The sequence below is a fragment of the Curtobacterium sp. AC273 genome (assembly GCF_979253735.1).
Map to the genome: position 1 here is coordinate 57,240 of NZ_CEEDDU010000002.1, position 115,343 is coordinate 172,582.

Here is a 115,343-nt window from a genome sequence, read left to right on the forward strand (position 1 = left end):
GCTCCGCACCCGGACCTCGGAGTCGCGCGACACCATCACGCGGTGGACGCACGACGCCGCGGCGCGGCACCTCGCCGCCGCGCAGGCGATGGTCGCTGGTGACGGGCCCGAGGCCTCGGCGGCGACGACCGAGCTCGTGCGGGTGACGCGGGACGAGTTCATCGCGGAGGCGCCCGGGGTCTGACGCGCGGGGGTCGGACGGGCCTGGTCGGACCGGGCTCGGTCGAACCGGGCATGCTCGGTCGAACCGGGCGTACTCGGTCGAACCGGGGCGTACTCGGTCGAACCGGGCGTACTCGGTCGAACCGGGCGTACTCGGTCGAACCGGGCGTACTCGGTCGGAAGAAACGACCAGGTACGCCCGAATCCACCGCCTGTGCCTCGCCGGGCCCGGGCGACTCCGGCCCCTCCTCGACCGACCCGCACCCCTAGGCGCGGTCCGACCTCGCGCGCGCGAACAGCCGCGGCCCCCGCAGCCGCAGCCGCATCGTCACCGTGCCGAGCCAGCGGTCGTACTTGTAGCCGACCTTGCCCATGCGCCCGACCTCCTCGAAGCCGAGCCGCTCGTGCAAGCGGATCGACGCCTCGGCCTGCCGGTCGGCGATGACGGCGACGACCTCGCGGACGCCGGCCGAACGGCACTCGTCGATGAGGGCCTCCATGAGCGCACGCCCGAGACCCTTCCCGCCGGACGCCGCACCGAGGTAGATCGAGTCCTCGACCACGCGGTTCGACCGGTCCCGCGGGTTCCATGCGTCGACGAGGGCGTACCCGAGCACCTGGCCGGACGGGTTCACGGCGACGAGGAACGGCAGCTTCCGCTTCCGGATGTCGTCGTACCGCCGCTTCCACGCGGCGAACGTGAACGCCGAGGGGTCGAAGGTCACCGACGAGTTCCGGACGTAGTGCGTGTGGATCTCGCGGATGTCGGGCAGGTCCGGACGCCTCCGCAGCGCGGATCGTGTACGTGAACGCGGCCTCGGCGGGCACCGGGGCACGCAGGTGTCGCGGCAGGACCCGTCGCCGCTGGTATTCCTCCTCGAGCACGGACCGAGCCTATGCCGCGGGGACGTCCGTGGGCAGGGCCCAGTCCACGGGGGTCGCACCCTGCTCCGCGAGCAGCTCGTTCACCTGCGAGAACGGGCGGCTGCCGAAGAACCCGCGCGACGCGCTGAGCGGACTCGGGTGCGCGGACGCCACCACCGGGGTGTCGCCGAGGAGCGGCCGGACGGAACCCGCCTGCGCACCCCACAGCACGGCGACGAGCGGCGTCCCACGCTCGACGAGCGCGCACGGACGGCCTGGTCGGTGACGGCTTCCCAGCCCTTGCCGCGGTGGCTGCCGGCCTCGCCCGCCTGCACGGTGAGGACCCGGTTGAGCAGCAGGACGCCCTGCGCCGACCACGGCCGGAGGTCACCGTGCGGCGGCGGTGTCACGCCGAGGTCCGCTTCGAGTTCCTTGTAGACGTTCGCCAGGCTGCGCGGGATCGGCCGCACGTGCGGGTCGACGGCGAAGGACAGGCCGATGGGGTGGCCCGGCGTCGGGTACGGGTCCTGTCCGACCACCAGCACCTTGACCGCGTCGAACGGGTCGGCGAAGGCGCGGAGCACGTGGTCGCCCGCGGGCAGGTAGTGCCGACCGGCCGCGACCTCGTCGCGGAGCCAGGACCCCATCCGGTGGACGTCGTCCTCGACCGGGGCGAGCGCTCGGGCCCAGCCCGGGTCGACCAGGTCGGCGAGCGGGCGCGGCTGCACGGTCGTCGGTGCCTACGCGCCCATGGTGGCGACGGAGACCGACTCGTCCCCGGCGACGACGCGCCAGACGCTGCCGGCGCCGCGGACCTCGAGCGCGCCCTCGCCGACGACGAGCGTGGTGTCCTCGTCGATCGCGAGACCGGCGGTGACGAACTCGGCCTCGGCGCTGGCGATCAGCCGCGCGAGCGTGCCGGCCTGCACCGCGTGCACGTCGATGGTCAGGTCGACGAGTCCGAGTCCTTCGCGGAGCTCGACCTCGTCGAGTCCCTCGGCCGCTTCTTCCGGGCAGATCTCGACGCCGCCGATGCGCCAGCCGCCGACCAGGGCACGGTCGGCCGCGATCATCGCCCCGGCGGAGTAGCCGAGGTAGGGCAGGCCGTCGGACACGAGCAGGCGGATCTGGTCGACGAGCGGGGCGACGGCGTCGAGGTAGTGCGGGGTGATCCCCGCCCCCGACGACGAGCGCGTCGACGTCGCTGAGGACGGTGGTGCTGAAGACCTCGCCCGGGGCGATCTCGGACACGAGGACCTCGGCCTGCCGGGCGCCGCCGAGCACCTCGGCGATGTCGGCGGTCGAGCTGGGGCTCGCGCCCACCGAGCTCGCGACGGACAGCAGGCCGATCCGCGGGACGGTCCGGCCGACGGCTGCGGAGCCGCGCCGTGGCCTCGGCGAGGAAGGACGCTGCGGCGTCCGAGGCGGCGAAGGGTCCGCCGCCGACGAGGTGGATGCTCACGACTCGGCCGTCACCGGGGCGAGGGCGCTCCACGGGAAGGTGATCCACCCGTCGACGCGGCGCCAGACGTGGTCGGGCTCGAGCACGGTGCCGGGCTTCGAGTAGAGGCAGGCGCTGCGGACGTCGGCACCGGCGTTCCGAACGATGTCGACGACCAGGCGCAGGGTGCGGCCGGAGTCGGACACGTCGTCCACGATCAGGACGCGCTTGCCGGCGAGGCTCGGGGCGTCGAGCGCGGGCGACAGGATGACCGGCTCGTCGAGGCGCTGTTCGACGTCGGTGTAGAACTCGACGTTGATCGAGCCGCACTCCTTGGTGCCGAGCGCGTAGGCGACGGCGCCGGCGATGATGAGTCCACCGCGGGCCACGGCGACGACGACCTCGGGCTCGAACCCGGAGGACAGGACGTCCTTGGCGAGCAGGCGCGCAGCGTCACCGAACTCCAGCCACCCGAGCACCTCGGGCCCGCTCGTCACGGTCACGGTCGAGGGAGCCTGGGCGGGTGACCCGGAGTCGCTGCTGATCGGCATCCGACCACGGTACCGGCACGGAGCCCGCGCCCGCGACCCGCAGGTGCACCCGGGGCGCGTACTCCCGTCGTCCCAGCCCGGTCGGATCAGACCCGCGGGGAGAGCGTCCCGCGCGCGGAGCTTGTGCTGCGCGGACTGCGCCACCGGCCGGATCGTCACGAGGTCGAGGTTCACGTGGGCGGGCAGCTCGACCGAGTGCACGATCGCCTCGGCCACGTCCTCGGCGACGAGCGGCTCCGGCACGTCGTCGTACACGGCAGCGGCCTTCTCGGCGTCGCCGCGGAAGCGGGTCAGTGCGAACTCGTCGGTCTTCACCAGACCCGGCGCGACCTCGACGACCCGGAGCGGTTCACCGTTCAGCTCGAGCCGGAGCGCGGCCACCAGGGCGTGCTCGGCGAACTTCGCGGCGTTGTACCCGCCGCCGTTCTCGTACGCCACGTGCCCGGCCGTGCTCGTGACCGTGACGATGTCGGCGTTCCCCGCGGTCGCCGCACGCCGCCGCAGGTGCGGGAGCAGCGCAGCGACCACGCGCTTCGTGCCGATGACGTTCACCTCGAACATCGCGCGCCAGTCGTCGACGTCGGACGCCTCGACGCTCGCGGAACCGAAGGCGCCGCCGGCGTTGTTCACCAGGACGTCCGCTCCCCCGAGCTCCTCGACCCGTGCGGCCAGCGCCGCGACGTCGGCGGCGTCGGTGATGTCCGCGACGAGCACGTCGGCCCCGGTGGCCTCGGCGAGCGCTTCCAGGCTCGCCTCGCGCCGGGCGACGGCGAGGACGTCCCACCCGCGGGAGCGGAACAGCCGGACGGTCGCCGCCCTGATGCCCGAGCTCGCTCCGGTGACGACTGCGCGACGTGGTGCTATGTGCTTCCTCCAGGGGTCGGGCGGGGTGCCCCTGCAACCGTACCGATCCCCGGACATCACGATCCGGTAACGTGACCCGGGATGACGACGGATGCCGCTCCTCCAGCGCCCTCGGCGCCCGCCACCGGTCTCGAGCCCGGCCGTGCGAAGCGTCGTATCCCGATGTGGGACACGGCGCGGTTCCTCGCGGTCACGCTCGTGGTCATCGGGCACGCGATCCAGCGGCAGACGACGGCGAGCGAGCACGCCCTCGCGCTGTACACCTTCATCTACGCGTTCCACATGCCCGCGTTCGGCGTGATCAGCGGCTACTTCTCGTCCGCCGACACCCCGACGGCGAAGCGGATGCGCCGCACGATCACCGACATCGTCGTGCCGTACATCATCATGCAGACGATCTGGACCGTGGTGCAGGCTCCGGCCGAGGGCGGGAAGAAGTTCAACCCGACGCAGCCGACCTGGACACTGTGGTTCCTGCTCGCCCTGGGGATCTTCAAGCTGATCCTGCCGTACCTCGCCCAGCTGCGGTGGCCGCTGTTCTGGGCGGTCGTGTTCAGCATCGGCGTCGGGTACTTCGACAACGTGGACTCGACGCTCTCCCTGTCCCGCGCGATCAGCCTGCTGCCGTTCTTCCTGCTCGGCTGGCAGGTGAAGCAGTGGGCGTCTTCGACCGCTGGTACGACGCGCCTCGGCGGATCGTCGCGGGTCCGGATCGCCGCCGCGGCGGTGTTCGCGGCGTGGGCGGCATCGTGTGCGTGATCTGGATCCCGCAGTTCAAGGAGTTCGACCTCCACCACTGGTTCTTCTACGACGATCGTACTCGGGGCCTCGGCGAGGACGCCTGGTGGGCCGGTGCCGTGCGCTTCGGCCTGATGCTGCTCGCGTGCGCTGCTGACGGCGCCGCCCTGCTGCTCGTCCCCCTCGGAACAGTAGATCACCTGGAAGTTCGGCGCGGCGACGAGATGTACGTCTACCTGCTCCACACCTTCCTGCTGTACCCGGTCCGCGAGCTGTCCAGCAATGGGCATCCTCGCCGGTGCGCACTCCGCATGGCCGTACGTCCTGCTCATGGTCAGGTTCGCCTGCGCCGTCAGCCTGTTCCTCGCGCAGCCGTTCGTCCGTCGTGGGATGCGCTGGCTGCTCGAGCCCAAGGTCGACTGGCTCTTCCGCCGCGACCCGGCCTAGTCGCCCCTCGCCTCCTTTCGCACGGTGTGTGGCCAGCGCTTGCCTGGAGGCGCGGGTCGTCTCCGCCCCGCGCGTTACGTCCCGTGGCGGGACCGCTGGTCCCCGACCGGCCACGTGCGTAGCGTGAGCCAGGACGTGCACAGCCGCGCCGCGCTCTCCAGGCCGGGCGCAGGGTGACCCGATGACCAGCCGCACCGGACAGGAGCACGAGATGACCACGAACGACGCTGCGCCGCCTGGCGGTTCGAGACCACGCAGATCCACGCCGGCGCGCAGCCGGACCCGACCACGGTGCCGTGCGCTACCTCGATCTACAAGACGACCTCGTACGTGTTCGAGAACTCCGACCACGCCCGCGACCCGGTTCGCCCCGGCGAAGCCGGGCAACATCTACTCGCGCATCATGAACCCCACGAACGACGTCGTCGAGCAGCGCATCGCCGCGCTCGAGGGCGGCTCCGGGGCCCTGCTCGTCTCGAGCGGCCAGGCGGCCGAGACCTACGCGGTCCTGAACATCGCCGGCGCGGGTGACCACATCGTGTCCTCGTCGTCGATCTACGGCGGCACGTACAACCTGTTCAAGTACACGCTCGCGAAGCTCGGCATCGAGACGACCTTCGTGGAGGACCAGGACGACCCCGAGGAGCGGCGCCGCGCGGTCCGCCCGAACACGAAGCTGTTCTTCGCCGAGTACGATCGGCAACCCGCGGATCAACGTCCTCGACATCGCCACCGTGTCCGACATCGCGCACGGCGCCGGCGTGCCGCTCATCGTCGACAACACGATCTCCGCGACGCCGTACCTCCATCCGTCCGTTCGAGCACGGCGCCGACATCGTCGTGCACTCGGCGACGAAGTTCCTCGGTGGGCACGGGACGGTCATCGGCGGCGTACTTCGTCGACGGCGGGACGTTCGCCTGGTCGGACCACGCCGAGCGCTTCCCCGAGTTCAACACGCTCCGACTCCTCGTACCACGGCGCCGTCTTCGCCCAGGCCGTCGGCAACGCCCTGGCGTACATCGTGAAGGCGCGCGTGCAGCTGCTCCGCGACCTCGGCGCATCGAACTCCCCCGACACGGCCTTCGCGCTGCTGCAGGAATCGAGACGCTGTCGCTCCGCATCGAGCGGCACGTGTCGAACGCGCAGGAGATCGCCGAGTGGCTCGACCGGCACCCGGACGTCGCGTCGGTGTCCTACGCGGGCCTGCCGACCTCGCCCTGGTATGGGGCGGCCAACAAGTACGCGCCGAAGGGCGTCGGGGCGGTGCTGTCGTTCGAGCTCAAGGGCGGCGTGCCGGCGGGCAAGGCCTTCGTCGACAACCTGCAGCTGTTCTCGCACCTGGCCAACATCGGCGACGTGCGCTCCCTGGTCATCCACCCGGCGTCGACCACGCACTCGCAGCTCACGCCGGAGCAGCAGCTGACCACCGGGGTCACGCCGGGGCTCGTGCGGCTGTCGGTCGGCATCGAGAACATCGAGGACCTGAAGGCCGACCTCGAGGCCGGGCTTGCTGCGGCCCGCGCGGTCTCGCAGGAGGGCCTGCGGGCGTAGGCCCTGCCCCGCCCGGGCACCGAGGCACGGCGCGCTCGATGCTCTGTGCATATTGCGACGTCCCACGAGTCGATCGACTCGTGGGACGTCGCTCGTTGCGCACGCATCCGGTGCGTGCGCATGGTGCGACGATCCACGAGTCGAACAACGCGCACGATGTCGGAACATGCGCACGCACGCAAAGGGCGAGCGCGGCCCGGGACCGGCCACGCGCCCCGGACCCGGCGCCACGCCGGACGTGACGTAACACGGCGGCCGTGGGGCGCGCCTCCCGGCAGACTGGACCCGATGGACTGGCAGACGACCCCCGAGGACTCCGTGCCGTCCACCCTCGTGCCCGGCACCGAACTCGGCACGCTCGGCAAGCCGCCCGTGACCGAGCCTGGCGCCCGGGCGACCACCCGGGTGCACGGCACTTCGCGGCCCTGGGCGAGCAGTGGGTCCGCGGGGGCCGGATCCCGGCCGTGCGGGTCGCCTACGAGACCTGGGGTGAGCTGAACGCGGCACGGGACAACGCCGTCCTCGTGTTCCACGCGCTGACCGGCGACTCGCACGTCGCGGGGCTGCCCGACCCGGGCACCGGACCGCGGGCTGGTGGGGCGACGTCGTCGGCCCTGGCCGCGCGATCGACACCGACCGCTGGTTCGTGATCGCCCCGAACATGCTCGGCGGGTGCCAGGGCACGACGGGGCCCTCGTCGGTGTCGCCGGACGGCCTCGAGTGGGGCTCGCGCTTCCCGTTCGTCACGGTCCGCGACCAGGTCGCCTTGCAGGCACAGCTCGCCGACCGGCTCGGCATCGACACCTTCGCGGCGGTCGTCGGCGGGTCGATGGGCGGCATGCACGCGCTGGAGTTCGCGGTGGCGCACCCCTCCCGGGTCGCCCGACTGGCGGTCCTCGCATCGACGGCGCAGACCACCGCGGACCAGATCGCCGCGAACTCGCTGCAGCGTGCGGCGATCCAGATGGACCCCGCGTTCGCCGGCGGCGACTACTACGAGGCCGACGCTGGCGAGGGACCCCACCGCGGGCTCGCCCTGGCACGGCGGATGGCGCTGATGACGTACCGGGCGTCGGACGAGCTCAACGGTCGCTTCGCCCGGTCGTGGCAGAGCGACGTCTCCCCGCTCGGCGACGACGGCCGGTTCTCGGTGGAGAGCTACCTCGACTTCCACGGCAACAAGTTCACCCGGCGCTTCGACGCGTCGAGCTACGTGACGCTGAGCCACGCGATGGACTCGCACGACGTCGGGGCCGGGCGGGGCGGGGTGGCAGCGGCGCTCGCCCTCGTGACGGCACGGACCCTCGTGGTCGGGGTCTCGAGCGATCGACTGTTCCCCGTCGAGGACCAGCACCGGATCGCGGCGGGCGTGCCGGACACCCTCGACGGCGACCGTGCGGCGGTGATCGAGAGCGAGTTCGGGCACGACGGGTTCCTCATCGAGCACGAGGCCGTGGGCGCGCACCTGCGGCGGTTGCTCGACGCGTAGCGCGAGTGGGGTCCGGCAGGTCGACGGGCCGCGCCGTCCGACGGGCCGCGCCGTCCGGCGTCGGACGATCTGCGACGTCGCGGTACGGCGTGCGTCCGGTTCGTCGTTCACATAACGCTTGCAATAACGATCACAGAACCATCCGACGCGGCACCGCGCGCCGAACACCCCCCAACGGGTGGCGCGCGTGGAATGATGGCGTGGTGCCTCGGCCTGACCGAGGCTCGGTTTTCACTGCACGGCACCGCACCGCACGAACACACGCGGCGAGCACACCGCACGACCCCGGCACCACCCGGCACCACCAGTTTCCCCGTCACCAACCAGGACATCGATGGACTTCATCGCACAGGAACGCGACCGCTTGCTGCGGTCCACCACCCGTGTCGTCGGCATCGTGTGCGCGCTCGTCTCCGTCATCGGGATCATCTCCGCGCTCGCGGTCCCCGTCGTCCTGCTGGTCGGTGCCCTCGCATGCATCGCGATCATGATCGGCGCGCTGCTCGTCTTCGGGTGGAACAACTCGGTCTGGTGGACGGCCCTGATCCTGGCGTCCGGCCTCGGCTCCCTCGCGCTGCTGTTCTTCGGCGTCGACGACACCGTCCGGCCGGTCATCGCGTCGGCGGTCGTCCCGCTCGCCGCCGGCACCCTGTCCGCCCCGCTCATGGCGCAGCGCGGGCACCCGGTCGGCCTCGGACTCGACGATCGCCACGGGCGGGGTCGTCGTCGTCGCGATCACCTGCGAGCGAGCGGCATCCTCGCCGCTCCCGTGACGGGAGCCCTGCTCGGCTGGGTCCTCATCGCCGTCGTCACGATCTGGATCTCGCGGAGCATCCCCCGCGTCGCCCGCCGCATCTACAGCATCGGCACAGCGCACCGCGCCGAACGGCAGGCCAGCGAGACCGAGGCGCAGCGACGCCAGGGCGCCCGACTCCTGCACGACACGGTCCTCGCGACGCTGACGCTCCTCGCACACTCCGGCGTCGGCGTGTCCGAGCAGGCCATGCGGGAGCAGGCCGCCGAGGACGCTCGGCTCCTCCGCCACCTCCGTCTCGGCGCGACGCCCCAGCCGCAGCAGTCCGGCGACTACTCGCTCACCAGGGAGGAAGAGTCGCCCCTCGGCCAGACCCTCGAGTCGGTCAAGCAGCGCTTCGGTCGGATGGGCCTCGAGGTCAGCTGGCACGGCACCGGCCAGGTGCTCCTGCCCTCGCACGTGCTCGACGCGTTCCTCCTCGCGCTCGGCGAGTGCCTCGAGAACGTCCGACGGCACGCCGGCGTCGGCGAGGCGCACGTGACGATCGTGCACGACAACGAGATGGTCCGGGCCATGGTCACGGACTCCGGTGTCGGCTTCGAGCTCGGCGAGATCAGCGCCGAACGCCTCGGGTTCAAGGAGAGCGTCGTGAACCGCCTCCGCGAGGTCGGGGGCGACGCGAAGCTGTTCTCCGCGCCGGGTTCCGGCACCACCGTCGTCCTGGAGGCGCCCCGATGACCCGCACGACCGTCGGCGCGGAGACTCCCCGATGAGCCGCGTCCCCGAGGACACCATCAGTCGTGGACTGCCCGGTGAGCCCGTCCAGCCCGCCCCGCGCACCCGCCGGGAGGCCCGTGAACGGTACCGGGGCAACGAACGTCGGCAGGCCCGCGGTCTGCCCTCCACCTCGACCGGTGCGCGGTCGCTGCGGCAGGCCGCCAAGCCGGGCGCGTCGCTCGGCGCCGGGTACCTGGGACTCGGCGCCGCCGTCCTCACCGGCATCGAGGCGGTCGCCGGCATCGTCTTCTTCCTGATCCGCTGGGAGGACTTCACGAACCCGCTGGCTGCCCGCAGCGGCCTGGGCGCTGTACCTCATCGCGGCCGTCGGGGTCGGCCTCAGCCTGCTCAACTACGGCGAACGCCTGACCGGGCTGGCCTTCGGGCTCATCTGCGTGGTCCTCGGCTGCGTGGTGACACTCGACTTCGTCGGGATCTGGCCCGAGCACGACCTCGTGCACACGGCGTCGGCGTCGGTGGCCGCCGGCTTCGCGCTGCTGCCCGTCGCGACGCTGCGCCCCGCCCGCGAGGTCGCTGCGGCCATCGCCGTCCTCGCCCTGGCGTTCATCGGGATGTCGATCGCCTCGACCCCGATCACGAGCGACACCATGCCGGGGCTGGTCTCGACGCTCTCCCTCGTGGTCGTGCCGCCGTCGATCGCGATCTTCGCCGTGCAGCGGTTCCGCCAGCTCGTGCAGCGCGAGCTCGACCGCGTCCTCGTGCAGAGCAACGTGCAGGCGCCGCAGTTCGCGGTCGGCATGCTCGCCTCGGACGAGCTCGCCCGACTCGACCTCGCCGCCGAGAAGCTGCTCGACGCCGTCGCGAACGGCAGCGATCCGCTCCCGCTCTCCGATGCCTCCGCCTCGGTCGCCGCCTCGCTCGCGACCGAACTCCGTCTGCACCTCATCGAGGGCCGCCGCGAGACCTGGCTGTACCACGCGATCACGGAGTCGGACAACCTCGGCCGGTCGGTCAGCGTCGCCGACCCGCAGTCCCTCGCCGGCCACCTCTCCCCGCCCAGCGCGACGGACTGCTGCAGGCGCTCTGGCAGATGGTCGGCGTCGCCGAGGGCCGCGGGTCCCAGGCCGGCTCGCCTGTCGTCTCCGTCACGCTCGGCCCGGTCGGCTCCGACGGCCACCCGGTGACCGACGAGACCATGGACGTCCCCATCGTGTTCGAGTCGCGCGGCGTCCCGCGTCGTCGACTCGGCCCCACCGCCTGGAGTGCCCTCCAGCGGATCGGTCCGTACACCGACTCCGTGCGGGACGGCGTGCTCCACGTCGTCGCGCACTGCGTCGTCGACCGACATCCGTCGATGTAGTCGTCGCACGGAACCGGCTGGCCCGAAACTGCCGGACACCCTGACCAGCCTGCCCGTGTCACGTGGTCCGTCCGCCTAGGATCTGCCACGACTGCCCCGTAGAAAGGACGCCAGCATGGCGACTCCAGAGGAACCCATCCGACTCGCACTCGTCGACGACCACAGGATGCTCCTCGGCGCGCTGACGGAGTGGATCCGGAACGCCGCCGACGACATTACCCTCGTCGCGGCCGTCACGACGTGGCCGGAGCTCCTCACGAGCCCCGCGTTCCCGGTGGACGTGGTGCTGCTCGACCTCGACCTCAAGGACTCGATCCCGGTCTCGCTGAAGATCTCGACGCTCAAGACCGCCGGCGTCAAGACCGTCGTGATGAGCACCTACTCGGAGCCGAACGTCGTCCGCGAGGCCCTCGCCTCCGGCGCCCTCGGCTACCTCGTCAAGAGCGAGGACGCCGAGATGATCGTCGAGGCGATCCGGTCGGCGCAGCGCGGTGAGCAGTACATGTCGGCGGAGCTCGACCTTGCGATCAACAGCGGCGACGTCGGCGGCGTGCCGAAGCTCAGCGCCCAGGAGCGTCGTGTGATGGCCCTGTACGGAGGCGGCGAGCCCGTGAAGAGCGTGGCGTACCAGCTCGGTATCTCCGAGGAGACCGCGAAGAGCTACCTCAAGCGCATCCGCGAGAAGTACCCGCGTGGCCGGCTTCGACGTCGGCACGAAGGTGGCGCTCCGGAAGCGGGCGATCACCGACGGCATCATCGTGCAGGGACGGCAGCCCGGTCGGGCTGTAGGCGCGCGTGCTCGCTGGAGAGGCCGGGTCCCGTCACGGACCCGGCCTCTCCTGCTCGCCACGTGCGGTGGCCCGCACCGTGCGACGGCCTGGAGGCGCGGGGCGGGCTGGCACCGCGCCTCCCGTCCGACGGTCGCACGGTGCCGATCCCGCCACGGCGACAGTTCGCGCCCACTGGTCGCGTCCCCACGCGAGAGACAGTCCGCCGCGGAGTTTCCGCGGCGAACTGTCGCTTTCGGGAGCGGTGGACGGTGCGGCGTGCCCGTCCCCGTCAGACGATCGGAACCGGCGACGTGATCGGCCCCGTGCTCGGCGACGACGAGCGGAGCGCCGCACGACGGTTGCTCCGCCGCTCGGCCCCGTAGCTGATCATCGTCATGAGCACACCGAGCAGCGCGAGCACGATGCCGAGCCACCCCGGCGCCAGGAAGCCGAACCCGGCGGCGATGACCGCGCCGCCCAGGGCCGCACCGAGCGAGTTGCCGATGTTGAACGCCGAGTGGTTGAGCGCCGCGGCAATGGTGCGGGCATCACCGGCGACGTCCATCAGGCGGGACTGCACCGCGGGCGGGATCGCGGACGAGGTCGCCCCGAGCAGGAACGCGCCGAGGAACATCCCCCACGCCCACTGCGCGGTGAGCACGGTGACGAGCAAGGCCGCGATGAGGGCGAGCATGCCGACGTAGATCGTGCGCTTGACGCTGTGGTCCGCCAGCAGGCCGCCCAGGATGCCGCCGACGACCATGCCGATGCCGACGACCACGAGCACGAGGGGCACGAAGGACTCCGGCAGCCCGGTGACGTTCTGCACGAGCGGCGAGATGTACGAGTACACCGCGAAGAACCCCCCGAAGCCGACGGCCCCGAGGCCCATGACCATCCAGACCTGCGGCACGCGGAAGGCCCGAGCTCGCGGCCGATCGTGGCGTGCTCGTCACGGCGCTGCGCGGCACGAACGCCAGCACCGCCAGGAACGTCAGCGCGAAGAGCACGGCGACGACCCCGTAGGCGATCCGCCAGCTCGCGACCTGCCCGACCCAGGTGATCGCGGGCACGCCGATGACGTTCGCGACCGACAGGCCGAGCAGCACCATCGCGATGCCCTTGCCGCGCTTGCCCGGACCCATGATGTCGCCGGCGACGATCGAGGCGATGCCGAAGTACGCGCCGTGCGGCAGCCCGGCGACGAACCGTGCGACGAGCATGAGGCCGAACGAGGGCAGGATCGCGCCCGCGACCGTCGCGACGACGAACCCGACGAGCAGCACGAGGATGAGGCCCTTACGCGGGAACTTCGCCGACATCGCCGCGATCGTCGGCGCTCCGACGACCACGCCGAGCGCGTAGGCGCTCGACGAGCTAGCCGGCGTGCGCGATCCCGGCGTCCGGGTCGACGCCGTACTGGTGGGGCAGGAGCGCTGCGGCGATGTTCGGCAGCAGGCCCATCGCGACGAACTCGGTGGACCCGATGGCGAAGCCACCGAGGGCGAGGGCGATGAGCGCGAGCGCGGCGCGCAGGCGGAGCTGGGACATGGTGCCTGTTCTCGGACGGGAGGAGCGGGACGGGTTCCGGACGTCGGGACGTCGGCTCGCGACGGCGAGTCGGCTGGGACTGTCGGTGCCGGTGCGGCACCCGGCCTCTGATCCGAGGCGTCGGCACGCGGGAACACTGGATCGCGAGCGCCGGTCTCGAGTCCGACACCGGACGGAGGACGGTCCGGGTTCAGCGGCGAACGGGGACGACCGGCCGCCTCAGGCGACCGGTCTCAGCAGTGGTATGACCGCTCCAACACCCGAACGGAAGTCGGGTGACGAATCGATTCGACCGCGGTCAGGCGGCGTCGCTCCGGCTGTGCGGCAGGGGCGCCGACCAGCTCGCGGAGCTCGTCGCGGTGGACCCACCCGAGCCGCACTCGGTGCAGCTCGCCCAGGCGTGGTCGCCCTGCTCGTCGGTGTCGATGACGACCGTTCGAAGGTCGCAGTCGGGCACCAGCCGTCGTGCATCATCACGCGCTCCTCGTCGTCTCGGGGCCGCCCGGTGCGGCTCAATGTGGACCATGAGACACCCGACCACCGACATCCACGGGAGGTCTCGGCGTGTCGCCCGGGCACGGAGCAGGCGCGCAGTCAGCGCCGACCGGAGGCACGCACCGGCCCGCCGAGGTCAGGCGTCGAGCGCCGCCTCGAGCCGTTCGAGCTTGCCGTCGATCTCCCCGGACGTGACCGGGTCGGATGTCGGCCTTGAGCACGAGCGACACCCGCGTGCCGTACGCGCCGACGGCCTCGGTGGCGCTTGACGACGTCCATGACCTCGTCCCACTCCCCCTCGACCTCGGTGAACATCGAGGAGGTGCGGTTCGGCAGCCCGCTCGCGGACGATCCGTACGGCCGCCGCGACGGCGTCGTGCACGGTCCCGTCCGACGTTGCGGAGGGACCACCGGACGGGGCGACGGAGAACGCGACGATCATGGGTCCATCCTGCCCCGCGCGGGGACGGAGCGTGCAGGTGACCCGACGCCCGGTCCGGCGCGCAGCCCGAGCCGCACCAGCGCCACGACGCTCCAGACGAGCACCGCGACCTCGAGGGCGTTCCCGGAGCGTCAGCACCACGAGGACCCAGGGCTGCACGGTGAGCACCTGGTCGTAGAACCCGGGGTAGACGATCTGGGTGAGCAGCGCCATCGGCAGCGCACTACCGCGATCGGCAGGAAGCGCCGAGCGCTCGGCCGACCGGCGACCAGCCCCAGACGATCGGCACGGCGAACTACCCGATGTACTGCGGCGACCCCACCTTGTTCGTGGCGACGAGCGCGGCGACGAACAGCAGCGCGAGAGCGGCGCCGCCTCGGTGCGGTGCGCACCGCGTCGGACCGCCCAGAGCGCCAGGAACACGCCGGCCACGACGACCGCGGCCATCAGCGGCGTCGACACCGCGGCGGCCGCGTGGGTGCCGGCGCCGGAGACCTCGAAGGTCAGGATCTGCTGGTCGTAGTAGACCGCGGCGCCCGGCACCCCGAACGCGGCCGCCCACATGAACGGCGTCGCCAGCGGCGCCTCGATCTGCAGGCGCGGCCGGTCTGCTGGCCGACGAACGAGAACAGGTGCGCCGCTCCCCGTAGAGCACGTCGACGAGGACGATCAGCGCCGTGAGGACGAGCGCCCCGGCGAGGACCCCGCGGCGGTGCCCCCGACGGAGCAGCAGGAGCACGCCGACGAGCGCGGCGGGCCACACCTTCGTCCACGCGCCCGCGGTGAACAGCACGGAGGCCACGGCCGGCCGGCTGGCGACGAAGGCCACCCCGACCAGGGCGAGCACGGTCGCGACGGTGTCGATCCGGCCGAGGCCGATCGGCCCCAGCGCCAGGAGGAACGCCAACCACCACCACACGACCCGCACGCCGAGTCCGCGGAAGCGCCAGAGGAACCCGCACGCGACGGCGTCGAGCAGGATCATGAGCAGCAGCCACCCGGTGCCGATCGACCCGACGCCGCCCAGGGCAGCGGCGGCCATCGGCACGATCGCCAGGATCGGGTACACCCAGTCGGCGTCGATCCCGACCCAGAACCGGTCGGTGTGCCCGGTCTCGATCCACCGCTTGTACGTGATCGTGACGTCGCCGAGCGGCAGGTTCGCCGAGATCGTCGTCAGATACCAGAGGAGCGCGGGCACGGCCAGGAACGCGACCACGAACGCGGCCACCTCGAGCCATCGCGACCGCCACACCGTCGCCCCTGCCGTCCTCTGCACCGGACGAGCGTAGCGGCCGAGGAATCCCAGGGCTCCCCAGAGCATGACGTGTCACCGTCGTCCTCGTGACCTCCGACACCCCCGCGCCCCCGCCGCAAGGCCGTCATCTGGATCTCCGTCATCGTCGCCGTCGTCGTGCTCGGCGTCGTCGCTGCGGTGGTCGGCACGAACCTCTACACGAGCAGCGAGAACGCGAAGGCCTCGGCCGCGCCGTCCGTCGCCGCCAGCCGTGCCCCCTCGACGATCGACGACGCCGACCTGTCCGGCACGTGGACGGTCGGCGGCGACTCCGAGGCGGGGTACCGCGTCCACGAGGTCCTCAACGGCTCGGACGTGACCGTCACCGGACGCACCGACAGCGTGACCGGCAGCGCCACCGTCGACGGGTCGGCCATCACCAAGGCCGAGATCACGGTGCAGGTCGCCGACATCGCCACCGACTCGAACCAGCGCGACTCCTACTTCCGCGACTCCGCGATGGACGCCGCTGCCTTCCCGACGGCGACGTTCGCCCTCACCGCGCCCATCGAGGACGCGGTCCCGAGCGGCTCGGGCACGACGAAGGTCGAGGCCACGGGCAACCTCACCCTGCACGGCGTGACGAAGCCGGTGACCGCCACGCTCGAGGTCGGCCTGAGCGGCGACGGCGTCGACATCTCCGGCTCGATCCCGATCACGTTCTCGGACTACGGCGTGCAGGCCCCGAACCTGGGCTTCGTGAAGGTCGACGACTCCGGCGCCGTCGAGTTCGTCGTGCACGCGACGCCCGCCTCGTAGCCCGGCCAGGGCGGCCCCGTCCGCGACGCGCCCACCTGCGGGCCGGGAGGCGCGGTGCGGCCCCGCCCCGCGCCTCCCGGCCGCCCGTGCTCGCGTCGCGCGCCGCGGGCTGGTGTCGCACGGTGTACACGCACGAAGCGACATCCCACCCGTCGTTCGACGGGTGGATGTCGAATCATGCACGCGCACCTTCTGCGTGTGCATGATTCGACGATGCACGCGTCGTTTGACGGGTGGGATGTCGGAAGATGTGCACGCACCGATCGCGGGCCGCCCGCCGCCGCCGCCCGCCGCGCCGCCTACCCGCGCGCGTCGCCCTCGACCACCAGGTCCTGCACCACACCCGGCAGCTCGGCGATCAGCGCGCGTCATCGTGAACGGTCCGCCGCCGGACGCCCGCCGCGCCGCGATCCCGTGCACCACCGCAGCCGACGCGGCCAGGTGCGCGAGGTCGGACGGCGACAGCGACGCACCGGACGCCTCGGCCGCCCCCTGCCGTGCCGCGACGAGCGCTCCGAGCACCCCGCCGAGGACGTCCCCGGCGCCGGCGGCCGCGAGCCACGGCGTCGCCGACGACGCCACGAGCCGCACGGCCCGTCCGGGGTCGCCACATGCGTCGCCGAGCCCTTGAGGAGCACGACGCTGCCCGTCTGCGCCGCCGCCCGGAGCGCCGCCGCTGCCGGGTCCTGCTCGATCGACTCCCGCGGGACGTCGAGCACGCCGGCGAGCTCCCCGGCGTGCGGCGTCAGCACCGCGAGCGGCCCGAGCTCCACGAGCGGGATCGCCCCGGCGTCCACCACGACCGGCACCCCGTCGTCGGAGGCGTGGGCGAACCCGTCCGCCGTCGTGTCGTCCAGGTCGTCCAGCGACCCCGCCGAGATCCCCGACCCGACGAGCCACGCCTGCACCCGTCCCACGCCGGAGACGACCTCGGGACGCCGCGCGAGCACGTGGTCGGACGCCCGCGACGGCCCGACGTACCGGACCATGCCGACACCGGTGTGCACGGCCGCGTCGACGCCCATCACCGCGGCACCGGGGTACTGGTCGGAGCCGGTCGCGACGCCGAGCACCCCTCGGCGGTACTTCGTGGACTCCCCGTGCGGAGCGGTGGTCCAGGCGGCGGCGTCGGTCGGGGCGAAGGGGACGAAGTCGTTCACGACCGCCACGTTACGGTGGAGCGCATGAGCCTGTTCCTGCCCGGTCGCGTGGTGGTCTTCGACTACGGCGAGGTGATCAGCCGGACGCCGCACGCCTCCCGCGACGCCCTGGTCGAGGCCACGGGGATCCCGGCCGACGAGTTGTTCCCCGTCTACCAGGAGCTCCGCCACGACCTCGACCGCGGCGACCTGTCCATCGTGGCGTACTGGCGCGCGATCGCGGAGCGGACGAACCGGACCTGGAGCGTCGCGGACATCCACCGCTTCTGGGCGATCGACTTCACCGGCTGGTTCGAGGTCGAGCCCGAGACCCTCGCGATCGTCGAGGAGCTGCACGATGCCCGCACTCGCCTCGCGCTGCTGTCGAACGCCGGCTTCGACTTCGGCGACCCGTACCGCCGCTCGCCGATGGGGTCCCTGTTCGAGACCGTCGTGGTCAGCGCCGAGGAGCACGTCCTGAAGCCCGCCCCGTCCATCTACCGCGACACCTGTGCGCGTCTGGGAATCGACGCTGGTCAGATGGTGTTCGTGGACAACAGGGCCGAGAACGCCGCCGGCGCGGAAGCGATCGGGGCGGTCGGCCACCACTACACATCGGCCGCCGGGCTCCGCATCGCCTTGCAGGGACTCGCGGACGCCGGGACGACCGTCGAGAGGAGCCCGCGTGACGCACGCCCTGTTCGAACCGATCACCATCCGTGACCTGACCGTCCGCAACCGCATCTGGGTCTCCCCGATGTGCCAGTACTCGGTCGAGACGCAGGACGGCGTCCTGACGCCGTGGCACCTCGTGCACCTCGGCGGGTTCGCCAAGGGCGGTGCCGGTGCGGTCGTGGTCGAGGCCACGGGTGTCGTGCCCGAGGGCCGGATCACCCCGCAGGACGTCGGGCTGTGGAACGACGAGCAGCGTGACGCCTTCAAGCCGATCGTCGACTTCATCCACGAGCAGGGTGCCGCCGCCGGCATCCAGCTCGCCCACGCTGGCCGCAAGGCGTCGACCTTCCGCCCGTGGGAAGAGGCGCGCGGTTCCGTCCCCGCCGACCAGGGCGGCTGGGGCACCGTCGCCCCCTCGGCGGTGGCCTTCGACGGCTACGCCGAGCCGCGCGAGCTCGCGACCGAGGACATCCGCGTCGTCGCGCTGGCCTTCGCCGCCGCAGCACGTCGATCCGGTCGAGGCCGGGTTCGACCTCGTCGAGATCCACGCGGCGCACGGCTACCTGCTGCACCAGTTCCTCTCCCTGCTGAGCAACCACCGCACCGACTCGTACGGCGGCTCGCTCGAGAACCGCGCCCGCGCGCTGCTCGAGGTCGTCGACGCCGTCCGTGCCGAGGTCGGCGAGGGGTACCCGGTCGTCGTCCGGTTCTCGGCGACCGACTGGGTCGACGGTGGCCTCACCCTCGAGGAGACCACGCAGGTCGCACGCTGGGCCGCCGAGCACGGCGCCGACCTGGCCGACGTCTCGACCGGTGGCAACGTCGCGAGCGCACCCGATCCCGGTCGGTCCCGGCTACCAGGTGCCGTTCGCCGAGGCGATCAAGCGCGACGCGGGCATCGGCACGATCGCCGTGGGCATGATCTCCGGGGCGTTCCAGGCCGAGCAGGTCGTCGCCACCGGACAGGCGGACGTCGTGGATGATCGGTCGCGAGTTCCTCCGCGACCCCGCGTTCCCGCTCCGAGCCGCCGTCGAGCTCGGCGTGGCGATCGACTACGAGCCGCAGCAGTACCACCGCGCCCGCGTCACGGCGTAGGCCGGTCTGTCGGGCGCGGGTCGCGCCTCCAGGCGGTCACCGGCCGGTCTGGAGGCGCGACTCGCGTTCTGTACGGATTCTCGGCTTGGCCGCGCACCACGCAGTACGATTGGCACCACTGTGGACGATCCCCCGAATAGTTCTTCGCCTCACTCATCCGCCGCTCACTCGGTGAGCTGCACTCCCTCGCGCCCTGCGGGAGGTGAATCATGAGTCCGATCGACGTCGTCATGCTCATCGGCGGCATCCTGCTGACACTCGGCACCGGCGTCTTCGTCGCGTCCGAGTTCGCGCTCGTCAACCTCGACCGCGCCGACGTCGAGGCCCGACGAGACCGCGGTGAGACCGGTCTCGCGCCCGTCATCGGCGCGCTGAAGGTCACCTCGACGCACCTGTCCAGCGCCCAGCTCGGCATCACGCTGACGACGCTGCTGACCGGCTACCTGCTCGAGCCGTCCATCGCGACGCTGCTCGAGGCGCCGTTCCTGGCGATGCGGCTGCCGGAGGCGGTCGTCGAGACCGTCGGGTCCATCGTGGCGCTCGTCATCGCCACGCTGCTGTCGATGATCCTCGGCGAGCTCGTGCCGAAGAACTTCGCCCTCGCGCTCCCCTGCAGACCGCGAAGCTCGTCGTGCCGCTGCAGGTCGCCTTCACGACCGTGTTCAAGCCGGCCGTCGCCCTGCTGAACGGCACCGCGAACGCCGTGCTCCGGTCGATGGGCATCGAGCCGCAGGAAGAGCTGTCCGGTGCCCGGAGCGCCGAGGAACTCACCTCGCTGCTCCGCCGTTCGGCGTCCGAGGGCTCCCTCGAGCAGGACACCGCGACGCTCCTCGAACGGACGATCTCGTTCTCCGAGCTGAGCGCCAGCGACGTGATGACCCGCGTCCGCGCCTCTCCACCATCCGCGTGTCGGCGTCGGCCGCCGAGGTGCTCGACCTCGCTCGACGCACCGGATTCAGCCGCTTCCCCGTCATCGAGGAGGACGCCGACGACGTGGTCGGGATCGTGCACGTCAAGCAGGCCGTCGCCGTGCCGCGCGAGAAGCGTCCGGAGGTGCCGGTCGGCGCCCTGATGACCGACGCCGAGCGGGTGCCCGAGACCATGCCGGGCGACACCCTCCTCGCCGAGGTCCGCAGCCGCGGCTACCAGATGGTCATCGTCGTCGACGAGTACGGCGGGATCGCCGGGGTCGTCACGCTCGAGGACCTCGTCGAGGAACTCGTCGGCGAGGTCTCCGACGAGCACGATCGTGCCCGGATCGACGTGGTGCGCTCGCGCAACTGGCTGACGTTCCCGGGGCTCCTCCGCCCGGACGAGCTCGAGGACCGCGCCGGCGTGACCGTGCCCGAGGACGGCCCGTACGAGACCGTCGGCGGCTTCATCATGTCGACGCTCGGCCGCCTGCCGGTCGTCGGCGACGAGGTCGCCCTCGACGACGGTGTGTTCCGCGTCGAGCGGCTCGACGGGCGTCGGGTCGACCGGATCCGCTGGACACCGACGCCGACGGAACCGACCCCGGAGTCCGCGCCCGCCACGGGCATCATCATCCCGGCCACGAAGACGAAGGGGGCAACTCGATGAGCTCCGACTGGTGGGGGGATCTTCTGGCTGTTCGTGCTGCTGGCGGGGAACGCGTTCTTCGTCGCCGCCGAGTTCGCCGTCATCTCCGCGCGCCGTTCCAGATCGAACCCCGAGCAGGCAGCGGCTCCCGCGCCGCGCAGATGACCCTGTGGGCGATGGAGCACGCCACCCGCATGCTCGCGACCACGCAGCTCGGCATCACCGTGTGCTCGCTGCTCATCCTCAACGTGTCCGAGCCGGCGATCCACCACCTGCTCGAGGTCCCGTTGCACCTGACCGGGTGGAGCGTCGAGGTCATCGGCGTCGTCGCGTTCGTGTTCACGCTGCTGCTCGTGTCGTTCCTGCACGTGGTGTTCGGCGAGATGGTGCCGAAGAACATCTCGTTCTCGATGCCCGACCGTGCGGCCCTGCTCCTCGTGCCGACGCTCTGGTACATCGGCCACGGGCTGCACTGGGTCGTGGTCGGCCTGAACGAGGTCGCCAACGCGGTGCTCCGGCTGTTCCGGGTCGAACCCAAGGACGAAGCGGTCAGCGCCTTCACGGTCGAGGAAGTGCAGACGATCGTCGAGCAGTCGCGCCGCGAGGGCACCCTGACGGACGCCGGCGGCACGCTCCGGATGGCGTTCGAGTTCACCGAGAAGAAGGTCAAGGACGTCGCCGTCTCGATGGCCGAGCTCGTCACGCTGCCCGACGACGCCACCCCCGGCGACGTCGAGCGCGCCGTGGCCCAGCGCGGGTTCTCGCGGTACGTGCTCGTCGGCGCCGATGGCGACCCCACGGGCTACGTGCACGTGAAGGACGTCATCGACCTGCGCCCGGACGAGTACGACGAGCCGGTCCCGCCGAAGCGCATCCGGCAGCTCATCTCCCTCTACACGGAGATGGACCTGGAGGACGCGCTGGCGACGATGCGTGCCGCGGGTCGCCACGTGGCGCGGGCGTTCGACGCCGACGGACGGACGGTCGGGGTGCTGTTCCTGGAGGACATCCTCGAGGAGCTCGTCGGCGAGGTCGAGGACGCCACCCGGCGTCGGTAGACGCACCGCCCGGCGGACGGGAGGCACGTGGCGGCCGCGCCACGGGCCTCCCGTCCGCCGTGTGGTCGCGTCCACGGCGTCGGCGTGCGTTTCGCGCTCAGCGACACGTCACGCACTGCGCCGCCCGTGAACTGTCGCTCAGCGCGAAAGTCCGGCGGGAGCTACCAGCTGACGGGCAGGGGCTTGCCCTCTTCGTAGCCGGCGGCGGACTGGATGCCGACGAGGGCGCGCTCGGAGAACTCGGCCAGCGAGGACGCACCCGCGTAGGTCGCCGAGCTGCGGACACCGGTGGTGATCATGTCGAGCAGGTCCTCGACGCTCGGGCGCTCCGGGTCGAGGAAGATGGTGGACGACGAGATGCCCTCGGCGAAGAGCGCCTTGCGCGCCCGCTCGTACGGGTCGAGCCGCTCGAAGCGCTCGCGGACGGCCTTCGCCGAGGCCATGCCCCAGCTCTCCTTGTAGGCCTTGCCCTCGGCGTCGCGGCGGAGGACCCCGGGTGCCTCGAGCGTCCCGGCGAACCACGAGCCGATCATCACCGCCGACGCCCCCGCGGCCAGCGCGAGCGCGACGTCGCGCGGGTACCGGACGCCGCCGTCGGCCCAGACGTGCGCGCCGAGCGACCGCGCGGCGGCGGCGGTCTCGAGCACGGCGGAGAACTGCGGACGACCGACGGCGGTCATCATGCGCGTGGTGCACATGGCGCCCGGTCCGACCCCGACCTTGATGATGTCCGCGCCGGCGTCGACGAGGTGCGCGACGGCGTCGGCCGTGACGACGTTGCCCGCGACGAGGGGCACGTCGAGCCCGAGGGCGGCGACGGTGCGGAGCGCGCGGAGCATGCCCTCCTGGTGCCCGTGGGCGGTGTCGAGGACGAGCACGTCGACCCCGGCCGCCGCGAGGGCCTGCGCCTTCGCGGCGACGTCGCCGTTGATGCCGATATCGCGGCCGCGACCCGGAGACGACCGGAGGCGTCGACGGCCGGCGGTAGATGTCGGAGCGGATCGCGCTCGTCTGGCTGGTGGTGCCGACGACCTTGCCGTGGCGCATCACCGGGGCGAAGTCGACCCCGGCGGCGGTGAGCACGTCGTACACGTGGCGGGGCGTGCCGGCGTCCTCGGCGTCGATCGCCGTCGACGGGCCGTGCAGCAGGTCGCGGAGCGTGGCGTCCGGGCCCGCGGTGCCGAGGCGTCCGGCGGGCACGCAGCCGAGGTACTCCCCCGCGGCGTCGCGCACGACGACCCCGCGCCCGGCGACGGGCAGGAGGTGCTCGTTCGCCTCGGCCACGGTGGTGTCGGCGCCCATGTCGTAGGCGGTGTCGAAGTCGACCGGCTGGTCCTTGACCCAGCGGATCGCGGCGTCGAGGTCTTGCAGGTGCATGTCCTGCGGCAGCACGCCGAGCCCGCCGCGACGGGCGAGGGTCGCGGCGAGGCGCGGGCCCGTCACCGAGTTCATGTTGGCGCTGACGATCGGGATGGTGGCGCCGGAGCCGTCGTTCGCTCGGAGGTCCACGTCGAATCGGCTCGTGACCGCGGATCGGCTGGGCACGAGGAAGACGTCGGAGTAGGTCAGGTCGTGTGTCGGCCGCGTCTCGTAGAACCCCTTGGCCCCCACTGTACGGCTCTGCTGGGTGGCCGGTCTGGACGGTCCGGCAGGGCTCCGGCGCGACACGCGGGACCCCTGCCGGGAGGCCCGACTCGCGTCGTGCCTGACACCGAACGGACATCTGCGAGCGGCTAGGCTGGGGACCTGTGCGGGGCAGGGTTGCCGCGCACGACACACACGAGCATCTATCGACGGAGAGTGGGCGATCGGCTGTGTCGAGCCATCTGACCGGAACGGACGAGACCGCGGGCGAATTCGGGGCGAACGAGTGGCTCGTCGACGAGCTCTACGAGCAGTTCGTCGCCGACAAGGACTCGGTCGACAAGTCCTGGTGGCCGGTCCTCGAGAGCTACCACCGCACACAGGCCACCGACGCTCCGGCTCCCGCCGCTCCGGCTCCCGCCGCTGGTGCTCCCGCCCCGGCGCCCTCGGGCACGGCCCCGCGGAGCAGTCGTCGACGCAGCAGCCCGCCACCGGTGACGGCCCGGGCGAGGCCAAGTCCGGTCCGATCCAGGCGAAGACCACGTCGCGCCAGCCGACCCCGCAGCCGATCCCGGCCGAGGCGAACGACGAGGCCGACGACCACGAGGAGACCCACGAGGACGTCGCCACCCCGCTCCGGGGCATGGCGAAGACCCTGGCGTCGAACATGGACGCCTCCCTCACCGTCCCGACCGCGACGAGCGTGCGGATGATCCCGGCGAAGCTGATGATCGACAACCGCATCGTGGTGAACAACCACCTGCGCCGGGCCCGCGGCGGCAAGATCTCGTTCACGCACCTCATCGGGTGGGCGATGGTCCAGGCGCTCAAGGACTTCCCGAGCCAGAACGTCTTCTACGAGGAGCGCGACGGCAAGCCCTTCGTGGTGCAGCCGGCGCACGTCAACCTCGGCATCGCGATCGACGTCCCGAAGAAGGACGGCACGCGCTCCCTGCTCGTCCCGAGCATCAAGCGCGCCGAGACCCTGACGTTCGGCCAGTTCCTCTCCGCCTACGAGGACCTCGTCAAGCGCGCCCGCGACAACAAGCTCACGCCGACCGACTTCCAGGGCACGACCATCTCGCTCACCAACCCGGGCGGCATCGGCACCGTGCACTCCGTGCCGCGGCTGACGAAGGGGCAGGGCGCGATCATCGGCGCCGGCGCCCTCGAGTACCCGGCGCAGTTCCAGGGCTCCGCCTGACAAGACCCTCGTCGAGCTGGGCATCGGCAAGACGATCACGCTGACGAGCACCTACGACCACCGCGTCATCCAGGGTGCGGGGTCGGGCGAGTACCTGAAGAAGGTGCACGAGCGACTCATCGGCGAGCACGGCTTCTACGAGGGCATCTTCTCGGCGCTCCGGATCCCGTACAAGCCGATCCAGTGGGCGAACGACATCAACGTCGACCTGGCACACCGGGTCAACAAGACCGCGCGCGTGCAGGAGCTCATCAACAGCTTCCGTGTCCGCGCCACCTCGGCGGACATCGACCCGCTCGAGTACCGGCAGCGCACCCACCCGGACCTCGAGATCGAGAGCCACGGGCTGACCTTCTGGGACCTCGACCGCGAGTTCGTCACCGGCGGGCTCGCCGGCACCACGAACGCGCCGCTCCGCGACGTCCTCGGGATCCTGCGCGACGCCTACTGCCGCACAGTCGGCATCGAGTACATGCACATCCAGGACCCGGAGCAGCGCCGCTGGGTGCAGGCCCACATCGAGGTGCCGTACTCGAAGCCCTCGAAGGAGGAACAGCTCCGCGTCCTCGGCAAGCTCAACGAGGCCGAGGCCTTCGAGACCTTCCTGCAGACGAAGTACGTCGGGCAGAAGCGCTTCTCGCTCGAGGGCGGCGAGTCGACGATCCCGTTCCTCGACACGCTCATCCAGCACGCCGCCACGTCGGGCCTCGACGAGGTCGCGATCGGCATGGCGCACCGCGGCCGCCTCAACGTGCTGACGAACATCGCCGGCAAGACCTACGGCCAGATCTTCCGTGAGTTCGAGGGCTCCTCGCTCCCCGGCGCCGTCTCCGGACAGGGCTCCGGCGACGTGAAGTACCACGTCGGCACCGAGGGCGTCTTCCGCGCCAGCGACGGCACGGCCATCCCGGTCACGATCGCCGCGAACCCGTCCCACCTCGAGGCCGTCGACGGCGTGCTCGAGGGCATCGTCCGCGCCAAGCAGGACAGGGAGGCGCCGGGCACCTTCGGCGTGCTGCCCGTGCTGGTCCACGGCGACGCGGCGATGGCCGGGCAGGGCGTCGTGGTCGAGACCCTGCAGATGTCGCAGCTGCGCGGCTACCGCACCGGCGGCACCGTGCACCTCGTCATCAACAACCAGGTCGGGTTCACCACCGCCGGAGTCGGCGCGCCAGCTCGGTGTACTCCACCGACGTCGCGAAGACGATCCAGGCGCCGATCTTCCACGTCAACGGCGACGACCCCGAGGCCGTGGCCCGTGTCGCCGAGCTGGCGTTCGCGTACCGGCAGGAGTTCAAGCGCGACGTCGTCATCGACCTCATCTGCTACCGCCGCCGCGGGCACAACGAGGGCGACGACCCCTCGATGACGCAGCCGATGATGTACAACCTCATCGAGGCGAAGCGCTCCGTCCGCACCCTCTACACCGAGGCCCTCGTCGGTCGCGGCGACATCACGCAAGAGGAGTACGACGAGGCGCACCGCGACTTCCAGGACCGCCTGGAGCGTGCCTTCGCCGAGACGCACGAGGCCCAGACTGGCACGATCCCGGTGATCCAGGTCGACGACGACGGCGCGGTGCAGGGGCTCGAACGCCCGGCGGCGCAGCGTGACGACTCCGAGAACGAGGTGCACCACACCGCGGTGTCCGAGGACCTCGTCCGGGCGATCGGCGACGCGCACAGCAACCCGCCGGCGGGTTCTCGATCCACCCGAAGCTGCAGCAGCTGCTGACGAAGCGCACCGACATGACGCGCAACGGCGGCATCGACTGGGCGATGGCCGAACTCATGGCGATCGGGTCGCTCCTCGTCGAGGGCAAGCCCGTCCGCCTGGCCGGACAGGACGCCCGCCGTGGCACGTTCGTGCAGCGCCAGGCGGTGTTCCACGACCGGGTGAACGGCCAGGAGTGGCTGCCGCTCGCCAACCTCACCGAGGACCAGGCCCGGCTCTACATCTACGACTCCCTCCCTCAGCGAGTACGCGGCGATGGCGTTCGAGTACGGCTACTCGGTCGAGCGCCCCGAGGCCCTCTGCTCTGGGAGCGCAGTTCGGCGACTTCGCCAACGGCGCCCAGACGGTCATCGACGAGTTCATCTCGTCCGCCGAGCAGAAGTGGGGCCAGCGTTCCGGTCTCGTGCTCCTGCTCCCCCACGGCTACGAGGGCCAGGGGCCGGACCACTCGTCGGCCCGCATCGAGCGGTACCTGCAGCTCTGCGCCGAGGACAGCATGGTGGTGGCCCGGCCGTCGACCCCCGCGTCGTACTTCCACCTGCTGCGCCGTCAGGCGTGGGCGAAGCCGCAGAAGCCGCTCGTCGTGTTCTCCCCGAAGGCCATGCTGCAGGCCTCGGCAGGCCACCAGCGGCGTGGACGCCTTCACGGACGGCACCTTCCAGGAAGTGCTGGACGACGACCGCGTGGCGGACCGGTCGACCGTGCGCCGCGTGGTCCTGCACTCCGGCAAGGTCCACCACGACCTGCGCGCCGAGGTCGAGAAGCGCGGGGTGACCGACGTCGCCCTCGTCCGGCTCGAGCAGCTCGCACCGCTCCCACTCGACCGCATCCTCGAGGTCCTCGGGGGCTACCCCGACGCCGACGTCGTGTGGGCGCAGGAAGAGCCGGAGAACCAGGGCGCCTGGCCGTTCGTCTGCATGAACCCGGGCCGCACCTGAGTGGTCGACCGCTGTCGGTCGCCGCCCGTGCCGCGAGTGCCGCACCGGCGACGGGGTTCGTCGAAGCGCTCCGCGCAGGAAGCCGCCGAGGTCATCGCGAAGGCGTTGAACGCGTCGGCCTGAGCGTCAGGAAGCGCCTCGCGCGGGAGTCCGAGGGACTCCTGCACGGGGCGCCTCGACGTGTCCGCGAGGAAGGTGACGGCTACGCGATCTTCGTGTAGCGCACCCCGGCGTCGTGGTACCCGCGCTTCTGGTAGAAGCGGTGCGCGCTGTCCGTGGCGGCCGCACTGACGGCGCTGAGGCGACGTGCGCCCTGCTCGACGGCCCACGTCTCGAAGGTGCCGATGAGCGCGGAACCGGTGCCGAGCCTCCTGGCGGTCGGGTCGACCACCAGCAGGAGGAGCTGCGCCGTCGGCTCGTCGCTCGCGTACGCCCACGTGACCTGCGCGCCCGCGATCGCGATCGCACGGCCGTCGTCGTCGCGGATCAGCCATGTGCGGTGACCGGCCTCGGGCGTGAGCCGTTCGAGGCGGGCCCGCATCGCGGACTCGTCGACCACGTGGCCGAGCATGGACGAGGGCGGCGACGTCGGCGACGTCCGTGTCGGACCAGGCGGTGATCGACTCGACGGAGAGGGTCATGCCCGCGACACTACCGACCGGCCCGGCCGTGTGACGACGACTGCCAGGACGCTCAGCGGTCCCTGCAGTCGTCACCGGACGCCGGAGGCTCAGTGGGTCGCCTGCTCCAGCCGGATGCGCGCGAGGATCTCGCCGCGCAGCTGGTCCGGGGCGGTCTCCCTGCGGTGCACGGCGGACGTCTCCATGAGCACGACACCGACCCCGGTGCTCGGTGGCGTTGCAGTCCTCCACCCCTCCATGTGCTCGTGGATGTCCGCGGCGTCCTCGTGGCGGAGCTCGTCGTGGAGGAACTCCTCGAGCTCGGCCTTCGCCTTCGAGCAGTCGCAGCCGCTCATCGTGCTTCCTTCCTTCGACGCGACCCGAGGTCGCGGCAACCTTCCGGCCTCGCCTCGCGCATCGTCGCCGTCGACGCTGCGTCCGGGACGATGCCGGTCTCACGTGCGTGGTCCGCCAGAGCCCCCGAGGAGTCGGCGACCACGGTTGCAGGCGGCTCATGACCACCCCTACCGGGGTCTTCATGATGTCGGCGATCTCCTGGTACGAGAACCCTTCGACATCGGCGAAGTACACGGCCATCCGGAAGTCCTCGGGGATGCCTGGAGTGCCGTCCTTCACGGCGGAGGACGGCAGGTGGTCGATGGCGTCGGCCTCGGCGGAACGCGCCGAGATCGACTGCGTCACGCTCTCCGCGCCGCCGAGCCGCCAGTCCTCGAGCTCGTCGATGGTGCCCTGGTACGGGTTCCGCTGGTTCTTGCGGTACGTGTTGATGAACGTGTTCGTGAGGATCCGGTACAGCCAGGCCTTGAGGTTCGTGCCCTGCTTGAACTGCCGGAACGCGGCGAACGCCTTGACGAAGGTCTCCTGCACGAGGTCGGACGCGTCGGCGGGGTTGCGGGTCATCCGCATCGCGGCGCCGTACAGCTGGTCCATGAACGGCAGCGCCTGGTCCTCGAAGAGGGACTCGGAGTTCGCCCTCGGAGACGGTCTTCGCGTCGACGACGTCCGGGCTCAGTGTCGTCCTCGAGCGCTTCGTGTTCCTCGGCGACCGCGTCGAGCTGCGCCTCGGTCTCCTCGACCAGGTCGTTCGGTACTTCGGCGTGCGGTTCGTCGGTCGTCATCGCGGCCAAGTCTAGGCCGAGCGCGCTCCAACGCGCAGTGCCGAGCGGGCTGCGTGCCGCAACGCCGAGCGTCGTCGGCACGGCGGGCAGCACGGTGTCCGTGCCCGTCCGCTCTCGTGCGAGTGTTGCTGTCGCCACTGATCCTCCCGGTGCGTTCAGTACCCTTGTGAACCGATGGCAGCCACGACGCATTCCCAGCCCCGACCGACTCCGGACCGCACCGGTCGCGCGCGGTCCCCTGCGCGGCGACGTGTCGCTCCCCGGGTCGAAGTCGCTGACGAACCGCGAGCTCGTGCTCGCCGCCCTCGCCGACGGTCCCTCCACGATCCGGCTGCCCCTGCACTCGCGCGACTCCGCGCTGATGATCGCCGGCCTCCGCGCGCTCGGCGTCGGCATCGACGAGGTCGTCCCCGCCCCCGGCGAGCAGCCGAACCCCTACGGCCCCGACCTCCGGATCACGCCCGCCGCGATGCACGGCGACGTCCGCGTCGACTGCGGGCTCGCCGGCACGGTGATGCGCTTCCTGCCCCGCTGGCCGCGCTCGCGGTCGGTCCGGTGACGATCGACGGCGACCCGTACGCGCGGAAGCGCCCGATGCACGCGATCATCCAGGCGCTCGTCGACCTGGGCGTCGACGTGACGGACGACGGCGACGGTGCGATGCCCTTCTCCTTCACCGGACCGGGTCCGTCCGAGGCGGCGCCCTGTCGATCGACGCCTCGGCGTCGTCCCAGTTCGTCTCCGGTCTGCTGCTCTCCGCCCCGCGCTTCGACGAGGGCCTGCACCTCACCCACGTGGGCGAACGCCTGCCGAGCCTGCCGCACATCGACATGACGGTCGCGGCCCTCCGCGCCCGCGGCGTCCGCGTCGACGAGCCGGCGGTCGGCGAGTGGGTCAGCACCGGTCCGATCGCCGCCCGTGACGTCACCATCGAGCCGGACCTGTCGAACGCGGCGCCGTTCGCGGTCGCCGCACTCGTCGCGGGCGGTCCGTCCGCATCCGCACCTGGCCCACCGAGACGACGCAGGTCGGTGCCGACCTCGAGACGCTCCTGCCCTTGTGGGGCGCGACCGTGGCCCGTGACGGTGACGACCTGGTCGTCGACGGCGGCGTCGGGATCCGGGTGGGGCCTCCTTCCGGGGCTCGCACTCGACCTGAGCCGCGGCGGCGAACTCGCTCCCCCGCGCTCGTCGCGTTCGCGGCGCTGGCCGACGGCCCGACGGAGGTCACCGGCATCGGCCACCTGCGGGGGCACGAGACGGACCGGCTCGCCGCCCTGGCCGACGACCTCAACCGGTCTGGAGGCGCGGTGCGCGAACTCGACGACGGCCTGGGGATCGAGCCGGCTCCGCTCCACGGCGGCGGCTGGGCCGCGTACGACGACCACCGGATGGCGACGGCTGGGGCGATCGTGGAGCCTCGTCGTCGACGGCGTCGCCGTCGACGACATCGGGACCACGGCGAAGACGCTGCCGCAGTTCCCGGAGCTGTGGGCCGCGCTGGTGGACTCGGCGTCCGCTCCGGACGGGGCGTGAGCGCATGAGCTGGTGGGACGACGCCGACGGTGACTCCGACGTCGACGAGCCGTACGGGCAGTACGACGAGTCGACGTGCGGTGCGTCCGAACCCGAAGGGCAACCGGCCGCGCACCAAGGTCCGGCCGACGTACGACGACGCCCCGGTCGGCTGGGTGACGAACGTCGACCGCGGGCGGTTCGGCGTGCTGATCGACGACCACGTCATCACCGCGACGAAGGCCCGCGAGCTCGGCAAGAAGTCCGTCGTCACCGGGGACAACGTGTCGCTCGTCGGGGACGTCTCGGAGACGCTGTCACTGGCGCGCATCGTGAAGGTCGCCGAACGGACCACCCTGCTGCGGCGGAGTGCGGACGACTCCGACGAGGTCGAGCGCGTCATCGTGGCGAACGCCGACCAGATGCTCATCGTGGTGGCCGCCGCCGACCCGAGCCCCGCACGCGACTGATCGACCGGTACCTCGTGGCCGCGTTCGACGCCGGCCTCGACCCGATCCTCTGCATCACGAAGACCGACCTCGCCGACCCGGCCGCCGTTCCTGGCGCACTTCGCGTGCCTCGATCTGCGGATCGTGACGAGTCGGTCCGACGACGTGCCGTTCGCGGCCCTGCACGAGGTCCTCGACGACAAGGTCACCGTCACCGTGGGGCACTCCGGCGTGGGCAAGTCCACGCTCGTGAACGCCCTGACCGGCTCGACCCGCGCGATCGGTGTCGTGAACTCGGTCACCGGGCGTGGCCGGCACACCTCGTCGTCGTCATCGCCCTGCGGGTGCGGGACGGCGGCTGGATCATCGACACCCCGGGCGTCCGGTCGTTCGGGCTCGGGCACGTCGATCCCGCGAACGTGTTCCGGGCGTTCGCCTCGCACGCGATCACCGTCGCACCGTCGGACAGCGGGATCCCGCTCGACCAGGCGCACGACTGGGAGATCGTCGACCGGGTGCAGGCCGGCGAGCTCGGGCCGACCGGGGTGGAGCGGCTCGACTCGTTCCGGGCGCTCCTGACCGGGATGGGCGCGTCCGACCCCGGTACGGAGTAGCCGGGGTCGGTCGGGCGCGGCGTCCCGGCGACCTCGCCTGCCTCGCCTCGCCGAGGTCGCACGAAACGTCGCGCGCGGCGCTCGAGCGGCACGTTGCGCGATCTCGGCGCACGGCACTCGGCGTGTCGTACGACATCGGCGGCGCCGGCCTGACGACACAATCGCGCCCACGTTCCGCGCTCCGCTCGGCCGAGATCCCACAAAACGTCACGCTCGGCGCCCGCGCACCGCACTTCCTGCGATCTCGGCGCACCGCCCGCGCGTGTCGTGCCGTTCGACGCCGGGCCGATAGGCCGTGCATGCGCATCGGCGGGGCGGCGTCGGCGCGTCCCTCGCCGGAGCTGTCGGCTGAGATCGCACTTTCGCGACCGTCGGCGAGGCCGAGGTCCGCTGAAGTGCGATCTCGGCGTCGGCGACCTGGCCGAGCGATCTGGCTGAGCGCCGATGACGCACGCGGCGTGTCGTGCGACCTCGGCGGCGCGGGCCCGAGCGACACCGGGTCGACAAGTGTGCAGCGTGGTTGTACAGTTGCCCTTCGTGTCTGAAGTTGCGTACAACTTTGCGCCGACCCCCGCCGTCGACGCTCCGTCCTCCTCCACCGCGAGCCACGAGCGCACGCGCACGCCGCACCACGCACCCCGCGGTCGACCCGGCAGTCGAGTGCTCCGTCGGTCCTCCGCCCGCACGGCCTCGGCCGCGTCCTGCTGTCCTTCGGCTCGCACATCCTGGTGCCGCTCTTCCTCGCCGTCGGCATGGGCCTGGCGTACCTCGGCGCCTTCCACCTCCGACCCCGCACGAGCTGCCCGTCGGCATCGTCGGCCAGGGCGCCGCCACCCAGGTGTTCGCGCAGACCGTGACCGACCAGTCCGACGGCGCGCTCGTCGCGCACGTGGTCGGTTCGGCAGCGCAGGCGAAGGAGCAGATCCGCGACCGCGACCTCGCCGCCGTGTACGCACCCGGCTCCACCAGCGCGACGCTCTACGTCTCCACCGCGGCCTCGGAGACGACCGCCAGCGCGGCGCAGAAGGTCTTCCTGCCGATCGCGTACCAGGCGCACCTGCCCTTCACCGTGCAGGACGTCGTACCGACCGGCGACGAGGACACCACCGGCCAGGGACTCTTCTTCCTCCTCGTGGCGCTGAGCGTCGGCGGCTACGCGTCGGCCATCGCGGTCGCCGCGTTCGGGGACCCGGCTCCGCCCGCTCTGGACCGCGGCGGTCGGCCTCGTCACCGCCGTGGCGTCGCGGGCATCGGCGTCGGTCATCGCCGGACCGGTCTACGGCATCATCACGACGCACCGGTGGGAGGTCTTCCTGTTCGCGTGGATGTACGACGCGATCATCGTGGCGCTCGGCGTCGGGCTGCACCCGCTGCTCGGCCGGTGGACGACCCCGATCCTCACGATGCTGTTCGTGATGCTCAACTTCACGTCGTCCGGCGGCATCTTCCAGCCGGCCTTCCAGCCCGGGTTCTTCGCCGGCCTCAACACGTTCTGGAGCGGCGCCGCCTGGCTGCAGGCTGCACAGGACCTGCTGTACTTCCCCGGTGCCTCACTCGGCCGTCCGTCGCTCGTGCTCGCCCTCTGGCTGGCCGTGGCGGTGCTCCTCTGCGTCGTCGTGCACGGGCTCGTCGCCCGCCGCAGCAGGATCGCCCGCGAGCGCGAGGTCACCCGGCTCGAAGAGGAAGAGGTCGTCGCCGCCTAGGCCGCTACGCTGGCGGTCGTGGAACTCAGCGCCGACCTGGACTTCGCCCGCTCCCTCGCCGACACCGCCGACGCGATCAGCCTCGAACGGTTCCGGGCGGCCGACCTGCACGTGTCCCGGAAGGCCGACAGCACGCACGTGACGGATGCCGACCAGGCCGTCGAGCGGGCGCTCCGCGACCGACTCAGCGCCGAACGGCCGGACGACGCGTTCCTCGGCGAGGAGACCACGGCCGACACCGGCGCCGAGGCCGTCAGCGAGGGCCACCGGCAGTGGGTGATCGACCCGATCGACGGCACCGCGAACTACCTGCGCGGAGTGCCGGTCTGGGCCACCCTCATCGCCCTCGCGGTCGACGGCCGCCCGGTGCTCGGCGTGGTGAGCGCCCCGGCCCTCGGCAAGCGGTGGTGGGCGGCCGACGGACTGGGCGCGCACTCGTTCGACGGGCCGCTCCGCGTGTCCGGCGTCGAGACCCTGGCGGACGCCAGCCTCAGCTACAACAGCATCCAGCAGTGGGACGACGACGACCGGCTCGAGCCGCTCATCGACCTGTCCCGCAAGGTCTGGCGCACCCGGGCGTACGGGGACATGTGGCCGTACATGATGGTCGCCGAGGGCGTGCTCGACGTGGCGGGCGAGCCGGACCTCAAGCCGTGGGACATCGCGGCGCTCGTCCCCATCGTGGAGGAGGCGGGCGGCCGTTTCACCTCGCTCGACGGCGACCCGGGGCCGTGGCACGGCAGCGCCCCCCTCGCGACGAACGGCCTGGTGCACGACGCCGTCGTCGAGGTCATCCGCCGCTAGCCCAGGGCGCTGCGGGCCGTCGGCGGTGTCGTTCCCCCCGCGCCCGAGGCCGTTGCAGCCGCGCACGTGCGACTCGATCGGTGTCGTACGACGCCGACGATGTCGTTCCGAGTCAGAAGAACGACCCGAGCCGAACCACGCCGCACACCCGCACCGCTACGCAGCCGCCGGCTCCGACCGCTTCGCGGCCCGCCGCCGCACGACCAGGTCGCTGACGGCCAGCACGAGCGCGAGCGCCATGAGCGACACCGTGAACGTCGTCCCGCTCCGGAACGCGTCGTGGTACGCGTCCAACCGCGACGCCCCGCTCGCCCCCGCCGTCTCGCCGCGCACGATCCCGTAGAAGATGCTCGTCGCGACCGCGGTGCCGATCGCCGTGCCGACCCGCTGCCCGAGCTGCTGCATCGACCCCGCGACCCCGGACTGCTCGATCGGCACCTCTGCCAGGGTGAGCGTCTGGTTCGGCGACACCACGAAGCCACCGCCGAGCCCGCCGACGAGGAACGCGCCGGCCATGGCCCACGGTGTCACCTCCGGCGGCGTGAGCGTCGCGGCGAGCATGAGCAGGACGAACCCGATCACGACGAAGCTGAGCCCGGCGACGACGAGCGCGCGACCGACCCGGTCGACGATGCGACCGCCGATGTACGAGCCGACCGCACTGGTCGCGGCGAACGGGATGCTCACCATGCCGGCGAACAGGGCGCGAGCCCGAGGCCCTCCTGCAGGTAGAGCGTCACCATGAGGAACGAGGCCGGCAGCGCGGCGAAGTAGACCGCGACGATCGACAGCCCGTTGCGGTACGACGACAGCCGGAACAACTCGAAGTGCACGACGGGCGACTTGCCGTGCGCCTTGTAGCGCTTCTCCCACCACACGAAGGCCGCGACGAACACGGCGAACCCGACGAGCCAGAACCACCGCGTCTGGGAGTCGCCGGCGCCGGTCGTGAGCACGAACGGCAGCATCAGGGTGACGATCGCCGCGCCGAGCAGCAGGATGCCGACGATGTCGAGCTCCCGGTCCTTCGCACGGCCCTGCGCGCCGGCGGGCAGGAGCTTCACGGCGAACACCAGCGCTGCGATGCCGAGCGGCACGTTCATCCAGAACAGCAGCCGCCACCCGGACTCCTCGCCGCCGATCGCGATGAGGCCGCCGCCGATGGTCGGGCCGAGCGCGGTGGAGATGCCGATCATCGCGCCGAACAGGCCGAACGCCCGCCCTCGCTCCGGCCCGCGGAACAACTGCTGGACGAGCCCGATCACCTGCGGCATCTGGGTGCCGGCGGCGAACTCCTGCAGGATGCGCGTGACGATGAGGACCTGGATGGTCGGGGCGATCGCGCACAGCAGGCTCGATCCGGTGAACGCGACGAGCCCGACGATGAACAGCGCCCGACGGCTCTTCAGGTCCCCGAGGCGGCCAGCCGGCACCAGCGCGAGCCCGAACGCCAGCGCGTACCCCGCGACGATGAGCTGGAGGGACGAGCTCGTCGCGCCGAGCGACTTCTCGATCGACGGCAGCCCGACGTTGACCTTCGACAGGTCCAGGATGGTGAGCGCCGCGACGGCGACGCAGACGGCGAAGGCCCGCCACCGGGTGCGGTCGTCGGGGCGGGAGTCGGTCGGGGCGGTCGGGTCGGCGCTGGACATCCCATCCGTCGTACACCGGAGCCGGACCGGATCGGGCGGACCGGATCGGCCCGGAACGGCCCGGAACGGCCACAGATCGGTCCGGACCGGGGTGTACCCCGTTCCTGTACCACGGTCCCCGTCCCCCGACGACCGGATCACCCCCCGCACGCCCCCCGAGGGGCACGTGCCCCCGGACTGGGGTCAGGAGGGGGCAGATCAGATTGCGGAGACCGGCCATCCACGTTCGAACCTGAGTTATCGTGCTCCCAGGCGGCAGGTCAGGCGACGTCTCGGATTCCCTAGATCCGGGCAGCAGCAAGACCGGTCGTGCTTCGTCCGAAGACCCTAACCCGAGGGGTGATACAGACGATGACTTCATCGTTCCCGGAGCGGAACCGAGTGCACCCTCACTCGTCATCCGCATTCCGAAACCCGATCTGACCGTTCTGGCGCGCGTACCCTCGCCGCTTCTCGTCCGGCTCTGCGCGTGCCCAACGGCCGCGCCACGTCCCGGCTCTCCTCCTTCGCTGCATCCGCTTCCGGACCCGGAGGCCGGTGAGTCATGGGACTCACCGGTCGCCGTCCGAGGTCGACCGGATCGCGACCCTCGCCGTACTCCCTCGGGAGTCCGCGATGGTCGTCGTCGGCGACCCTGGTTCCGGACGCAGTAGCGTCCCTCGACGCGGTGTCCAACCGCGTCTCCCTCCCCGTCGTCCGCGTCGGTGTGAACGGGAGCGAATCGCACTGGCCCCTGGCCGGCGTGGCGTCGCTCTTCACCGCACTCGACGACCCCGGGCGACGGCCCACATCGCGCACCTCCTGCAGGGAACGCGCCCGCCGACCGGCAGACGCCGGGACTCGCGGCGGCGCACGACTTCCTCGATGCGGTGCACGCCCTCACCCTGCCGCCGACGCTCGTGCTCATCGACGACCTGGACCGCATGGACGTGGAGAGCCAAGAGCTCATCGCGTTCCTGGCGAGCCGGCTCGCCGGGACCGCACTCCGCGTCGTGGCCACGGTCCGCACGGTGCCGTCGAACGGTCCGCTCGCGGCCCTGCCGATGCTCCGGATCGAACCGCTGCCCGCGGACGAGGCACTCGTGCTCGCCCGTGCCATGGCTCCGGAAGAGGCGAACGACGGCGTCCTCGCCGTCCTCGCCGAGGAGACCGGTGGCAACCCCGGCGCGCTGCGCGAGCAGCTCGCCGTGCTCAGCCGCGAGCAGCTGAACGGCTCCGAGCCGCTCGTGCTGCCGCTCCGCCCCACGCCGACCACCAGGCCGTCGCGGCCCTGGCGCTCGGCACCGTCGCGGGACGCGATCTGGACGTCCTCGCACGACTGGCGCTCGTCCCCGTGGCGAAGACCACCGGGTGGGACCGGGACGAACTCGACGACCTCGCCAACGCCGGACTCACGTCCGTCAAGGGGCAGACCGTCTCCGTCCGCGATCCCCTCGTCCGCTCCGCGCTGTACTGGCGGATGCCGGCACGTGACCGGCGGGCAGCACACACCGAGATGGCCGCGGCGAGCGCCGAGTGCGATCCGCGTGCGGCCGCCTGGCACCGCAGCTTCGTCGACGACGTCCCCGACGTGGTCGCGCTGCTCCGCCGCCCGGTCCTACGTCGTGGACGGCAACGCCCAGGCCGCGGTCGTCCTCACCGAGCGTGCACTGCACATCGGCGGGGGCACCGAGGACGAGCACGGTGCGTTGCTCGGTGTCGCCGAGGCACTGCTGGCGAACCGGCTGCTCGGCTTCGCCGCGCGGTACCTCGCCGCGATCCGTCCGTTCCGGGCGATGGCCGACGAGACCCGTCGTCTCCGCCTGGAGTACTCGGTGCAGTACCTCAGCGGTGACGCCGTGCACGCGGACGAACTCCTCGTGCCGGTCGACCCGACGAACGCCGCCGAGGCGGACGCCGTGGGTGGCCTGCTCGCGATGGTCGCCTGCTTCCGTGCCGAGGCGTGGGAGCTCGACCAGGCGAAGGACCTGCTCGCCCGTGCCGAACCGCTCCGCCGCTCGGCGTCGGTGCACACGGTGGAGATCACCGAGACGGCACGCGAGCTGATCGCCGCCGTCGAGGGGTCCTGCCTGCCGACACGGAGCTGCACGACGGACTGTCGACCACGACGCTCGTCGCGATGTCCGACCCCGCCCTGCTGCTCCTCGCCCACGCGCTGAGCATCGCCGAGCGGTACCGCAGTGCACGCCGGGTCTTCGCCCTCGTCCTCGCACGGGGCCAGGAGGCGCAGCCGGTGTGGACCGAGGCGGCCCGCTACCTGTCCGCCGAGAACGAGGTACGCTCGGGAACTTCCGGCAGGCGCTCCGCGCGATCGACGTGTGGGAGGCCGGTTCGTCCGTCGTCGAACGGCTCCGTGAGCCGTCCCGTGCGATCGCGATCGCCTGGCGGCACTTCGCCGAGGGGCGCTCCGCCGAGGCCCTCGAGGTCGTCGACCGGTGCCTGGCGCAGCGGTCCACGAACCGGCTCTGGGGTGCCACCGCCAAGCTGCACGCCCTCCGTGGTCGCGTGCTGCTGCTCGACGGCCGGCTCGAGGAGGCGGCCGCGTCCCTGGAGGCCGCCGACGCCATCGGCCGGTCGCTCGGAACCCCGCGGTGCTCCGGCACCTCGGCGACCTGGTGGAGGCGTACACGCGTCTCGACCGGATCGACGCCCGGACCGTCGCGGCCCGGTTGGCGGCGGACCACCACGCGGCCGTCCGCTGGGGTGCGCTCGTGCTGGCCCGCAGCCTGGCGCTCGTGGCCGACGACACCACCCGCGAGACCGCGCGTCGCCGTGCGCTGGAGCTGTTCCAGCCGCACGACTCGCAGTTCGAGCGGGCACGCACCTTCGCGGCCCTCGCGGCCATCGGCGAGCACCACCGAGCGTCCGCGTCTCGGTGCGGCAGCCGCGGCGGCGTACGAGGCGGCGGGGCTCCGGCGTCCGCTCGCCACGCCGGTCGCGTCGGTGGCGATGCCGTCCTTCGGGCTGCAGTCGTCGCTCCGTTCCGGACCGGTGCTGTCCGCGTCGATGCCGGGCACGCCCCGGGCGCCCGGACGCGTCGACGGTGCTGACCCTGCTCACCGCGGAGGAGCGCGCCGTCGTGCAGAAGGTGACGGAGGGGTACCGCAACCGCGAGATCGCCTCGTCGCTGTTCATGTCGCAGCGGACGGTGGAGCTGCGGCTGACGCAGATCTACCGGAAGGTGGGAGCGCGCTCGCGGTCGCACCTGGTCGCGCTGCTCGTCGTGATCTGAACGCGACTCCACGACGGACTGGAGGCACGGTGCCAGCTGGCACCGTCGAAGTCCTCTTCAGTCCGCACCCTCTTCCCGGCTCCGCGCGCGGGTTGCGGGACTCCGCACGCGGCCGCACCGGATGGCCCCCGGAGCGCGAGGGGAACCGCAAGAGCGGGCGACGACTGTTGCCGTGTCACCCTCCCCGGGTGAGGCTTCTCCTGCACCGACCGCCGTTCCCCCTCCCAGGGGACAGCCCGTGGTACCCCGTCCGTGCCCGAACCGTCGGCCGCGGACGCCGCCGTCCGTCCTCGCCTGATCCGAGGACGGGCGCCGGCCCCGGTCGACGGCCCCGGACGCACGGCAGACCCGACGGCGGTCGGTGCCGCACCACTCCCCGAACTCCCCCGCTGCTCTCCCCACCCGAAGGGACCCAAGATGTGCGGCATCATCGCGGCCCGCGTCTCCGACGACGCGACGCCCTACCTGCTCGACGGACTCGAACGCCTCGAGTACCGCGGCTACGACTCCGCGGGGGTCGCCGTCCGGACCGCCACCGGCGGGACCGAGACCATCCGGTCCGTGTCGCGTGTCGGTGACCTGCGGACGCTCGTCGCCGCGATCACGGACGCCCTCACCGGCACCGGCATCGGCCACACCCGCTGGGCCACCCACGGCATCGTCCGCGAGGCGAACGCCCACCCGCACGCCGACTGCTCCGGGCGGATCAGCATCGTGCACAACGGCATCGTCGAGAACGCCGACCGCCTGCGGGCGAACCTCGAGCGGCAGGGACACGTGTTCGCGTCCGACGTCGACTCCGAGGTCATCGCGCACCTCGTCGAGCGGGCCCTCGCCGTCGACCCCGACCTGATGCTCGCGGTGCAGATCGCGACCGCGCAGCTCGAGGGGTCGTGGGCGATCGTCCTCGACGCCCGGGACGGCCGCATGGTCGCCGCCGCCGACCGCTCCCCGCTCGTCGTGGCCCGCTCCGCACGCGGTGACTTCGTCGCCAGCGACATCGGTGCGATCGCCGAGTGGTGCGAGACGTTCGTCGCCCTGCGCGACGGTGACGTCGTCGAGCTCGGTGAGGCGTGGACCTGGTCCTCCGCCGGTGTGATCGTGCCGGTGCCCTTCCCGACGCCCGCGCCGTTCGCCGGTGTCGCGCTCGACCTCGGCGACCACCCCGACCACATGGCGAAGGAGATCGAGGAGCAGCCCGCTGTGGTGGCCTCGATCCTCGACCGCGTCGCCCGCCGTGCCGCCGACGGCAGCATGTGGGTCGGACTCGGCCTGCCCGGCTTCCACCGGCTCGCGATCGTCGCGTGCGGGACCTCGCTCAACGCCGGGCAGGTGATCGCCACCGCCCTGCGCGGGATCGGCGGCGTGCCCACCGACATCGTCGTCGCGAGCGAGGCGGAGCAGGTCGTGCTCGGCCCGGGCACGCTGGTCGTCGCGATCAGCCAGTCCGGCGAGACCGCGGACGTCCTCCGTGCGCTCGACCGGTTCGAGGACCGGCACCCGGTGCTCGCGCTCACGAACAACGTGCACTCGTCGCTCGCCCGTCGCGCCGACGCGGTGCTCGACCGCCACGCGGGCCCCGAGATCGGCGTCGCGGCTACGAAGACCTTCACCGCGCAGGTGGTCGTCGGCGTCGCCGCGATGATCTCGGCGCTCGTCGCGTCGGGGCGGATCGACGCCGCCCGGGCCGCCGCGCTGGTGGCCGAGCTCACCGACCTGCCGGCCCGGATCGAGCACGCCGCCGAGATCGCAGCCGACCGGATCCCGCTCCTGGTGTCGAGCGTCCGGGAGGCCACCGGCTTCCTGTTCCTCGGCCGCGGTGCCGGGCTGCCGTACGCCGCCGGAGTGGTGCCCTCAAGCTCAAGGAGCTCAGCTACCGGTGGGCCGAGGCCTACCCGGCGGGCGAGCTCGAGCACGGACCGCTCGCCCTCGTCGACGAGGGCACCCCGGTCGTCGTCATCGACCACGGCGAACCCCGACTGCAGGCGAACATCGCCGAGGTCCGGCGCGCGGCGGCTTCGTCATCACCATCGGCGGCGAGGGGGTCGGACATCCCGGCGCTCGGCCGACGTGCCGCCGGGGACCTCGCCTGGGGCCGCGCGACGGCACCGTGGGGTCCGCTCGAGGCCGTCGTCCCCCTGCAGATGCTCGCCCGCGAACTCGCGTTGAAGCTCGGCTGCGACGTCGACAAGCCGAGGAACCTCGCGAAGTCGGTGACGGTCGAATAGCCAGGCACATCCGCATGAACCGGCTGACGGTGTTCCTGGCCGTCCTCACCGCGCTCGCCATCATCGCGACGATCGTCGTGATCGGGGTGGCGCTGGTGCCGTCCTGGACGTCCTGAGCGTCTTCGGCTCCTCCACGGTGGGGGCTGCGATCCTGGTCCCTTGACCACCGCAGCCCCCTCCTCGTCGCCCCGTCACTCGTGTTCGTCGCGCTCCTCGTCGGCGCGGTCCTGCCCTTCGTGCCCGTCGTCGGCCGTGTGGCGCGCATCGCCGCGACGATCGCCCACGAGGTCGGGCACGCCGTCGTCGTCGTGCCGTTCGGCGGACGCATCCAGCGCATCGAGCTGCACCCGGACGGGTCCGGCGAGGCGTGGGTGCAGCTCGGCCGGGTGCCGGGCGGGATCCGCTGGCTCGTCCGGATCCTCAACCTGTACGCCGGCTACAGCGCACCGCTCTGGGCCGGAGTGCTCCTCGTCACCGGGGTGCTGCACGGGTCGCGGTGGCTGCCCGTCGTGGTGCTCGGCGTGGTCGGGCTCGTGGCGCTCGCGTTCGTCCGGAACTGGTTCGGACTCCTGGTCGTCATCGGCTTCGACGTGCTCGCGCTCTGGGTCGCGCTCCGTCCCTCGGAGACCACGGTGCTCGTCGTCGCAGCCGTCGGGGCGTTCTTCGTGGTCGACGGGCTGCGCTCGGTGGTGCAGGTCGCACGGTGGCTGCTGACCGGTGCCCGCGTGCAGACCGACTTCCACATCGCGGCGGCGGAGATGCGGGTGCCGGCGACGCTCTGGTTCGTGCTGTTCGTGGCGGTCAACGCCGTGGCGGTGCTGGCTGGCGCGCGGCCCGCTCCTCGAGGTGTGGGCGACGGTCGCGGCGGGCGTGCGCGCGCTCTTCTGACGGGCGGGTCGGCGCCGCACCCCGTCGCGCCCCGTCCCGTCCCGTCCCGTCCCGTCCCGTCGAAACATGTACACGCACCTTTCGCGTGCATCGATCGACTTCCCACGCGTCGTTCGACAGGTGGAACGTCGCACGATGCGCACGCATCAGCTGCGTCGACATCGATCGACAACACACGAGTCGATCGACAGGTGGGACGTCGGAACATGCGCACGCACCGACCGCCGCCCGCTCTGCTCCCGCGCCCGCACCCCTGCGAGGATGACCGGATGCGCCCCGACGACGTGACCGCCGCCCTCGCCACCGCCACCCACCCCGAGCGGGACCGCTTCGGCACCTTCGTGCGGGCCCACGGCGACGCGGCACTCCGGCGCGACGGCGGCCCCGAGCACCTCACCGCGTCGTGCTTCGTGTTCTCCCCCGACCTCGGCCACGTCCTGCTCTGCCTGCACCGGAAGGGCCGCTTCTGGGTGCAGTTCGGTGGCCACCTCGAGCCCGACGACCGCGACCTCGCCGAGGCCGCCCGCCGCGAAGCCCGCGAGGAGTCCGGCATCGCCGACCTCGAGCTCCTCGGCGAGCACGTCGTGGACCTCGACCGCCACGACCTGCACGGCGGCTTCGCCTGCGCCGCGCACTGGGACGTCGGCTTCGTCGCCCTGGTCGACCCGGCGACGACCACCACGGTCAGCGACGAGAGCGACGACGTCCGCTGGTTCCCGCTCGACGCCCTCCCCGACACCGTGCCCGACGGCTTCTCGGCACGGCTGGCAGCGGTGGTCCGCTCGGTCGCGTCCGGCGACTGACGATGGCCTGGAGGCGCGTGGCGGCGCCGCCACGCGCCTCCAGGCCGGTGCGTGCGCATGGTGCGACGTCCCACGCGTCGATCACCCGGTGGTTCGTCGTCGCATGCGCCCGCACCGGATGCATGCGCATACTGCGACGTCCCACGTGTCGATCGACTCGTGCGATGTCGCAGACGGCGCGGAGCCGGCTCGCGCGTTCCGCGCGTCACTCCCAGGGGTGCTGCGCCAGCTCCGCGGGGTCGAACACCCGGCCGCCCGCGACGACGAGCGACCGCGGCACCCGGCGGACGAGGGCGTCCATCGGGTTCTCCGCGTCGACGAGCACGACGTCGGCGCGGGCTCCCGCGACGAGGTCGTGCTCCTCGTCGGTGACGAACCGGGCGCCGTCGCGCGAGGCGATCTGCACGACGCGCGTGAGGTCCTCGTCCCGCACGACCCCACCGGCCCGCGCGTACTGCCACGCGATGCCGAGCAGGTCGCCGTCCCCGTAGGGGCTCCAGAGGTCGCGGATGCCGTCGGTGCCGAAGCCGAAGCGGACCCCGGCTTCGTCGAACTCGTGCAACGGCAGCTGCTTGAGCCGGACCGGGGCGACGGTCGTCATCGTGACGCCCAGTGCCGCCATCCGGGCGAGCAGGTCACGGCGCCGGACCGGTTCGACGTCGACGATCGCGAAGCCGTGCGCGATGTTCACCTTCCCCGGTGCGATGCCCAACCGCTCCACCCGATCGAGGACCAGGTCGAACGAGAACGCGCCGAGCTCGGCGGGCTCGTGCAGGTGGACGTCGATGCCGCAGCCGGTGTCGGCGGCGATGGCGAACAGGCCGTCGAGCTGTCCGACCGGGTCGCGGTCGATGAGGGACGGATCGAGCCCGCCGATGTGGTCCGCACCGGCGAGCGCCGCCTGCCGGAGCAGGTCGAGGACGCCGGGCCGGCGGAGGACGCCGTCCTGCGGGAACGCCACGATCGACAGCTCGACCGCGCCGTCGAGCGCGGCACCGGCGGCGCGGACGGCCTCGATCCCGCGGAGCCCGACACCGAGGTCGACGTCCACGTGGGTGCGGACGCGCGTGGTGCCGGTGCGGAGGGACTCGCGGAGGACCCGGGTGGCGACGGCCTCGCCGGGGATGCCGAGGGCGTCTCGACGGGCCCGTTCGTGGGCGATGCGTCCCTCGGTGCCGCCCTCGCCGCCGTAGGACTCCCACGGGTGTCCCCACCAGCTCTTGTCGACGTGCGCGTGGGTGTTCACGAGCCCGGGGAGTGCGAGTCGCCCGCCGCCCTCGACCACGGTCGCGGTGCCGTCCGGCACCGCACCGGGAGCGGTGACGGCGGCGATGCGGGAGCCCGCGACGACGACGTCGGCGCGGTCCCCTCCCCACGGTCGTACGTCACGGATGAGCAGGGTCGCGTCGTCGTCCACCATGCCTCCCATCGTGGCAGAGCGCGCCGCCGTAACCCGACGCCGCAATCAGGAGCGCTGCGGCGAAGCCTGCGAGAGTACGGGCACGACGGCAGGAGGTGTCCCGTGGCGGACGATGAGCACGGTTTCGCGACCGAACAGGTGCACGGCGGGTTCGAGCCCGACGCCGGCCACGGTGCACGGGTCCCCGCGATCCACATGTCGTCGGGCTTCCTCTTCGACGACTTCGACCAGGCCCGCGACCGCTTCGCCGGCACCGACGACGGCTACACCTACACGCGGCTCGGCAACCCGACGAACGCCGACGTCGAACGCCGGGTGGCCCTGCTCGAGCGTGGCGTCGAGTCGATCCTGGTCGGCAGCGGCCAGGCCGCGGCGACGATCGCGTTCCTCGGGATCCTGCAGGCCGGCGACCACGTGGTCAGTGCGCGGAGCATCTACGAGGGCACCCGCGGCCTGCTCGTGCAGAACCTCGGCCGGCTCGGCATCGAGGTCGACTTCGTCGCCGACGCGCGCGACCTCGACGAGTGGGCGCGACTCGTCCGTCCGAACACGAAGGCGTTCTTCGCCGAGACGATCCCGAACCCGAAGAACGACGTCCTCGACATCACCGGCGTCGCCGACACCGCGCACCGTGCGGGGGTCCCCCTCATCGTCGACAACACGCTGGCGACGCCGTACCTCGTCCGGCCGGTGGAGCACGGCGCCGACATCGTCGTGCACTCGGCGTCGAAGTTCCTGTCCGGCCACGGTGCCGGCCTCGGCGGCGTGGTCGTCGACGGCGGCACGTTCGACTGGTCCGCCTCCCCGAGCGCTGGTCCCACCTCACCAGCCCCGAGCGGTCCCTCGGCGGCCAGAGCTACGTCGAGCGCTACGGTTCCCGGGCGTACGTCGTGTTCGCGCGGGACGTCGTCGCCTCGCGCATCGGTCCCACCCCGTCGCCGTTCAACGCCTTCCTGCTGCGCCAGGGCATCGAGACGCTCAGCCTGCGGGTGGAACGCCACAGCGCGAACGCGCTGGCCGTCGCGGAGTTCCTGGACCAGCAGCCGGACGTGACGAGCGTCGACCACGCGGGTCTCGCCTCCAGTCCGTACCACGACCTCGCCCAGCGCTACCTGCCGCGCGGTGCCGGCTCCGTCTTCGCGTTCACGCTGGCGGGCGGCGAAGCCGCCGCGCGCACCTTCATCGACACGGTCCAGCTGTTCAGCCGGATGACCCACCTGGGCGACGTCCGGTCGCTCATCCTGCACCCCGCCACGACGACGCACGCCGGCCGCACCCCGGAGGAACGAGCGGAACAGGGCATCGACGACGGGCTGATCCGGCTGTCGGTCGGCATCGAGGACGTCGCGGACCTCATCCGCGACCTGGAACGCGGGTTCGCCGCCGTGCGTTCCGCAGACGGTGCCGTCGGCCTGGAGGCACGGGTCGAGTCCGCCGCGGACCTCGCGTCGCTCACACACGCCGTTCCGCAGGACCACGTGATCGCCGAGGAACTCTGACCATGGCCGAGCTGCAGCACTTCGGGTACTTCTTCTCGCGCGGCTTCGGCCCGCAGGCGTGGGGCCGCGCCGACTGGGACTGGGGGCACGACTGGACGAAGCCGGACCTGTACCAGCAGTCGGTCCGGGCGCTCGAACAGGCCGGCATGGACCTCGTCATCGCCGAGGACGCGATCTCGCTCGGCAACCCTTCCACCCTCGACCTGCGCATCCGGCAGGCGTACGGCGGGCCGAAGCACGACCCGCTGCTCCTCGCCCCGTACCTCTTCGCCGCGACGTCGCACATCGGCATCGCACCGACGGTGAACGCGGGCATCACGCCGCCGTACCTCGCGGCACGGCAGTTCGCCACGCTCGCGCACCTGTCCGGGTCGCGGCTCGGCATCAACGTCGTGACCGACACCGGGAGCGCGCGGCACGCCGGTCTCGGGCCGCTGCCGCACGACCAGGCCTACGACCGCGCCGAGGAGTGGATCACCCTGCTGCGTCGGCTGTGGGGATCGTGGGGATCGTCCGGGTACGTCGGGGATCCCTCCGACTGGCACTTCGCTGACGGCGACGCCCTCGACGCGTTCCACCACGAGGGCGCGTACTTCACCGCCGACGGCCCGCTCAACGCGTTGCCGATGGGCTCCGACCCGATCGTCGTCTCCCCCGGTGGTTCGGGGCGGGGGCTCGGGTTCGGGGGGACGCACTCGGACGTCCAGCTCGCGCTCGCGCCGCTGTCCGCCGCCGCCGTGCGCGACTACCGCGCTCGTGTGATCGGTGCCGCTGCTGCGGCCGGACGGACGGCGGACGACCTGCGCATCCTGTTCGTCCTCAAGCCCGAGATCGTGTCGTCGCCGGCCGAGGCCGACCGGATCGTCGACGCGTCACGGCACCTGTCCGACGACGACCTGCGCACCGCGGCGATCGCCTGGTCGAGCGACTCCGAGACCGACCTGCTCGCGCTCGACCTCGATGCTCCCGTGCCGGACGGGACCTTCGGCGACCACGTCTCCGCCGGCACGATCCGCGGGCTGCTCGGGGACACCCCGGACGCGCCGCTGCGCACGCTGCTGGAGCGCAAGGCGCGCAAGGGGCGGGTGTCCTCGCGGGAGGGCTTCGTCGGGACCGCCGACGAGTTCGCCGACTTCATCGAGGAGCTCGGCGCCGACGCCGACAACGACGGCATCATCTTCTCCGGCGACCTGCACCCGGCGCAGGTCTACCGGATGTTCGGGGACCTCGTGCCGGTGCTCCGGCACCGTGGGCTCCTGCGTCGGGAGTACGGCGCCGGAGGCATCCGGGCGAACCTGTTCGACTTCTAGTCGCGGCCTGCCGCGGCCCCCGCCGCCGCCCCGCCTGCCCCGCCCTTCCCGCGAACACGCAACGGGAGCGGTTCCTCGCAGCGGTATCCCTCTGCGAGCAACCGCTCCCGTTGCGTCATGCGATCGGATCGATCAGTGGTGGACGGGCTCGACGACCCCCGACTCCTCCACATCGCGGACGTCGTCGGTCGTGCGGAGGATCTCCTCGCGATCGGAGGCGGAGTTGATCGCCCAGTAGTAGATGACCAGCGAGAACACCGCGACCACGACGATGTCGATCCACAGCGGGAACACCGGGTTCGTCAGCGGCCCGAAGTCGCTGAGGAAGACGATGAGGCCCATGCCGATCAGGTAGGGCAGCAGCCACTGGGCCGCCTTCCAGTCCCAACGGGGCTGCACGCTCGTCTTCCCTCGAACACGTTGTTCAGGACGATCACGACGGCGCCGATCAGGATCGCGACGCCGAGCTTCCAGTCCGTGTCCCACCCGGTCCAGAGGATGATGAGGTTCGCGACGATGAACGCGATCGGCGACAGGATCGTCGCGGCGGGCATCCGGTACGGACGCTCGATCTCGGGGATGCGCTTCCGGAACGCCCCGAGGGCCAGCGGAGCCCCGCGTACATCAGGACCGAGGCACTCGTGATGAGGCTGACGAGCCCCTGCCACGAGGGGAACGGTGCGAAGCACGCGCACCCGACGACGAACGCGACGATCAGCCCGACCCACGGCACGCCCTGCTTCGTCGTCCACTCGAAGGCCTTCGGGAAGTAGCCGTTGCGGCTGAGTCCGTACGAGATGCGGGACGTCGCCGTCACGTAGATGAGGTCCGTGCCCGCCGGCGAGATGATCGCGTCGATGAAGATGATCACGGCGAGCCAGGTGAGGCCCGCCGCCATCGCGATGTCGGCGAAGGGACCGGTGTACTTCGTAAAGTCCGCCGTCGCCCACGAGCCCTGGATCGCGGCCGGGCGCAGCACGCCGAGGAACACGATCTGCAGCAGCAGGTAGATCACGAGGCCGATGACCACCGAGCCGATGACCGCGCGCGGGATGTCGCGCTTCGGGTTCTTCGCCTCGCCCGCCAGCTGGTCCGCCTGCTCGAAGCCGAGGAAGGCGAAGATGATCCCCGACGTCGAGACGGCCGCCAGGATGCCCTTCGCGCCCTCGGGCATGAAGCCGTTCGCCGCCGTGAAGTTCGAGCCGTGGAAGCCGCTGAACGCGAGCACGATGATGACGAGCAGGGGGATGGCGACCTTCCACCAGGTCGCCGCGGAGTTCGTGTTCGCGAGGATCTTGACGCTCAGCAGGTTGATCACCGTGACGACCGCCATGAGCAGGACGGCGACCGCGATGCCGGCACCGGTGAGGAGTTGCTGCGTCTCACCGTCCACCGTCGTGGTGTGCAGCCACGGGTGCGCGAACTGCCAGTGCTGCGCGTACTTGATCATCGCCTCGACCTCGATCGGGGCAACCGTGACCGACTGTAGCCACGAGAACCAGCCGAACGAGGCCCCGGCGACGCCACCGAACGCGATGTGGGGGAACCGTGCGGTCCCACCCGCGATCGGGAACATGCCGCCGAGTTCGGCGTGCACGAGTGCGAGGACGAGGATCGCCACGCCGCCGATGAGCCACGAGATGATCGCGGCCGGTCCGGCGGTCTTCAGCGCCTCCTGCGAGCCGAAGAGCCAGCCGGAGCCAATGATCGACCCCGTCGAGGCCCAGATGAGCCCGATGAAGCCGACGTTGCGCTTGAGGCCGGAGTCCGGCAGCGCCTGTGTCGTTGTAGCCACTGTTGCTCCTGTCGAGTGAGCGCGGCCCCGCGAACAGGAACCGCGCTCATCGACTCTGGCACCGTGTCAGCCGATTGGCCGGATTCTTTAACACGATGGAAACAATGGTGCTGTACAAGCACTCAGGCTACTTCTTGCCCTTCTTGCTGTCCTTCTTCTTGCCGTCCTTCTTCTTGCCGTCCTTCTTCTTGCCGTCCTTGTTCTTGCCGTCCTTCTTCTTGCTGTCCTTCTTCGACGTCTTCTTCTTGTCGTCCTGCTTCTTCGACGACTTCTTCTTCTTCTCGCTCGGCTGCTCGGGCTCGTCGTCGTGGACGGAGACCGTGTCCGTGTCGTCCGTGTCGTCGGGCAGCGACAGTCCGTCGACCGGTTCGACCACGACCGCGCTGCCGGTGTCCTCGAGCACGTCGACCGCCTGCTCCTCGACGACCGGGGCCAGGGCGTCCTCCACCCGCTCGACGACGAGTTCCGCACCGTCCTCGGCGAGCCGGAGCAGCGCCTGGGCAGCGCGGAGCCGGGTCGTCGACTTCCGGGCGAGCACGTCGGACCGAGCACCCTCGAGAAAGGCTCGGAGCGACTGCTCGACGACCGAACGGCCGCGAGGCGCCGAACGGTCGAGCCGGTCCAGCTCGCCGGCGATACCGGACACGTCGTCCTCGACGTGCTCGTGCCGAACGGACTCGATCAGCGCGGCGACGGCGGCGCCGGCACGCTCGACGGCGGCACTGCGCTGGTCGAGCACGACGAGCATCTCAAAGGTCGAACCGTACGAGAGCGTCTCGAGACGGACCGGTTCGGCCCCGCGCCCTCGGACGACCAGCCGGGCCTCGGGTGTCGGCAGCCACGCGATCACCGCGGCGACCGTGGCGACGGACCCCACGATCCGCTCGTACTCGGCGAGCCCCACTCGCTCCTGCTCGCGCAGACGGACACGGATCGCGATTTCCTGCACCACGTGCGGACCTCTCGTTTCGCCGACCGGCACGAGCGAGTTCCCGCGCCTGCCCCGGAGCGTAGTCCCCCGACGTGACACGACGACGAACGCCCCGCCTTCGTCCTGGGGGACGATGACGGGGCGTTCAGCACGACAGCGGCTCGACGACCGGCGAATGGTGGAGATGGGGGGAATCGAACCCCCGTCCATCGCTGCAATTCGACGTCTTCTACGGGCGTATCCGGATGATTCGTTCTGCTCGGCCCCGTCCTTTGCTACCGGCTTCTAGGACGACGGGCCCAGTCTCAGTGCAAGTCCCGCACGGCCCCGAGGCGCAACCGTGCAGCAAGTCCTCTGGATGACGCCGGAACTCAGGTTAGAAGACGATCACCTGGCCGACGGACTTCATGCGCTGGGCTGCTTACGCAGCGAGAGCGAAGTCAGTGCGCTTGGAATTGGCACTTGTTGTTTTCCACGGATCGTTCACGAGATGACCGTGGGTCCTCGGCCCGCTTCCCGTCGGCACACAGGCAATGTCGAAACCGATCATCCCCATGCGGGCCGGACGTGCGAGCCGCTGTCACGCTGTTGAGTTACCAGGTCGCTCCCGGAGGAGCAGTCCCTCAGTCTAGTCGACCGAGGGCGTCCGCGCCAGCGTCACTCGCCGACGCGGTTGCGGGTGCGCATGGCCCGTTCGGCCTCGCGCTTGTCGGTCTTCTCGCGGAGCGCCTGGCGCTTGTCGAACTCGCGCTTGCCCTTCGCGACCGCGATCTCGACCTTGGCCCGGCCGTCGTGGAAGTAGATCTGCAGCGGCACGAGCGTGTACCCGCCCTGTGCGGTCTTGTGCGAGATCTTGACGATCTGCTGCTTGTGGAGGAGCAGCTTCCGCTTCCGCCGCGGTGCGTGGTTGTTCCACGTCCCCTCGGTGTACTCGGGGATGTGCACCGCGTCGAGCCACGCTTCGCCGCCGTCGATGAAGGCGTACCCGTCGACGAGCGACGCGCGCCCTTCGCGGAGCGACTTCACCTCGGTGCCGGAGAGGACCATGCCGGCCTCGTACGTGTCCTCGATGAGGTAGTCGTGACGCGCACGACGGTTCGTCGCCACGATCTTCTCGCCGCGTTCCTTCGCCATGCGTGTCTCCTCTCGCTGCCCGGTGCTGGTCGACCCGGCGGTGCTGCCAGCCCTACAGACTACTCAACCCACGAGGGGGCGGTGCACCTTCCCGGCGTGCCGCGCGTCGTCGGCCGGATCGACCGACGCGCGAGAGCGAGTGCGGGAGCGGGGCGCGTCAGACCTTCAGGTAGCGGCGGATCGCGATGAGCGCCGAGAGCGCCGCGAGGACGACCCCGATGACGATCACCGCCGGCACCACGATGGCCGCGTCACCCATGCCGATGAACGCCGTCCCGGAGAACCGCTGCGACAGGTAGTTCCGGACGAAGAACCAGACCACCGCCACGATCGCGCCACCCGCGAGGACCGCCCCGATGGCCGCGGCGATCACCCCCTCGAGCACGAACGGTGTCTGGATGAACCGGTTCGACGCTCCGACGAGCCGCATGATGCCGAGCTCTCGCCTTCGGCTGAACGCGGACAGCCTGATGGTGGTGGCGATGAGGAGCACCGCGGCGATGAGCATCAACGAGGCGATGCCGATCGCCGTGTACGACGACGCGTTGAGCAGGTTGAAGATGGGTTGCAGGTAGCCGCGCTGGTCGACCACACTCTGCACGCCGGCGACCTTCGACAGACTCTCGACGAGCACGTCGGCCTGCGACGGGTTCTTCAGGTTCACCCAGAAGGTCTCGTTCAGGTACTCGGGCTTCACGAACTCCGTCGCGGGCGAGTCCTTGAACTGCTGCTTGAAGCGGTCGAACGCCTGGTCCTGGTCCTCGTAGTACGTCTTCTCGATGTACGGCTTGAGGGTCGACGAGTCGAGCTGCTGCTGCACCTGCTGCCGCTGGTCGTCGGTCGCCTTCGCGCCGGTGCAGTTGCCCGTGGTGTCGGTGTCGGTGCAGAGGTAGACCGCGACCTGCGCCCGGTCGTACCAGTACCCCTTCATCTGGTTGATCTGCATCTGGAGCAGGATCGCGGTGCCCACGAAGGTGAGCGAGATGAAGGTCACCAGGACGACGGAGACGACCATCGACGCGTTGCGACGCAGGCCCGAGGCGACCTCGGACATGACGAGCCCGAGCCTCATCGGATGATCCCCGGGATGGTCTGGATGCCTGTGGTGTTCGAGACGCCCGAGCCGCGCTGGATCGGGACGGCCTGGGTCTGGTACCCGCCGGACTGCTCGTCGCGGAGGATCGTGCCGTTCGACAGCTCGATGACGCGACGCTGCATCTGGTTCACGATGCTGGCGTCGTGGGTCGCCATGAGCACGGTGGTGCCTCCCTGGTTGATGCGTTCGAGGAGCGCCATGATGCCGGCCGAGGTCGTCGGGTCGAGGTTGCCGGTGGGCTCGTCGGCGAGCAGGATCGCCGGCTTGTTGACGACGGCACGGGCGATCGCCACACGCTGCTGCTCACCGCCGGAGAGCTCGTGCGGCATGCGGGTCGCCTTGCCGGCGAGCCCCACGAGCTTCAGCACGTCGGTGACGGCCTCGCTGATGAAGCCCTTGCTCTTGCCGATCACCTGCAGCGAGAACGCGACGTTGTCGAAGACGTTCTTGTTCGGCAGGAGCCGGAAATCCTGGAAGACGACGCCGAGGTTGCGACGGAAGTACGGGACCTTGCGCGAGGACAGGGAACCGAGGCGCTGTCCGAGCACGTGGATCTGCCCGCGCGACGGCTTCTCCTCCTTCAGCACGAGGCGGAGGAAGCTGGACTTGCCGGACCCGGATGCACCCCACGAGGAAGACGAACTCCCCCTTGAGGATCTCGAGGGAGATGGCGTCGAGGGCGGGACTCGGGTTGCCCGAGTACACCTTGGTGACCTGGTCGAATTTGATCATGACCGGATCAGGGTAGGTCGCCCGCCCTCGAAATCAACCGAGGCGCGCGGCTCAGGAGTCCACCGACTGCTTCCGCCAGCGGATGCCCGCGTTGATGAAGCCGTCCAGGTCGCCGTCGAACACGGCTGAGGGGTTGTTCACCTCGTGCTCGCTCCGGAGGTCCTTCACCATCTGGTACGGCGCGAGGACGTAGGAACGGATCTGGTCGCCCCAGCTCGCCGTGATGTTGCCGGCGAGCTCCTTCTTCTTCGCGTTCTCCTCTTCCTTCTTCAGGAGGAGCAGGCGCGACTGCAACACGCGCATGGCGGCGGCACGGTTCTGGATCTGCGACTTCTCGTTCTGCATCGAGACGACGGTGCCGGTCGGGATGTGGGTCAGGCGGACCGCGGAGTCCGTCGTGTTGACCGACTGCCCGCCGGGGCCGGACGAGCGGAACACGTCGACGCGGATGTCGTTCTCGGGGATGTCGATGACGGCGGTCTCCGGCATGAGCGGGATGACCTCGACCGCGGCGAACGAGGTCTGGCGCTTGCCGGCCGCGCCGAACGGCGACATCCGGACGAGGCGGTGGGTGCCGGCCTCGACCGACAGCGTGCCGAAGGCGTGCGGTGCGTCGACCTCGAACGTCGCGGACTTGATGCCCGCTTCTTCGGCGTAGGACGTGTCCATCACGGTGGTCTTGTAGCCGTGCTGCTCGGCGTACCGGAGGTACATGCGCATGAGCATCTCGGCGAAGTCCGCGGCGTCCACGCCACCGGCGCCCGCACGGATCGTGATCACGGCGGGGCGGTCGTCGTACTCGCCGTCGAGGAGCGTCTGCACCTCGAGGTCGCCCATCGTCTTCTGGATCGCCTTGAGCTCGGCGACCGCTTCGTCGGCGGACTCCTGGTCCTCGGCCTCGTTCGCCATCTCGACCAGCACCTCGAGGTCGTCGATGCGCTGCTCGGTGTCGGTGATCTTCTTGAGTTCCGACTGCCGGTGGGACAGCGCGCTCGTCACCTGCTGCGCGTGCTCGACGTCGTCCCAGAGGTCCTGGGCCCCGGCCTGCTCGCTGAGTTCGGCGATCTCGCGCTGCAGGCGGTCGACGTCGACCACCGAGCGGATGTTCCCGAAGGTCTCGCGGAGGGCGGAGATCTGCTCGTTGAAGTCCAGTTCGACCATGGTCACCGATCCTACCGGCGCGCGTCCGACACGGCAGACCGCCTGGAGGCGCGGCTCGCGTCCGCCGGATCGGTCACCGGGCAGAAGCGGTGACGACGAGGACGGCGGACGAGTCCACGACCGGGCCGCGCCGCCAGTCGCCGGACACCGCGGTCACGGTGAACCCGGCGGCATCGAGCTGCCGCTCCAGCTCGCTGCGCGTCCGGAAGCGGAGCGTCTGGGTCTCGACGACCGTCTCGCCGGTGCGCAGGAACCGGTTCGACGCGATCAGCCGGACGACCCGCGGCGAGACCTCGTCGGCCCGCGACCACTCCTCGAGCGGCCCGTGGGCGGTGTCGCGGGTGGTCCGCTCGCTCGAGGTCCACCCGCCCCACGCCTCGGCCGACGGGTTGCGGCTCTCGAAAGCCAGGGTCCCGCCGCGTCGGAGCGCCCCGCGCAGGTCCCGGAGGGTGCGTGCCCAGTCCTCGTCGTCGATGTGCTGGGCGACGTTCCCCGTCATGACGGCGAGGTCGGCGGGCTCGTCAGGGCACACCGGGACCTGCCGGCTGTCGCCGAGGATCCACGTCACCGACCCGGCGCCGGGCCGCTGGCGGGCGTGGTCGAGCATGGTGGCCGACGGGTCGACGCCGACGACACGCCGCCCCGTACCGGCGAAGGTCACGGTGAGGATGCCCGTGCCGCAGCCGAGGTCGATGATCGAACGCGCGCCCGACTCGTCGGCGATGGCCCGGTAGAAGTCGTGATCGGGACCGTCCGGGTTGTCGTCGTCGTAGAGGTCCACGAGTCGGCGGTCGTGGTCAGCCACGGTCGGACGGCTCCGCGTCCTCGCACGCCCATCCGGGTGCGAACGCCTCGTCGAGACGTCGGAGCGCTTCCGGGTGCTCCCCATCGCTGCACCTCCGAGCAGTCGTCCGATGCTCGAGCGGCCGACGGTCACCCAGTGGGTAGGCGAACCCCGCCCCGGGGTAACTGCCGGAGTTGCCCGAGGACTCACCGACCTGCGTCCGGTAGCCGTCCGGGAACACGAGCTCCTGGCCCAACGGCAGGCAGGCCTGCGGGTCCGTCCCGTCCAGTGTCTCGACGCTCACCGGCGCTGAGACAGTGCACGTCGGCGGCTCGACCGCGTCCGACCCCGACAGCGTGAGGACGCCGTCGCGCTGGCCGGCCGCGACGCAGCCGGACGCCGTCGTCCCCACGAGCACCACCAACAGCACGACGGCGGACACGCGGAGGGACACAGCGCCATTGTGCACGAGGCGGAGCGCGTCGGGCCTACCGCCCGAGCAACGGTGCCCGCGACGCCATGCCCGCAGCACCGGCACGGGCCACCGCATCCGGCAGCGCCGCGAGGAACGCGTCGACGTCGGCATCGGTGGTGGTGTGCCCGAGCGTGATCCGGAGCGCACCACGGGCGTCCTGCTCGGACAACCCCATCGCGAGGAGCACGTGCGACGCCTCGGGCACGCCGGCCTGGCACGCCGAGCCGGTCGACACGGCGACCCCCGCGGCGTCGAGCAGGAACAGCAACGAGTCGCCCTCGCACCCGGGGAACGTGAAGTGCGCGTTGCCCGGCAGCCGGTCGACCGGGTCCCCCATGAGCACCGCGGACGGCACGGCCGCCCGCACACCGGCGATGAGCCCGTCACGCATCGCGGTCACCGGCGCGTGCGGTACCGCCGCCGCGACACCGAACGCCGCGGCCGCCGGGGCGTCCCGTGCGCCGCTCCGGACCTGTCGCTGCTGCCCGCCGCCGTGGATGAGCGGCTCGACCGTCGCCTTCCGGCCGAGCACGAGCGCACCGATGCCGACGGGACCGCCGACCTTGTGCGCGGACACGCTCAGCGCGTCGAGACCGGATGCGGCGAACGAGACCGGGACCTGCCCGTACGCGGCGACCGCGTCGCTGTGCACGTGGCACGCCGGCGGCGTGCGCCAGCTCGACGATCCGCGCCACCGGCTGGATGGTGCCCACCTCGTTGTTCGCCTCGGAGAGGAACGTCACCAGGGCGACGTCCGAGGCGTCGGCGAGTCGCGCCTCCAGGCCGGCGAGGTCGACGCGACCCTGCGCGTCCAACGGGACCACGTCCACGACCGCGCCCTCGTGGCGTTCGAGCTCACTCCACCGTGTCGACGGTCGCGTGGTGCTCGCCGCCCGGGACGACGATGGGGACGCGGCCGATCCTGCTGCCGGGCCCAGAAGAGCCCCTTCACGGCGAGGTTGATGCTCTCGGTGCCACCGGAGGTGAAGACCACCTCGACGGGGTCGGCGTCGAGCGACGCCGCGACGGCTGCATCGGCCGTCCTCGAGCAGCATCTTCGCCTGCTGCCCCGCGCTGTGGATCGACGCGGGGTTGCCGACGGTGCCGAGGGCAGCCGTGAAGGCGGCGAGCGCCTCCGGCAGGATCGGCGTCGTCGCGGCGTGGTCGAGGTAGACCGTCAAGCTGCACCCTCCCGAACGAGCGATTCCAGGATACCCGCGGGTCCTCGTACCCTGGTCCTCATGCGCGAGACGGTTGTGGACGAGGTCCCGGGGTTCCACCTGGGGACCGGTGGCGCCCGCTTCTCGGTGCGGTCGGCGACGGCGACCTCGGTCACCCTGGTGGTGGACGGGCGCGGTTCCTTCCCGCTGACGAACACGGGCGACACCCGGGCGGCGGACGTGCCGGGGTCGAACCGGGCGACACGTACCACCTGCTCGTCGACGGGCCGACCGGGCCGCGGCACGAGTTCGACGCCACCCGGCCGCTGCTCGACCCGGCCGCACGCGGGATCGCGCCGGCGCCGCACCCCGCGGCGGGCGCGGGCGACGCGACGGGTACGGAAGCGCCGGCGGCGCACGCCGCGCGCTGGACGAGCGTCGTCGTCGACGAGTCCTTCGACTGGGGCGGCGTCGTCAAGCCGCGCACCCCGCTCGACCGGACCCTGGTGTACGAGGCGAACGTGCGGACCCTCACCGCCGCGAACCCGCACCTGCCCGAGGACCTGCGCGGCACGTACGCGGGCATCGCGCACGAGAGCACCATCGCGCACCTCCACCGCCTCGGCGTGACGACGCTCGAGCTCCTGCCCGTGCACGCCTTCGACACCGAGCACCGGCTGCAGGACGCCGGCCGCGAGAACGCCTGGGGCTACAACACCCTCGGCTTCTTCGCCCCGCACGCGGCCCACGCCTCCCCGGTGCCCGGGCCGACGGGGCCTCGGCGGTCCTCCGCGAGTTCAAGGGGATGGTCCGGCTGCTGCACGAGGCCGGCATCCAGGTCGTCCTCGACGTCGTCTACAACCACACCGCGGAAGAGGGCCTGGGCGGTCCGACCTCAGCCGCTGCGCGGCATCGACGGGGCGAACCGGTACCGGTGGTCGCCGGCCGGCGAGGCCGCCTCGTACTTCGACACCACGGGCTGCGTGGAACACCCTCGACACCTCGGTCGAGGCGACCGCGGACCTCATCGTCGACAGCCTCGCGTGCTGGGCACGCGAGGTGCAGGTCGACGGGTTCCGCTTCGACCTGATGGCAGCACTCGCCCGCGACGCCCACCACGTCTTCGACCCGCAGCACCCGCTCCTCGACCGGATCCGAACCACCCCGACCTGCAGGACACGCTCGTCATCGCCGAACCGTGGGACGCTCGGGCCCGACGGCCGGAAGACCGGTTCCTTCGGCGCGGCAGGAGACCACACGAGCGAGTGGAACGACGGGTTCCTGGAACACGGTGCGGCAGTTCTGGCTGACCGACATCGCCGAGGAGCGCCGCAACGGCACCCCGGGCCACCGGCATCGGCGCGCTCGCCGGCGCCCTGACCGGGTCGCGGCACCTGTTCGGCACCGCCCGTGGTCCGCTCGCGGGGATCAACTTCGTCACCGCCCACGACGGCTTCACGCTGCTCGACCTGGTGTCGTACGACGGCAAGCACAACGAGGCGAACGGCGAGGAGAACCGCGACGGCTCGAACGACAACCGCTCGTTCAACCACGGGATCGAGGGCGACACCGCCGACCGCGGCGTGCGAGCCGCCCGGGGCCGCTCGATGCGCAACCTGCTCGGCACCCTGATGCTGTCGGCCGGGGTGCCGATGCTCACGGCCGGCGACGAGCGGAGCCGGACCCAGCACGGCAACAACAACGCCTACGTGGTGTCGGAGGACCTCACGCCGGTGAACTGGTCCGACGACGAGGACACCGAGGCCATGACCGAGGTGGTCGCCGCCCTCGCCCGGCTCCGGGCAGCGCACCCCGCGCTCCGGCCGACGCGCTTCGGGGTCGAGGGGCAGGAGACACCGGGGGCGTCCCGGATGTCCTGGTACGGGCCGGACGGCCACCCGATGACGCTCGAGGGGTGGGACCAGCCGATCCACCGGGCGTTGCAGTACTTCGTCGAGTCGACGCCGGAGCACGAGCCGTACGACCGCGTGCTCGTCGTCGTGCACGGCAGCGGGCGCACGCGCGACCTCACCCTGCCGGTCCGCGAGGACGTCGTCGGCTACCGGCTCGTCTGGTCCAGCGAGAAGCACCGCGACCACGAGCGGCCCCGTCCCGCCGGGCAGGTCTTCACGGCGTACGGGCCGGGGATCCACGTCTTCGAGATCGCGTAGCGACGGGCGCGCTTCGCGCTCCGTCGCGCGCGTTCTGCCGTCACGCCCGTCGCGGCCGACCACGGGCCTGGAGGCGCGTGGCGGCGTCGCCACGCGCCTCCAGGCCGTCCCTCCACAGCCCCACGGCGCGCCCGGCCCTCCACAGAGGGCGGATTCCGGGGAACGTGGAGGCGCTCGCCGGGTAGCGTCGGCTCCGTGGCCACCGCAGACCGACCCCGCCGTCCGAAGATCGGGCGCATCCCGATCACCGAGCTCGCCCCCACGACCCCGAACGGATTCCCCGGCAAGGCGTACGACGGCGAGGTGATCACGTTCGGTGCGACCGTCTTCCGCGAGGGGCACGGCATCATCGGCGCCGACCTCGTGATCGAACGCCTCGACGGCGGCACGCGCACCGTGCCGATGGTCCTCGTCGCCGCGGGCACCGACCGGTACGAAGCGACCGTCCAGGTCGACCACGTCGGCGTCTGGTCGTGGCACGTCGAGTTGTACTCCGACGACTGGGCGACGCTGGCTGCACGCCGCACGCCTGAAGATCGCAGCCGGCGTCGACACCGAGGCGACCCTGCTCGACGGCGCGCTGCTGCTCGACCGCCTCGCCGAGGAGACCGGCTCCCCCGCCGCCAGCCGCGCGTCCGAACGCGTGCGCGACACCGACCTCGACCCGGCCGAGCGTCTCGCTGCGGTCGACGATCCCTGGATCACCGGCGAGGTCGAGGACGCCCCGCTCACGTCCCCTCCGGACGCACTCCCCGCGCAGCTGCTCGACGTCGAGCGCACCCGTGCCGGAGTGGGCGCCTGGTACGAGTTCTTCCCCCGGAGCGAGGGCGCGAAGAAGAACGCCGACGGCTCCTGGAAGAGCGGCGACTTCCGCACCGCGGCCCGCCGGCTGCCCGGCGTCGCCCGGATGGGCTTCGACGTCGTCTACCTGCCACCGATCCACCCGATCGGCACGACCGCGCGCAAGGGGCCGAACAACACGCTCACGCCCGGCCCGCACGACCCGGGCAGCCCCTGGGCGATCGGTGGCCCCGAGGGCGGGCACGACGCGATCCACCCCGACCTCGGCACCGAGGACGACTTCCAGGACTTCGTCGAGACCGCGAAGAACACCGGCATGGAGGTCGCGCTCGACTTCGCGCTGCAGTGCTCCCCCGACCACCCCTGGGTCACCGCGCACCCCGAGTGGTTCTACGGTGCGGGCCGACGCCTCGATCGCGACCGCCGAGAACCCGCCGAAGCGCTACCAGGACATCTACCCGATCCAGTTCGACACCGACCCGGAGGGCATCGTCGCCGAGGTCCTCCGGGTGCTCCGGCACCGGATCGCGTTCGGCATCCGCATCTTCCGCGTCGACAACCCGCACACGAAACCGCTCTGGCCCTGGAGAGCGCGTCATCCGCGAGATCCGCGACGAGCACCCGGACACCGTGTTCCTCGCCGAGGCGTTCACCCGCCCGGCGATGATGCGGGCCCTGGCCGAGGTCGGCTTCCAGCAGTCGTACTCGTACTTCACGTGGCGGAACACGAAGGACGAGATCGCCGACTACTTCGACGAGCTGTCCCACGAGACGAGCGCGTACCTGCGTCCGAACCTGTTCGTGAACACCCCGGACACCCTCACGGAGTACCTGCAGTTCGGCGGACGTGCCGGCTACAAGATCCGTGCCGCGCTCGCGGCGACGGGCGCTCCGACGTGGGGCATGTACGCCGGGTACGAGCTCTTCGAGGACGTCGCCCGTCCGGGTTCGGAAGAGAACATCGACAACGAGAAGTACGAGTACAAGCCGCGCGACTTCGCCCTGGCCGAGGCCGAGGGCGCGAGCCTGGCGCCGTACGTCACGATGCTCAACCGGTTCCGGCAGGCGCACCCCGCACTCCGGCAGCTGCGGGAACCTGCACGTGCACGACGCCGAGGACCCGGCGATCGTCGTCTACTCGAAGCACCTGCCCGGCCGGTTCATCCGCTCGGGCCGCGACGACACCGTGATCGTCGTCGCCAACGTCGACTTCACTCGGCCCGTGAGACCACGGTCCACCTCGACCTCGCCGCGCTCGGGCTCGACCCCGAGCAGCAGTTCGACGTCCGCGACGTCGTGACCGGGCAGCGCTGGGTCTGGGGCTCGTCGAACTACGTCCGCCTGGACGCGTGTCCAGGAACCCGTGCACCTGCTCGTCGTGGAGGGACCCTGCCGATGACCGACACCCACCCCGAGGACGACGCACCGAAGGCAGCGCCGACGAACCGGGGCCAGGGCCCCAGCGTGCCGCCGGTCCCGCCGCCCCCGCCGCCCGTGCTCCCGCGTCGGATGCCGTCGGACACGCCCCGCCCCACCCACCTCGCGCAGCACGTCGCACCGGAGGGCTCCGCGCCGCAGGTCCCCGCACCGAAGGCCGCCACCCCGCGGTACGAACCGCTCGTGTCCGGCCCCGGAGAAGACCTGCCCGGCGCTCCCCGGCACAGCGCGAGTCACCTCGACCGTGACGTCCCCGAGTCCGCGACGCTCGCCGGGCACGCGTCCGACGCCGAGCACCCGCGGCACATCGCGGTCGAAGCCGCCTGCGCCCGCGGGTGACCGGACCGTGACCGAGCGGCCGAGCCGAGCGAGCAGGCCGCGCAGGCCGAGCAGGCCTCGGCGGTCGAGGGCACCGTGCCGGCCGAGGCCGGCCCGGGCGACGGCGCCGACGCGCCCACCAGCGAAGGCGGGAGCCCACTCGCCGCGACCAACCCCACGGGGTCGTCCGCGTCCGCAGCCGCAGCACCCGGCCCGCGCCCCGCCCGGTCGAGGAGTGGCTCCGCCAGCAGATCGCCGAAGCGCGCTGGTCGCAGCCGCACGACGTCCTCGGCCCGCACCCCGTCGACGGCGGCACGAGGTCCGGGTCGTCCGGCACCTCGCCACCGCGGTCCGCATCGTCCGACCCGACGGCGACGACATCGAGCTGACCCACGAGGGCGACGGGCTCTGGGCCGGCGCCACCGCCGACACGCTCGGCCGGTACCGGGTCGAAGCCGACTACGACCAGGACCCGTCGACCGACACCGACGACATCACCTGGACGACCGACGACGCCTACCGCTTCCCGCCGACCATCGGTGAGCTCGACCTGCACCTCTTCGGCGAGGGCCGCGACGAGCAGCTCTGGCACCACCTGGGCGCGCACGCGAAGACCGTCGACGGTGTCGACGGAGTGGCGTTCACCGTCTGGGCGCCCCGCGCGACCGCCGTCCGCGTGATCGGCGACTTCGAGGGCTGGGAAGGCCGCACCACCGCGATGCGCCGCCTCACCGACCTCGGCGTGTGGGAGCTGTTCTGGCCGGGCGCGATGGTCGGTCAGCGGTACAAGTTCCAGATCCTCACGGACGCCGGCTGGGTGGAGCGTGCGGACCCGTCTCGCCCGCCGGGCAGAGGTCCCGCCGCTCACCGCCTCCGTCGTCACCCGATCCGACTACACGTGGTCCGAGGGCGACGCGCAGTGGATGGAGCACCGGGCGAAGACGACCACGCACGACCGTCCGATGAGCGTCTACGAGGTGCACCTCGGCTCGTGGCGCCCCGGGTTGTCCTACCGCGAGGCCGCCGACCAGTTGCTCGATGGGGCACGTGCAGTACCTCGGGTTCACCCACGTGGAGTTCCTGCCGCTCGCCGAGCACCCCTTCGGTGGCTCGTGGGGCTACCAGGTCACCGGGTACTACGCGCCGACCTCCGGCTTCGGCACCCCGGACGACCTGCGCTACCTCATCGACCGGCTGCACTCGGCCGGCATCGGCGTGATCATGGACTGGGTCCCCGGGCACTTCCCGAAGGACGAGTGGCGCTCGGCAAGTTCGACGGTCACGCGCTGTTCGAGCACCCGGACCCTGCCGCGGCGAGCAGCTCGACTGGGGCACCTACGTGTTCGACTTCGGTCAGCCGCAGGTCCGCAACTTCCTCGTCGCGAACGCCCTGTACTGGTTCGAGGAGTTCCACATCGACGGGCTCCAAGGTCGACGCCGTCGCGTCGATGCTGTACCTCGACTACTCCCGGACCGAGTGGCTGCCGAACATCCACGGCGGCCGCGAGAACCTCGAGGCGATCTCGTTCCTGCAGGAGACCAACGCCACCGCCTACAAGCGCTACCCCGGCATCGTGATGATCGCCGAGGAGAGCACCCTCGTGGCCCGGCGTCACACAGCCGACGAGCGCCGGCGGCCTCGGCTTCGGCCAGAAGTGGAACATGGGCTGGATGCACGACTCGTTGCAGTACATCGAGCGCGAGCCGCTCTACCGCAGCTACCACCACGACGAGATCACCTTCTCGTTCGTCTACGCGTTCAGCGAGCAGTTCACCCTGCCGATCAGCCACGACGAGGTCGTGCACGGCAAGGGCTCGCCCTACGGCAAGATGCCCGGCGACGAGTGGCAGAAGCGTGCGAACGTCCGCGCCTACCTGGCCTTCATGTGGGCGCACCCCGGCAAGCAGCTGCTCTTCATGGGGCAGGAGTTCGCCCAGCCCTCCGAGTGGTCCGAAGCCCGCGGGCTCGACTGGTGGCTCCTCGACGACCCGGACACCGTGGCGTGCAGACCTCGTCGCGTCGCTCAACCGGGTCTACCGCGAGACCCCGGCGCTCTGGACGCACGACTCCACCGCCGACGGCTTCGAGTGGATCGAGGGCGGTGACGCGCCGCACTCGACGCTCGGGTTCCTCCGGAAGGACGGGGACGACCGCCTCGCGGTGTTCGTCAACTTCTCCGGCGTTCCGGTCGAGCGGCGCTTCGGGCTCCCCGCGGCCGGCGCCTGGCACGGAGGTCCTCAACACCGATGCCGCCGAGTACGGCGGGTCCGGTGTCGGCAACCTCGGTGTCGTCACGGCGGACGAGACCCTCGTGGGCGGGCCGTCCGGCCTCGGCGCACGTGGTGGTGCCCCCGCTCGGCGCCGTCTGGCTGAAGCTGGCCCGCTAGGCCCGCCCGCCGGACTCGCCCCCGCAAACGCACCGCTCGGCGGTTGCTCGCAGCGAAGTACCGCTGCGAGGAGCCGCCGACGTTGCGTTTCGCTGGGCACGCGTGCGGACGCACGCACAGAGGCAGGAGGCGCGGTGCCAGCTGGCACCGCGCCTCCCGTCCGTCGTCTGCGTGTGTCCAGTACAGGGCGCTCGCCAGGTGACGGCGCGCCGCGACGACGCGCGGGTCCTCGGCACCGATGAGCTCGAAGTACTCGACGAGCCGCACGCGCAGGGCCCCTCGGTCGTCGCCGAAGACCGTCGGCACCAGGTCGAGCAGGCGCCCGAAGGCGTCGTCGACGTGACCGCCCGAGATGTCGAGGTCCGCGACGGCGAGCTGCGCCGACACGTCCGACGGCCCGGCAGCTGCGGCGGCACGGATGTCGTCCGCGGTGTGCCCGTTCAACTGGTCGAGGAGTGACACCTGCGCGAGCCCGGCGACGGCCATCTGGTCGTGCGGGTCCTGCAGGATCGCGGTCTTGTACTCCCGGATCGCCGTGGCGAGTCGCCCTGTTCGATCGCGTCGTACGCGGCCTGGTGGTGCGGCGGCAGGGGCTCCGGCTCCGGTTCGCCCTGCTCGACCGCGTCCGCCGGGGCCGCACCGTCGACGGTCACACGACCGGAGACGCCGTTCTGCTCGGCGGCGGCGAGCACCTGCTCGAAGACGTCGCGGACCTGCGCCTCGGGCAGCGCGCCGACGAAGAGCCCGAGCGGGCGTCCGCCGATGAGCGCCGCGACGGTCGGGATCGACTGCGCCTGGAACGCCTGCACGAGCTGCGGGTTCGTGTCGGCGTCGACCTTGGCGAGCAGGACGCGGCCGTCGTACTCGGCGGTCAGCTGCTCGAGGATCGGCGAGAGCTGCTTGCACGGTCCGCACCACTCGGCCCAGATGTCGACGATGACCGGGACGATCGAGGACAGCTGGAGCATGTCCTGGAAGGTCTGGTCGGTGACGTCGAGGACGAGCGACGGGACGGTGAGGTCAGCGCCGTTCTCGGTGCCGGCGCCGGGCGCCGGGGGCGCCGGGCGTGCCGGGGCTCCGGCAGGGGCGGGGGTGCCGCCGGACCGGCGGACGGCTGCCGGCCGCTGCGCGCGGTCGACCAGGATGACAGGTCGACGGCTCCGCGGAGACCGGACGGGGTCGGGGGGACGTTGGTCATTGCACCCCTCACTCGCTGCTGTCAGGCCCTGCGTGAACTGGAGCAGGACCACTTTGTCATCGGTGTCCACCGGGGGCACGTAGAAGAGCAGCTGCACGCCGTAGGTGGCGGTGATGCCCTTCGTGCTGGAGTCGACACCGGAGAGCGCCTTGACCGCGCCCTCGGTGTTCACCTCGGCGCCGGCCGCGGTCGGCGTGACCTTCTCGATCTCGTTGAGCTCGGCGGACACGAGCGCACCGGCGCCGTCGGTCGCGATCGCCACGGCGCTGTCGGCCGGGACCTCGGACGAGTACTCGATCTCGCCGTCGGCGGGATCGACTTCGACTTTCTTGTCCTTGTACGCCTTGCCGATGGTCGAGCGGAGCCCGTCGCCGTCGGCCTCGAACATCGACGCGTAGGTGCTGTCCTTGTCCTTCGACAGGATGTCGCCGTAGACGCGACCGATCTGGTCCGGCGCGATCGAGAGCAGCTTCGTGTTCGGCGCGGCAGCGGCCCCGATCGACGTCGGCGCCAGGCTCGGGATCTTCGCCGCGGCCTCGAGCGAGACGTCGTACGCGACCTTGTAGTCGTCGCGTGCGGAGTCCTGCAACGAGCGTCAGGGCCTGCGGCGCGGACTTGGCGTCGCAGTCCTCGGCGACGACCGCGAAGACGGTGCGCGGCCACGAATCGGTCTGCTGCGGGAGCGCGACGCAGACCTGTTCGGCCGAGATGGACGGCGGCGCCTCGACCTTCGCGTCCTTGCCGCGGATCGTGTAGTTGGCCTCGCGCAGTTCGAGCGCGGCACCGGTGAAGGCGGCCTCCGGCGAGGCGTGCGTCGCGCGTCTCGTCGGCCTGCTTCGCGACGGCTGCGACCCGGTCGACGATGCGGCTGATCTGCTGCTTCGTCGCCGCGGTCGGCTCGGACTGCGCGGCGGCTCCGGTCGCGGTGGCGGTGGGCGTCGGCGTCGCGGCCGAGCTCCCTTGGGGCCAGTAGTCGGACGAGCACCCGGCGAGGCCGAGGGCGCCGACGAGGAGCACCGGGATCGCCACGAGGGCACGACGACCGCGGCGACCGCGGGCGGGTACCTGCGCACCGGCGGCTGCGGCACGACGCGAGGCACGGACGCGCGGCGGACGGGAACCGCCGCTCCGCCGACGCGGGCCACCGGCCACGGCGCTGGTGCACGAACGCCCAGACGAGCAGGACGAGCCCGCCGACGAGGAAGACGCCGCCGGCGACCAGGAGGGGGCCGACGGTCGGGGTCGCGGTGTCACGAGGCCAGGTGACCGAGACGTCGCTCGGCGCCGCGGACGTGCCGTCGCCGACGATGATCACGGAGACGTCCTTCGGCAGACGGACGGTGAACTGACCGGCGCCGTCGTACTCCTGGTACCAGAGGTCGCTGCCGGCGGGGTCGGGGACGCTCGACTCGCTGCCGGTCGTCTTGCCGACCAGGCGGTCCTGCTCGGCGTCGAACCGCATTGTCGTGTGCTCGGCGTCCCCACCCACGCGTCGACGTCGCTGGACTTGCCGTAGGCGGCGAAGACCTTGCCCGACCCGGACACGCTGATGCGCTGGTAGCCGGGGTTCGCGTTGAGCGTCGAGCCCGGGATGACCGTGACCGGTGCCGAGCTCTTCGAGGACGATGCCGGCGACGAGCGACGACGGTGGCTCGAACACCGTCCGTTGTCCGACCGCGAGCGCGACGAGCACCAGACCGATGACGAAACTGACGATCGCCAGGACGAATCGCACGGATCTTCTCCTACCGCGCCGGGGTGGGGGTGACGGCGCGCGAATCAGCGCTCCAGGATAGCGAGCGAGCCTGGACGTCGCATCCCCACCGCTGTCCCCGGTCACAGCCACCCGTCCGTGCCCGCCACTACAATCGTGCCCGGCCGGATCGGGCCCTCCGCCGAGCACCCAGGAGCGAACACGTGGCGAACGACGAGGCCGAGTTCGGGACCGAGCTGCGCGGGTACCGCCGCGACGACGTGGACCGTGCCCTGAACGACCTGCGCCGCGAGCTCATCAAGTCGAACAACGACCGCGCCGACGCCGCGAAGGAGATCCGTCTCCTGCAGTCCCGCGTCTCCGAGCTCCAGGGCGAGCTCGACGAGGCTGGCACCCCCACCGTACAGCGGACTCGGCACGCGCCTCGAGTCCACCCTCCGCGTCGCCGAGGAACAGTCCACCCGCCTCATCAGCCAGGCCGACATCGACGCGCAGCGCCTCCGCGCATCGAGCCGGTCCGAGGCCGAGCGCACCCTGCGTGAGGCGCAGGAGGAAGCCCGCGACACCCTCGAGGACGCCCGCACCCGCTCGACCAACGAACTCACCCGCGCGCGTGCCGAGTCGGCCGACACCATCGAGCGCGCCCGCGCCGAGGCCGGCCTGCTCGTGCAGGACGCCCGCAACGAAGCGGCCGCGGTCCGCGGCGCCGCCGTCACCGAGGCGGCCGAGGTCCGCTCGGTCGCGATCCGCGAGACCAACGCGCTGCGCGCCCAGGTCGAGCACGAGGTCGCCGAGCTGCGCGAGCTCGCCCAGCGCGAGTCCGCCGACGCCCGACAAGCGGCCGCCGACCTCGACCGCGAGACCGAGCACCGTCGCAGCGTCTTCGAGGCCGAGCACACCCGCCGGGTCGAGGACCTCGACCACGAGGAGCGCACGCGCCGCGACGCCCTTGAGCGCGAGGTCACCGAAGGCCGTGGCGCCTGGCACCGCGAACGCGACGAGGAGCAGCAGGCCCACGCGCTCGCGCTCGAGACCGGTCGCGCCGACCTCGCGTCCGAGGTCGACCGTCGTCGTGCCGAGCTCGAGACCGAACTGGCCGAGCGTCGCCGCGTCCTCGACGAGGAGCTCGCCGCCGCACGCGCCGAGTGGGACCGCGAACTCGCCGGTGCCCGCGCCGCGCTCGAGCAGGAGATCGCGGCCGCCCGCGCCCAGCTCCGCGTCGACGAGGAGCAGACCCGCGCCGAGAACGAGCGCCTCGTGCAGGAGACCGCAGACCGCATCGCCCGCGAGCTCGACGAGCACGCCACCCGCATCGAGCGCGAGCGTGTCGAGGCCGCGGCCGAGGCCGAGCGCGCCGCGCGCGAGCACGAGAACGAACTGGCGGCCCGCCGCGAACGCGAGCACGCCGAGGTCGACACCGAGATCGCCGACCGCCGCACCGCCGAGCTCGGCGCCCTCGAGACCGAGCGGTCCGCGCTCCGTCAGGAGATCGACACGGCGCGCGCCGACCTGGCGAAGGAGCGCGACGAGGTCCGCTCCGAGATCGCCCGGGAACGCGACGAGGCACGCACGACGCTCGAGTCCGAGCTCGCTGCACGCCGCGACGACGCCGAGCAGGACTACCTGCAGAAGCACCACGAGACGGTGACCGAGACGCAGCGGTACCTCGACGAGGCGAACCTCCAGCTGGCCGAGGCCACGCGGCGGGCGACCGAGGCCCGGGAGCGTGCCGAGCGCCTGCAGCAGGAGGCCGACGACCTCGAACGCAGCAGCACCGCCGAGGCGCAGGAGCACGCCCGCACGATCGTCGCCGACGCCCAGGACCGCGTCCACAAGATGGTGGCCGACGCCGAGGAACGCACGGCCGCGATCATCGCCGAGTCCGAGCGACCGCCTCGCGGCGGTCCGGACCGAACGCGACGCCGTGGCCGGCTACCTCGAGAACCTGCGGGGCGTGCTGACGCACGCGACCGGCCTGCTCGGGACGGCGCCCGAGGGCGCCGGAGCCGACGACGACGCGGACGCAGCAGCGACCACGCGCTGACGCGATCCGACCTGGAGGCCCGCCCCGCGCCTCCAGGTCGGATCGCCTGCCGGAGGTGGCCGGCTGCTAGTGCGGCAGGTGCGTCGGCAACGGCGCGCTACCGGGCACGACCAGGTCCGCGATCGCGTCGAGCACGGTGCGCACGTACCGCTCCCCCACCCACAGGTGCTTGGCAGCCGCGACCGGCACCACGCGGACGTTCGGCGCCGTCGCGAAGCGACGGGCCGCCTCGTCCGGCTGCAGGAAGTCGTCGTGCTCGGGGACGAGCGCCATGACCGGCACCGCGACGTCGGCCCAGCGTGCGAGCTCCTCGTCGCTGGTGCGGTGCAGCGGTGGGGAGAGCAGGACGACACCGGCGACGTTGCCGGCCTCGACGTGCTCGAGCGCGTGCTTGAGGATCACCTCGGTGCCGAACGACCAGCCGACCAGCCACGGCGTCGGCAGACCCCGGTCGACGACGTCCGCCACGGCGGCCCGGAGGTCGAAGCCCTCGGAGACGCCGTCGCCGAAGGTCCCCTCAGAGGTGCCCCGCGGGGAGGTCACCGACCGGAAGTTGAAGCGGAGCACCGCGATGTCCGCCAGGGCGGGCAGGCGTGCCGCGGCCTTCTTGAGCACGTGCGAGTCCATGAAGCCGTGCGCGGTCGGCAGCGGGTGGAGGGTGACGATCGTGCCGCGAGCCCGGCGGTCGAGCGGCTCGGCGAGCTCCCCCACGAGCGTGAGGTGGTCGTCGGTCACGAGCTCGACGTCGGTGCGCCGGGCAGGCAGCTCCGTGTTCGAGCGGATCTCCGCCGTCTCGGTGCTCACGCGGTCGTCTCGGGGGTCATGCGATGCTCCAGCAGTGGTTGTGCCAGTGGCGGCGGGACGCCAGGTCGGCTTCGTCGCCCAGGACTCCGTCCGCACGCCAGACGACGACGTGCGCGACCCCGGGCAGCACCGTTCCGCCGCAGCCCGGGCAGACGTACTCCTTCTGCGCCGAGGCCGCCGAGATCGGCTGCACCAGGTACTCGCGCCCGCGACGGATCTCGGTGCGCTTCCAGGAGCTCATCAGCCGGTCGAGACCAGCCGACTCCTCCTCAGGACCGAAGACGCGGCCACGGGGTCGTCGCGGCCGGTTGCTGCGCGGCACCCCGGACGACCGATCAGTACCAGTCGTTACTGACGCTGTGCGCCCAAGCACCACAAGGAGTGCCGTACTGACCCGCGATGTAACCCAGCCCCCACGCGATCTGCGTGGCAGGATTCGTCTGCCAGTCGGCACCGGCCGTGGCCATCTTCGCGCCCGGGAGGGCCTGCGGGATGCCGTACGCCCCGCTCGGGTTGTAGGCGTTGACGCGCCAGCCGGACTCCTTGTTCCAGAGCGAGACGAGGCAGTTGTACTGATCGGCGCCCCAGCCGCGGGCCGTCACCTGCTGAAGCGCGATCGCCTGCGCGCTGCCCGGGTCGGGCGTCGCCGCGCTGGCCGCGAGCGTGTTCGCCGCGCTGACCGGCTTGTCGGCGGTGGCACCGTCGGCGTCGGTGGTCGCCTCGACCTTGGGCTTCTCGACGACCTTCGGCTTCGGCACGGTCACGCCGTACGCGTCGCGGGTGACGTCGAATGCGCCGTAGGTGCCGTGCGCGGTGTACTGCTGCGGTTCGGCCGGGGCCTTGACGAGCACGGGTGCGGAGACCGCTGCCTGCGCGACGTCGGGCTGCATCGGGTTGAAGAGCGACCCGCCCACGAAGCCGAACACGGCGAAGAAGGACAGCGCGGGGATCGTCGCGCGCTTGCGCATGAAGGTGTTCACGCCGCGGATCGCGGTCGGCTTGGACGGCGCCGTGATCGCTCGGGCGCGACGCTGCTTGACGATGCGCGGGTCCGACGGGGTGGTGGCACGCGCAGCAGCAGTGACGAGCGGCGTGTCGGAGACGCGCTCGGCAGCGACCGACTTGGGCGCACTGAACGGTTTCGGGGCGCTCACCGGGGCGGTCGGCACGGATGCCGTCGCGACCTGCGGGTTCGCCGGGAGGACCGAGTTCTCCGCCGTGCGGGTTCGGTTCAGTGCCGCGCGGCGCTCACCCGAAGCCGTGAGGCCGAGGTGCTCGTTGGTGTCGCGGTCGGAGCTGATGTCTGCCGTGTGCCTGCCCATGAGTTCGACCAGGATAACGGAACGATCACGGAAAGCGAAGCATCCGTGACCAGCGCGTCGTCAGCGGACGGCGAGCATGACCTCGACGACGGCGTCGAGCAGTGCGTCGACCTGCGCCTCGCGGTAGCCACCGTGCTTCGGACGGAAGACGATCGAGCGGACCTCGGTCAGGCTGAGGGGCTTGCCCTCCTTGAAGTAGCCGCCGAGACGCTTCGCGAACGCGTCGACGTCCTTCGGGTGGTAGCCGGTGCCGAGGAAGCTCACGCGGCTGAAGCGCTGGCCGTCCGGACGCTCCAGGCGGGCGACGACGTCGGAGGCCTTCGCGCGGGCCTCGGCGTACCAGGCCTTCTGTCCGACGTCGGCGATCTCACGCTCGCGCTCGCGGGCGGCGAAGGCGTCCTCGAGGCGCTCGAGGGCGGCGTCGACGTGTGCGGTCGAGTACCCGCCCTTGCGCATCGAGAACGCGGTGGCGCGGATCTTCGCCGCCTCGATCCCGGGGGCGCTGTCGTTCGCCGTGTAGGCACGACGCGCGTCCTCGAGGAAACGCTCGACCTCGTCGACGTCGTATCCGAGGGCGGAGCGGTCTGCGTTCGGGAAGGTGGTGGCCACGGCGACATTCTGCCAGGACCGGACCCGGGTGTGACCTGGACGCGCGGTGCAGGTCGTTCAGCCCGTCAGTGGTTGACGATGAGGTACACCACGTAGGCGACCGCGGCAGACGGCAGGATGCTGTCGATCCGGTCGAGCAGTCCGCCGTGCCCGGGCAGGAACGACGAGATGTCCTTGATGCCGAGGTCGCGCTTGATCATCGACTCGGTCAGGTCGCCGAGCGTCGCCGAGCCGGAGATGAGCACGCCGAGGATGACACCTGTCCACCACGGCAGGCCGAGCATCAGCCACGTGACGATGATGCCGACGAGGATGCTCGCGGCGACCGAGCCGGCGAAGCCCTCCCACGTCTTCTTCGGACTGATCCGGGGCGCCATCGGGTGCTTCCCGAGGTTGAGCCCCGTGGCGTACGCGCCGGTGTCGACGGCCACGACGACCAGGATGAACGCGATCACCCAGAGCGGACCGTCCGGCTGCGCCGAGAGCAGGACCACGCAGGCGCCGAGGAGCGTGATGTACGCCTGCACGAACAGCCCGTTCGTCAGGTCGCGGAAGACGTTGCCCGCCGGCGGCTTCGGCCGGGTGAACGCGACCTCGACGAGACGCCACAGGCTGATGAAGACGATGCCGCCGAGGAGCGTGAAGAGCGCCGGGATCTGTCCGCCGAGGAACGCCGCCGGCACGATGCCCACCGCCACGAGCACGCTCGGGATGCGCGGCACGTCACGCCCGGCGAACCGCATCGCGCTCGCGAGCTCGTACACGCCGACGCCGAGCAGGAGCGCCGCGACGACCATGAACGACGGGGGCCAGATGAGGAGCGACCCGAGCATCACGACGGCGAACGCCAGCGCGATGCCGATCGCCGCCGGCAGGTTGCGCCCCGTCCGCGCGGTCAGCGCCTCGTTGCGGGCGCCGAAGTCGGCCTTCCGCTGCCGGAGCTGCGCCTCGAAGTCCGTGCGGGCAGCTCGTGCCCGCGCATCGAAGTCCTGGCGCAGCCCCTTGGCGGAACGCTTCTGTGCTGTGGGGCGGTCATCGCCGCCCTGGTCTGGACGGGGCATCAGACCTCGAGGAGTTCGGCTTCCTTCTTCTTCAGCGCGTCGTCGATCTGATCGACGTGCTTCTTCGTCAGGGCCTCGAGGTCCTTGTCGCCACGCGAGATCTCGTCGTCGGAGATCTCACCCTTCAGCGCGTCGAGGTCGTCCTTGGCGCGGCGGCGGATGTTGCGGATGACGACCTTGTGGTCCTCGCCCTTGCTCCGCACGAGCTTGACGAACTCCTTGCGGCGGTCCTGCGTGAGCTCCGGGATCGTGACGCGCACGATCTCGCCGTCGTTCGACGGGCTGGCGCCGAGGTTCGGGAACGTCGCGATCGAGCGCTCGATCTCTTTGAGCGCCGACTTGTCGTACGGCGTCACGATGAGCGTGCGGGCCTCGGGCGTCTGCAGCGACGCGAGCTGGGCGAGCGGGGTCGGCGTGCCGTAGTACTCGACCGGGATCTTCTGGAAGAGCGCGGCGTTGATGCGGCCGGTTCGGACGGTCGAGAAGTCGTCCTTGGCGACCTCGACCGCCTTCGCCATCTTCTCGGTGGCTTCGGTCAGGACATCACTGATCACGGTGGTTCTCCTTCGGTACTGGCGTCGAGTCTAGTCAGCGGCGGGGGTCAGTTGCTGACCACGGTGCCGATGCGCTCGCCCCGGATCGCCGCCGCGACGTTGCCGTCGCCCTCCATGCCGAAGACGTGCATCGGCATGCCGTTGTCCATGCAGAGCGAGAAGGCCGTCGCGTCGACCACCTTGAGGCCCTTGAGCAGGGCGTCCTGGTAGGTGACGTGGTGCAGCTTCTCGGCGGTGGCGTCCTTCTTCGGGTCCGCCGTGTAGACGCCGTCGACGCCGTTCTTCGCGACGAGGACCTCGTGCGCGTCGATCTCGAGCGCACGCTGGGCCGCGACGGTGTCGGTGGAGAAGTACGGCAGGCCCGCGCCCGCACCGAAGATCACGATGCGGCCCTTCTCGAGGTGCCGCTCGGCACGCCGCGGGATGTAGGGCTCCGCCACCTGGGTCATGCTGATCGCCGACTGCACGCGCGTGGCGGCACCGGCCTGCTCGAGGAAGTCCTGCAGGGCGAGGGCGTTCATCACCGTGCCGAGCATCCCCATGTAGTCCGCGCGGCCACGGTCCATGCCGCGCTGCGAGCTCCGCGCCGCGGAAGAAGTTGCCTCCGCCGACGACGATCGCGACCTCGACGTCCTGTGCGGCGGCTGCGATCTCCTTCGCGATGGTGCTGATCACGTCCGGGTTCACCCCGAGCGAGGCCGGCGCCGAACGCCTCTCCCGACAGCTTCAGCAGGACTCGGCGGCGGCCGGTCTTCTCGTTCGTCATGTGCTCCAGGCCCTTCGTCGGATGTCTCGTGGGAATCTACTCGCGGCCCGACCGGGGCGCGAAAACGGGGCCAGGAACCGATTGGTTCCTGACCCCGTCACGGGTTCGTTACGCGCCGACCTTGACGCGGGCGAAGCCCTGGATCGTGATGCCAGCGTTCTCGGCGGCCTTCGCGACGGAGATCTTGTTGTCCTTCGCGTAGTCCTGCTCGAGGAGCGCGACCTGCTTGCGGTACGCGTTGAGGCGACCCTCGACGATCTTCGGCAGGGCGGCCTCGGGCTTGCCTTCCTCGCGCGTGATCGCCTCGACGGTCGCGCGCTCCTTCTCGATGGCCTCGGCCGGGATCTCGTCGCGGGTGAGGTACGTCGGGTTCGCGAACGCGACGTGCTGCGCGATCGAGCGCGCCTCGGCGGCGTCGGAGCCCGAGTAGGCGATGACGACGGCGATCTGCGGCGGGAGGTCCTGGCTGGTCTTGTGCAGGTAGACCTCGAAGTTCTCGCCCTCGACACGGGTGACCGTGCGGAGTTCGAGCTTCTCGCCGAGCGCGGCGGCGTTCTCGTCGATGACCTCGGCGACGGTCTTGCCGTCGAGCGGCGCGGCGTTGCCGGCTGCGACGTCGGCGGCACCGGCGGCGGCGACCGCGGCGACGACCTTGTCGGCGAGCGAGGTGAAGCGCTCGTTCTTCGCGACGAAGTCGGTCTCGCTCGCGAGCTCGACGACGGTGGCGGCACCGTTCTCGGTCGTCGCGACGACGACACCCTCGGAGGTCGCACGGTCGTCGCGCTTGGCGACGGCCTTCGCGCCCTTGATGCGGAGGAGCTCGACGGCCTTGTCGTAGTCGCCGTCGGCCTCGACGAGGGCGTTCTTGGCGTCCATCATGCCGGCCCCGAGGTCCTCACGGAGCTTCTTCACGTCAGCAAGGCTGTAGTTGGCCATTGACTGGAGTCCTTTCTGGACTGAGCGTTCGTAGCGAACTGTGCGTTCGCGAGAGAGAGGAGAGGGGCGCCGAGCCGATCGGTCCGGCGCCCCCGGTGGTCACTCGGCGGGGGTGGTCTCCGCTGCGGCCTCGGCCTCGGCCGTGGGCTCCGCGTTCTTCGCCTCGTCGGGGATCGGCTCGCCGATCTCCTTCGCGGCGACCTGCGCGTCAGCGTCGTTCTCCTCGACGGTGCTGCCCTCGACGGTCGCACCCTCGGTTGCGGCGTCGGCGGCCGGCGTCGCGGTCTCGCCACCGAGGAGCTCCTGCTCCCACTCGGCGAGCGGCTCGGCAGCTGCCTCGTCGTCGCCACCGTTGTGGCGGGTCTTCAGGCCCTCGGCCGCGGCGTCGGCGACGATGCGGGTGAGGAGGCCGACGGAGCGGATCGCGTCGTCGTTGCCCGGGATCGGGTAGGTGATCTCGTCGGGGTCGCAGTTGGTGTCGAGGATGCCGATGATCGGGATACCGAGCTTCTGCGCCTCGTCGACGGCGAGGTGCTCCTTCTTGGTGTCGACGATCCAGAGCGCGCTCGGGGTCCGCGTGAGGTTGCGGATACCACCGAGGGTCTTGTGGAGCTTGTCCAGCTCGCGCTTCTTGATGAGGAGCTCCTTCTTGGTGAAGCCCTTCGTCGTGTCGTCGAAGTCGATCTCTTCCAGTTCCTTCATGCGCGCGAGGCGCTTGGAGACCGTCTGGAAGTTCGTGAGCAGACCGCCGAGCCAACGCTGGTTGACGTACGGCTGGCCGACGCGGGTCGCCTGCTCGGCGATGGAGCCCTGCGCCTGCTTCTTGGTGCCCACGAAGAGGATGGTCCCGCCGTGCGCGACCGTCTCCTTGACGAAGTCGTACGCACGGTCGATGAAGGCCAGCGACTGCTGGAGGTCGATGATGTGGATGCCCGAGCGCTCGGCGAGGATGAAGCGCTTCACCTTCGGGTTCCACCGACGGGTCTGGTGTCCGAAGTGGACGCCGCTGTCGAGCAGCTGGCGGATGGTGACGACGGCCATGTGCCGTCCTCCTTCTGTGTTCTCGGCGCACAGCGCTGCTGTGCCCCTGTTGCGGTTGTGTCGAGCACGACCGGAGGTCGTGATCCCTGGTGCCCTGGCACGCGACCGCCCGCTCGTGAGAGCGGGACCGGTGGTCGGTTGCCGGATCCGTGACGGCGCCCCGTTGAGGGTGCTCCGTCGGTGACCCTGTGGACACGCGAAGTCAGCGCGCATCAGCGCACTGCTGGAGAGATCGTACCAGACGGGAGGCCCGGATCACGTGCGCCGATCGGCTCACGTGATCCGGGCCTCCTGTCCGGTGATCTGGGTGTGTCAGGACTTGGCGTTCACCGTCTCGCCCTCGGCGGTGATGCCCATCTCCTCGAGGGAGCGACCCTTCGTCTCCGGGATCTTCGCGATGACGAAGAACAGGGAGAGCAGGGCGAACAGGGCGTAGATGCCGTAGGTCACCGTGAGGTTGAAGCCCGAGAGCACCGGGAACGAGATCGTGACGATGAAGTTCGCGATCCAGTTCGCCGCGGAGCCGACGCCGAGCGCGGTCGCGCGGATGCGGTTCGGGAACATCTCACCGAGCAGGACCCACATGAGCGGACCCCAGGTGGCGCCGAACGACACGACGAAGAGGTTCGCGAAGATCAGCGCGATGACGCCCCACGAGCCGGGCAGGCTCGGCCGCACCGTCGACGATGGTGGACTGCGAGGAACGCGATCGCGACCATCGTCAGCGACACGAACATGCCCGCCGAACCGGCAACCAGGAGCGGCTTCCGACCGACCTTGTCGACCAGGAAGATCGCGATGAAGGTGACCGCCACGTTGACGACCGAGGTGATCGTCGAGATGAGGAACGAGTCGCTCTCCTTGAACCCGACGGCCTGCCAGAGCGTCGTCGAGTAGTAGAAGATCACGTTGATGCCGACGAACTGCTGCAGCACGGCCAGGATGATGCCGACCCAGACGATGGGCTGGAGACCGAAGCGGTTGCCCCGGATGGAGCCCTTCTTCTCGTTGGCCTCCTTCTTGATGCCGTCCTGGATCTCCTCGAGGTTGGTGTTCACCGTGTCGCGCGGGACGATCTTCGTCATCACCTCACGCGCGTCGTCGGTCCGACCCTTCGCGAGCAGGAAGCGCGGCGACTCCGGCAGCGTGATCGCCAGGATGCCGTAGACCACCGACGGGATCACGCCGACGAGGAACATCCAGCGCCAGGCCGGCAGCCCGAAGACCTCGGCGGAGGCGCTGCCCGCCGTGACCGCGAAGAACTGGTCGGAGAGCAGCGCGGCGAAGATACCGAGCGTGATCGCGAGCTGCTGGAACGAGGCCAGCCGCCCTCGGATCGCCTTCGGGGAGACCTCGGAGATGTAGGCCGGGGCGATGACCGACGCGGTGCCGATGCCGAGACCGCCGATGAGGCGCCACAGGACGAAGTCCCACGTGGCGAACGCGAAGCCGGACCCGATCGAGGAGACGAAGAAGAGCACCGCCGCCCAGAACATCACCCGGGTGCGACCCCAGCGGTCAGCGAGCCGACCGGCGAAGTAGGCGCCGAAGGCACTAGCCGATCAGGGCCGAGGCGACGGCGAAGCCGCTCGCGCCCTCGGAGAGGTCGAACTCCCCCTTGATGGCGTCGACCGCACCGTTGATGACGGACGAGTCGAATCCGAAGAGGAACCCGCCGACCGCTGCCGCGATGGCGAACAGCGTGACCTTCCCCTTGAACGCACGGTCTTCGCCGTGCTGCGTGGTCGCGTTCGACACGATGCTCCTGGGTTCTGCCGCCGTGCTGCTGTGGGCACGGTGCCCCGGCGGTCGGCTGGTTCGCCGTCCGAGCGGCGTTGCGTGGTCCGGAGCGGCCCCGACTGTACTCCCCGATCGGGGGACGGGTGCAATCGGGGCGCGGGTGGGCGTGGAGGGTGGCGCTGTGGCGCAGTCGGGCTCTGGCGACTCGGATCGACACCGTCGACGTCGCACGACAGGCGCGGTGTCGCAACCACGCGTCCGCAACGGTTGCAGGCGCGCGCTGATGACACGGTCGTCGTCGTGCGACATCCGCGTTTTCGTCCGTTGCGCACGCGCCTCCTCCACCGGCCTGGAGGCTCGACCCACTTCCCACAGATCCGCCCACCTCCGCCACGCCTGCGGTCCAGGGCACAAGGCTTGCTCCATGCGGATCGGCTCACGACTTCGACCCCGGGTGGGTGCCCTGCTCATCGCTGCCGTCGGCTCACTGGTGTCGTGCGTGCTGGTGCTGCCCGGTGTCGCCACGATGTCCGGGTCGTCGTCCGGCGTCCATGCCGGGGCCGATGCCGGGGGTGACGGCAGCGGCGCTGGCGCTGGCGCTCGTGCTGGTGTTGACGCCGACGCTCGCGCTGGTGTTGTTGCTGGCGATGCGACGGCACCGTGGGCGTGGCCGACCGGCACCCGAGTGGTCGGACGCCCGTGGGAGGCCCCGGCGAACGACTACGCGGCGGGCCACCGGGGCATCGACGTCCCCGCTGCGCTCGGTGCAGGCGCGGCAGCGGTCGACGACGGCACCGTGGCGTTCGCCGGCTCCGGTCGGCGGCAGGCCCGTGGTCACGGTCGACCACGGCGACGGACTGGTGAGCACGCTCGACTCGGTCACGCCGACGGTGGCAGCCGGGGACGTCGTCGAACAGGGCGACGTGGTCGGAACCGTCGCGGTCGGGCACTGCCCCGCGTCCGGCTCCGTGCCTGCACCTCGGCGCGAGGCTGGACGGCCGGTACGTCGACCCCATGCCGTACCTTCCGGCAGCCGAGTGGCCGGTCCTGCTGCCGGAGGGCACCTGGGACGGCTGACGGACTCGGTCACGCGGTCACGCGGTCACGCGGTCACGCACGCGGGTGTGCCGTCCGGTAGACCTCGCGGAGCCGCGCCGAGGAGACGTGCGTGTAGATCTGCGTGGTGCCGAGACTGGCGTGCCCGAGCAGCTCCTGCACGGCACGGAGGTCCGCTCCCCCGTCGAGCAGGTGCGTCGCCGCGGTGTGCCGGAAGGTGTGCGGTCCGCTCGGCCCCTCGCCCGGAAGGTCCTGCAGCACCCGTGCCACGATCCGGTACGCACCACGCACACCGAGCCGAGCGCCACGATCCCCGAGGAAGAGCGCGCGGGACTCCGGCTGTTCGGCAGATGCCAGCAGCGCGGGCCGACCACGGTCGAGCCACGCCTCGAGCGCGTCGCGGGCGGGCACCCCGAACGGCACGACCCGTTCACGACCGCCCTTGCCGAGCACCCGGACGGTGAGCCGCCCGCGGTCGACGTCGAGCACGTCGATGCCGACGAGCTCACTCACCCGGATGGCCGCGGCGTACAGGAGCTCGACGACCGCCAGGTCCCGCAACGCCACCGGGTCGTCCGCTGCCGCTCGTCCCGCGAGACCGTCGAGGATCGTCCGGACCTGGTCCGCCGACACGACGCGCGGCAGGTGCGACGCGCCCTTCGGAGCACGGAGCCGCGCGCCCGGGTCGACGGCGAGGACCCCGGACTCGCTCGCCCAGCGGGTGAAGGCCCGGACCGACGACGACCGACGGGCGATGGTCGAGCGTGCGAGCCCCCGGTTGTCGGCGTCCCAGAGCCAGTCGCGGAGGAGTTCGAGCCCCAGGTCACCGACCGACTCGACGCCCCGCTCGCCAGCGAACGCGACGAGTTGTTCGAGGTCGTTGGCGTACGCCCGGACGGTCTGCTCGCTGAGGCCACGCCCGTGCCGGGCGTGCGAGAGGAAGGCGTCGACCGCCGCCACCAATCGTCCGTCCGTCTGCTCCGCCACGGCCCCAGCGTAGGTCCGGCCCCCGTCACGCCCGTACCCACCCGCCGGAGGTGTGCGCGACGAAGCCTTGGAGCTGTGCGAGCGCGAGGGTGTCGGCGACCTCGGCGAGGGACATCCCGGACCGGACGGCGACGTCGTGATCGCTCATCGCCCGCCGGCCGAGGGCGTCGAGCACGCGGACGACCTCGGGATCGAGGCGCGCACCCGCCAACGGTTCGTCGACGACACCGGCACCGGCACCGGCGGGGAGGAGCCCGCCAGCGCTGCGTCGGCAGGGTCCTCGGGTGGACGACGAGCTGCGCGCGGCCCTGCGCCACGAGCCGGTGGCACCCCACCGACGCCGAGGAGGAGAACGCGCCGGGCACGGCGAACACCGGCCGCCCGAGCTGCCGCCGCGTGGTGCGCCGTGTTGAGCGCGCCGGAACGCGCACCGGCCTCGACGACGACGGTGGCGTCCCCGAGCGCCGCAATCAGTCGGTTCCTCGCGAGGAACCGCCACCGCGTCGGCCGGGTGCCCGGCGGCGACTCGGCGAGCAGCGCACCCTGCCGCGCGACGTTCCGCAGCAGGTCGACGTTGCCTGCGGGGTACAGCTGGTCGATCCCCCGGCGAGCACCGCGACCGTCGGTGCACCCGCGGCGATCGCGACGCGGTGGGCCACGGCGTCGATCCCGTAGGCCCCGCCGCTGATGATCGCGCAGCCGGCATCCGCTGCGGTGGAGGTGATCTCGGCCGCGGCTTCCGCTCCGGCGACGGTGTTCGCCCGCGACCCCACGACCGCGAGCGACGGCAGCGCCTCGGCGGAGGCCGCGCGCCTCCAGAGGACCAGGGGCGTGCGGACCGAGGTCGTCGACGCTGCCGGGCCATCCGTCGGCCCCCGGCACGAGCAGCCGGGCGCCCACGTTCCGTCCGGCCGCGATCACGTCCCCGACGTCGGAGCGTCCCAGCCGCGGCCGCCAGCGGTCGAGCGCGGAGCGGACGACCGGCCGGAACGTGTCCGGGTCCTCAGCGCCGTCGACTCCGGCCTCGGCGCAGGCCGCGATGAGCGCACCCGAGCCGTCCTCTTCGGCCGCCTCGCACGCCTCGACGACGAGGCCGAGCGCCCGCTCCGCGCCGAGCACCGTCACCAACTCCCCCGCCACGGCGTCGCCCGGTTCGGTGAGCGAGGACCACGCCACCCGCGCGGCCGCCTGGACCGGGTCGACCTCCGCGCCAGCCGGCCCGAGCGCCGCCCGGACGACAGCGAGCAGGTCCCCGCCGCTCGCAGCGCACTCCGAGCGCGAGGGCCTCGCGGACGTGCCGGGCACCGGGCCGTCCGGCTCCTTGCAGGTCGGCCAGGGTCCAGGCCAGCCGCATCGCCCGGTCCCACCCGCGCATCGTCAACGACCCGTGGTCGAGCGCCTTGTCGAGGGCCTCCATCGCGCCGGGCTCGGAACGACCGGCACCCCGGAGCCAGGAACCGGCGACCTCGGCGTTCCTCGACCAGCCGGTCCCCCGCAGCCGTTCGCGCATCCGGGCGCGGGCCGCCTCGACGACCCGCCGGGCCTCTGCCGTGGTGGGGGTCGAGCCGTCCCCCGCTCCGCATGTGCCCCGTCGTCACGCGCGGCACCCGCACCCGGATGTCCATGCGGTCGAGGAGCGGACCCGAGATCCGTCCGAGGTACCCGTCGCACGGTCGCGGCCGTGCACTCGCAGGGATTGAACCGGTCGCCCGCGTTCCCGCACGGGCACGGGTTCGCGGCGAGGAGCACCTGGCACCGTGCCGGGAACTCGGCGGCTCCGGCGGCGCGGTGCACAGTGATCCGCCCGGACTCGAGCGGCTGCCGCAGCGCGTCGAGCACCGCCCGTGGGAACTCGGGCGCCTCGTCGAGGAACAGCACGCCCCGGGTCGCCCGGGACCACCGCGCCCGGCCGGATGACCGCCGGTTCCGCCGCCGACCGAGCGCGACGGCGGACCGCGGAGTGGTGCGGTGCCTCCCAGGGCGGCCGCGTCGTCCAGGACGCGGCTCCGTGTCCGGCGACCGACCGGACGGCAGCGACCTCGAGCGCAGCGTCCTCGTCGAGGTCGGGCAGGAGCCCGGGCAGCCGCTCGGCCAACATCGTCTTGCCGGCGCCCGGCGGTCGAGGAGCAACGCGTGGTGTCCACCAGCCGCCGCCGCGATCACCGCGCGCACACCGATCGGGTTGCCGACGACGTCCGAGAGCTCGGCGACCGGACGACGCTCCGGCGGCGCGGCGATCGGCAGGACGGCGTCCACCTCGATGCCGGGCAGGAGCGCACCGGCGTCGATGGCTGCGGCGCGGAGGGAGTCCACGCCCGTCACCGTGACACCCCCGACGACGCGGGCCTCGGCGAGGTTGCCGACGGGGAGGACCACGCGTCGGGCTCCGGCGTCGCGTGCCGCGAGCACCATCGGGATCACCCCGGGGACCGGTCGCACCCGCCCGTCGAGCCCGAGTTCACCGATGTAGACGATGCGTTCGGACACGTCCGGGGCGACGTCCGCTCCGGCCAGCACCGCCATCGCGATGGCCAGGTCGAACCCGGACCCCCGTTTCGGGATCGCCGCCGGCGTCAGGTTGACGGTGATCCGCCGTGCCGGCAGCGGGCAGCCGGCGTTGGCTGCCCCGGCCGCCCGGACCCGTTCGCGGGCCTCGCCGAGTGAGGTGTCCGGCAGACCGATGATGCTGAACGCCGGGAGCTGGCTCGTGAGGTGCGCCTCGACCTCGATCCGGCGCCCCGAGACGCCCACGAGCGCGACGGCCCGCCGCCCGGCCGATGCCGGTCACCGGACACCCTCGAGGTGTTCGACGACGACCCGGTCCCCGTCGACGTGCACGGCGACGGCGTCGATCCGGATCGCGCGCGCCGAGATCTCGGGATGCTCGTCGAACCACGCCGGCACCAGTCGCCGCAACCGGGACATCTTCGACGCGGTGATCGCCTCGAACGGGTGTCCGGTCGAGACGCCGGAGCGGGTCTTCACCTCGATGAACACCAGCGTGCACGACTGCCACGCGATGATGTCCACCTCGCCCCGGGCGCACCGCCAATTGCGCTCGACCAGGCGGTATCCGTGGTCCGCCAACCATTCTGCTGCTCGGTCTTCACCGAACCGTCCGAGGCTGCCGTTCCGCAGCGGTGTTCGTTCCATGTCGTTGCCTCCGCTGCGAGGTTCGCGCAGCCGGACGAGCGACGGGGCTCCTGCTCAACGATTGTGGAGAGCCATTCCGATATCGGTTTCTGTGGAGGACAAAGCAGCTCGCACAAAGAAGAAAGACCCGGACGACCGAGGTCGTCCGGGTCCTGCAGCACCGCGGTCAGTGCGCGGCTGCGTACGCTTCCTGCACCTGGGTGGAGATGCGACCACGGGTGGAGACCTCGTAGCCGTTCTCCTTCGCCCATTCGCGGATCTTGCCGAGTTCCTCGGAGTTGCCGCGCTTGGGGGCCGACTTCGGGGCGGAAGCGCGCCGGACGAACGACGGCCGGAGACCTTCCGAGCCGCTGCGACGTAGTCCGAGATCGCTTCGCGGAACTTGTCGACGTTGTCGTCCGTCAGGTCGATCTCGTAGGACGAGCCGTCGAAGGCGAATTCGACCGTGCGGCCTTCACCGGGGGTGATGGGCGAGTCGTCGAGGTCGTCGACGAGCTGAACGGTGACCTTCTGTGCCATGGCGTGCTCCTGTTTCGGGGACGGAAATCACCACCACATTAGCGCGGGAATGCAATTCGGGTCACCGATGGACGGCGATTCCCGGGATTGCAATAGAAGTGAAGATCACTCGTCGAGTGCGAGTTCCTTCGGCAGTTCGAGTTCACGAGGGTCAGTTCCTCGACGTTCACGTCCTTGAACGTGAGCACCCGCACGGATTTCACGAACCGATCGGAACGGTAGACGTCCCAGACCCAGACGTCGTTCATCGTCAATTCGAAGTAGAAATCGTGCTCGGTGTCCCGGCGGGCGAGTTCGACCTCGTTGGCCAGGTAGAAACGCCGCTCGGTCTCGACCACGTACCGGAACTGCGACACGACGTCGCGGTACTCGCGGTACAGGGCAAGTTCGACCTCGCGGTCGTAGTCGTCGAATTCGTCGTCATCCATCGCGCCCACAGTCTACGGCGACCGGGGCACCCGCGGCACAACACCCGCGCACGCACCAGCGCCAGCACCCGCGCGCACCCGCCCCCGAGCCCGCCTGGGCCCGCACCCGCGCCCGCGCGCCCGCGCGCGACCCCGCGCGACCGTCCACTCAGCCCGCGAGCGCGTCCAACTCGGCGAACCCGTCCAGCGCGACGCTCGACGTCTGGTGCAGCCAGCTCTTCCGGTGCAGCTCGTAGCGCCCCCACGGACCGGATCGCGTCGTAGTGCGCCGTCGACCCGTACCCCTTGTTCGACGCCCAGGCGTAGTGCGGGGCGTCATCGTGGGCCGCCGTCATCAGGGCGTCCCGGGCGACCTTCGCGACGACCGACGCCGCCGCGACCGAGGCGCAGTCCCGATCGGCCTTGACGCGCACGACGACCTCGAGCGGGTCGGACGGCGTCCGCAGGGTCAGCGGCACGGCACGGGTCAGCCAGTCGAACGAGCCGTCGAGGACGACCACCGCCCCGTCGAGGGACAGCCCCTCGTCGACGAGCGTGTGGAGTGCTGCGGCTCCCGCCTGCCCGAGCGCGGGCACGATGCCCTGCTCGTCGACGACGGTCGCGGACGCCATGCCCACCGCGGTCCGGGTCCACCGACGCACGACCGGGTCCAGTGCTTCCCGCCGCGGGGCGGTGAGCAGCTTCGAGTCGGCCAGGCCCTGCGGTACCCGTCCGATGTCGATCGTCACCGCGGCGACGCCGACCGCGACCGGTCCGGCGATCGCGCCGCGACCGACCTCGTCCATGCCGATCACGGTCAGACGCCCCTCACCGAGGAGCTTCTTCTCGAGACGGAGCGACGGACGGACGGCGGTCACTCGTCCTTCTCCTCCACGCCGGCGAAGACCTCGGGGTGGTCGTCGAGCCAGGTCCACCGGCTGGACGGCCAGGGAGATCACGAACGCCCGCCCGGTGACGTCGGACAGCGGGACGAACCCCTTCGAGGGCGTGTCGCCGTTGTACCGGGAGTCCTTCGAGTCGTTCCGGTTGTCGCCCATCACCCAGATGGTGCCCTTCGGCACGGTGACGGAGAAGTCGGTCGCCGAGGCGGGGGCCCCGGCGGGGAGACTTGAGGTACGGCTCCTTGATCGGGACACCGTTGACGGACATCTGGCCGAGGTCGTTGCAGCAGGAGACCTTGTCGCCTGGAAGCCCGATGACCCGCTTGATGAGGTGGTCGTCGCTGTCGCCGGTGCCGAGTCCGACCTGCGTCAGGAGCCAGTCGATGGCCTTGGCGGGCTGGGTGTCCGGCGTGACGTTCGGCACGTCCGATCCGGTGAGCCACCCGCCCGGGTCCTTGAAGACCACCACGTCGCCGCGCTTCAGCGAGACCACGTTCGGGACGAGTTCGTTGACGATCACCCGGTCGTTGATCTGCAGCGTGTTCTCCATCGACGCCGACGGGATGTAGAACGACCGGATCAGGAACGTCTTGACGAGGAACGACACGAGCAGTGCCGCGAGGAAGATGATGACGAGGTCACGGATGAAGGTGAGGACACCGTTGCGCCGCTTCTCGATCCGGGGCCGCTGCCCGGTTTCGTCAGTCGTGTCCGTCATTTCCGCTCTCGTTCACACACCACAAGCCCTCGACGGAGCCGTCACGACCCCGCGGGTCCCGCGAGGAGCCAGCACGGAGAAGGCCCCATCGATGCACAACCGTACATGGACGAGGGGCCGACAGCGGAGTCCGGCTCGCGGACGCTCGCTGTGAAGGCGATCAGTTGTCGCGCTTCTCCTTGATCTTGCGGCGGGCCGCCTTGCCGCGGGCTCGCGGAGGTAGTAGAGCTTCGGCACGACGGACGTCACCCTTGGTGACGATCTCGATGTGGTCGATGATCGGCGAGTGCACCGGGAACCAGCGCTCGACGCCGACCTGGAAGCTCACCTTGCGGACCTTGAAGGTCTCGCCGAGGCCGTGACCCTGGCGGCCGATGACGACGCCCTGGAACACCTGGACACGCGAGCGCGTGCCTTCGATGATGTTGACGTGCACCTTGATGGTGTCGCCGGGACGGAAGTCCGGGACGTCGGTGCGCAGCGACGCTGCGTCGACGTGGTCGAGGAGCTGGCTCATGATTGGGTCACTCTCTGCGGACGCACACGGGTCGCCGCGGATCGATTTCGGTAAGTGGTGTGTGTGCCCGGTGTCGGCGACTCCCCCGTGGCAGAGTCCAGCCAGGGCACGGCTACCCATCTTGCCACAGAGAACGACCGGCGCAAAACGCGCGAGGATGGACGCATGATCGAACTCCGCACCCCCGCCGAGCTGGACGGCCTGCGTGTCGCCGGCCGGTTCGTGGCCGACGTCCTCGACGAGCTGCTCGACACCGTCGACGTCGGCGTGAACCTCCTGGACCTCGACCGCGTCGCCGCGAAGCTGATCGCCGACCGGGGCGCCGAGAGTTGCTACGTCGACTACCACCCGTCGTTCGGCCAGTCGCCGTTCGGCAAGAACCTCTGCACGTCCGTGAACGACGCGGCGCTGCACGGGCTGCCGCACGACTACACGCTCGTGGACGGCGACCTCGTCAGTCTCGACTTCGCCGCGAGCGTGGACGGCTGGGTCGCCGACTCCGCCGTCTCGGTGCAGGTGAGGACGCCCCCCGCGACGAGGACCAGGCCCTCATCGACACCGTCGAGCGCGCGCTGGTCGCGGGCATCGCGCAGTTCCGACCCGGCAACAAGCTCGGTGACGTGTCGTACGCGATCGGTCGGGTCGCGCACGACGGCGGCTACGACGTGAACCTGCAGTTCGGCGGACACGGCGTGGGCCGCACGATGCACGGCGACCCGCACGTGCCGAACGACGGGCGTCCGGGTCGCGGACTCAAGCTGCGGCCCGGTCTCGTGGTCGCGATCGAACCGTGGCTCATGCAGGGCACCGACGAGCTCTACCAGGACGCCGACGGCTGGACGCTCAAGAGCGTCGACGGCTCACGTGCCGCCCACGTCGAGCACACCGTCGCGGTGACCGAGACCGGTCCCGAGGTGCTGACCCTCCGTCGCGCCCAGCGCGACCAGTAGCGGGCCGGGAGGCGCGGTACCGGCCCGCACCGTGCCTCCAGGCAGACGCGCCGGAGCCGGGTTTCGTGCTCAGCGACAGTTCACGCGGAACGAACCGCGAGGAGTGTCGCTCAGCCCGAAATCCTTCCAGCAGGCAAGCGCGCCAACCGGTCAGGCAGGCGGCAGCAGGTCCGGACGGACGCGCCGCGTCCGCTCCACCTGCTGCTCGTGCCGCCAGGCACCGACACGCGCGTGGTGGCCGCTCAGCAGCACGTCCGGCACGTCGTGGCCACGCCACGAGGCGGGCTTCGTGTACGAGGGGTACTCGAGGAGGCCGTCCTCGTGGGATTCCCTCGACGAGGGACTCGGGGTTGCCGACGACCCCGGGCACGAGTCGCCCGACGGCCTCGATCATCGCCATCGCCGCGACCTCGCCGCCGTTCAGCACGTAGTCACCGAGCGAGAGCTCGACGACGGAGCAACGCGACGCTGCCCACTCGAACACTCGGGCGTCGATGCCCTCGTACCGCCCGCAGGCGAACACGAGGTGGTCGGCCGTCGACGCGAGCGAGCGCGCGATGGACTGCGTGAACGGCGTGCCGGCGGGCGTCCGGGACGACCAGGGTCGACGAGCCGTCCGGCCGCAACAGGGCGTCCAGCGCCTGCGCCCACGGCTCGGGCTTCATGACCATGCCCGCTCCCCCGCCGTACGGGGTGTCGTCGACGGTGCGGTGTCGGTCGGTCGTCCACTTCCGCAGGTCGTGCACGTGCACGTCGAGCAGGCCGTCCTGCCGGGCCCTGCCCAGCAGGGACACGTCGAGCACGGAGAAGAACTCCGGGAAGATCGTGACGATGTCGATCCGCACGGGGACTAGTCCGTGACCGTCTCGGGGCGCGAGGTGTCCTCGGGGTCCTCGAACAGCCCCTGCGGCGGCGTCACCGTGACGGTGCCGGCCGCGATGTCGACCGCGGGCACGATCGCCGAGACGAACGGCACGAGGACCTCGCCGCGAGACGGCGTGTCGATCGCGAGCAGGTCCTGCGCGGGCAGGTGGTCGACCCGTGCGACGGTGCCGACCTCGACGCCGTCGCGGAGGACGCGGAGCCCGACCAGCTGGTGGTCGTACCAGGCGTCGTCCTCGCCGGTGACGGCGTCGGCGTCCTGTTCGACCCAGAGGATGATGCGGGCCAGGGACTCGGCCGCGGTGCGGTCGTCGATCCCGGCGAAGAACGCGACGGGGTGACCGTTGTACCAGCGGAGTTCGTCCAGCTCGAGGGTCTTGCCCGACCACGGTGAGTCGTCGGGGACCTGGAGCGTGAAGGTGGCGCCCGGGGTGAACCGACGATCCGGGTCGTCGGTGTAGAGCTCGAGCTTGATGCCGCCCTTGAGCCCGTGCGCCTTCGTGATGCGACCCACCCGGAGCTGGGTCGTCTCCCTAGGAATCGGTGTCGACCACGTCGACACGCACCCGCTTGCCGTCGGCGAGAGCCGAGACGAGGGTGCGCAGCGCCTTTGCGGTCCGTCCGGCGCGACCGATCACGCGGCCGAGGTCCTCGGGGTGCACACGCACCTCGAGGACCTCGCCGCGCGGGGAGGTGGAGCTGGCGACGCGCACGTCGTCAGGGTGATCGACGATCCCCTTGACGAGGGTGCGTCAGCGCGGAAGCGAGCAAGGAATTACGCCTCGGTCGTCTCTGCTGCGTCGTCGGCCTCGGCCGGAGCGGCCGGGGCCTTCTTCTCCGACTTGGGCTTCAGGACGGCCTTCTTCGACGAGTCGACGACGAAGGGCTCCTTCGGCTGCTTGACCTTGACCTTGGACTCGGTGTCCTTCTCGCCCTTGAACTTGGCCCAGTCGCCGGTGAGCTTGAGGAGCGCCGCGACCTGCTCGGTCGGCTGCGCGCCGACGCCGAGCCAGTACTGCGCACGGTCGGACTTGACCTCGATGAACGAGGGCTCCTCGGTGGGGTGGTACTTGCCGATCTCCTCGATCACACGACCATCGCGCTTGGTGCGCGAGTCGGCGACGACGATGCGGTAGTACGGCGCACGGATCTTGCCGAGGCGCTTGAGACGGATCTTGGACAGCCACAATTACTCCTGTTGCGTGATGTTGTGGTTGAACCGGAACCGCGGGCGTGGGGGCACACACGGTGAAAGCTCGGAATGAGTCGCGCACAGCTGGATAGAGGGTCGAGCAGGCGCGATTCGACCGTTCATTCTTACAGATTCCCGGGCCGGATGCGAGTCGACTTCGCTACGGGGCGAAGTCGTCGGACCGCTTCGAGTGCCTCGGAGGTCGCGCGGACCGCGTCCACGCTCCGCGCGTCGCGGGCACCACCGACGACGGCGTGCGGCACACCGGCGTCCTGGAGGCCCGCCACGAGTCCGTCGACCGGCCCGCGTTCCTGCCCGGCGCAGAGCACGACGTGGTCGGCGGGGACCGCCTGCTCGTCGCCGTGCTCGTCGCGGATCCAGAGCGTGCCCGGCTCGATGCGCAGGTACTCCTGCACACCGCCCACCATGTGCACGCCGGCGTCGCGGAGCCGACCGATCGCGACCCAGCGGGACGTGATGCCGATCCCCTGGCCGAACTTGCCCGAGCGTCGGAGCACGGTGACGTCGCTGCCGGCTCGGAGCGTGCGGGTCGCGGCGGGGAGCCGTTGCGGCACGTCGCCGACGACGACCTCGGACACGTCGAGGTCCCAGCGGGCGGCGAACTGCGTCGCGCGGTGCGCCTCGTCGGGCGACTCGGTGAGGAACGCCGCCGTGTCGACGCCGATCCCCCCGCCGCCGATCACCGCGACGGTGCCCGCGGGGACGCCCTCGCGGAGCGCCTGCTCGTAGGTCCGGACGTGCGGCAGCGACGACCCCGGGATGTCGACGGTGCGCGGGACCACTCCGGGGGCGAGCACGACGGCGTCGCTCTCGGCCAGGTCCGCTGCGGTCGCGGCCCGACCGAGGTGGACGGTCGCGCCGCGTTCCTCGAGTTCCGCTCGGGCGGAGCGGACCGTGGCGGCGTAGTCCTCCTTGCCCGGCACGAGCGCGGCGAGCTCGAACTGGCCGCCGAGCCGGTCGGCGGCCTCCCAGAGCGTCACGGTGTGCCCGCGGCGCGCGGCGTCGACGGCGGCTGGTGAGTCCGGCCGGCCCACCGCCGACCACGTCGACACGCTTCGGCTCCGTCGTCGGACGGGCCGGGAACGCGACCTCGCGGCCGGCGCGCGGGTTGACCAGGCAGGACACCGGCTGGCCGACGATCGACCGGTCGAGGCACGCCTGGTTGCAGCCGATGCAGGTGTTCACCGAGCCCGAACCGGCCGTCGAGCGAGCGCGCGACGATGGCGGGATCGGCGAGGAACGGCCGGGCGAGCGCCACCGCGTCGATGAGCCCGTCGGCCAGCACGGCCTCGCCGTCGCGCAGGTCCGTCATCCGGTTCGACGCGATCACCCGGACGTCCGGGTACGGCGACGCGCGGACGACCCCGGCGATGCGCGCGGCGTACGCGAGCCAGGCCCCGTGCGGCACGGCGGCCTGCACGGTCGGCGTGCGGGACTCGTGCCAGCCGATGCCCACCGAGATCCCGTCGAGCCCGAGCGGCAGCAGGTCGTGCACCAGGGCGTCGACGTCGTCGTCCGTCGAGGACCCCGGCATCAGGTCGGCGCCGGAGAGCCGGATCGTCACCGCCAGGTCGGGCACGGCGGACCGCACGGCGCGGACGACCTCGATCGCGAACCGCCGCCGGCGCTCCGGGGAACCGCCCCACTCGTCGTCGCGGAGGTTCGTCAGCGGCGACTGGAACTGGTTGATCAGGTAGCCCTCGGACGCCATGATCTCGACGCCGTCGAACCCGATGTCCCGGGCGGTGCGCGCAGCGGCCGCGAAGTCCTCGATGGTTCGCTCGACCTCGGCGCCCGTCAACGCGTCGGGCACGACCCCGCGCGCGGCCGCCCACGGCAGGGCCGACGGTGCCACCACCCGCTGCGGGTCGCCGTGCCGGTCGACCATCCCCGACGCCAGCGCGTACCGCCCGGCGTGGAAGAGCTGCGCGAGGATGACGGAGCCCTCGTCGTGCACCGCCTCGACCGCGGCACGGAACCGCTCGTCCGCTCCCCCGACGCCGAACACGGCGAAGTCCGGGCCGCCACGGGCCTCGTCGCTCACCGCGATGCCACCCGTGATGATGCACGCGGCGCCGCCGGCCGCTCGCTCGCGGTAGAACGCCGCCATGCCGGCCCCGCCGTCGTCGTGCACCTCGAGTCCGGTGTGCATCGACCCCATGACAACCCGGTTCGCCAGGTGCAGGGGCCGAGGGTCCAGGGTGACGCGACGGTCGGAGGGAGTCCGGCACGACGGGGGCGGAAGCGACGCTGCTCATGCGCCTATTCTGCCGCGGGGAGCACGGCGTCGCGGAGCGGCGAGGTGGTGTCCGCCCAGTACGGCGGTGCGATGACGGTCAGGCCACCGTCGACCGACAGGACCTGTCCCGTGATGTACGACGCCTTGTCGGACAGCAGGAAGTCCACCGCGTCGGCCATGTCGTCGGCGGTGCCCGGACGCTGCAGCGGCAGCTTCTCGTAGACGGTCTCGATCGGCGCCTGACCGGGGACCTTCGTGTAGAAGTACTCGAGCGAGTCGGTGTCGATCAGGCCGCCCGTTCACCGCGTTGACGGTGATCTGCCGCGGACCGAACTCGACCGCCATGTACTTCATGTAGGACTCGCTCATGGCCTTCGCGGCGCCGGGCGCGGCGTAGGTCGGGAACGCGCGGAGCGAGCCGTACGAGGTGGCGACGACGATCCGACCGCCGTGGTCCATCAGCTCGGCGGCCCGCTGCGCCCCGAGCACGAACGAGCGCGCGTTCGTGGCGTAGCTGCGGTCGAGGTGGTGCAGCTTGAGTTCCTTCACCGGCTTGAACGCGCTCGCGGCGGCGTTCGCGACGAAGTAGTCGAGGCGGCCGTAGGTGTCCCGCACCAGGTCGAACAGCGCGTCGATCGACTCCGGCTGCTCGATGTCGACCTGCGCCGTGATGCCGTCCCCACCGGCCGCCTTGACGTCGGCCAGCGATTCCTCGGCCAGGTCGGCGTTGCCCTTGTACGTCACGACGACGGTGACGCCGCGCTGGCCCAGTTTCTGGGCGAGCAGTCGCCCGATGCCGCGCGAGGCGCCCGTGATGAGTGCGATGGGAGCGTTGGTGGAGTCGGTCACTGCAGTCCTTTGCTGACGGTGGTGGGTGACGGACGGGAGGCGCGGGGCGGGGCCGCACCGCGCCTCCAGTCCGGTACTGGGGGTGCGGTCTAGAACCCGGCCTGGCCGGTCACGACGGCGCGGCCGACGACCAGCTTCTGGATCTCGTTGGTGCCCTCCTCGAAGCGCTGCGCGCGCGCGTCGCGGTAGACGCGCTCGATCGCGTTGCGCTTCCAGTAGCCCTGGCCGCCGTGCACCTGCAGCGCCTTGTCGGTGACCCGGGCGAGCATGTCGACGGCGACCATCTTCGAGGCGCTCGACAGGGTGCCGGCGTCCGGACGGCCTTCTTCGTAGGCGCGCGCAGCCTCGAGCACCAGGGCGCGGGCGGCCGCGATGTCGGCGTAGTTCTCGGCGAGGTAGAACTGGATCGCCTGCCGGCTGGAGAGCCGCTTGCCGAAGGTCTCGCGCTTGTTCGCGTACTCGACGGCGAGCTCGTTCGCCCGCTCGGCCAGGCCCACGGCGCTCATCGCGACGGACACCCGGCTCGGCAGCAGGAACCCGCCGAGGGCGACCTCGAGGCCCTGCCCCTCCTCGCCCAGCCGCGCGCTGGCGGGGATCGGCGTCTCGGTGAAGCGCAGGATCGCGTGGTCGGTGCCGCGGATGCCCATCGTGTCGGAGTCGTCGATGACCTCGGCCCCGGGCAGGCCGGAGTTCGGCATCAGGAACGCGACCGTGCCGTCCTGGCCGCTCGTCCCCTCGAGGCGCGCGGCGATGAGCCAGTAGTCGGCCTTCACGCCGAACGTGATGAGGTGCTTCTCGCCGTTCATCACGTAGGTGTCGCCCTCGCGACGGACCGTGGTGCGGAGGTCCGCGCCGGTGCCGGCGGTGGCCTCGGTCAGCGTGAAGGCGACGAGCTTGTCCCCCGCGACGCTCGGCTTGACGACCTGCTCGATCTGCTCCGGCGTCGCGTACGGCGCCATCGCGCGCCAGGTGCCGTTGATGACGTGGACGAGCATGCGGATCGAGGCATGCGAACGCGACACGATCTCCATGACCTCGAGGTAGCGCGAGAACGGGATGTCCCGGCCGCCGAGCTCCGTCGGCGCCGCGAGCGACAGCCACCCGTTGTCCTTGAGCTCCTGGAAGAGCTCCGGTGCGACCTGGCCGGTGCGCTCGATCTCCTCCGCCCACTCCTCGCCGCGACCGCGCACCCACTCGGTGACCTCGGCCTTGAGCTGCTGGAAGTCCTGCTCGGTTGCGGTTTCCGTGACCAGCGTCATCGTGTCTCGTTCTCCTTCGTCGCGACGAGCGCGGCTGCCTGCTCGCGCAGGACGTTCTTCTGGACCTTGCCGACCGCGTTGCGCGGCAGCTCGGCGATGTACTCGAGTCGTTCCGGCCAGTAGTACTTGCTCACGCCCGCCTTGTCGAGGGCCTGCTGCATCGACGCGAAGTCGAGCCGCTCGGCACCCGCGGCCGGCACGACGAACGCGCAGGCACGCTCCCCGAGCCGAGCATCCGGCATCGCGACGATCGCCACGTCGGTGATGAGCGGGTGCTGGTAGAGCAGGTTCTCGATCTCGACGACCGGGATCTTCTCGCCGCCGCGGTTGATGACGTCCTTGATGCGGCCCGTGATCGACAGGAAGCCCTTGTCCGATACCTTCGCCAGGTCGCCGGTGCGGTACCAGCCGTCCGCGGTGAAGACGTCGTCGGTCAGGTCGGGGCGGTCGAGGTACCCGTCGAACATCGTCGGCGAGAACAGCTCGAAGTTGCCCTCGGTGTCGGCGGGGAGCTCGTTGCCCTCGTCGTCGACGATGCGGATCGAGATGCCGGGCAGCGCGCGGCCGTCGTGGCCGTAGGCGTCCGCCGGGTCGTCCGACGGGCTCGACAGGGCACCGAGGCAGGTCTCGCTCGTGCCGAACGCACCGAGGATGGCGCTGCCGAGGACCGTGCTCGCCCGCTGCGCCAGCGCGCGGGGCACCGCGGCACCCGTCGGCACGAAGATCCGGAGCGACTCCGGCTGCGGTGCGCCGGCCTCGACCAGGTCGACCAGGTCGGTGAGGAACGGCGTCGCGCACTGCACGAAGGTCGCCCCCGCGGCGCCGAACGCCTGCTCGAGCGCGACGGTGCCGTCCCAGACGGGCTGGATGACCTGCGGAGCGCCGAGACGGAACGCCAGCAGCATGCCGTACAGGAAGCCGGTCTGGTGCGCGAGCGGCGACGGGATGTAGATCCGGTCCGCGCTCGTCCAGACCGGACTGGGCGACGTGCATGGCGGTCGCGAGCCCGAGGGTGCGGTGCGGGTGCTGGACGCCCTTCGGCTCGCCGGTGGTGCCGGACGTGAAGAGCAGCTGGCAGACGTCGTCCGGGCCGGGGGCGTGCGACCGGATCTGGTCGACGTCCACCTGGACCGACTCGAGCGCCGTGTCGAAGTACCGCCAGTTCCAGTCGCTCGCCGCGACGCGCTCGGCGGCGTCGGCGGGCAGGGGCGGCTGGTTCGTCGGGCTGTCCGGCACACCACGGGCCTCGGCGCGGAGCACGATGACGTGCTCGACGGCGAGTCGACGCTGCTGCGCCTGCGCCTCGTCGATGACGTCGAGGAGTTCGAGCGCCGGACGCCGCTTCCGGAACAGGTTCGGCAGGAACACCACGCGGGCCCTGGACCGGGCGAGCGTCATCGTCGTCTCACGGGGACCGAACACGGGCATGATCGGCGTCGCGACGGCACCGATCTGGATCGCGCCGAGGGTGATCGACACGAACTCACGCCAGTTCGGCAGCTGCATCGCCACGGACTCGCCCCGGCGGACGCCGAGCTCGAGGAGCAGCGCGGAGACCTTGTCGGCCTCGTCCTGCAGTTCCCGCCACGTGGTCTTCACCGGCTCGGGGCCGCCGACCTCGATCACGGCCAGGCCGTCCGGGTCCTGCTCGGACAGGGCGCGGACCTTCTCGCTGAGCACCAGCGGATCGGCGTCGACCCCGGTCAGCTCGGGCAGGGCCGCCGTGGTCGACTCGTGTGGCTGGGCCGGGTCGTCGTGCGTCTCGCCCAGGTCGGTGCGCTCCGGCGCCTCGGACTCGGCCGCGTCGATCCGGTCGTCGCGCGCCACCTGGGCCGCCAGGCCGTCGCCGACCTCCATGTCGAGCCCGACCGCGTTCATCGCCTCGAGGAAGGTGGGGTACGAGATCCGGTAGGCACGCGGGTAGGTCAGGGACGACGTGCCCTCGGCCTTCGACGCGGCGACCGCGAGCGACATCAGCACGCGGTGGTCGTTGAACGAGGACATCGGGCTGCCGTGCAGCTCGCCCGGTCGGACGCCGGTCACCCGGAGCTCGTCGGCGCCCTGCTCGGCACGACCGCCCATCCGGTTGAGCTGGAGCATCGCGGCGACGCGGTCGGACTCCTTCAGGCGGATGTGCGCCACGTTCCAGAGCCGGGTCGTGCCCTCGGCGAAGGTCGCCATCGTCGACAGGACCGGCAGCAGGTCCGGGATCGGCTGGCAGTCGATGTCGAGGGGCCGGAGCGGCGAACCGTCGTGCTCGATGCGCACGAAACCGGTCTCCTCGTCGATCCGCATCGGGACGCCCATCGCCGTCGCGAGGTCGAGGAACTCGCTCTCCGGGTGGTCGGTCTCGGCGGTCGTGAACGCCGTCATGCCGCGGAGCAGGAGGTTCGACTCGCGGATGCCGGCGGCGGCGATGCCGAACGCGGCCGAGCCGATGTCCGGCGGGATGACGTAGTCGTGCGGGGTGGCCTGCTGGTTCGCCGGGATCCGGTACTCGAGCCAGTCGTCGGAGACCTCGACCGTCAGGCCGAACTGCCGCATCATGCGGACCGTCAGCTCGACGTACGGCTGCTCGTTGAGGCGGCCGCCGGTGATGTGGATCCGGGTCTCCTGCTCGGCGAACGGCGCCACCAGGAGCAGGCCGGAGATCCACTGCGACAGGGTGCCGGCGATCTGCACGTCGCCGCCGCGCGGACGCTTCGGCTGGACCGTCACGGGCGGGCAGTCGTTCGTCGCCTCGAGCTCGATGCCCATCTGGGTGAGCGAGGTGAGCAGCGCCTTGATCGGTCGGCGCTGGAAGTACTTCATCCCCGACAGCGTCATCGGCTTGTCCGCCAGGGACGCCAGGCCGGTCATGAAGTACAGCGTCGTGCCGGAGGATCCCATGTTGAGGATGCCGTCCGCCCCGCGGGACCCGTGGTCGACCACGTCGGTGGCCTCGTACCGGCCACCGAGCCCGGTGACGTGGTACTCGTTGCCCCGCCGCTTGACGTCGACGCCGAGCGCGCGGAGCGTGCCCACGGTCCATTCGACCTGCCGGGTCGCACTGATGCCGGAGACGATGCTCGTCCCCTTCGCCAGCGACGCGAGCACCAGCGCGCGGTGCGCGTGGTACTTCGAGACCGGGATGTCGAGTTCTCCGACGAGCGGTGCGGACGTACCGCGCACGACCAACTGCATGCGTACCTCTTCCCTGTTCAGCGTTTCCACGGTACGCCCGGTGTGGATCTCCTGGGAATCGGATCCGCACGATCGGGACCGGGGTTCGTTGTGCGTGTCCGACAAGGTTCCGGGCAGGATGTACAGCATGGACATCCGCTTCACCGAGTCCCGCCCGTCGACCATCGGCGTCGAGTGGGAGCTCCCGCTGGTCGACCGCGCGACCGGCGACCTCGCCCCTCGGGCCCCCGCCGTCATCGCCGCCGTGCACGAGCGACTGGGCGACCACGACAAGGTCACCGAGGAGCTCCTGACGAACACGGTCGAGGTCGTCACGGGCGTCCACGACACCGTCGGCGGGGCCACCGCGGAGCTGTCCGGCACCATCGGCGAGGTCATCGACGCGGCCGATCCGCTCGACGCCGACGTCATGTGCTCCGGGACGCATCCTTTCGCGCAGTGGGACCAGCAGGAGATCACCCCGGACAGCGAGCACTACACGACCCTCATCGACCGCACGCGCTGGTGGGGTCGGCAGATGCTCATCTGGGGCGTCCACGTGCACGTCGGCATCGACCACCGCGACAAGGCGGTCCCGATCATGAACGCGATGCTCGCGTACGTGCCGCACCTGCAGGCGTTCACCGCGTCGAGCCGTTCTGGGCCGGCACCGACACGGGCTACGCGTCGAACCGGGCGCTCATGTTCCAGCAGCTCCCGACCGGCGGGCTGCCCCCGCAGCTGGGTGCCTGGGCGAACTTCGAGGAGGTCGTCGGCGACCTCACCCACACCGGCGTCGTCGAGGGCGTCGCGGACCTGCGCTGGGACATCCGCCCGTCGCCGAAGTGGGGCACGCTGGAGAACCGCGTCTCGGACGGCATCTCGACCCTGCACGAGGTCGGCGCCGTCACCGCGCTCGTACAGTGCCTGGTCACCGCCTGCTCGGACCGGCTCGACGCGGGCGAGACCCTGCCCACGATGCAGCCGTGGTTCATCCGCGAGAACAAGTGGCGCGCCGCCCGCTACGGCATGGAGGCGGAGATCATCACGAACGTCGCGGGCGACGAGCGGCTCGTCACCGACGAGGTGCACGACCTGGTGCAGCGGCTCGACCCGATCGCCGAGCGGCTCGGCTGCCAGGAGGAACTGCACCACCTCGACACGATGATCGAGCGGGGCGCGTCGTACCAGCGGCAGTTGCAGGTCGCGCAGGAGAACGGCGGTGACCTGCGTGCCGTCGTCCGGCACCTGGTGACGGAGCTGCGCGAGTCCCTCTGACCCGCGCCTGGTCGTTCCGGGCGTACCCGGTCGTTTCGGGCGTACCCGGTCGTTCCGGGCGTACCTGGTCGTTCCTTCCTGCCGAGTACGCCCGATTTCGCTTGCCACCGCGCGTGCGATGGGAAGGAACGTCGCGACGCCACCACGAACGGACGGGAGGCGCGGTGCCAGCTGGCACCGCGCCTCCCGTCCGTCAGGTGGTCGCGACTACCGCCCCAGGAACTTCTGCAGGGACGCGAGCTCTTCCTCGGTCGGCGCCTTGCCGCCCTTCGCACCGCCGCCGAGTCCGAGACCCGAGCCCTGCGGCGCCTGCTGCGGCGCCGCGGCGGCACCGGCCGCCAGGGCCGCACGCTTCGCGGGGTTGCCGACCTTGGCCTTCTTCTTGCCGCCGCCCTGCTGCTTCTTGCCGCCGTGCATGCCCGGGATCGGCCCCATGCCCGGCATCTGCGGGACACCGCCGCGAGCGACAGTCTTCATCATCTTGGCGGCCTGCTCGAAGCGGTTCACGAGGGCGTTCACCTCGGTCACGGTCGACCCGGCGCCCTTGGCGATGCGGAGTCGGCGGGAGCCGTTGAGGAGCTTCGGCAGCTCGCGCTCCTGCGGCGTCATCGACTGGATGATCGCCTCGGTGCGCACGATCTCGCGCTCGTCGAAGTTGTCGAGCGCCTCGCGCATGCCCTTGGCGCCCGGCAGCATGCCGAGCATGCCCTTGATCGAGCCGGCCTTGCGGAGCTGCTGCATCTGCTGCAGGAAGTCGTTCAGCGTGAAGTTGTCGGTCGCGATCTTGTCCGCGACCTTGCGGGCCTCTTCCTCGTCGAAGGCACCCTGCGCCTGCTCGATGAGGGACAGGATGTCGCCGAGGTCGAGGATGCGGCTCGCCATGCGGTCCGGGTGGAACGGCTCGAAGTCGTCGAGCCCCTCGCCCGTGGAGGCGAACATGATCGGACGGCCGGTGACGCTGGCGACCGACAGGGCCGCACCACCGCGGGCGTCGCCGTCGAGCTTCGACAGGACGACGCCGGTGAAGTCGACGCCTTCCTGGAAGGCCCGGGCGGTGGTGACCGCGTCCTGACCGATCATCGCGTCGATGACGAACAGGACCTCGTCCGGGTCGACGGCCTTGCGGATGTTCGCCGCCTGCTTCATGAGCTCGGCGTCGACGCCGAGTCGACCGGCGGTGTCCACGATGACGGTGTCGTACTGCTGGTCGACCGCAGCCTTGATCGCGTTCTTCGCGACCTTCACCGGGTCGCCGACGCCGTTGCCGGGCTCTGGTGCGAAGACGTGCACGCCGGCCTGCTCACCGACGACCTGCAACTGCTGCACGGCGTTCGGGCGCTGGAGGTCGGCCGCGACGAGCATCGGGGTGTGGCCGTCCTTCTTGAGCCACTTGCCGAGCTTGCCCGCGAGGGTCGTCTTGCCGGCGCCCTGCAGGCCCGCGAGCATGATGACCGTCGGCGGCCGCTTCGCGAACTCGAGGCGTCGCTGCTGGCCGCCGAGGATGCCGACGAGTTCCTCGTTGACGATCTGGACGACCTGCTGCGCCGGGTTCAGCGCGCGGTTGACCTCGTCGGAGAGGGCACGCTCGCGCACCGATGCGGTGAACGCCTTGACGACCTCGAGCGCGACGTCGGCGTCGAGGAGCGCCCGCCGGATCTCGCGGACGGTGCCGTCGACGTCGGAGGGGGTCAGCCGGCCCTTGCTCCGCAGGTTGCGGAAGGTCTCGGTCAGCCGATCGGAGAGTGAACCGAATTGCGCCATGATCCGTCGATTCTACAAGGCTCGGTCCGGACGCTCCCGCCCGTTCCCCGCCGGCCCCGCGAACCCCCGCAAAACGCAACGCGGGCGACACCTCGCAGCGCAATACCGCTGCGGGCAACCGGCAACGTTGCGTTTTGCGGAAGGCGAGGCCGGCCAGTCGTTGTTGGACGGCGTCCAGAAACTGTCGTAGCCTGGCGCGCATGCCGGAACTGGAGATCGTCCGACGCGTGGGGCTCCTCGACCTCGCCGAAGGACTCGCCCTGCAGCGGGACCTGCACACCGCCGTCGTCGCGGGGCGCTCCCCCGGCGCGATCGTCCTGTGCGAGCACCCGTCCGTGTACACCGCCGGCCGCCGCACGGAGCCGTCCGACCTGCCGACGGACGGCTCCCCCGTGGTCGAGGTCGACCGCGGCGGCCGCATCACCTGGCACGGCCCGGGACAGCTCGTCGCCTACCCGATCGTCCGGCTCGCCGAACCGCTCGACGTCGTGGCGTGGGTGCGCGACCTCGAACAGGTCGTCATCGACACCGCGGCGGCCGTCGGGGTGCACGCCGAGCGGGTCGAGGGCCGGGCGGCGCCTGGGTCCGGGGGAACGACGGCGCTCCGGACGCCAAGGTCGGCGCGATCGGGCTGCACGTGGCCGAGGGCGTCACGAGCCACGGCATCGCGATCAACTGCACGAACGCCCTCGACGCCTACGCCGCGATCGTGCCGTGCGGCATCGCCGACGCGGGCGTCACGACGCTCAGCACGGAAGCCGGCCGCACCGTGACCGTCGACGAGGTCGCAGACCTCGTCGCGCCCCGCATCCAGGCGGCGTTCGACCACATGCACGCCGGCACCCGACAGGAGTCCCTCGTATGACCCTCGCCCCCGAAGGCCGCCGGATGCTCCGCGTCGAGGCCCGGAACGCCGAGACCCCGATCGAGACCAAGCCCGCGTGGATCAAGACCCGCGCGACGCAGGGCCCGGCGTTCCGCGAGCTCTCCGGCCTGGTCCGCGACCAGCAGCTGCACACCGTCTGCCAGGAGGCCGGCTGCCCCAACATCTTCGAGTGCTGGGAGGACCGCGAGGCCACCTTCCTCATCGGCGGCTCCCAGTGCACCCGGCGCTGCGACTTCTGCCAGATCGACACCGGCAAGCCCGAACCGCTCGACCGCGACGAACCGCGCCGGGTCGCCGACTCGGTCGTCTCGATGGGCCTCAAGTACGCCACGGTCACCGGTGTCGCCCGCGACGACCTGCCGGACGGCGGCGCCTGGCTCTACGCCGAGACGATCCGCCAGATCCACGAGCACTCCCCCGGCACCGGCGTCGAGATCCTGGTGCCCGACTTCAACGGCCGCCCGGACCAGCTCGGCCAGGTGTTCGACGCCCGGCCAGAGGTCTTCGCCCACAACGTCGAGACGGTCCCGCGCATCTTCAAGCGGATCCGCCCGGCCTTCACCTTCGAGCGCTCCCTCGACGTCATCACGCAGGGGCGGGACGCCGGCCTCGTCACGAAGTCGAACCTCATCCTCGGCATGGGCGAGGAGCGCGCCGAGATCGAGGACGCCCTGCAACGGCTGCACGACGCCGGCACGGACGTCATCACGCTCACGCAGTACCTCCGCCCCTCGCCGCGCCACCTGCCGGTCGCCCGCTGGGTGCGACCCGAGGAGTTCGTCGAGCTGCGCGAGGTCGCCGAGCGGATGGGGTTCGCCGGGGTCCTGGCCGGTCCGCTCGTGCGCTCGTCCTACCGCGCCGGTCGTCTCTGGGCCCGCGCCACGGTGGCGCGCGGAGGGACGGTGCCGGAGCACCTGTCGCACCTGCTCGACGCGGCGCCGGGTCGTCAAGCGGTCTGAAGCCGGGAGCAGAGCTGGCTGAGACTCGCGCTGAGCGACAGTTCACGCGCGCCGGAGCGCGTGGAGTGTCGCTCAGGCCGAAACTCGGCGAGCACGGCCCGAGTCTCGGAAATGGACAGACGGGAGGCACGGTGCCAGCTGGCACCGTGCCCTCCCGTCTGTTGCTGCCCGGTTCAGGGCGTCTGGTCGCTAGGCGCGACCGCGGATGCTCCGGAGGAGCCAGCCGATGACCGCCAGCAGGATGAGCACGATGCCCACCCAGAGCAGGAACTTCAGTGCACCGACGAAGATGCCGCTGAAGAGCAGGACGAGGCCGACGATGATCGCGATGATCAGCAGTGCGGGCATGAGGGTCTCCAATCCCTGGAACGAGACCGAGCGGGTGCCCGGGCCGAAGGGGACACTACTCGCCGAGCCGCGTTCCGGTTCGCTGCTGCAAGAGCCCTCAGCCGACGAGGTTCTGCACGAACACGTGCGGGGTGAAGCCCGTGAGGTCGTTGATGCCCTCGCCCTGGCCGATGAGCTTGATCGGGATGCCCGTCTTCTCCTGCACGCTCAGCACGAACCCGGCCTTGGCCGAGCCGTCGAGCTTGGTGATGACGAGTCCGGTGACCCCGGCGCCCTCGATGAACGCCTGCGCCTGCGCCAGCCCGTTCTGCCCGGTGGTAGCGTCGAGGACGAGCAGCACCTCGGAGATCTCGGTCTGCTTCTCGACGACGCGCTTGATCTTCGTCAGCTCGTCCATCAGGCCGGCCTTCGTGTGCAGGCGGCCGGCGGTGTCGATGACGACGATCTCGGTGTTGTCGCGGATGGCCTTCTCGACGGTCTGGTACGCCACCGAGGCCGGGTCCTGCCCGGGCTGCGACGGCCGGACGACGTCGACGCCGGCGCGCTCCGCCCACGTCGCGACCTGCTCGACGGCCGCAGCGCGGAACGTGTCCGCCGCGCCCACGAGCACCGTGCGGTCGTAGGTCTTGAGGAACTTCGCGAACTTGCCGATCGTGGTGGTCTTCCCCACGCCGTTCACCCCGACGACCAGCACGACGGCCGGTCGCGCACTGAGCTTCAGCGTGGTGTCGAGCTTCGAGAGCCGCTCCTCGAGCACCTCGCGGAGCATGCGCTGCAGGTCAGCGGGGTCGGTCGTGCCGTACCGGTCGACGCGGGCGTGCAGGTCCTCGATGATCTCGTCCGCGATGTCGGGGCCGAAATCCGCACCGATGAGCGCGGTCTCGAGGTCGTCCCACGTCGTCTCGTCGATCGTCTTGCGCTGGAACAGCCCGCGCAACCGGGAGGACAGTGACCAGGAACTCGCCATGCTCCCAGCTTAGAGCGCGGCGCACGTGCGCCGTGCCCGGTATGCTCGGGATCACGAAGGGGAGTATTCCTCCTCGGTGTCCCCGTCAGTACGGTCCGGAACGATCCGGCCCCGGGGCGCCGGTCGTGATCGGGACATCGTGCCGAACACGACGGAAGAGACCTTCAGGCCTCGGCGTACCCGCGTGTCCGTGAACAACGTGCACCTGATCGCGCCCTCACCTGAAGGAACCCCGTTGGACGTCCCACTCTTCGTCTGGTTGATCACCATCGCCGGCATCCTCGCGCTGCTGGTGTTCGACTTCTTCTCGCACGTGCGCACACCGCACGTGCCCCACATCCGCGAATCCGCGTTCTGGTCCGTCGTCTACATCGCACTCGCGATCGTCTTCGGCATCGGCATCTGGGTCTTCGGCGGCGGCCAGGCCGGCGGCGAGTACTTCGCCGGGTGGCTCACCGAGAAGGCCCTGTCGGTCGACAACCTCTTCGTCTTCCTCATCATCATGTCGAGCTTCGCGGTGCCGAAGGAGTTCCAGCAGAAGGTGCTGCTCGTCGGCGTCGCGATCGCCCTCGTGGCCCGCGGTGTCTTCATCGCCCTCGGCGTGACGATCATCGAGAACTACTCGTGGGTCTTCTACCTGTTCGGTGCGCTGCTGTTCTGGCTCGCCTGGTCGCAGGCCCGCGGTGGCAACGAGCACTCCGCCGAGGAGGGCGACTCCCGCCTCATCCGGATCCTGCGCCGCGTCATCCCGACGTCGAAGGACTACGACGGCGACCGCCTCACCACGAAGGTCGACGGCAAGCGCCTGTTCACGCCGATGCTCCTCGTGATGGTCGCGATCGGCCTCACCGACGTGCTCTTCGCGCTCGACTCGATCCCGGCGATCTTCGGGCTCACCCAGGACGCCTTCATCGTGTTCACCGCGAACGCGTTCTCGCTGCTCGGCCTCCGCCAGCTGTACTTCCTCATCGCGGGGCTGCTCGAGCGGCTCATCTACCTGGGCCAGGGGCTGGCGGTCATCCTCGGCTTCATCGGCGTGAAGCTCGTCTTCCACGCGATGCACGTCAACGAGCTGCCGTTCATCAACGGCGGCGAGCACATCGAGTGGGCGCCGGAGATCCCGATCTGGTTCTCGCTCGGCTTCATCATGCTGACGATCGCGGTTGCGACGGTCGCCTCGCTGGTGGTCTCGAAGAAGCGCCAGGAGCGCGGGCTCACCCCGACCGGCTCGCAGCGCACGGTCGAGGTCGACGCGAAGTAGTCGCCACCACCTGACGGACGGGAGGCGCGGTGCCAGCTGGCACCGCGCCTCCCGTCCGTCTGTCCGTCCGTCCGTCCCGAGTCTCGCGTGGCGCGACCCGAAACTCGGGCTGAGCGACACTTCTCGCGCCCCGAGGCGCGAGAAGTGTCGCTCAGCCCGCGACGCGGCCGGCCCGGGCCGCGCGCGGCTACGCGACGGCGACCGCGTCGGCGGGCTCGCGCTGCTGCACCCGCTGCCCGACCACGGCGGACACGCCGTCCTGCCGCATCGAGACGCCGTACAGGGCGTCGGCGATCTCCATCGTGCGCTTCTGGTGCGTGATGACGATGAGCTGCGACGACGCCCGGAGCCGCTCGAAGACGGTCAGCAGCCGCCCGAGGTTCGCGTCGTCCAGCGCCGCCTCGACCTCGTCCATGATGTAGAACGGCGACGGCCGGGCGGTGAAGATCGCGACGAGCAGCGCCACCGCCGCCAGGGACCGCTCCCCGCCGGACAGCAGCGTGAGGCGGTCGATCTTCTTCCCCGCGGGCTTCACCTGCACCTCGATGCCGGTGCGCAGCAGGTCGTCCGGGTTCGTCAGCGTGATCGACCCCGAGCCGCCCGGGAACAGGATCGGGAAGATGACGTCGAACGCCTCCTTCGTGTCCGAGAACGCCGAGTCGAAGATCGACTGCATCTTCGTGTCGAGCTCGTCGATGATCGTCATCAGGTCGGTGCGGGTCTTCTGCAGGTCGTCGAGCTGCTCGGCGAGGAACGCGTGGCGCTGTTCGAGGGCCTGGAACTCCTCGAGCGCGAGCGGGTTCACCTTGCCGAGCTGTCCGAGGTCGCGTTCGGCCGCCTTGAGCCGACGCTCCTGCTCGGCGCGGACGTAGGGCACGGTCTCGACGTCGGCGGGGTCGACCTCGTCGGTGGCGTCGAACTCGGGCAGCGCCGGGCCACCGGGGAGCGTGGACTCCGCGTCGACGAGCGCGGGGATCTCAGCGGCGTCGGCGTCGTCGGCGGCGTCGGTGTCGGTGTCGGCGTCGGCGTCGGCGTCGGCGTCGGGCTCGCCGGCCACCGCCGCCTCGGCCGCCGCCCGGGCACGCTCGGCCTCGCGGTGCTTCCGGGCCAGCACCCGGGGGTCGACCAGCACGTCGACGGGCACCGGCACGTCCGGCCCGTACTCCGCCACCAGGACGGCTTCGCCGAGGCCGAGTTCGCTCTGCGCCCGGTCGAGCACCCCCGACACGTGCAGCTTCTTCTCGTAGATCTCCATCTCGAGCGAGTGCACGCCGTCGGTGATCGTCTGCAGGCGCTCCCGGAGCTCGCGTTCCTCGTTCCGGATCGTCTGCAACTCGGTGTTGCGCTTCGACCGCTCGGACTCCTCGGTCGCGAGTTGCACCCGCGCCTCGGCGAGCGACCGGTCCACCGCGGCGAGGAGGCCCGGCAGGTCGGCGAGGACCTGCTCCGCCACGGCGATCTGCCCGCGCCGGATGACCGCGAGCCGTGCCGCTTCCTCGGCTGCAGCGCGCTCGGCCTCGAGCTGCCGTTCCAGCTGCACGGCGCGGTGTCGTTCGGACCGCACCCGCTCCCGCACGGTCTCGACCTGGATGCGCTGCTCGATCTCGGCCGCACGCGCGGCCTCGAGCGCGTCCTGCAGCGCCGGCCGTCCGGACGCGTCCACCACGGGACGCGGGCGCTCGGTGAACTCGCGGTGGGCGCGCTCGGTCTCGGCCAGCGCGGAGTCCGCAGCCTCCACGGCGCCGTCGGTCTCGGCGAGAGCCGCGCGCAGGCGCTCGACCTCGGCGGCGGCGTTCTCCGCCTTCGCCCGCGTCGACGCACTGGTCCGGTCGTACTCCGCCTTCGCCTTCGCGTAGGCGCGTGAGCGGGCGTCGGCCTCGTCCGCCTGGCGACGCGCGTCCTCGACGGCGGAGCGGGCAGCCTGGAGGCGCGTGGCCGCGTCCTCGGCGTCCGTCGCGATCGCGTCCCGTCGCGTCACGGCATCGTCGCGTTCCGCGACGAGCTCGATGCGCGAGGTGACCCGATCACCGCCACCCGTCACGCGGACGGCGCGGACGAGGTCACCGGACCGCGTCACGACCGTGGCCTGCGGGGCGGCGGTGAGCACGGCCTCCAGGTCGACGTCCTCGGTCTCGGCGACGAGCGTGTCCCGCAGGATCGCGGCGATCGCCGGCGGTCCCTGCACCAGGTCCAGCGCTCGGTGGACGCCCGCCGGCAGGCTGGCGGGCAGCCCCGTGTCGGGGCCGGCGGCGTCCGCGACGACCACGTCGATGCGGCCCATGTCCTCGGTCCGGGCGTGCGCGACCGCGTCGAGCGCGACCGATCGGTCGTCGGCGAGCACGGCGTCGGCGAGTCCGTCGAGGGCGATCGCGATCGCCCGCTCGAAGCCCGGCGCCACCGTCAGGGCGTCGGCGAGGCGACCGACGATGCCGGCGCGACCGGCGTCGATGAGCGCCTGCGAGCCGTCACGGACGTCGATGGACATGCCGAGCGCCGCCACGCGGGCGTCGAGCGCGTCGCGTTCGCGTTCGAGGGCGTGCAGGCGGTCGCGGTGTTCGTCACGGGCGGCCTGCGCGGCCTCCTGCTGCTCGCGAGCGGTCTCGAGGGCGGTCGTGAGGGCGTCCTCGTCGACGCCTTCCGACGGGTCGGTGCCGAGTTCGGCCAACGCTGCGGCCGCGCGTTCGGCGCGCTCGCCCGCCTCGGCCAGGGCGCGTTCACGGCGCTCCCGGTCCGCCACCGCGGAGCCGCGCTTCGAGCGTGCGACGTCCACCGCGGAGGCGAGCCGCTGAGCCTCGAGATCGTGCTGGGAGACGAGGGCGGCCTGCGCGGCGATCCGCTCGTCGAGGGCGTCGAGCGCGTCGCGGGCCTCCTGGACGACCCGCGCGGCACTCGCCATCCCGCCGGCCATCGCGGTCGCGCGGGCCTCGAGCCGGTCGGCTTCGTCGCGGACGCCCTGCACCCGCTCCGGGGTGATCGTGGGGCCCTGCTGCGGCGCGTCGGCCTGCTGGGCGAGGAACATCAGGCGCTGGTTCGCCAGGCTCGACAGCCCGCGCAGTCGCTCCTGGACGCTCTCGAGCCGGTGCACCACGGTACGAGCGCGGTCGACGTCGTCACCGACCATGCTCTGCTCGACGTGCTGCTGCCGGGCACGGGTCTGGTCGAGCCGCTCCTGCAGGACGATGCGCTCGGACTTCCGGCCGGCCTCGACCTCCTGGTGCTCGTGCAGCTCGCGGCGCAGCCGGACGACGTCGTCCGCCAGGATCCGGGCCTTGGCGTCACGGGCCACCGCAGCGACCGACTGGGCCTTGCGGGCGACCTCCGCCTGCCGGCCGAGCGGCTTCAGCTGCCGCCGGATCTCCCCCGCCAGGTCGGACAGCCGCGTCAGGTTCGTCTGCATCGCCTCGAGCTTGCGGAGGGTCTTCTCCTTGCGGCGGCGGTGCTTGAGGATGCCCGCGGCCTCTTCGATGAAGCCGCGGCGGTCCTCCGGAGTGGCGTGCAGGACCTTGTCGAGCTGCCCCTGCCCGACGATGACGTGCATCTCACGGCCGAGCCCGGTGTCGCTCAGCAGCTCCTGCACGTCGAGCAGCCGGCAGTTCTCCCCGTTGATGGCGTACTCGCTGCCGCCGTTGCGGAACAGCGTGCGGGAGATCGTCACCTCGGAGTACTCGATCGGCAGCAGGCCGTCGGTGTTGTCGATGGTGAGGAGCACCTGGGCGCGGCCGAGCGGGCCGCGGGTCGAGGTACCGGCGAAGATGACGTCCTCCATCTTGCCGCCGCGCAGGGTCTTCGCGCCCTGCTCCCCCATCACCCAGGCCAGCGCGTCGACCACGTTCGACTTGCCCGAGCCGTTCGGCCCCACGATGCAGGTCACGCCGGGCTCGAACGCGAAGGTCGTCGGCTGCGCGAAGGACTTGAACCCCTTGATGGTCAGGCTCTTCAAGTACATGCGGTCTCCGGGTGTGCTGGCTCGCGTGCTGGCGGCGGTGCTGCTGGCGGTGCTGCTGGGCGGTGCTCGCTCGGCGTCAGGCTAACGCCTGCGCGGCCGTGGAGCCGGTTGGCACACGGGGCAACGGTGGCTGGACCGGTTCATGAAGGCCTCGCGCACGATCGTCGTCCCGCAGCGAGGGCACGGCTTCCCCCTGCTGCCCGTAGACGTTGAGCCGCTGCGAGAAGTACCCGGACTGGCCGTTCACGTTGACGTACTGCGCGTCGAAGCTCGTCCCGCCGTCCTCGAGCGCGCGGCCCAGCACGCTCCGGACCTCGGCGAGGAGCCCGCGCAGGTCGGCGCGCGTCAGGCGGTCCGCGGGTCGGTCGTAGTGGAGCTTCGCCGCCCACAGCGACTCGTCGGCGTAGATGTTCCCGATGCCGCTGACGACGCCCTGGTCGAGCAGGACCCGCTTGATGCCGCTCGCCCGCTTCCGCGCCATCGCGGTGAACCGGTCGTCGTCGAACGCCGGATCGAGCGGGTCGCGGGCGATGTGCGACACCTGCTTCGGGATGCTCCGACGCCACACCGCGTCCGGGTCGGTCTCGTCGACGTGCCCGCCGAACCCGGCGGGAGCGCCGTCGATCGTGGGCACCATGGGGTCGATCGCCATCGAGCCGAACGTGCGCTGGTCGACGAACTCGAGCTCGACCGGGGGTTCGGCCGCTCCGTCGCGACCGGTGCTCGCTGGCTGCACGTCCAACAGGATCCGACGGTGCTTCGCGGCGTCACGGCCGCGACCGAGCAGGATCTGGCCGCTCATGCCGAGGTGGGCGACGAGCGCCTCCGGCTGGTCGCCGACGTGCCGCGGTTCGAGGGGCATCCAGAGGAACTTGCCCCGGCGGACGGCGGCGGCGATGGTGCGGCCGGTCAGGCGGTCGGCGAAGTCCTCGGCAGGGCCGTCGTGGCGGGTGAGCGCACGGTCGTCGACGACGTGCACGTGCAGGACCCGCGCACCGCTGACAGCGGGTTCGAGGCCGGCGCGGACGACCTCGACCTCGGGGAGTTCGGGCACGTGGTCAGGCCGCCCGGCCCGAGAGCCGCGTCCACGCGTCGAGCGCGGCGGCCATCTCGGCGGTCTTCTTGCTCGACCCGGAGCCGGTCGAGACGTCCTCGCCCTGGAGCACCACCGTCGCGTGGAACGTCTTGTCGTGGTCGGGGCCGGCTTCGGTCACGCGGTACGACGGGTTGCCCAGGGACAGGCTGGACGCGAGTTCCTGCAGGCTGGTCTTCGGGTCCATCGCGGCGCCGAAACGGTCCGGGTCGACCAGCAGGGGGTCGACGAGCCGGAGGACCAGCGCGGTCGCCGGGTCCGGGCCGGCCGACAGGTACGCCGCACCGATCACGGCTTCGACGGTGTCCGCCAGGATCGACGACTTGTTCCGGCCGCCCGTCTGTTCCTCGCCCTTGCCGAGCCGGAGGTACTGGCCGAGGCCGATCATCCGCGCGATCTCGGCCAGGGCCACGGTCGACACGAGGCTGGCGCGTCGCTTCGCGAGGTCGCCCTCGTCGAGGTCGGGGAAGGACCGGTAGAGCTTCACGGTCACGGCCTGGCCGAGGATCGAGTCCCCGAGGAACTCGAGGCGTTCGTTGTGCCCGATGCCGCCGTGCTCGTACGCGTACGACCGGTGCGTCAGGGCGAGCTGCAGCAGCTCGAGGTCGATGTCGGCCCCGAGGCTGTCACGCAGACGAACGACGTCCGGCCCCACGGGGCGGGACCCCGTGGTGCCGGACGTCGCTGTCATGCGTTCGGTCCGATCAGACGTCGGCGACCTTGCGGCCCTTGTACTCCATGTACAGGGGGCGTGCCGGCGGAGTCCTCGACGACCTTGGCGCGGTGCGGGAGGCTGTAGGTGACCTTGCCACCCTCGATCGTCTTCACGAGCTGGACCGGCGCGGCCTTCCACTGCGAACGACGGGCGTGCGTGTTGGCACGGGACTGCTTGCGCTTGGGAACGGCCATGGTGGTTCTCTTTCGGTTGCTCGGTGGTCAGTGGCGAGGGACGGCGGTCAGTCGGCCTGGTCGGCTTCGGACCGCTCCTGACCCTCGGTGGTCTGGGGCGTTGTCGTGCTGGCGTCGTCCTCGTCGAGGACGGTGAGTCCGCTCAGGGCGGCCCACCGGGGATCCAGGACCTCGTGAGTGCGGGACTCACCGATGTCCGCCAGTCGCTCGCCCGTCACCGGGTCGAGGCCTGGGCAGTCCGGTCGGCAGACCGGCTGGAACGGCAGCGCCAGCACCACCGCGTCTCGGACGACCTCTTCCGTGTCGACGAAGTCGTCGTGCACGAAGAAGTCGAATTCCTCCGAGGTATCATACGCGAAGAGCTCGGCGAAATCGACCTCGATGGGCTCGCTGATGTCGATGAGGCAGCGCGAGCACTCGCCCTCCGCCTCGGCCGAGGCATGCCCGGAGACGAGGACGCCCTCGTGCAGGCCCTCGAGCCGGACGTCGATGTGCATCGGCGCACCCTGGCGGACGGAGATCACGCCGGCACCCATCGCGTCGGGCACCTCGATGTCGAGCGTGTGCTCGCGCATCTCGCCCGGCCGGTGCGCGAGGTCGCGCACGCGCAGGGCGTAGGGGCTGTTCACGTGGGAAGACACGATCGACGAGCCTACATCCCGAAGGCCCGTGAGTCGAGGCGGGGGCAGGCGTGTCCCCACGCGGGCGGCTCCCCGGCGCGCGGTTCAGCGACCGGTGTGCTCGTGCAGCGCGGCGGCAACCACCTCGGGCACGTACGGGGCGACGTCGCCGCCGAGGGATGCGACCTGCCGGATGAGCGAGCTCGACACGTGCGCCCGTGAGGCCTCGGGCAGCAGGAACACCGTCTCGACGTCGGCGAGGTGCCGGTTCATGATCGCCATCGGGGTCTCGTACGCGACGTCCTCGCCGGAGCGGACGCCCTTCACCAGGACCTTCGCGCCCACCTGCCGGCAGTAGTCCACGAGCAGCCCGGAGGTCCACTCCCCGACCCGGACGTTGTCCGAGACGCCGGTCTCGACGAGCGACTCCTCGATGAGGCGGACACGGTCGACGGCCTCGAACATCGCCGACTTCTTGTCGGGGTTGTGCACGACGAGCACGTGGACCTCGTCGAAGAGCTGCGCCGCTCGACCGATCACGTCGAGGTGCCCGAGGGTCACGGGATCGAACGAACCGGGGACCACCGCGATCTGTGCCATGCCGGCGACGATACCGGTCCGGTCCAGTTCTTGCCGAGGAAGGCGGCGTCGGACTCGTCGAGCCGACGTGCCAGGGCTTCACGGAGCGCCGGGTGGCCCTCGAGCTGCGGGTCCGGCTCGAGGACGTGCTCGGCCTCTTCACGGGCGTCGACGATCAGGTCGGCGTGCTCGACGACCCGCAGCAGGTTCAGCGACGACCGCCCGCCGGACTGTCGTTCGCCGAGGACGTCGCCCTCGCGCCGGAGCTCGAGGTCGACCCGGGCCAGCTCGAAGCCGTCATCCGACGCCGACACCGCGTCGACCCGTTCGCGCGAGGTGGTCTCGAGCTCCGCTCCGGTCACGAGCAGGCAGACGCCGGCGTACTGGCCACGGCCGATGCGGCCGCGCAGCTGGTGGAGCTGGGAGACCCCGAACCGGTCGGCGTCGAGCACCGCCATCATCGAGGCGTTCGGCACGTCGACCCCGACCTCGATCACCGTCGTCGCGACGAGGACGTCGATGCCACCGGCGGCGAAGGACGTCATGACGCGGTCCTTCTCCTCCGCCGTCATGCGCCCGTGCAGGACGGCGATGCTGCGGCCGTCGAGGACCGGCATCGCTCGCATCCGCTCCGCCGTCGCGAGCACCGTGGCGGGCAACCGGTTCGGAGCGTCGTCCTCGGTCTCCGGCTCGGGCTCGCCGTCGTCCTCGGCGTGGGCGTCGTCGATCGCCGGGCACACCACGAACGCCTGCCGACCCGCGCCGAGCTCCTCGGCCATGCGGGTCCAGATGCGGGACTCCCAGCCCGGGTGCTCGGCGAGCGGGACCGTGAACGTCTCGACACCGGCACGGCCCGAGGGCAGCCCGGTGATCGTCGAGACGTCGAGGTCGCCGAACACCGTCATCGCCACGGTGCGCGGGATCGGCGTCGCGGTGAGCACCAGCACGTGCGGCGGGGTCGCGCCCTTCGTCCGGAGCGCCTCACGCTGCTCGACGCCGAACCGGTGCTGCTCGTCCACCACCACGAGCCCGAGCTCGGCGAAGTCGACACGGTCGCCGAGCAGGGCGTGCGTGCCGACCACCAGGCGGGAGCTGCCCGAGGCCGCCGCGAGGAGCGCCCGGCGCCGTTCGTCCGTCGACTGGGAGCCCGTCAGGATCACCGGTCGGAGTTCGGCCGCGAGGTCCGGGCCGAGGAACTTCACGATCGACCGCAGGTGTTGGGCCGCGAGCACCTCGGTCGGGGCGATCAGCGCGGACTGCCCGCCGGACTCGGCGACCGTGAGCATCGCGCGGATCGCCACGAGGGTCTTGCCGGAACCCACCTCGCCCTGCACGAGGCGGTGCATCGGCCAGTCGCCGGCCAAGTCGTGGGCGATCTCGGCACCGACGGCCTGCTGGTCGTCCGTCAGCGTGAACGGCAGGGTGGCGTCGAAGCGCTCGAGGATGCCGCCGGGGGACGCCGACCGCGAGGTGGCCGCCGTCGCCCGGGGAGGCGATGCGCCGCTGGACGAGTGCGGTCTGGAGCACGAACGCCTCGCGGTAGCGGAGGGCGTCCTGGGCGCGCTTGAAGTCGGCGACCTTCTCGGGACGGTGCAGGAGCTCGAGCGCGCGCCGGAACGGCACGAGGTCGAGCCGGTTGCGGACACGGGCCGGGATCGGGTCGGGGACGTCCGGGAGCGTGTCGAGCACGATGGCGATCGACTTCGCGATCTGCCACGAGGTCAGCGTCGACGTCGCCGGGTAGATCGGGATCGGCTGGCGGGAGAACCGGATGGCCTCTTCTGACTCCGGATCCGCCGTCGCCCGAGGGTCGTCGCGGTCGAACAGTTCGTAGTCGGGGTGCGCCAGCTGCCGGGCGCCGCGGTAGTCCCCGACCTTGCCCGAGAAGATGCCCCGGGCGCCGGGCACGAGGTCCTTCGTGCGCCAGCCCTGGTTGAAGAACGTGAGGGTCAGGAGCCCCTTGCCGTCGCCGATCTTCGCTTCGAGGATGGACCCGCGGCGAGCACGCATCGTGCGCTCGCGGACGTCGACGACCTCGGCCACGATCGTCACGGACTCGCCGATCGCGAGCGAGTCGAGCGCAGTCAGTGCACCGCGCTCGGCGTACCGCCGGGGCGCGTGCTCGAGGAACTCACCAACGGTGCGGTAGCCGAACGCCTTCTCGATCGCGTTCGCCGTCCGCCCGCCGAGGACGTTCGCCAGCCGCGCGTCGAGCGGTGCGGGACCGAGGTCCGGCACCGCCGGCTCGGTTGTCGTTCCGGTCGTGACCACACGCCAACGGTACCCGGCGGGACCGACGCACCACGCGCCTCCAGGCCGGGCTGTGGACAACTCCTGGAGGCGGCCTGCGGCCCGCTACGGTGGCTGCATGACCCGCATCATCGCCGGTGCAGCCGGCTCCACGACGCTCCGCGTGCCCAAGTCGGGCACGCGGCCGACGAGCGACCGCGTGCGCGAGGCGCTGTTCTCGTCGCTCGAGGCGCGCGGGCTCGTCGACGACACGTCCGTGGCGGACCTGTACGCGGGCACGGGGGCCCTCGGGCTCGAGGCGGCGTCGCGCGGGGCGGTCGAGGTCGTGCTGGTCGACCGGGCCTCGGCGGCGGCGCAGGCGTGCCGGGCGAACGCGAAGGCCGTGCAGCAGCGCGTGCCCGGTGTGCGGATCGACGTGCAGCCGCAGCCGGTGCTCGGGTACCTGCGGAGCATCGTGCGGACCTTCGACCTCGTGTTCATCGACCCGCCGTACGACGTCACCGAACACGAGCTCGCCGAGGTGCTCGAGGCGCTGGCGCCGAAGCTGACGCAGCACGCCGTGGTGATCGTCGAGCGGAGCAAGCGCTCCCCGAGCCGGCGTGGCCGGCGGGGCTCGAGCCGTTCAGCAAGCGGAGCTACGGCGAGACGGTGGCGTGGGAGGCCGTCGTCCCCGCGGTCTGACCCGCGTCCGTCCGCAGCGCGGTGCCCGCGGCGTCACGCGTCGTCGTGTCGTCGCGTCGTCGCGTCGTGGTGTCGTGGTGTCGTGGTGTCGAAACATGTACACGCATGTTCCGACGAAGCACCGGTCGAACGACGCGTGGGACGTCGCACGATGCGCACGCATCCCGTGCGTGTGCATGTTCCGACGAAGCACCTGTCGAACGACGCGTGCGACGTCGCGCGATGCGCACGCAACGGTCACGCACGCAACGGTCACGGTCACGGACGCACGACGCGCGCACGGTATCCGCGCACGACGCCCACGCGCGGCGTCAGCCGGCAGCGCCGTCCCAGTCGGCGTAGGGGTCCCACCCGGTGGTCGGCACCGGTGCGCCGTCGCGCACGAGATCGGCATCGGCGCGCTCGTGCACGACACCGATGCGCCGGAAGCCCCCCGGCAGCACAGCGTCCGCCGGGAAGGTCGCGAGCAGGCCGTGGTCCTCGCCCCCGTGCAGCGCGATGTCATCGAGGTCACCCTCGAGCGCGAGCGTCACCCGGCTGGCACGAGCGAGCCGTCCGGCATCGATCGCCAGCCCGTCGGACAGGTCGAGCATCGCCGTCGCCCCGACCTCGGCGGCGAGCGGCCCGTCCGCGATCGGTGGGACCGGTCGACGCTGCCGCTGCACGTCCGGGTCGGCATCGGCACCGCTCGCGAGCACCGCGGCGCGCGAGGGTTCGCCGTGGTCGTCCACGCCCTCGCGGAAGAGCCGGGACAACCCACGCGCAGCCGGACCGAGCTCGCCCGACACCGCGAGGACGTCCCCGACGCGGGCTCCCGACCGGAGCACCGGCGGCCGCCCCTCGAGGTCGCCGAAGGCCGTCACCGACACCGTGAACGTGGCCGAGGTCGACAGGTCACCGCCGACGACCCCGCACCCGGGTGCGAGGGCCGCGACGGCGAGCCGGACGCCGTCGGCGAAGGCCTCGAGGACGGCGACCGGGGTGTCCTGCGGCGCGGCCAGCGCGATCACGAGGCCGCTCGGGACGGCGCCCATCGCGGCCACGTCGGAGAGGTTCGTCGCGGCGGCCTTCCAGCCGACGTCCTCCGGCGAGGACCACGCCCACCGGAAGTCCGGGCCGTGCACCATCATGTCCGTCGTCACCACGAAGCGGCCGTCGGGAGCGGCGACCACGGCGCAGTCGTCACCGGGGCCGAGGACCGGCGTCCCCGCGGGCAACCGCCGGACGATGCGGTCGAGGACGACGAGTTCGCCGAGCTCCCCCACGGTCGGTCCGGCCCAGGCGTCGTCGTACGTCGCGTCCACACGAGAACGGTAGCCTGGACGTCGATGGACACCGTGCGCCGCCCCACCCGCAAGATCGCGTTCGCGGCCGTCGTGCTCGCCGTCGCTGCGGGACTCACGGGCTGCACGAACGCCGTCGCGATGTCCCCGGCCCCCTCGGCGAACGCTGCCGCGTGCGCAGACGTCCAGGTGCGGTTGCCGGCCGCGGTCGACACCAAGTTCGACCTGCGGAACACGAACGCGCAGTCGACTGCCGCGTGGGGCGACCCGGAGGTCGCGATCTACCACTGCGGCGTGGCCGTCCCCACGGTGTCCGACCTGCCGTGCTTCTCGCTGAGCGGCGTCGACTGGATCCGGGACGACCGCGGCAAGCAGGTCGTGTACACCACGTTCGGCCGGT

83 protein-coding genes, 1 other RNA gene and 39 pseudogenes (2 of these 123 cut by a window edge) are annotated in these 115,343 nt (G+C 71.4%); 44 read left to right on the forward strand and 79 right to left on the reverse strand.

Annotated features, from left to right (window positions below; all coding sequences use genetic code 11):
- On the forward strand, positions 1–184 hold the 3' portion of the coding sequence (locus ACZ8AI_RS03105) for a FadR/GntR family transcriptional regulator (protein ID WP_464856494.1). It extends 551 nt beyond the left edge of the window; only the last 184 of its 735 coding nucleotides appear in the window; its start codon lies off the left edge, out of view; its stop codon occupies positions 182–184.
- Between the two features lie 244 nt (positions 185–428).
- On the opposite strand, the gene ACZ8AI_RS03110 is transcribed toward ACZ8AI_RS03105, so the two are convergent.
- From ACZ8AI_RS03110 to ACZ8AI_RS03125, 4 genes and pseudogenes are all read right to left on the reverse strand, one after another.
- Positions 429–998: an N-acetyltransferase family protein gene (locus ACZ8AI_RS03110; protein WP_464856496.1), complete on the reverse strand. Its 570-nt coding sequence runs from the start codon at positions 996–998 to the stop codon at positions 429–431.
- A gap of 58 nt (positions 999–1,056) precedes the next feature.
- Positions 1,057–1,754 (reverse strand): annotated as a pseudogene (locus ACZ8AI_RS03115) (uracil-DNA glycosylase).
- Positions 1,755–1,766: 12 nt separating this feature from the next.
- On the reverse strand, positions 1,767–2,141 hold the full coding sequence (locus ACZ8AI_RS03120; protein WP_464856498.1) for a type 1 glutamine amidotransferase family protein: 375 nt from the start codon (positions 2,139–2,141) through the stop codon (positions 1,767–1,769).
- A 343-nt stretch (positions 2,142–2,484) separates the two neighbouring features.
- A complete protein-coding gene (locus ACZ8AI_RS03125) occupies positions 2,485–3,939 on the reverse strand; it encodes an SDR family NAD(P)-dependent oxidoreductase (RefSeq protein WP_464856500.1) in 1,455 nt (484 codons plus the stop codon).
- 24 nt (positions 3,940–3,963) lie between these two features.
- On the opposite strand from ACZ8AI_RS03125, the gene ACZ8AI_RS03130 reads away from it, so the two are divergent.
- The 8 genes and pseudogenes from ACZ8AI_RS03130 to ACZ8AI_RS03165 all read left to right on the forward strand — a co-directional run bounded on the left by ACZ8AI_RS03130 (position 3,964) and on the right by ACZ8AI_RS03165 (position 12,113).
- A complete protein-coding gene (locus ACZ8AI_RS03130) occupies positions 3,964–4,641 on the forward strand; it encodes an acyltransferase family protein (RefSeq protein WP_464856502.1) in 678 nt (225 codons plus the stop codon).
- A complete protein-coding gene (locus ACZ8AI_RS03135) occupies positions 4,638–5,189 on the forward strand; it encodes a hypothetical protein (RefSeq protein WP_464856504.1) in 552 nt (183 codons plus the stop codon). Before ACZ8AI_RS03130 ends, ACZ8AI_RS03135 begins: the two co-directional genes overlap by 4 nt.
- 136 nt (positions 5,190–5,325) lie before the next feature.
- Positions 5,326–6,619 (forward strand): annotated as a pseudogene (locus ACZ8AI_RS03140) (bifunctional o-acetylhomoserine/o-acetylserine sulfhydrylase).
- Positions 6,620–6,907: 288 nt separating this feature from the next.
- Positions 6,908–8,108 (forward strand): annotated as a pseudogene (gene metX / locus ACZ8AI_RS03145) (homoserine O-acetyltransferase MetX).
- A gap of 334 nt (positions 8,109–8,442) precedes the next feature.
- Entirely contained in the window at positions 8,443–9,600 is a 1,158-nt protein-coding gene (locus ACZ8AI_RS03150; RefSeq protein WP_464856506.1) for a sensor histidine kinase, read from the forward strand.
- A gap of 449 nt (positions 9,601–10,049) precedes the next feature.
- On the forward strand, positions 10,050–10,784 hold the full coding sequence (locus ACZ8AI_RS03155; RefSeq protein WP_464856508.1) for a hypothetical protein: 735 nt from the start codon (positions 10,050–10,052) through the stop codon (positions 10,782–10,784).
- Positions 10,785–10,795: 11 nt separating this feature from the next.
- Positions 10,796–10,960, forward strand: coding sequence for a hypothetical protein (locus tag ACZ8AI_RS03160; RefSeq protein ID WP_464856510.1), 165 nt, complete (start codon positions 10,796–10,798; stop codon positions 10,958–10,960).
- Positions 10,961–11,075: 115 nt separating this feature from the next.
- Positions 11,076–12,113: a response regulator gene (locus ACZ8AI_RS03165; protein WP_464856512.1), complete on the forward strand. Its 1,038-nt coding sequence runs from the start codon at positions 11,076–11,078 to the stop codon at positions 12,111–12,113.
- Here the strand turns inward: ACZ8AI_RS03165 and ACZ8AI_RS03170 are convergent.
- The 6 genes and pseudogenes from ACZ8AI_RS03170 to ACZ8AI_RS03195 form a co-directional block, all read right to left on the reverse strand.
- A complete protein-coding gene (locus tag ACZ8AI_RS03170) occupies positions 12,020–12,622 on the reverse strand; it encodes an MFS transporter (protein ID WP_464856514.1) in 603 nt (200 codons plus the stop codon). The genes ACZ8AI_RS03165 and ACZ8AI_RS03170 overlap by 94 nt on opposite strands.
- Before the next feature lie 91 nt (positions 12,623–12,713).
- Positions 12,714–13,052, reverse strand: a pseudogene (locus tag ACZ8AI_RS03175) (MFS transporter); the annotation flags it as partial.
- Between the two features lie 55 nt (positions 13,053–13,107).
- A complete protein-coding gene (locus ACZ8AI_RS03180) occupies positions 13,108–13,281 on the reverse strand; it encodes a hypothetical protein (RefSeq protein WP_464856516.1) in 174 nt (57 codons plus the stop codon).
- 298 nt (positions 13,282–13,579) lie between these two features.
- Entirely contained in the window at positions 13,580–13,738 is a 159-nt protein-coding gene (locus ACZ8AI_RS03185) for a hypothetical protein (RefSeq protein WP_464856518.1), read from the reverse strand.
- A 174-nt stretch (positions 13,739–13,912) separates the two neighbouring features.
- Positions 13,913–14,218, reverse strand: a pseudogene (locus ACZ8AI_RS03190) (thiamine-binding protein).
- Between the two features lie 295 nt (positions 14,219–14,513).
- A complete protein-coding gene (locus tag ACZ8AI_RS03195) occupies positions 14,514–15,497 on the reverse strand; it encodes a glycosyltransferase 87 family protein (RefSeq protein ID WP_464856520.1) in 984 nt (327 codons plus the stop codon).
- A gap of 135 nt (positions 15,498–15,632) precedes the next feature.
- Here ACZ8AI_RS03195 and ACZ8AI_RS03200 point away from each other — a divergent pair, with 135 nt between their 5' ends.
- Positions 15,633–16,274, forward strand: coding sequence for a YceI family protein (locus ACZ8AI_RS03200; protein ID WP_464856522.1), 642 nt, complete (start codon positions 15,633–15,635; stop codon positions 16,272–16,274).
- 368 nt (positions 16,275–16,642) lie between these two features.
- On the opposite strand, the gene ACZ8AI_RS03205 is transcribed toward ACZ8AI_RS03200, so the two are convergent.
- Positions 16,643–17,434, reverse strand: coding sequence for an ADP-dependent NAD(P)H-hydrate dehydratase (locus ACZ8AI_RS03205; RefSeq protein WP_464856524.1), 792 nt, complete (start codon positions 17,432–17,434; stop codon positions 16,643–16,645).
- Positions 17,435–17,458: 24 nt separating this feature from the next.
- On the opposite strand from ACZ8AI_RS03205, the gene ACZ8AI_RS03210 reads away from it, so the two are divergent.
- The 4 genes and pseudogenes from ACZ8AI_RS03210 (at position 17,459) to ACZ8AI_RS03225 (ending at position 21,802) form a co-directional block, all read left to right on the forward strand.
- Positions 17,459–18,136, forward strand: a complete 678-nt coding sequence (locus ACZ8AI_RS03210; protein WP_464856526.1) for an HAD family hydrolase — start codon at positions 17,459–17,461, stop codon at positions 18,134–18,136.
- A pseudogene (locus ACZ8AI_RS03215) lies at positions 18,099–19,184 on the forward strand (NADH:flavin oxidoreductase/NADH oxidase). Before ACZ8AI_RS03210 ends, ACZ8AI_RS03215 begins: the two are co-directional and overlap by 38 nt.
- A gap of 209 nt (positions 19,185–19,393) precedes the next feature.
- Positions 19,394–20,765 (forward strand): annotated as a pseudogene (locus tag ACZ8AI_RS03220) (hemolysin family protein).
- Positions 20,762–21,802 (forward strand): annotated as a pseudogene (locus ACZ8AI_RS03225) (hemolysin family protein). Before ACZ8AI_RS03220 ends, ACZ8AI_RS03225 begins: the two co-directional pseudogenes overlap by 4 nt.
- A 161-nt stretch (positions 21,803–21,963) precedes the next feature.
- On the opposite strand, the pseudogene guaB1 reads toward ACZ8AI_RS03225, so the two are convergent.
- A pseudogene (gene guaB1, locus ACZ8AI_RS03230) lies at positions 21,964–23,413 on the reverse strand (GMP reductase).
- A 215-nt stretch (positions 23,414–23,628) separates the two neighbouring features.
- Between guaB1 and ACZ8AI_RS03235 the strand changes: the two are divergent.
- Positions 23,629–27,385: pseudogene (locus tag ACZ8AI_RS03235) on the forward strand (multifunctional oxoglutarate decarboxylase/oxoglutarate dehydrogenase thiamine pyrophosphate-binding subunit/dihydrolipoyllysine-residue succinyltransferase subunit).
- 79 nt (positions 27,386–27,464) lie between these two features.
- On the opposite strand, the gene ACZ8AI_RS03240 reads toward ACZ8AI_RS03235, so the two are convergent.
- The 4 genes and pseudogenes from ACZ8AI_RS03240 to ACZ8AI_RS03255 all read right to left on the reverse strand — a co-directional run bounded on the left by ACZ8AI_RS03240 (position 27,465) and on the right by ACZ8AI_RS03255 (position 29,021).
- Entirely contained in the window at positions 27,465–27,821 is a 357-nt protein-coding gene (locus ACZ8AI_RS03240; RefSeq protein WP_464856528.1) for a GNAT family N-acetyltransferase, read from the reverse strand.
- Positions 27,822–27,992: 171 nt separating this feature from the next.
- The gene (locus ACZ8AI_RS03245; RefSeq protein WP_464856530.1) at positions 27,993–28,238 is read right to left on the reverse strand and encodes an alpha-ketoglutarate decarboxylase; all 246 of its coding nucleotides are present in this window, start codon (positions 28,236–28,238) and stop codon (positions 27,993–27,995) included.
- A pseudogene (locus tag ACZ8AI_RS03250) lies at positions 28,235–28,857 on the reverse strand (sigma-70 family RNA polymerase sigma factor); the annotation flags it as partial. The pseudogene ACZ8AI_RS03250 and the gene ACZ8AI_RS03245, both read right to left, overlap by 4 nt.
- On the reverse strand, positions 28,800–29,021 hold the full coding sequence (locus ACZ8AI_RS03255; protein ID WP_464856532.1) for a hypothetical protein: 222 nt from the start codon (positions 29,019–29,021) through the stop codon (positions 28,800–28,802). The pseudogene ACZ8AI_RS03250 and the gene ACZ8AI_RS03255, both read right to left, overlap by 58 nt.
- Before the next feature lie 250 nt (positions 29,022–29,271).
- Between ACZ8AI_RS03255 and ACZ8AI_RS03260 the strand changes: the two genes are divergently transcribed.
- From ACZ8AI_RS03260 to ACZ8AI_RS03280, 5 genes and pseudogenes are all read left to right on the forward strand, one after another.
- Positions 29,272–29,580, forward strand: a complete 309-nt coding sequence (locus ACZ8AI_RS03260; protein ID WP_464856534.1) for a hypothetical protein — start codon at positions 29,272–29,274, stop codon at positions 29,578–29,580.
- Entirely contained in the window at positions 29,577–29,855 is a 279-nt protein-coding gene (locus ACZ8AI_RS03265; protein ID WP_464856536.1) for a hypothetical protein, read from the forward strand. The genes ACZ8AI_RS03260 and ACZ8AI_RS03265 overlap by 4 nt, the downstream gene beginning before the upstream one ends.
- Positions 29,771–30,564: pseudogene (locus tag ACZ8AI_RS03270) on the forward strand (3-phosphoshikimate 1-carboxyvinyltransferase). Before ACZ8AI_RS03265 ends, ACZ8AI_RS03270 begins: the two are co-directional and overlap by 85 nt.
- Positions 30,561–31,598: pseudogene (gene rsgA, locus ACZ8AI_RS03275) on the forward strand (ribosome small subunit-dependent GTPase A). Before ACZ8AI_RS03270 ends, rsgA begins: the two co-directional pseudogenes overlap by 4 nt.
- Before the next feature lie 728 nt (positions 31,599–32,326).
- Entirely contained in the window at positions 32,327–32,455 is a 129-nt protein-coding gene (locus ACZ8AI_RS03280) for a hypothetical protein (protein WP_464856538.1), read from the forward strand.
- Between the two features lie 121 nt (positions 32,456–32,576).
- Here the strand turns inward: ACZ8AI_RS03280 and ACZ8AI_RS03285 are convergent, their stop codons facing one another.
- A complete protein-coding gene (locus ACZ8AI_RS03285; protein WP_464856540.1) occupies positions 32,577–32,705 on the reverse strand; it encodes a hypothetical protein in 129 nt (42 codons plus the stop codon).
- Between the two features lie 128 nt (positions 32,706–32,833).
- Here ACZ8AI_RS03285 and ACZ8AI_RS03290 point away from each other — a divergent pair, with 128 nt between their 5' ends.
- Together ACZ8AI_RS03290 and ACZ8AI_RS03295 are read left to right on the forward strand one after the other, a co-directional pair.
- Positions 32,834–33,301, forward strand: coding sequence for a hypothetical protein (locus ACZ8AI_RS03290; RefSeq protein ID WP_464856542.1), 468 nt, complete (start codon positions 32,834–32,836; stop codon positions 33,299–33,301).
- A gap of 18 nt (positions 33,302–33,319) precedes the next feature.
- Positions 33,320–34,105, forward strand: a complete 786-nt coding sequence (locus ACZ8AI_RS03295) for an inositol monophosphatase family protein (protein WP_464856544.1) — start codon at positions 33,320–33,322, stop codon at positions 34,103–34,105.
- A 156-nt stretch (positions 34,106–34,261) separates the two neighbouring features.
- Here the strand turns inward: ACZ8AI_RS03295 and ACZ8AI_RS03300 are convergent, their stop codons facing one another.
- Both ACZ8AI_RS03300 and ACZ8AI_RS03305 read right to left on the reverse strand, forming a co-directional pair.
- Positions 34,262–34,795, reverse strand: coding sequence for an MFS transporter (locus ACZ8AI_RS03300; RefSeq protein WP_464856546.1), 534 nt, complete (start codon positions 34,793–34,795; stop codon positions 34,262–34,264).
- Positions 34,789–35,757, reverse strand: coding sequence for an MFS transporter (locus ACZ8AI_RS03305; RefSeq protein WP_464856548.1), 969 nt, complete (start codon positions 35,755–35,757; stop codon positions 34,789–34,791). The genes ACZ8AI_RS03300 and ACZ8AI_RS03305 overlap by 7 nt, the downstream gene beginning before the upstream one ends.
- A gap of 869 nt (positions 35,758–36,626) precedes the next feature.
- On the opposite strand from ACZ8AI_RS03305, the gene ACZ8AI_RS03310 reads away from it, so the two are divergent.
- From ACZ8AI_RS03310 to ACZ8AI_RS03335, 6 genes and pseudogenes are all read left to right on the forward strand, one after another.
- Positions 36,627–37,916 (forward strand): hypothetical protein, encoded by a 1,290-nt coding sequence (locus ACZ8AI_RS03310; protein ID WP_464856550.1) that lies wholly within the window; start codon positions 36,627–36,629, stop codon positions 37,914–37,916.
- Between the two features lie 276 nt (positions 37,917–38,192).
- Entirely contained in the window at positions 38,193–38,807 is a 615-nt protein-coding gene (locus ACZ8AI_RS03315; protein WP_464856552.1) for a hypothetical protein, read from the forward strand.
- A complete protein-coding gene (locus tag ACZ8AI_RS03320; RefSeq protein WP_464856554.1) occupies positions 38,801–38,989 on the forward strand; it encodes a response regulator transcription factor in 189 nt (62 codons plus the stop codon). The genes ACZ8AI_RS03315 and ACZ8AI_RS03320 overlap by 7 nt, the downstream gene beginning before the upstream one ends.
- Before the next feature lie 417 nt (positions 38,990–39,406).
- Positions 39,407–40,768 (forward strand): annotated as a pseudogene (locus ACZ8AI_RS03325) (isomerizing glutamine--fructose-6-phosphate transaminase); the annotation flags it as partial.
- Between the two features lie 125 nt (positions 40,769–40,893).
- A pseudogene (locus ACZ8AI_RS03330) lies at positions 40,894–41,217 on the forward strand (glutamine--fructose-6-phosphate transaminase (isomerizing)); the annotation flags it as partial.
- A gap of 197 nt (positions 41,218–41,414) precedes the next feature.
- A complete protein-coding gene (locus tag ACZ8AI_RS03335; protein ID WP_464856556.1) occupies positions 41,415–42,908 on the forward strand; it encodes a M50 family metallopeptidase in 1,494 nt (497 codons plus the stop codon).
- A gap of 205 nt (positions 42,909–43,113) precedes the next feature.
- Here the strand turns inward: ACZ8AI_RS03335 and ACZ8AI_RS03340 are convergent, their stop codons facing one another.
- Positions 43,114–44,328: an amidohydrolase family protein gene (locus ACZ8AI_RS03340; protein ID WP_464856558.1), complete on the reverse strand. Its 1,215-nt coding sequence runs from the start codon at positions 44,326–44,328 to the stop codon at positions 43,114–43,116.
- Between the two features lie 102 nt (positions 44,329–44,430).
- On the opposite strand from ACZ8AI_RS03340, the gene ACZ8AI_RS03345 reads away from it, so the two are divergent.
- Genes ACZ8AI_RS03345 through ACZ8AI_RS03355 form a run of 3 tightly spaced genes read left to right on the forward strand, consistent with a single transcriptional unit; the run spans position 44,431 to position 47,137 of the window.
- On the forward strand, positions 44,431–45,381 hold the full coding sequence (locus ACZ8AI_RS03345) for a PLP-dependent transferase (protein ID WP_464856560.1): 951 nt from the start codon (positions 44,431–44,433) through the stop codon (positions 45,379–45,381).
- Positions 45,297–45,827 (forward strand): PLP-dependent transferase, encoded by a 531-nt coding sequence (locus tag ACZ8AI_RS03350; protein ID WP_464856852.1) that lies wholly within the window; start codon positions 45,297–45,299, stop codon positions 45,825–45,827. Before ACZ8AI_RS03345 ends, ACZ8AI_RS03350 begins: the two co-directional genes overlap by 85 nt.
- 2 nt (positions 45,828–45,829) lie before the next feature.
- Complete coding sequence (locus ACZ8AI_RS03355) at positions 45,830–47,137, forward strand: LLM class flavin-dependent oxidoreductase (RefSeq protein WP_464856562.1); 1,308 nt, start codon at positions 45,830–45,832, stop codon at positions 47,135–47,137.
- Between the two features lie 132 nt (positions 47,138–47,269).
- Here ACZ8AI_RS03355 and ACZ8AI_RS03360 read toward each other — a convergent pair whose 3' ends face one another.
- The 11 genes and pseudogenes from ACZ8AI_RS03360 to ACZ8AI_RS03410 form a co-directional block, all read right to left on the reverse strand.
- The gene (locus ACZ8AI_RS03360) at positions 47,270–47,623 is read right to left on the reverse strand and encodes a hypothetical protein (protein WP_464856564.1); all 354 of its coding nucleotides are present in this window, start codon (positions 47,621–47,623) and stop codon (positions 47,270–47,272) included.
- Positions 47,586–48,932 carry an APC family permease gene (locus tag ACZ8AI_RS03365; RefSeq protein WP_464856566.1) on the reverse strand — a complete coding sequence of 449 codons (1,347 nt, stop codon included), beginning with the start codon at positions 48,930–48,932 and terminating at the stop codon, positions 47,586–47,588. The genes ACZ8AI_RS03360 and ACZ8AI_RS03365 overlap by 38 nt, the downstream gene beginning before the upstream one ends.
- Positions 48,933–49,059: 127 nt before the next feature.
- Positions 49,060–49,884 carry a hypothetical protein gene (locus tag ACZ8AI_RS03370; protein ID WP_464856568.1) on the reverse strand — a complete coding sequence of 275 codons (825 nt, stop codon included), beginning with the start codon at positions 49,882–49,884 and terminating at the stop codon, positions 49,060–49,062.
- Between the two features lie 155 nt (positions 49,885–50,039).
- Positions 50,040–50,417: a transfer-messenger RNA gene (ssrA, locus tag ACZ8AI_RS03375) on the reverse strand.
- 103 nt (positions 50,418–50,520) lie between these two features.
- Positions 50,521–50,997 carry an SsrA-binding protein SmpB gene (gene smpB / locus ACZ8AI_RS03380; protein WP_022907777.1) on the reverse strand — a complete coding sequence of 159 codons (477 nt, stop codon included), beginning with the start codon at positions 50,995–50,997 and terminating at the stop codon, positions 50,521–50,523.
- Positions 50,998–51,154: 157 nt separating this feature from the next.
- Entirely contained in the window at positions 51,155–52,069 is a 915-nt protein-coding gene (gene ftsX / locus ACZ8AI_RS03385; protein ID WP_071293328.1) for a permease-like cell division protein FtsX, read from the reverse strand.
- Positions 52,066–52,825 (reverse strand): annotated as a pseudogene (ftsE, locus tag ACZ8AI_RS03390) (cell division ATP-binding protein FtsE). The gene ftsX and the pseudogene ftsE overlap by 4 nt, the downstream one beginning before the upstream one ends.
- Before the next feature lie 51 nt (positions 52,826–52,876).
- The gene (gene prfB / locus ACZ8AI_RS03395) at positions 52,877–53,986 is read right to left on the reverse strand and encodes a peptide chain release factor 2 (protein WP_464856571.1); all 1,110 of its coding nucleotides are present in this window, start codon (positions 53,984–53,986) and stop codon (positions 52,877–52,879) included.
- A 73-nt stretch (positions 53,987–54,059) separates the two neighbouring features.
- Positions 54,060–54,791 carry a class I SAM-dependent methyltransferase gene (locus ACZ8AI_RS03400; protein ID WP_464856573.1) on the reverse strand — a complete coding sequence of 244 codons (732 nt, stop codon included), beginning with the start codon at positions 54,789–54,791 and terminating at the stop codon, positions 54,060–54,062.
- Complete coding sequence (locus ACZ8AI_RS03405; protein ID WP_464856575.1) at positions 54,784–55,239, reverse strand: hypothetical protein; 456 nt, start codon at positions 55,237–55,239, stop codon at positions 54,784–54,786. Before ACZ8AI_RS03405 ends, ACZ8AI_RS03400 begins: the two co-directional genes overlap by 8 nt.
- Before the next feature lie 19 nt (positions 55,240–55,258).
- A pseudogene (locus tag ACZ8AI_RS03410) lies at positions 55,259–56,426 on the reverse strand (cysteine desulfurase family protein).
- 485 nt (positions 56,427–56,911) lie between these two features.
- On the opposite strand from ACZ8AI_RS03410, the gene ACZ8AI_RS03415 reads away from it, so the two are divergent.
- The 5 genes and pseudogenes from ACZ8AI_RS03415 to glgB all read left to right on the forward strand — a co-directional run bounded on the left by ACZ8AI_RS03415 (position 56,912) and on the right by glgB (position 63,520).
- The gene (locus ACZ8AI_RS03415) at positions 56,912–57,715 is read left to right on the forward strand and encodes a hypothetical protein (RefSeq protein ID WP_464856577.1); all 804 of its coding nucleotides are present in this window, start codon (positions 56,912–56,914) and stop codon (positions 57,713–57,715) included.
- A gap of 162 nt (positions 57,716–57,877) precedes the next feature.
- Positions 57,878–58,576: a hypothetical protein gene (locus ACZ8AI_RS03420; protein WP_464856579.1), complete on the forward strand. Its 699-nt coding sequence runs from the start codon at positions 57,878–57,880 to the stop codon at positions 58,574–58,576.
- 228 nt (positions 58,577–58,804) lie between these two features.
- A pseudogene (locus tag ACZ8AI_RS03425) lies at positions 58,805–60,776 on the forward strand (maltotransferase domain-containing protein).
- Positions 60,773–61,153, forward strand: a complete 381-nt coding sequence (locus tag ACZ8AI_RS03430) for a hypothetical protein (protein ID WP_464856581.1) — start codon at positions 60,773–60,775, stop codon at positions 61,151–61,153. The pseudogene ACZ8AI_RS03425 and the gene ACZ8AI_RS03430 overlap by 4 nt, the downstream one beginning before the upstream one ends.
- Before the next feature lie 230 nt (positions 61,154–61,383).
- Positions 61,384–63,520, forward strand: a pseudogene (glgB, locus tag ACZ8AI_RS03435) (1,4-alpha-glucan branching protein GlgB).
- Positions 63,521–63,760: 240 nt separating this feature from the next.
- Here glgB and ACZ8AI_RS03440 read toward each other — a convergent pair.
- The 3 genes and pseudogenes from ACZ8AI_RS03440 to ACZ8AI_RS03450 all read right to left on the reverse strand — a co-directional run.
- Positions 63,761–64,006 (reverse strand): annotated as a pseudogene (locus ACZ8AI_RS03440) (tetratricopeptide repeat protein); the annotation flags it as partial.
- On the reverse strand, positions 63,961–65,307 hold the full coding sequence (locus tag ACZ8AI_RS03445; RefSeq protein ID WP_464856583.1) for a thioredoxin family protein: 1,347 nt from the start codon (positions 65,305–65,307) through the stop codon (positions 63,961–63,963). The pseudogene ACZ8AI_RS03440 and the gene ACZ8AI_RS03445, both read right to left, overlap by 46 nt.
- Before the next feature lie 6 nt (positions 65,308–65,313).
- On the reverse strand, positions 65,314–66,453 hold the full coding sequence (locus tag ACZ8AI_RS03450) for a hypothetical protein (protein ID WP_464856585.1): 1,140 nt from the start codon (positions 66,451–66,453) through the stop codon (positions 65,314–65,316).
- Positions 66,454–66,635: 182 nt separating this feature from the next.
- On the opposite strand from ACZ8AI_RS03450, the gene ACZ8AI_RS03455 reads away from it, so the two are divergent.
- Positions 66,636–66,974: a hypothetical protein gene (locus ACZ8AI_RS03455; RefSeq protein ID WP_464856587.1), complete on the forward strand. Its 339-nt coding sequence runs from the start codon at positions 66,636–66,638 to the stop codon at positions 66,972–66,974.
- A gap of 1,568 nt (positions 66,975–68,542) precedes the next feature.
- Here ACZ8AI_RS03455 and ACZ8AI_RS03460 read toward each other — a convergent pair.
- The 24 genes and pseudogenes from ACZ8AI_RS03460 to rplS all read right to left on the reverse strand — a co-directional run bounded on the left by ACZ8AI_RS03460 (position 68,543) and on the right by rplS (position 85,568).
- A complete protein-coding gene (locus ACZ8AI_RS03460; protein WP_464856589.1) occupies positions 68,543–69,280 on the reverse strand; it encodes an alpha/beta hydrolase in 738 nt (245 codons plus the stop codon).
- Between the two features lie 16 nt (positions 69,281–69,296).
- A complete protein-coding gene (locus ACZ8AI_RS03465; RefSeq protein WP_464856591.1) occupies positions 69,297–69,602 on the reverse strand; it encodes a hypothetical protein in 306 nt (101 codons plus the stop codon).
- Positions 69,603–69,615: 13 nt separating this feature from the next.
- Positions 69,616–70,602, reverse strand: coding sequence for an aggregation-promoting factor C-terminal-like domain-containing protein (locus ACZ8AI_RS03470; RefSeq protein WP_464856593.1), 987 nt, complete (start codon positions 70,600–70,602; stop codon positions 69,616–69,618).
- 60 nt (positions 70,603–70,662) lie between these two features.
- Positions 70,663–71,211, reverse strand: a complete 549-nt coding sequence (locus ACZ8AI_RS03475) for a DivIVA domain-containing protein (protein WP_464856595.1) — start codon at positions 71,209–71,211, stop codon at positions 70,663–70,665.
- A 65-nt stretch (positions 71,212–71,276) separates the two neighbouring features.
- Positions 71,277–72,272 carry a phosphatidate cytidylyltransferase gene (locus tag ACZ8AI_RS03480; RefSeq protein WP_464856597.1) on the reverse strand — a complete coding sequence of 332 codons (996 nt, stop codon included), beginning with the start codon at positions 72,270–72,272 and terminating at the stop codon, positions 71,277–71,279.
- Complete coding sequence (frr, locus tag ACZ8AI_RS03485) at positions 72,272–72,826, reverse strand: ribosome recycling factor (RefSeq protein WP_071292891.1); 555 nt, start codon at positions 72,824–72,826, stop codon at positions 72,272–72,274. The genes ACZ8AI_RS03480 and frr overlap by 1 nt, the downstream gene beginning before the upstream one ends.
- 47 nt (positions 72,827–72,873) lie before the next feature.
- Positions 72,874–73,592 (reverse strand): annotated as a pseudogene (gene pyrH, locus ACZ8AI_RS03490) (UMP kinase).
- 108 nt (positions 73,593–73,700) lie between these two features.
- Positions 73,701–74,528: a translation elongation factor Ts gene (gene tsf / locus ACZ8AI_RS03495; protein ID WP_133519574.1), complete on the reverse strand. Its 828-nt coding sequence runs from the start codon at positions 74,526–74,528 to the stop codon at positions 73,701–73,703.
- 99 nt (positions 74,529–74,627) lie between these two features.
- Complete coding sequence (gene rpsB, locus ACZ8AI_RS03500; protein ID WP_464856599.1) at positions 74,628–75,569, reverse strand: 30S ribosomal protein S2; 942 nt, start codon at positions 75,567–75,569, stop codon at positions 74,628–74,630.
- Between the two features lie 312 nt (positions 75,570–75,881).
- A pseudogene (locus tag ACZ8AI_RS03505) lies at positions 75,882–77,330 on the reverse strand (sugar porter family MFS transporter).
- 463 nt (positions 77,331–77,793) lie between these two features.
- Positions 77,794–78,192, reverse strand: a complete 399-nt coding sequence (locus ACZ8AI_RS03510; RefSeq protein WP_464856601.1) for a hypothetical protein — start codon at positions 78,190–78,192, stop codon at positions 77,794–77,796.
- A gap of 227 nt (positions 78,193–78,419) precedes the next feature.
- Complete coding sequence (locus ACZ8AI_RS03515) at positions 78,420–79,352, reverse strand: tyrosine recombinase XerC (RefSeq protein ID WP_464856603.1); 933 nt, start codon at positions 79,350–79,352, stop codon at positions 78,420–78,422.
- 25 nt (positions 79,353–79,377) lie between these two features.
- On the reverse strand, positions 79,378–79,527 hold the full coding sequence (locus ACZ8AI_RS03520; protein ID WP_464856605.1) for a hypothetical protein: 150 nt from the start codon (positions 79,525–79,527) through the stop codon (positions 79,378–79,380).
- On the reverse strand, positions 79,497–80,657 hold the full coding sequence (locus ACZ8AI_RS03525) for a DNA-processing protein DprA (RefSeq protein ID WP_464856607.1): 1,161 nt from the start codon (positions 80,655–80,657) through the stop codon (positions 79,497–79,499). Before ACZ8AI_RS03525 ends, ACZ8AI_RS03520 begins: the two co-directional genes overlap by 31 nt.
- A 31-nt stretch (positions 80,658–80,688) precedes the next feature.
- Positions 80,689–80,862: pseudogene (locus tag ACZ8AI_RS03530) on the reverse strand (magnesium chelatase subunit ChlI family protein); the annotation flags it as partial.
- Positions 80,863–80,971: 109 nt separating this feature from the next.
- Positions 80,972–81,148, reverse strand: a pseudogene (locus ACZ8AI_RS03535) (hypothetical protein); the annotation flags it as partial.
- Positions 81,075–82,103 (reverse strand): annotated as a pseudogene (locus tag ACZ8AI_RS03540) (magnesium chelatase domain-containing protein); the annotation flags it as partial. The pseudogenes ACZ8AI_RS03535 and ACZ8AI_RS03540, both read right to left, overlap by 74 nt.
- A 33-nt stretch (positions 82,104–82,136) precedes the next feature.
- A complete protein-coding gene (locus ACZ8AI_RS03545; protein ID WP_464856609.1) occupies positions 82,137–82,505 on the reverse strand; it encodes a YraN family protein in 369 nt (122 codons plus the stop codon).
- 166 nt (positions 82,506–82,671) lie between these two features.
- Positions 82,672–82,944: an Lsr2 family DNA-binding protein gene (locus ACZ8AI_RS03550; protein WP_464856854.1), complete on the reverse strand. Its 273-nt coding sequence runs from the start codon at positions 82,942–82,944 to the stop codon at positions 82,672–82,674.
- A pseudogene (locus ACZ8AI_RS03555) lies at positions 82,902–83,024 on the reverse strand (Lsr2 dimerization domain-containing protein); the annotation flags it as partial. The pseudogene ACZ8AI_RS03555 and the gene ACZ8AI_RS03550, both read right to left, overlap by 43 nt.
- 105 nt (positions 83,025–83,129) lie before the next feature.
- Positions 83,130–83,452, reverse strand: a pseudogene (locus ACZ8AI_RS03560) (DUF2469 family protein).
- 293 nt (positions 83,453–83,745) lie between these two features.
- Positions 83,746–84,237 (reverse strand): annotated as a pseudogene (locus ACZ8AI_RS03565) (ribonuclease HII); the annotation flags it as partial.
- Between the two features lie 68 nt (positions 84,238–84,305).
- Positions 84,306–85,051: pseudogene (gene lepB, locus ACZ8AI_RS03570) on the reverse strand (signal peptidase I).
- Between the two features lie 160 nt (positions 85,052–85,211).
- On the reverse strand, positions 85,212–85,568 hold the full coding sequence (gene rplS, locus ACZ8AI_RS03575; protein WP_464856611.1) for a 50S ribosomal protein L19: 357 nt from the start codon (positions 85,566–85,568) through the stop codon (positions 85,212–85,214).
- A gap of 165 nt (positions 85,569–85,733) precedes the next feature.
- Between rplS and map the strand changes: the two are divergent.
- Positions 85,734–86,518, forward strand: a pseudogene (map, locus tag ACZ8AI_RS03580) (type I methionyl aminopeptidase).
- 150 nt (positions 86,519–86,668) lie between these two features.
- On the opposite strand, the pseudogene trmD reads toward map, so the two are convergent.
- The 10 genes and pseudogenes from trmD to aroA form a co-directional block, all read right to left on the reverse strand.
- Positions 86,669–87,363: pseudogene (trmD, locus tag ACZ8AI_RS03585) on the reverse strand (tRNA (guanosine(37)-N1)-methyltransferase TrmD).
- 5 nt (positions 87,364–87,368) lie between these two features.
- On the reverse strand, positions 87,369–87,914 hold the full coding sequence (gene rimM, locus ACZ8AI_RS03590; RefSeq protein ID WP_175477536.1) for a ribosome maturation factor RimM: 546 nt from the start codon (positions 87,912–87,914) through the stop codon (positions 87,369–87,371).
- Positions 87,915–87,933: 19 nt separating this feature from the next.
- A pseudogene (locus tag ACZ8AI_RS03595) lies at positions 87,934–88,171 on the reverse strand (RNA-binding protein).
- Between the two features lie 4 nt (positions 88,172–88,175).
- Positions 88,176–88,583 carry a 30S ribosomal protein S16 gene (rpsP, locus tag ACZ8AI_RS03600; RefSeq protein ID WP_464856856.1) on the reverse strand — a complete coding sequence of 136 codons (408 nt, stop codon included), beginning with the start codon at positions 88,581–88,583 and terminating at the stop codon, positions 88,176–88,178.
- 134 nt (positions 88,584–88,717) lie between these two features.
- Positions 88,718–89,593, reverse strand: a complete 876-nt coding sequence (locus tag ACZ8AI_RS03605) for an FAD-dependent oxidoreductase (RefSeq protein WP_464856614.1) — start codon at positions 89,591–89,593, stop codon at positions 88,718–88,720.
- The gene (locus ACZ8AI_RS03610) at positions 89,590–90,765 is read right to left on the reverse strand and encodes an oxidoreductase (RefSeq protein WP_464856616.1); all 1,176 of its coding nucleotides are present in this window, start codon (positions 90,763–90,765) and stop codon (positions 89,590–89,592) included. Before ACZ8AI_RS03610 ends, ACZ8AI_RS03605 begins: the two co-directional genes overlap by 4 nt.
- A gap of 102 nt (positions 90,766–90,867) precedes the next feature.
- Positions 90,868–91,701 carry an SDR family oxidoreductase gene (locus ACZ8AI_RS03615; RefSeq protein ID WP_464856618.1) on the reverse strand — a complete coding sequence of 278 codons (834 nt, stop codon included), beginning with the start codon at positions 91,699–91,701 and terminating at the stop codon, positions 90,868–90,870.
- Between the two features lie 89 nt (positions 91,702–91,790).
- Complete coding sequence (locus ACZ8AI_RS03620; RefSeq protein WP_071292876.1) at positions 91,791–92,960, reverse strand: acyl-CoA dehydrogenase family protein; 1,170 nt, start codon at positions 92,958–92,960, stop codon at positions 91,791–91,793.
- Positions 92,957–93,865, reverse strand: coding sequence for an AMP-binding protein (locus tag ACZ8AI_RS03625; RefSeq protein WP_464856858.1), 909 nt, complete (start codon positions 93,863–93,865; stop codon positions 92,957–92,959). Before ACZ8AI_RS03625 ends, ACZ8AI_RS03620 begins: the two co-directional genes overlap by 4 nt.
- 91 nt (positions 93,866–93,956) lie before the next feature.
- Positions 93,957–96,380, reverse strand: a pseudogene (gene aroA, locus ACZ8AI_RS03630) (3-phosphoshikimate 1-carboxyvinyltransferase); the annotation flags it as partial.
- Between aroA and ACZ8AI_RS03635 the strand changes: the two are divergent.
- Positions 96,271–97,400, forward strand: a pseudogene (locus tag ACZ8AI_RS03635) (glutamate--cysteine ligase). The pseudogenes aroA and ACZ8AI_RS03635 overlap by 110 nt on opposite strands.
- A 207-nt stretch (positions 97,401–97,607) precedes the next feature.
- Here the strand turns inward: ACZ8AI_RS03635 and ffh are convergent.
- Entirely contained in the window at positions 97,608–99,161 is a 1,554-nt protein-coding gene (ffh, locus tag ACZ8AI_RS03640; RefSeq protein ID WP_464856620.1) for a signal recognition particle protein, read from the reverse strand.
- 200 nt (positions 99,162–99,361) lie between these two features.
- Between ffh and lipB the strand changes: the two are divergent.
- Positions 99,362–100,026: pseudogene (gene lipB, locus ACZ8AI_RS03645) on the forward strand (lipoyl(octanoyl) transferase LipB).
- Positions 100,023–101,006: a lipoyl synthase gene (gene lipA / locus ACZ8AI_RS03650; protein ID WP_464856622.1), complete on the forward strand. Its 984-nt coding sequence runs from the start codon at positions 100,023–100,025 to the stop codon at positions 101,004–101,006. Before lipB ends, lipA begins: the two are co-directional and overlap by 4 nt.
- A 189-nt stretch (positions 101,007–101,195) precedes the next feature.
- On the opposite strand, the gene ACZ8AI_RS03655 is transcribed toward lipA, so the two are convergent.
- Both ACZ8AI_RS03655 and ftsY read right to left on the reverse strand, forming a co-directional pair.
- Positions 101,196–101,354, reverse strand: a complete 159-nt coding sequence (locus ACZ8AI_RS03655) for a DUF4175 domain-containing protein (RefSeq protein WP_137767577.1) — start codon at positions 101,352–101,354, stop codon at positions 101,196–101,198.
- Between the two features lie 97 nt (positions 101,355–101,451).
- Positions 101,452–102,321 (reverse strand): signal recognition particle-docking protein FtsY, encoded by an 870-nt coding sequence (gene ftsY / locus ACZ8AI_RS03660; protein ID WP_071292480.1) that lies wholly within the window; start codon positions 102,319–102,321, stop codon positions 101,452–101,454.
- Between the two features lie 235 nt (positions 102,322–102,556).
- Here ftsY and ACZ8AI_RS03665 point away from each other — a divergent pair, with 235 nt between their 5' ends.
- Entirely contained in the window at positions 102,557–103,582 is a 1,026-nt protein-coding gene (locus tag ACZ8AI_RS03665; RefSeq protein ID WP_071292479.1) for a TerC family protein, read from the forward strand.
- A 187-nt stretch (positions 103,583–103,769) separates the two neighbouring features.
- On the opposite strand, the gene ACZ8AI_RS03670 is transcribed toward ACZ8AI_RS03665, so the two are convergent.
- The 7 genes and pseudogenes from ACZ8AI_RS03670 to ACZ8AI_RS03700 form a co-directional block, all read right to left on the reverse strand.
- Positions 103,770–107,528 carry an AAA family ATPase gene (locus tag ACZ8AI_RS03670; RefSeq protein WP_464856626.1) on the reverse strand — a complete coding sequence of 1,253 codons (3,759 nt, stop codon included), beginning with the start codon at positions 107,526–107,528 and terminating at the stop codon, positions 103,770–103,772.
- Positions 107,529–107,609: 81 nt separating this feature from the next.
- Positions 107,610–108,582, reverse strand: a pseudogene (mutM, locus tag ACZ8AI_RS03675) (bifunctional DNA-formamidopyrimidine glycosylase/DNA-(apurinic or apyrimidinic site) lyase).
- Between the two features lie 4 nt (positions 108,583–108,586).
- On the reverse strand, positions 108,587–109,312 hold the full coding sequence (gene rnc / locus ACZ8AI_RS03680) for a ribonuclease III (protein ID WP_464856628.1): 726 nt from the start codon (positions 109,310–109,312) through the stop codon (positions 108,587–108,589).
- Between the two features lie 13 nt (positions 109,313–109,325).
- A pseudogene (gene rpmF / locus ACZ8AI_RS03685) lies at positions 109,326–109,530 on the reverse strand (50S ribosomal protein L32).
- Between the two features lie 47 nt (positions 109,531–109,577).
- Positions 109,578–110,159, reverse strand: coding sequence for a YceD family protein (locus ACZ8AI_RS03690; RefSeq protein ID WP_464856630.1), 582 nt, complete (start codon positions 110,157–110,159; stop codon positions 109,578–109,580).
- A gap of 96 nt (positions 110,160–110,255) precedes the next feature.
- On the reverse strand, positions 110,256–110,750 hold the full coding sequence (gene coaD, locus ACZ8AI_RS03695; protein ID WP_071292473.1) for a pantetheine-phosphate adenylyltransferase: 495 nt from the start codon (positions 110,748–110,750) through the stop codon (positions 110,256–110,258).
- A 26-nt stretch (positions 110,751–110,776) separates the two neighbouring features.
- Positions 110,777–112,967, reverse strand: a pseudogene (locus ACZ8AI_RS03700) (ATP-dependent DNA helicase RecG); the annotation flags it as partial.
- Between the two features lie 130 nt (positions 112,968–113,097).
- Between ACZ8AI_RS03700 and ACZ8AI_RS03705 the strand changes: the two are divergent.
- Positions 113,098–113,660, forward strand: a pseudogene (locus ACZ8AI_RS03705) (RsmD family RNA methyltransferase).
- Positions 113,661–113,971: 311 nt separating this feature from the next.
- Here ACZ8AI_RS03705 and thiL read toward each other — a convergent pair.
- Positions 113,972–114,964, reverse strand: coding sequence for a thiamine-phosphate kinase (gene thiL / locus ACZ8AI_RS03710; protein ID WP_464856633.1), 993 nt, complete (start codon positions 114,962–114,964; stop codon positions 113,972–113,974).
- A gap of 33 nt (positions 114,965–114,997) precedes the next feature.
- On the opposite strand from thiL, the gene ACZ8AI_RS03715 reads away from it, so the two are divergent.
- A protein-coding gene (locus ACZ8AI_RS03715) for a DUF3515 family protein (protein WP_464856635.1) crosses the window boundary here: on the forward strand, positions 114,998–115,343 show its 5' portion. The gene runs 131 nt beyond the window's last position; 346 of the gene's 477 nt are visible here — the first part of the coding sequence; its start codon is at positions 114,998–115,000; its stop codon lies off the right edge, out of view.

What these genes read in the sequence shown, in the direction of transcription:
- ACZ8AI_RS03125 (WP_464856500.1), bottom strand. Translation starts at nt 3,939, where the DNA reads ATGTCCGGGGATCGGTACGGTTGCAGGGGCACCCCGCCCGACCCCTGG.
- ACZ8AI_RS03130 (WP_464856502.1), top strand. Translation starts at nt 3,964, where the DNA reads ATGACGACGGATGCCGCTCCTCCAGCGCCCTCGGCGCCCGCCACCGGT.
- ACZ8AI_RS03150 (WP_464856506.1), top strand. Translation starts at nt 8,443, where the DNA reads ATGGACTTCATCGCACAGGAACGCGACCGCTTGCTGCGGTCCACCACC.
- ACZ8AI_RS03160 (WP_464856510.1), top strand. Translation starts at nt 10,796, where the DNA reads ATGGACGTCCCCATCGTGTTCGAGTCGCGCGGCGTCCCGCGTCGTCGA.
- ACZ8AI_RS03165 (WP_464856512.1), top strand. Translation starts at nt 11,076, where the DNA reads ATGGCGACTCCAGAGGAACCCATCCGACTCGCACTCGTCGACGACCAC.
- ACZ8AI_RS03170 (WP_464856514.1), bottom strand. Translation starts at nt 12,622, where the DNA reads ATGGGCCTCGGGGCCGTCGGCTTCGGGGGGTTCTTCGCGGTGTACTCG.
- ACZ8AI_RS03180 (WP_464856516.1), bottom strand. Translation starts at nt 13,281, where the DNA reads ATGTCCCAGCTCCGCCTGCGCGCCGCGCTCGCGCTCATCGCCCTCGCC.
- ACZ8AI_RS03210 (WP_464856526.1), top strand. Translation starts at nt 17,459, where the DNA reads ATGAGCCTGTTCCTGCCCGGTCGCGTGGTGGTCTTCGACTACGGCGAG.
- ACZ8AI_RS03245 (WP_464856530.1), bottom strand. Translation starts at nt 28,238, where the DNA reads ATGAGCGGCTGCGACTGCTCGAAGGCGAAGGCCGAGCTCGAGGAGTTC.
- ACZ8AI_RS03255 (WP_464856532.1), bottom strand. Translation starts at nt 29,021, where the DNA reads ATGACGACCGACGAACCGCACGCCGAAGTACCGAACGACCTGGTCGAG.
- ACZ8AI_RS03300 (WP_464856546.1), bottom strand. Translation starts at nt 34,795, where the DNA reads ATGGTGAGCATCCCGTTCGCCGCGACCAGTGCGGTCGGCTCGTACATC.
- ACZ8AI_RS03305 (WP_464856548.1), bottom strand. Translation starts at nt 35,757, where the DNA reads ATGTCCAGCGCCGACCCGACCGCCCCGACCGACTCCCGCCCCGACGAC.
- ACZ8AI_RS03340 (WP_464856558.1), bottom strand. Translation starts at nt 44,328, where the DNA reads ATGGTGGACGACGACGCGACCCTGCTCATCCGTGACGTACGACCGTGG.
- ACZ8AI_RS03355 (WP_464856562.1), top strand. Translation starts at nt 45,830, where the DNA reads ATGGCCGAGCTGCAGCACTTCGGGTACTTCTTCTCGCGCGGCTTCGGC.
- smpB (WP_022907777.1), bottom strand. Translation starts at nt 50,997, where the DNA reads ATGGCGAAGGAACGCGGCGAGAAGATCGTGGCGACGAACCGTCGTGCG.
- ftsX (WP_071293328.1), bottom strand. Translation starts at nt 52,069, where the DNA reads ATGAGGCTCGGGCTCGTCATGTCCGAGGTCGCCTCGGGCCTGCGTCGC.
- prfB (WP_464856571.1), bottom strand. Translation starts at nt 53,986, where the DNA reads ATGGTCGAACTGGACTTCAACGAGCAGATCTCCGCCCTCCGCGAGACC.
- ACZ8AI_RS03430 (WP_464856581.1), top strand. Translation starts at nt 60,773, where the DNA reads ATGACCGACACCCACCCCGAGGACGACGCACCGAAGGCAGCGCCGACG.
- ACZ8AI_RS03470 (WP_464856593.1), bottom strand. Translation starts at nt 70,602, where the DNA reads ATGGGCAGGCACACGGCAGACATCAGCTCCGACCGCGACACCAACGAG.
- ACZ8AI_RS03480 (WP_464856597.1), bottom strand. Translation starts at nt 72,272, where the DNA reads ATGCCCCGTCCAGACCAGGGCGGCGATGACCGCCCCACAGCACAGAAG.
- tsf (WP_133519574.1), bottom strand. Translation starts at nt 74,528, where the DNA reads ATGGCCAACTACAGCCTTGCTGACGTGAAGAAGCTCCGTGAGGACCTC.
- rpsB (WP_464856599.1), bottom strand. Translation starts at nt 75,569, where the DNA reads ATGGCCGTCGTCACCATCCGCCAGCTGCTCGACAGCGGCGTCCACTTC.
- ACZ8AI_RS03545 (WP_464856609.1), bottom strand. Translation starts at nt 82,505, where the DNA reads ATGGAACGAACACCGCTGCGGAACGGCAGCCTCGGACGGTTCGGTGAA.
- rplS (WP_464856611.1), bottom strand. Translation starts at nt 85,568, where the DNA reads ATGAGCCAGCTCCTCGACCACGTCGACGCAGCGTCGCTGCGCACCGAC.
- ACZ8AI_RS03610 (WP_464856616.1), bottom strand. Translation starts at nt 90,765, where the DNA reads ATGCACACCGGACTCGAGGTGCACGACGACGGCGGGGCCGGCATGGCG.
- ACZ8AI_RS03620 (WP_071292876.1), bottom strand. Translation starts at nt 92,960, where the DNA reads ATGACGCTGGTCACGGAAACCGCAACCGAGCAGGACTTCCAGCAGCTC.
- ACZ8AI_RS03625 (WP_464856858.1), bottom strand. Translation starts at nt 93,865, where the DNA reads ATGCTGCTGGCGTTCCGTCTCGGCGCTCCGCAGGTCATCCAGCCCGTC.
- ffh (WP_464856620.1), bottom strand. Translation starts at nt 99,161, where the DNA reads ATGGCGCAATTCGGTTCACTCTCCGATCGGCTGACCGAGACCTTCCGC.
- lipA (WP_464856622.1), top strand. Translation starts at nt 100,023, where the DNA reads ATGACCCTCGCCCCCGAAGGCCGCCGGATGCTCCGCGTCGAGGCCCGG.
- ACZ8AI_RS03655 (WP_137767577.1), bottom strand. Translation starts at nt 101,354, where the DNA reads ATGCCCGCACTGCTGATCATCGCGATCATCGTCGGCCTCGTCCTGCTC.
- ftsY (WP_071292480.1), bottom strand. Translation starts at nt 102,321, where the DNA reads ATGGCGAGTTCCTGGTCACTGTCCTCCCGGTTGCGCGGGCTGTTCCAG.
- ACZ8AI_RS03670 (WP_464856626.1), bottom strand. Translation starts at nt 107,528, where the DNA reads ATGTACTTGAAGAGCCTGACCATCAAGGGGTTCAAGTCCTTCGCGCAG.
- rnc (WP_464856628.1), bottom strand. Translation starts at nt 109,312, where the DNA reads ATGACAGCGACGTCCGGCACCACGGGGTCCCGCCCCGTGGGGCCGGAC.
- coaD (WP_071292473.1), bottom strand. Translation starts at nt 110,750, where the DNA reads ATGGCACAGATCGCGGTGGTCCCCGGTTCGTTCGATCCCGTGACCCTC.